Annotated in this window: 95 protein-coding genes and 1 tRNA gene (2 of these 96 running past the window's edge); 48 read left to right on the top strand and 48 right to left on the bottom strand. The window is 60.4% G+C overall.

Annotated elements, in window-relative coordinates; genetic code table 11:
* On the top strand, nucleotides 1-121 hold the 3' portion of the coding sequence (locus HNQ50_RS08250) for a vWA domain-containing protein (RefSeq protein WP_221303082.1). It extends 392 nt beyond the left edge of the window; 121 of the gene's 513 nt are visible here — the last part of the coding sequence; its start codon lies off the left edge, out of view; its stop codon occupies nucleotides 119-121.
* Here HNQ50_RS08250 and cobJ read toward each other — a convergent pair.
* From cobJ to cobG, 4 genes are read right to left on the bottom strand one after another with little or no spacing between them, the layout of a single operon-like run.
* Nucleotides 112-1,773 carry a precorrin-3B C(17)-methyltransferase gene (gene cobJ / locus HNQ50_RS08245; RefSeq protein WP_184099472.1) on the bottom strand — a complete coding sequence of 554 codons (1,662 nt, stop codon included), beginning with the start codon at nucleotides 1,771-1,773 and terminating at the stop codon, nucleotides 112-114. The genes HNQ50_RS08250 and cobJ overlap by 10 nt on opposite strands.
* Nucleotides 1,761-2,495 carry a precorrin-2 C(20)-methyltransferase gene (locus tag HNQ50_RS08240; protein ID WP_184099471.1) on the bottom strand — a complete coding sequence of 245 codons (735 nt, stop codon included), beginning with the start codon at nucleotides 2,493-2,495 and terminating at the stop codon, nucleotides 1,761-1,763. Before HNQ50_RS08240 ends, cobJ begins: the two co-directional genes overlap by 13 nt.
* Complete coding sequence (locus HNQ50_RS08235; protein WP_184099469.1) at nucleotides 2,492-3,118, bottom strand: precorrin-8X methylmutase; 627 nt, start codon at nucleotides 3,116-3,118, stop codon at nucleotides 2,492-2,494. Before HNQ50_RS08235 ends, HNQ50_RS08240 begins: the two co-directional genes overlap by 4 nt.
* A 4-nt stretch (nucleotides 3,119-3,122) precedes the next feature.
* Nucleotides 3,123-4,436, bottom strand: a complete 1,314-nt coding sequence (gene cobG, locus HNQ50_RS08230; RefSeq protein ID WP_184100117.1) for a precorrin-3B synthase — start codon at nucleotides 4,434-4,436, stop codon at nucleotides 3,123-3,125.
* Nucleotides 4,437-4,622: 186 nt separating this feature from the next.
* Between cobG and cbiE the strand changes: the two genes are divergently transcribed.
* From cbiE to cobM, 3 genes are read left to right on the top strand one after another with little or no spacing between them, the layout of a single operon-like run.
* Nucleotides 4,623-5,837 carry a precorrin-6y C5,15-methyltransferase (decarboxylating) subunit CbiE gene (cbiE, locus tag HNQ50_RS08225; protein ID WP_184099468.1) on the top strand — a complete coding sequence of 405 codons (1,215 nt, stop codon included), beginning with the start codon at nucleotides 4,623-4,625 and terminating at the stop codon, nucleotides 5,835-5,837.
* Entirely contained in the window at nucleotides 5,830-6,567 is a 738-nt protein-coding gene (locus tag HNQ50_RS08220) for a cobalt-precorrin-6A reductase (RefSeq protein ID WP_184099467.1), read from the top strand. Before cbiE ends, HNQ50_RS08220 begins: the two co-directional genes overlap by 8 nt.
* Entirely contained in the window at nucleotides 6,564-7,286 is a 723-nt protein-coding gene (cobM, locus tag HNQ50_RS08215; RefSeq protein WP_184099466.1) for a precorrin-4 C(11)-methyltransferase, read from the top strand. Before HNQ50_RS08220 ends, cobM begins: the two co-directional genes overlap by 4 nt.
* A gap of 713 nt (nucleotides 7,287-7,999) precedes the next feature.
* Here the strand turns inward: cobM and HNQ50_RS08210 are convergent.
* Nucleotides 8,000-8,749, bottom strand: coding sequence for a CbtA family protein (locus tag HNQ50_RS08210; protein ID WP_184099464.1), 750 nt, complete (start codon nucleotides 8,747-8,749; stop codon nucleotides 8,000-8,002).
* Nucleotides 8,750-8,762: 13 nt separating this feature from the next.
* Nucleotides 8,763-8,972 carry a CbtB domain-containing protein gene (locus tag HNQ50_RS08205; protein ID WP_184099462.1) on the bottom strand — a complete coding sequence of 70 codons (210 nt, stop codon included), beginning with the start codon at nucleotides 8,970-8,972 and terminating at the stop codon, nucleotides 8,763-8,765.
* 160 nt (nucleotides 8,973-9,132) lie between these two features.
* Here HNQ50_RS08205 and HNQ50_RS08200 point away from each other — a divergent pair, with 160 nt between their 5' ends.
* Nucleotides 9,133-9,702, top strand: coding sequence for a histidine phosphatase family protein (locus tag HNQ50_RS08200; protein ID WP_184099460.1), 570 nt, complete (start codon nucleotides 9,133-9,135; stop codon nucleotides 9,700-9,702).
* Here HNQ50_RS08200 and HNQ50_RS08195 read toward each other — a convergent pair.
* Nucleotides 9,699-10,652 carry a helix-turn-helix domain-containing protein gene (locus tag HNQ50_RS08195; RefSeq protein WP_184099458.1) on the bottom strand — a complete coding sequence of 318 codons (954 nt, stop codon included), beginning with the start codon at nucleotides 10,650-10,652 and terminating at the stop codon, nucleotides 9,699-9,701. The two genes, HNQ50_RS08200 and HNQ50_RS08195, sit on opposite strands and share 4 nt — an antisense overlap.
* A 240-nt stretch (nucleotides 10,653-10,892) precedes the next feature.
* Here HNQ50_RS08195 and eat point away from each other — a divergent pair, with 240 nt between their 5' ends.
* From eat to eutC, 3 genes are read left to right on the top strand one after another with little or no spacing between them, the layout of a single operon-like run.
* Nucleotides 10,893-12,281: an ethanolamine permease gene (eat, locus tag HNQ50_RS08190; protein WP_184099456.1), complete on the top strand. Its 1,389-nt coding sequence runs from the start codon at nucleotides 10,893-10,895 to the stop codon at nucleotides 12,279-12,281.
* A 60-nt stretch (nucleotides 12,282-12,341) separates the two neighbouring features.
* Complete coding sequence (locus HNQ50_RS08185; RefSeq protein WP_184099454.1) at nucleotides 12,342-13,733, top strand: ethanolamine ammonia-lyase subunit EutB; 1,392 nt, start codon at nucleotides 12,342-12,344, stop codon at nucleotides 13,731-13,733.
* 24 nt (nucleotides 13,734-13,757) lie between these two features.
* Nucleotides 13,758-14,606, top strand: a complete 849-nt coding sequence (gene eutC, locus HNQ50_RS08180) for an ethanolamine ammonia-lyase subunit EutC (RefSeq protein ID WP_184099452.1) — start codon at nucleotides 13,758-13,760, stop codon at nucleotides 14,604-14,606.
* A 29-nt stretch (nucleotides 14,607-14,635) separates the two neighbouring features.
* On the opposite strand, the gene moeB is transcribed toward eutC, so the two are convergent.
* The 10 genes from moeB to HNQ50_RS08135 are packed head-to-tail and all read right to left on the bottom strand — an operon-like array spanning nucleotide 14,636 to nucleotide 23,361.
* Nucleotides 14,636-15,775 (bottom strand): molybdopterin-synthase adenylyltransferase MoeB, encoded by a 1,140-nt coding sequence (gene moeB, locus HNQ50_RS08175; RefSeq protein WP_184099450.1) that lies wholly within the window; start codon nucleotides 15,773-15,775, stop codon nucleotides 14,636-14,638.
* Complete coding sequence (locus tag HNQ50_RS08170) at nucleotides 15,756-17,021, bottom strand: acyl-CoA reductase (protein WP_184099448.1); 1,266 nt, start codon at nucleotides 17,019-17,021, stop codon at nucleotides 15,756-15,758. The genes moeB and HNQ50_RS08170 overlap by 20 nt, the downstream gene beginning before the upstream one ends.
* Complete coding sequence (locus HNQ50_RS08165; protein ID WP_184099446.1) at nucleotides 17,018-18,427, bottom strand: AMP-binding protein; 1,410 nt, start codon at nucleotides 18,425-18,427, stop codon at nucleotides 17,018-17,020. Before HNQ50_RS08165 ends, HNQ50_RS08170 begins: the two co-directional genes overlap by 4 nt.
* A gap of 29 nt (nucleotides 18,428-18,456) precedes the next feature.
* Complete coding sequence (gene fabI, locus HNQ50_RS08160; protein ID WP_184099444.1) at nucleotides 18,457-19,224, bottom strand: enoyl-ACP reductase FabI; 768 nt, start codon at nucleotides 19,222-19,224, stop codon at nucleotides 18,457-18,459.
* Entirely contained in the window at nucleotides 19,221-20,276 is a 1,056-nt protein-coding gene (locus HNQ50_RS08155) for a LuxE/PaaK family acyltransferase (protein ID WP_184099442.1), read from the bottom strand. Before HNQ50_RS08155 ends, fabI begins: the two co-directional genes overlap by 4 nt.
* Nucleotides 20,267-20,521 (bottom strand): acyl carrier protein, encoded by a 255-nt coding sequence (locus tag HNQ50_RS08150; RefSeq protein ID WP_184099440.1) that lies wholly within the window; start codon nucleotides 20,519-20,521, stop codon nucleotides 20,267-20,269. The genes HNQ50_RS08155 and HNQ50_RS08150 overlap by 10 nt, the downstream gene beginning before the upstream one ends.
* Before the next feature lie 32 nt (nucleotides 20,522-20,553).
* Nucleotides 20,554-20,817 carry a MoaD/ThiS family protein gene (locus HNQ50_RS08145; RefSeq protein ID WP_184099438.1) on the bottom strand — a complete coding sequence of 88 codons (264 nt, stop codon included), beginning with the start codon at nucleotides 20,815-20,817 and terminating at the stop codon, nucleotides 20,554-20,556.
* A 15-nt stretch (nucleotides 20,818-20,832) separates the two neighbouring features.
* A complete protein-coding gene (locus tag HNQ50_RS08140) occupies nucleotides 20,833-21,747 on the bottom strand; it encodes an acyl-CoA thioesterase family protein (RefSeq protein WP_184099436.1) in 915 nt (304 codons plus the stop codon).
* Nucleotides 21,740-22,066 (bottom strand): hypothetical protein, encoded by a 327-nt coding sequence (locus HNQ50_RS22315; RefSeq protein WP_221303080.1) that lies wholly within the window; start codon nucleotides 22,064-22,066, stop codon nucleotides 21,740-21,742. Before HNQ50_RS22315 ends, HNQ50_RS08140 begins: the two co-directional genes overlap by 8 nt.
* The gene (locus tag HNQ50_RS08135; RefSeq protein ID WP_221303079.1) at nucleotides 22,030-23,361 is read right to left on the bottom strand and encodes a malate synthase; all 1,332 of its coding nucleotides are present in this window, start codon (nucleotides 23,359-23,361) and stop codon (nucleotides 22,030-22,032) included. The genes HNQ50_RS22315 and HNQ50_RS08135 overlap by 37 nt, the downstream gene beginning before the upstream one ends.
* Nucleotides 23,362-23,984: 623 nt before the next feature.
* Between HNQ50_RS08135 and fdnG the strand changes: the two genes are divergently transcribed.
* From fdnG to HNQ50_RS08115, 4 genes are read left to right on the top strand one after another with little or no spacing between them, the layout of a single operon-like run.
* Nucleotides 23,985-27,038 carry a formate dehydrogenase-N subunit alpha gene (gene fdnG, locus HNQ50_RS08130; RefSeq protein ID WP_184099434.1) on the top strand — a complete coding sequence of 1,018 codons (3,054 nt, stop codon included), beginning with the start codon at nucleotides 23,985-23,987 and terminating at the stop codon, nucleotides 27,036-27,038.
* Between the two features lie 5 nt (nucleotides 27,039-27,043).
* Entirely contained in the window at nucleotides 27,044-27,916 is an 873-nt protein-coding gene (fdxH, locus tag HNQ50_RS08125; protein WP_184099432.1) for a formate dehydrogenase subunit beta, read from the top strand.
* Complete coding sequence (locus HNQ50_RS08120) at nucleotides 27,913-28,536, top strand: formate dehydrogenase subunit gamma (RefSeq protein ID WP_184099430.1); 624 nt, start codon at nucleotides 27,913-27,915, stop codon at nucleotides 28,534-28,536. The genes fdxH and HNQ50_RS08120 overlap by 4 nt, the downstream gene beginning before the upstream one ends.
* A complete protein-coding gene (locus tag HNQ50_RS08115; RefSeq protein WP_184099429.1) occupies nucleotides 28,533-29,348 on the top strand; it encodes a formate dehydrogenase accessory protein FdhE in 816 nt (271 codons plus the stop codon). The genes HNQ50_RS08120 and HNQ50_RS08115 overlap by 4 nt, the downstream gene beginning before the upstream one ends.
* A 108-nt stretch (nucleotides 29,349-29,456) precedes the next feature.
* Here HNQ50_RS08115 and HNQ50_RS08110 read toward each other — a convergent pair whose 3' ends face one another.
* Nucleotides 29,457-30,188 (bottom strand): DUF6371 domain-containing protein, encoded by a 732-nt coding sequence (locus tag HNQ50_RS08110; protein ID WP_281386156.1) that lies wholly within the window; start codon nucleotides 30,186-30,188, stop codon nucleotides 29,457-29,459.
* Nucleotides 30,189-30,716: 528 nt separating this feature from the next.
* Nucleotides 30,717-30,802 (bottom strand) — tRNA-Leu (locus HNQ50_RS08105).
* 320 nt (nucleotides 30,803-31,122) lie between these two features.
* On the opposite strand from HNQ50_RS08105, the gene HNQ50_RS08100 reads away from it, so the two are divergent.
* On the top strand, nucleotides 31,123-31,755 hold the full coding sequence (locus tag HNQ50_RS08100; RefSeq protein WP_184099425.1) for an NADPH-dependent FMN reductase: 633 nt from the start codon (nucleotides 31,123-31,125) through the stop codon (nucleotides 31,753-31,755).
* Between the two features lie 65 nt (nucleotides 31,756-31,820).
* Here the strand turns inward: HNQ50_RS08100 and HNQ50_RS08095 are convergent, their stop codons facing one another.
* Together HNQ50_RS08095 and HNQ50_RS08090 are read right to left on the bottom strand one after the other, a co-directional pair.
* Nucleotides 31,821-32,045, bottom strand: a complete 225-nt coding sequence (locus tag HNQ50_RS08095; RefSeq protein ID WP_184099423.1) for a DUF1653 domain-containing protein — start codon at nucleotides 32,043-32,045, stop codon at nucleotides 31,821-31,823.
* A gap of 13 nt (nucleotides 32,046-32,058) precedes the next feature.
* Nucleotides 32,059-33,939 carry a methyl-accepting chemotaxis protein gene (locus tag HNQ50_RS08090; RefSeq protein ID WP_184099421.1) on the bottom strand — a complete coding sequence of 627 codons (1,881 nt, stop codon included), beginning with the start codon at nucleotides 33,937-33,939 and terminating at the stop codon, nucleotides 32,059-32,061.
* Nucleotides 33,940-34,199: 260 nt separating this feature from the next.
* Between HNQ50_RS08090 and HNQ50_RS08085 the strand changes: the two genes are divergently transcribed.
* The gene (locus HNQ50_RS08085; RefSeq protein ID WP_184099419.1) at nucleotides 34,200-35,216 is read left to right on the top strand and encodes a sensor domain-containing diguanylate cyclase; all 1,017 of its coding nucleotides are present in this window, start codon (nucleotides 34,200-34,202) and stop codon (nucleotides 35,214-35,216) included.
* 64 nt (nucleotides 35,217-35,280) lie between these two features.
* On the opposite strand, the gene HNQ50_RS08080 is transcribed toward HNQ50_RS08085, so the two are convergent.
* The 4 genes from HNQ50_RS08080 to HNQ50_RS08065 all read right to left on the bottom strand — a co-directional run bounded on the left by HNQ50_RS08080 (nucleotide 35,281) and on the right by HNQ50_RS08065 (nucleotide 41,476).
* Nucleotides 35,281-37,665: a beta-glucosidase family protein gene (locus HNQ50_RS08080; protein WP_184099417.1), complete on the bottom strand. Its 2,385-nt coding sequence runs from the start codon at nucleotides 37,663-37,665 to the stop codon at nucleotides 35,281-35,283.
* 261 nt (nucleotides 37,666-37,926) lie between these two features.
* Entirely contained in the window at nucleotides 37,927-38,778 is an 852-nt protein-coding gene (locus HNQ50_RS08075) for a carbohydrate ABC transporter permease (RefSeq protein WP_184099415.1), read from the bottom strand.
* 1 nt (nucleotide 38,779) lies between these two features.
* Entirely contained in the window at nucleotides 38,780-39,706 is a 927-nt protein-coding gene (locus HNQ50_RS08070) for a carbohydrate ABC transporter permease (RefSeq protein ID WP_184099413.1), read from the bottom strand.
* A 489-nt stretch (nucleotides 39,707-40,195) separates the two neighbouring features.
* Nucleotides 40,196-41,476 carry an extracellular solute-binding protein gene (locus HNQ50_RS08065; RefSeq protein WP_184099411.1) on the bottom strand — a complete coding sequence of 427 codons (1,281 nt, stop codon included), beginning with the start codon at nucleotides 41,474-41,476 and terminating at the stop codon, nucleotides 40,196-40,198.
* A 312-nt stretch (nucleotides 41,477-41,788) separates the two neighbouring features.
* Between HNQ50_RS08065 and HNQ50_RS08060 the strand changes: the two genes are divergently transcribed.
* Complete coding sequence (locus tag HNQ50_RS08060) at nucleotides 41,789-42,799, top strand: LacI family DNA-binding transcriptional regulator (RefSeq protein WP_184099409.1); 1,011 nt, start codon at nucleotides 41,789-41,791, stop codon at nucleotides 42,797-42,799.
* Nucleotides 42,800-42,913: 114 nt separating this feature from the next.
* On the opposite strand, the gene map is transcribed toward HNQ50_RS08060, so the two are convergent.
* From map to HNQ50_RS08015, 9 genes are all read right to left on the bottom strand, one after another.
* Entirely contained in the window at nucleotides 42,914-43,681 is a 768-nt protein-coding gene (gene map / locus HNQ50_RS08055) for a type I methionyl aminopeptidase (RefSeq protein ID WP_184099407.1), read from the bottom strand.
* Nucleotides 43,678-43,890 carry a ParD-like family protein gene (locus tag HNQ50_RS08050; RefSeq protein WP_184099406.1) on the bottom strand — a complete coding sequence of 71 codons (213 nt, stop codon included), beginning with the start codon at nucleotides 43,888-43,890 and terminating at the stop codon, nucleotides 43,678-43,680. The genes map and HNQ50_RS08050 overlap by 4 nt, the downstream gene beginning before the upstream one ends.
* Nucleotides 43,891-44,036: 146 nt before the next feature.
* A complete protein-coding gene (gene yicI, locus HNQ50_RS08045) occupies nucleotides 44,037-46,361 on the bottom strand; it encodes an alpha-xylosidase (RefSeq protein WP_184099405.1) in 2,325 nt (774 codons plus the stop codon).
* Nucleotides 46,362-46,731: 370 nt separating this feature from the next.
* Complete coding sequence (locus tag HNQ50_RS08040) at nucleotides 46,732-47,799, bottom strand: ABC transporter ATP-binding protein (protein ID WP_221303078.1); 1,068 nt, start codon at nucleotides 47,797-47,799, stop codon at nucleotides 46,732-46,734.
* A 48-nt stretch (nucleotides 47,800-47,847) separates the two neighbouring features.
* Nucleotides 47,848-48,660 (bottom strand): carbohydrate ABC transporter permease, encoded by an 813-nt coding sequence (locus HNQ50_RS08035; RefSeq protein ID WP_184099403.1) that lies wholly within the window; start codon nucleotides 48,658-48,660, stop codon nucleotides 47,848-47,850.
* Complete coding sequence (locus HNQ50_RS08030) at nucleotides 48,660-49,562, bottom strand: carbohydrate ABC transporter permease (protein ID WP_184099401.1); 903 nt, start codon at nucleotides 49,560-49,562, stop codon at nucleotides 48,660-48,662. Before HNQ50_RS08030 ends, HNQ50_RS08035 begins: the two co-directional genes overlap by 1 nt.
* A gap of 98 nt (nucleotides 49,563-49,660) precedes the next feature.
* Nucleotides 49,661-50,875, bottom strand: coding sequence for an ABC transporter substrate-binding protein (locus HNQ50_RS08025; RefSeq protein WP_184099399.1), 1,215 nt, complete (start codon nucleotides 50,873-50,875; stop codon nucleotides 49,661-49,663).
* 1,133 nt (nucleotides 50,876-52,008) lie between these two features.
* Nucleotides 52,009-53,034: a substrate-binding domain-containing protein gene (locus HNQ50_RS08020; protein WP_184099397.1), complete on the bottom strand. Its 1,026-nt coding sequence runs from the start codon at nucleotides 53,032-53,034 to the stop codon at nucleotides 52,009-52,011.
* Between the two features lie 713 nt (nucleotides 53,035-53,747).
* On the bottom strand, nucleotides 53,748-54,767 hold the full coding sequence (locus HNQ50_RS08015; RefSeq protein ID WP_184099395.1) for a LacI family DNA-binding transcriptional regulator: 1,020 nt from the start codon (nucleotides 54,765-54,767) through the stop codon (nucleotides 53,748-53,750).
* Between the two features lie 323 nt (nucleotides 54,768-55,090).
* Between HNQ50_RS08015 and HNQ50_RS08010 the strand changes: the two genes are divergently transcribed.
* From HNQ50_RS08010 to HNQ50_RS07980, 7 genes are all read left to right on the top strand, one after another.
* Entirely contained in the window at nucleotides 55,091-57,532 is a 2,442-nt protein-coding gene (locus tag HNQ50_RS08010; protein WP_184099393.1) for a beta-galactosidase, read from the top strand.
* Between the two features lie 85 nt (nucleotides 57,533-57,617).
* The gene (locus HNQ50_RS08005; protein ID WP_184099391.1) at nucleotides 57,618-58,742 is read left to right on the top strand and encodes an ABC transporter ATP-binding protein; all 1,125 of its coding nucleotides are present in this window, start codon (nucleotides 57,618-57,620) and stop codon (nucleotides 58,740-58,742) included.
* A gap of 191 nt (nucleotides 58,743-58,933) precedes the next feature.
* Entirely contained in the window at nucleotides 58,934-60,097 is a 1,164-nt protein-coding gene (gene malE, locus HNQ50_RS08000; RefSeq protein ID WP_246428638.1) for a maltose/maltodextrin ABC transporter substrate-binding protein MalE, read from the top strand.
* Nucleotides 60,098-60,689: 592 nt separating this feature from the next.
* On the top strand, nucleotides 60,690-62,204 hold the full coding sequence (malF, locus tag HNQ50_RS07995) for a maltose ABC transporter permease MalF (RefSeq protein ID WP_184099387.1): 1,515 nt from the start codon (nucleotides 60,690-60,692) through the stop codon (nucleotides 62,202-62,204).
* Between the two features lie 617 nt (nucleotides 62,205-62,821).
* The gene (gene malG / locus HNQ50_RS07990; RefSeq protein WP_184099385.1) at nucleotides 62,822-63,712 is read left to right on the top strand and encodes a maltose ABC transporter permease MalG; all 891 of its coding nucleotides are present in this window, start codon (nucleotides 62,822-62,824) and stop codon (nucleotides 63,710-63,712) included.
* 5 nt (nucleotides 63,713-63,717) lie between these two features.
* Complete coding sequence (locus HNQ50_RS07985; RefSeq protein ID WP_184099383.1) at nucleotides 63,718-65,619, top strand: glycosyl hydrolase 53 family protein; 1,902 nt, start codon at nucleotides 63,718-63,720, stop codon at nucleotides 65,617-65,619.
* Between the two features lie 46 nt (nucleotides 65,620-65,665).
* Nucleotides 65,666-67,618, top strand: a complete 1,953-nt coding sequence (locus HNQ50_RS07980) for a beta-galactosidase (protein ID WP_221303077.1) — start codon at nucleotides 65,666-65,668, stop codon at nucleotides 67,616-67,618.
* Nucleotides 67,619-68,788: 1,170 nt separating this feature from the next.
* Here the strand turns inward: HNQ50_RS07980 and HNQ50_RS07975 are convergent.
* A complete protein-coding gene (locus HNQ50_RS07975) occupies nucleotides 68,789-69,670 on the bottom strand; it encodes a LysR family transcriptional regulator (protein WP_184099381.1) in 882 nt (293 codons plus the stop codon).
* A 97-nt stretch (nucleotides 69,671-69,767) separates the two neighbouring features.
* On the opposite strand from HNQ50_RS07975, the gene HNQ50_RS07970 reads away from it, so the two are divergent.
* On the top strand, nucleotides 69,768-71,204 hold the full coding sequence (locus HNQ50_RS07970) for a glycoside hydrolase family 1 protein (RefSeq protein WP_184099379.1): 1,437 nt from the start codon (nucleotides 69,768-69,770) through the stop codon (nucleotides 71,202-71,204).
* A gap of 196 nt (nucleotides 71,205-71,400) precedes the next feature.
* Here HNQ50_RS07970 and HNQ50_RS07965 read toward each other — a convergent pair whose 3' ends face one another.
* The 3 genes from HNQ50_RS07965 to HNQ50_RS07955 form a co-directional block, all read right to left on the bottom strand.
* Entirely contained in the window at nucleotides 71,401-73,377 is a 1,977-nt protein-coding gene (locus HNQ50_RS07965; protein ID WP_184099377.1) for a phosphatase PAP2 family protein, read from the bottom strand.
* Nucleotides 73,378-73,743: 366 nt separating this feature from the next.
* The gene (locus HNQ50_RS07960; RefSeq protein ID WP_184099375.1) at nucleotides 73,744-76,221 is read right to left on the bottom strand and encodes a carboxypeptidase-like regulatory domain-containing protein; all 2,478 of its coding nucleotides are present in this window, start codon (nucleotides 76,219-76,221) and stop codon (nucleotides 73,744-73,746) included.
* A 304-nt stretch (nucleotides 76,222-76,525) separates the two neighbouring features.
* Complete coding sequence (locus HNQ50_RS07955) at nucleotides 76,526-77,353, bottom strand: helix-turn-helix transcriptional regulator (RefSeq protein WP_221303076.1); 828 nt, start codon at nucleotides 77,351-77,353, stop codon at nucleotides 76,526-76,528.
* 166 nt (nucleotides 77,354-77,519) lie between these two features.
* On the opposite strand from HNQ50_RS07955, the gene HNQ50_RS07950 reads away from it, so the two are divergent.
* The 13 genes from HNQ50_RS07950 (at nucleotide 77,520) to HNQ50_RS07890 (ending at nucleotide 93,668) form a co-directional block, all read left to right on the top strand.
* Complete coding sequence (locus HNQ50_RS07950) at nucleotides 77,520-78,767, top strand: ABC transporter substrate-binding protein (RefSeq protein ID WP_184099373.1); 1,248 nt, start codon at nucleotides 77,520-77,522, stop codon at nucleotides 78,765-78,767.
* Between the two features lie 59 nt (nucleotides 78,768-78,826).
* A complete protein-coding gene (locus tag HNQ50_RS07945) occupies nucleotides 78,827-79,705 on the top strand; it encodes a carbohydrate ABC transporter permease (protein WP_184099371.1) in 879 nt (292 codons plus the stop codon).
* Nucleotides 79,698-80,603 (top strand): carbohydrate ABC transporter permease, encoded by a 906-nt coding sequence (locus tag HNQ50_RS07940; RefSeq protein ID WP_184099369.1) that lies wholly within the window; start codon nucleotides 79,698-79,700, stop codon nucleotides 80,601-80,603. Before HNQ50_RS07945 ends, HNQ50_RS07940 begins: the two co-directional genes overlap by 8 nt.
* Nucleotides 80,604-80,628: 25 nt before the next feature.
* Complete coding sequence (locus HNQ50_RS07935; RefSeq protein ID WP_184099367.1) at nucleotides 80,629-82,557, top strand: glycoside hydrolase family 127 protein; 1,929 nt, start codon at nucleotides 80,629-80,631, stop codon at nucleotides 82,555-82,557.
* An 11-nt stretch (nucleotides 82,558-82,568) separates the two neighbouring features.
* A complete protein-coding gene (locus HNQ50_RS07930; protein WP_184099365.1) occupies nucleotides 82,569-83,660 on the top strand; it encodes an ABC transporter ATP-binding protein in 1,092 nt (363 codons plus the stop codon).
* A 99-nt stretch (nucleotides 83,661-83,759) separates the two neighbouring features.
* Nucleotides 83,760-84,590, top strand: a complete 831-nt coding sequence (locus HNQ50_RS07925) for an AraC family transcriptional regulator (protein ID WP_184099363.1) — start codon at nucleotides 83,760-83,762, stop codon at nucleotides 84,588-84,590.
* Complete coding sequence (locus HNQ50_RS07920) at nucleotides 84,587-85,561, top strand: alpha/beta hydrolase family protein (protein ID WP_184099361.1); 975 nt, start codon at nucleotides 84,587-84,589, stop codon at nucleotides 85,559-85,561. The genes HNQ50_RS07925 and HNQ50_RS07920 overlap by 4 nt, the downstream gene beginning before the upstream one ends.
* A gap of 324 nt (nucleotides 85,562-85,885) precedes the next feature.
* On the top strand, nucleotides 85,886-87,409 hold the full coding sequence (locus tag HNQ50_RS07915; protein ID WP_221303075.1) for a carbohydrate porin: 1,524 nt from the start codon (nucleotides 85,886-85,888) through the stop codon (nucleotides 87,407-87,409).
* Between the two features lie 63 nt (nucleotides 87,410-87,472).
* Nucleotides 87,473-88,600 (top strand): NHL repeat-containing protein, encoded by a 1,128-nt coding sequence (locus HNQ50_RS07910; protein ID WP_221303074.1) that lies wholly within the window; start codon nucleotides 87,473-87,475, stop codon nucleotides 88,598-88,600.
* Complete coding sequence (efeB, locus tag HNQ50_RS07905) at nucleotides 88,597-89,889, top strand: iron uptake transporter deferrochelatase/peroxidase subunit (RefSeq protein WP_184099360.1); 1,293 nt, start codon at nucleotides 88,597-88,599, stop codon at nucleotides 89,887-89,889. Before HNQ50_RS07910 ends, efeB begins: the two co-directional genes overlap by 4 nt.
* A gap of 126 nt (nucleotides 89,890-90,015) precedes the next feature.
* Nucleotides 90,016-91,014 (top strand): iron ABC transporter substrate-binding protein, encoded by a 999-nt coding sequence (locus tag HNQ50_RS07900; protein WP_221303073.1) that lies wholly within the window; start codon nucleotides 90,016-90,018, stop codon nucleotides 91,012-91,014.
* Nucleotides 91,014-92,564 carry an ABC transporter permease gene (locus HNQ50_RS07895; RefSeq protein ID WP_184099356.1) on the top strand — a complete coding sequence of 517 codons (1,551 nt, stop codon included), beginning with the start codon at nucleotides 91,014-91,016 and terminating at the stop codon, nucleotides 92,562-92,564. Before HNQ50_RS07900 ends, HNQ50_RS07895 begins: the two co-directional genes overlap by 1 nt.
* Before the next feature lie 33 nt (nucleotides 92,565-92,597).
* Nucleotides 92,598-93,668, top strand: coding sequence for an ABC transporter ATP-binding protein (locus tag HNQ50_RS07890; protein ID WP_184099354.1), 1,071 nt, complete (start codon nucleotides 92,598-92,600; stop codon nucleotides 93,666-93,668).
* A gap of 5 nt (nucleotides 93,669-93,673) precedes the next feature.
* Here the strand turns inward: HNQ50_RS07890 and HNQ50_RS07885 are convergent, their stop codons facing one another.
* The 6 genes from HNQ50_RS07885 to HNQ50_RS22310 form a co-directional block, all read right to left on the bottom strand.
* Nucleotides 93,674-95,824: a TonB-dependent receptor gene (locus HNQ50_RS07885; RefSeq protein WP_184099352.1), complete on the bottom strand. Its 2,151-nt coding sequence runs from the start codon at nucleotides 95,822-95,824 to the stop codon at nucleotides 93,674-93,676.
* A gap of 181 nt (nucleotides 95,825-96,005) precedes the next feature.
* Nucleotides 96,006-98,201, bottom strand: a complete 2,196-nt coding sequence (locus HNQ50_RS07880; RefSeq protein WP_184099350.1) for a hypothetical protein — start codon at nucleotides 98,199-98,201, stop codon at nucleotides 96,006-96,008.
* A 13-nt stretch (nucleotides 98,202-98,214) separates the two neighbouring features.
* Complete coding sequence (locus HNQ50_RS07875) at nucleotides 98,215-98,997, bottom strand: hypothetical protein (RefSeq protein WP_184099348.1); 783 nt, start codon at nucleotides 98,995-98,997, stop codon at nucleotides 98,215-98,217.
* 1 nt (nucleotide 98,998) lies between these two features.
* Complete coding sequence (locus HNQ50_RS07870) at nucleotides 98,999-99,427, bottom strand: PulJ/GspJ family protein (protein ID WP_184099346.1); 429 nt, start codon at nucleotides 99,425-99,427, stop codon at nucleotides 98,999-99,001.
* On the bottom strand, nucleotides 99,414-99,917 hold the full coding sequence (locus HNQ50_RS07865) for a prepilin-type N-terminal cleavage/methylation domain-containing protein (protein WP_184099344.1): 504 nt from the start codon (nucleotides 99,915-99,917) through the stop codon (nucleotides 99,414-99,416). The genes HNQ50_RS07870 and HNQ50_RS07865 overlap by 14 nt, the downstream gene beginning before the upstream one ends.
* Nucleotides 99,911-100,384: a type IV pilin protein gene (locus HNQ50_RS22310; RefSeq protein WP_184099342.1), complete on the bottom strand. Its 474-nt coding sequence runs from the start codon at nucleotides 100,382-100,384 to the stop codon at nucleotides 99,911-99,913. The genes HNQ50_RS07865 and HNQ50_RS22310 overlap by 7 nt, the downstream gene beginning before the upstream one ends.
* Before the next feature lie 275 nt (nucleotides 100,385-100,659).
* Here HNQ50_RS22310 and HNQ50_RS07855 point away from each other — a divergent pair, with 275 nt between their 5' ends.
* A complete protein-coding gene (locus tag HNQ50_RS07855; RefSeq protein ID WP_184099340.1) occupies nucleotides 100,660-100,827 on the top strand; it encodes a hypothetical protein in 168 nt (55 codons plus the stop codon).
* A gap of 67 nt (nucleotides 100,828-100,894) precedes the next feature.
* On the opposite strand, the gene HNQ50_RS07850 is transcribed toward HNQ50_RS07855, so the two are convergent.
* Complete coding sequence (locus tag HNQ50_RS07850) at nucleotides 100,895-101,668, bottom strand: AraC family transcriptional regulator (RefSeq protein ID WP_184099338.1); 774 nt, start codon at nucleotides 101,666-101,668, stop codon at nucleotides 100,895-100,897.
* Here HNQ50_RS07850 and HNQ50_RS07845 point away from each other — a divergent pair.
* The 10 genes from HNQ50_RS07845 (at nucleotide 101,652) to HNQ50_RS07800 (ending at nucleotide 110,801) form a co-directional block, all read left to right on the top strand.
* Nucleotides 101,652-102,032, top strand: coding sequence for a hypothetical protein (locus HNQ50_RS07845; protein ID WP_221303072.1), 381 nt, complete (start codon nucleotides 101,652-101,654; stop codon nucleotides 102,030-102,032). The two genes, HNQ50_RS07850 and HNQ50_RS07845, sit on opposite strands and share 17 nt — an antisense overlap.
* A complete protein-coding gene (locus HNQ50_RS07840; RefSeq protein ID WP_184099336.1) occupies nucleotides 102,029-102,985 on the top strand; it encodes a quinone oxidoreductase family protein in 957 nt (318 codons plus the stop codon). Before HNQ50_RS07845 ends, HNQ50_RS07840 begins: the two co-directional genes overlap by 4 nt.
* 199 nt (nucleotides 102,986-103,184) lie before the next feature.
* Nucleotides 103,185-103,928: a GntR family transcriptional regulator gene (locus HNQ50_RS07835; protein ID WP_184099334.1), complete on the top strand. Its 744-nt coding sequence runs from the start codon at nucleotides 103,185-103,187 to the stop codon at nucleotides 103,926-103,928.
* A 16-nt stretch (nucleotides 103,929-103,944) separates the two neighbouring features.
* Nucleotides 103,945-105,690, top strand: coding sequence for a fumarate reductase/succinate dehydrogenase flavoprotein subunit (locus HNQ50_RS07830; protein WP_184099332.1), 1,746 nt, complete (start codon nucleotides 103,945-103,947; stop codon nucleotides 105,688-105,690).
* Complete coding sequence (locus tag HNQ50_RS07825; protein ID WP_184099330.1) at nucleotides 105,687-105,935, top strand: 4Fe-4S dicluster domain-containing protein; 249 nt, start codon at nucleotides 105,687-105,689, stop codon at nucleotides 105,933-105,935. Before HNQ50_RS07830 ends, HNQ50_RS07825 begins: the two co-directional genes overlap by 4 nt.
* Nucleotides 105,936-106,487: 552 nt before the next feature.
* Nucleotides 106,488-107,894, top strand: a complete 1,407-nt coding sequence (locus tag HNQ50_RS07820) for an ABC transporter substrate-binding protein (protein ID WP_184099328.1) — start codon at nucleotides 106,488-106,490, stop codon at nucleotides 107,892-107,894.
* Between the two features lie 10 nt (nucleotides 107,895-107,904).
* Nucleotides 107,905-108,738 (top strand): ABC transporter permease, encoded by an 834-nt coding sequence (locus HNQ50_RS07815; protein ID WP_184099326.1) that lies wholly within the window; start codon nucleotides 107,905-107,907, stop codon nucleotides 108,736-108,738.
* Nucleotides 108,735-109,577 carry an ABC transporter ATP-binding protein gene (locus HNQ50_RS07810; RefSeq protein WP_184099324.1) on the top strand — a complete coding sequence of 281 codons (843 nt, stop codon included), beginning with the start codon at nucleotides 108,735-108,737 and terminating at the stop codon, nucleotides 109,575-109,577. The genes HNQ50_RS07815 and HNQ50_RS07810 overlap by 4 nt, the downstream gene beginning before the upstream one ends.
* A gap of 1 nt (nucleotide 109,578) precedes the next feature.
* A complete protein-coding gene (locus tag HNQ50_RS07805; protein ID WP_184099322.1) occupies nucleotides 109,579-110,532 on the top strand; it encodes a HEAT repeat domain-containing protein in 954 nt (317 codons plus the stop codon).
* The gene (locus HNQ50_RS07800; RefSeq protein WP_184099320.1) at nucleotides 110,529-110,801 is read left to right on the top strand and encodes a DUF971 domain-containing protein; all 273 of its coding nucleotides are present in this window, start codon (nucleotides 110,529-110,531) and stop codon (nucleotides 110,799-110,801) included. The genes HNQ50_RS07805 and HNQ50_RS07800 overlap by 4 nt, the downstream gene beginning before the upstream one ends.
* A 64-nt stretch (nucleotides 110,802-110,865) precedes the next feature.
* On the opposite strand, the gene HNQ50_RS07795 is transcribed toward HNQ50_RS07800, so the two are convergent.
* From HNQ50_RS07795 to HNQ50_RS07785, 3 genes are all read right to left on the bottom strand, one after another.
* Complete coding sequence (locus HNQ50_RS07795; RefSeq protein WP_221303071.1) at nucleotides 110,866-112,665, bottom strand: pectinesterase; 1,800 nt, start codon at nucleotides 112,663-112,665, stop codon at nucleotides 110,866-110,868.
* A 542-nt stretch (nucleotides 112,666-113,207) separates the two neighbouring features.
* Nucleotides 113,208-113,723: a hypothetical protein gene (locus HNQ50_RS07790; protein ID WP_184099318.1), complete on the bottom strand. Its 516-nt coding sequence runs from the start codon at nucleotides 113,721-113,723 to the stop codon at nucleotides 113,208-113,210.
* A gap of 10 nt (nucleotides 113,724-113,733) precedes the next feature.
* Complete coding sequence (locus tag HNQ50_RS07785; RefSeq protein ID WP_184099316.1) at nucleotides 113,734-114,504, bottom strand: DUF2092 domain-containing protein; 771 nt, start codon at nucleotides 114,502-114,504, stop codon at nucleotides 113,734-113,736.
* Between the two features lie 455 nt (nucleotides 114,505-114,959).
* Here HNQ50_RS07785 and HNQ50_RS07780 point away from each other — a divergent pair, with 455 nt between their 5' ends.
* Nucleotides 114,960-115,343 carry the 5' portion of a cadherin-like domain-containing protein gene (locus HNQ50_RS07780; RefSeq protein ID WP_184099314.1) on the top strand. The gene runs 10,203 nt beyond the window's last position, so the window shows 384 of its 10,587 coding nt (coding positions 1-384); its start codon is at nucleotides 114,960-114,962; its stop codon lies off the right edge, out of view.

The raw sequence follows: 115,343 nt of genomic DNA, 5'->3' as shown, positions 1-115,343 counted from the left end.
TGCCCAGCGCATCCACGTTGTTGATTTTGAAACCGGTGCGCTGCGGCTGGGGCGTTGCGCGGCGCTGGCGCAGGCCTGGGGCGCGACACACATCACGCCCCGGAACGAACCTCAGGGATAAAAGCGCGGCGTATAGACCCACTCCGGCCCGTTGGGTGGGGTAAAGCGCCGGGTTGTGGATGAGCCAATCAGCACCATGGTGCGCATATCCACCTGGGCCGCCTGCAATTCACCCAGCGTCAGCGTGGTGAGCTTGCCGCCCGGTCGGCCGATATCCCGGCCCAGCACCACCACGGTGTCTGGCGCGCGGTGCTGACGGACGATCTCCAGCGCTTTATCCAGTTGCCACGGCCGCGCGCGGGAAATGGGGTTGTAGAACGCCATGACCAGATCGGCCTGCGCCGCCAGCGCCAGGCGCTTTTCAATGATGTCCCACGGTTTGAGATTGTCGGACAGCGAGAGCATGCAGAAGTCATGCCCCAGCGGCGCGCCAGCCACAGCGGCGGTGGCCAGCGCGGCAGAGATACCCGGAATGATCTGCAAGGCCACGCCGCCCCAGCGCGGGTCATCGGCGTTGTCCAGCGCTTCCAGCACGGCGGCGGCCATGGCAAACACGCCCGGATCGCCTGAGGACACCATCACCACGCGCCGCCCGGTTAACGCCAGTTCAAAGGCATGGCGGGCACGTTGCAGTTCTTCACGGTTATCGGTGCCGTGTACGGTTTGATCACCCCGAAACGGCCCGGCCATGTTCACGTAAGTGTCATAACCAAGCACGTCGGTGGCTTCATCCAGCGCTTTGCGGGCGGCAGGGGCCAGCAAATCAGCCCGGCCTGGGCCCAGACCCAGCACGGTCAGGTTGCCGCGCGCATGGCCGATCTGTTGCGGGTCCACCGGCTGATCATTGACCAGCAGGACTACGCCATGTTCTTCAGGCAGCGGCTGGCCGGGCAGGGCTGCCTCCATGCGGGTTACCAGGCGCAACGGCACGCCAAGCTCTGCTGCTGCGCTAGCATGATCCTGGTTGGCATCTGTCTCCAGCATGACCACTGCGGCCAGGGCGGCTGGCGCCAGATGCTGGTGCGCCAGTGCGCCACGGACGCGCTGGGCCAGATTGGCCCCGGCGGCGACCACGGCAATCACCGCCTGCGGGTGGATGACCAATTCTTGCGGATCGCCCTGCCAGGCATACGGGCTCAGGCGGATGACGTGTTCAGCCGTGCTTGCCTGCGGCAGGCGCGCTTCACCCAGCCAGGGCATATCGCCCTCTACCCGTGTGGCGGCGCCGGCCAGCAAGTCAGACACAAAGCGTTTGCCGTGATCCAGATCGGCCAGCGTGTAGCCAGCGGGCGGGTTCAGCAAGCAAGTACCAAAGCGCAACTCGCCGCTGGTGGTAATGGCCGGGCTGACCGCCAGCGCGGCGGCCACCTGGCGTGCCAGTACATTGGCACCGGTCAGCCCGCCCAGCAGCGGCACCACGGCACTGCCGTCTTCCGCCACGGCCAGCACCGGGGGTTCTGTCCCTTTGTTGACCAGCAAGGGCGCAACACAGCGGATAACAATGCCGGCCGCGCACAGCGCAATGATCGGCGTGTTCTGGGCGTAGAGCGTTTTCAGATGGCCGCTCAGGTCTGCGTACGCAATGTCGCCTTCCACCCGCTCGGCCAGCGCATGCACCTGCGCACCGGGCAGGGCCGCCTGGATGCGGCGGGCGGTCTCCAGCGCGCCGGTGCCCAGAATGACAATCGCCGCCGCTGTGTTCAACCCCGCCATTTTTCCCCCGGCACCACCAGCAAGGAGAAATACGGCGAGGCCATCGGGTCAACTTCTGCCAGCGGCACAATGCGCTGGTTGGCCATGGTGGCGCGTTCGACATACAAAGCGCGGTCGGCAAGACCCAGGTTGGTCAGTACCCGACGCACTTTATCGAAATTGCGGCCCAGCTTCATGATGACGGCCGCTTCGGCATCGGCCAGCCGGCGGGTCAGTTCGTCTTCCGGCAAGACGCCAGAGAGTACAGAGAGGCTCTGGTTGCGGTACACCAGCGGTACTCCCAATACGGCCGCGCCGCCCAGCATGGAACACACCCCTGGCACAACTTCGGCCTCATAGTGCCCGGCCAGCCGGTCGTGCAGATACATATACGAGCCGTAAAAGAACGGATCGCCTTCGCAGATCACCGCGACGTCCCGGCCGGCGTCCAGATGCGCGGCCAGGGCTTGCGCCACATCATCATAAAAACCGGCAATCAGGGTTTCGTAATCCAGCGGTGGGGCGAGGGTTTCGGTGGTCACCGGGTAAACCAGTGGCAGGCGTTCCTGCGCAGCGGTCAAGTGGTGTTCGATGATCCCGAAGGCATTGCCACGTTTACCCTTGGCGACAAAATACGCCACCACCGGCGCGCTTTGCAGCAGGCGCAAGGCTTTGAGGGTGATGAGTTCCGGATCACCCGGCCCCACGCCCAGACCCAGCAGACGTCCGCGTTGTGTGCTCATTCTGCCTCCGTCGCCAGCGCGTTGACCGCAGCGGCGGCCATGGCCGAACCACCGCGCCGGCCGTGGGCCACCACATACGGTATGCCCCGGCTATCGGCCGCCAGTGCCGCTTTGGATTCTGCCGCACCAATGAAACCGACCGGAAAACCCAGAATCAATGCCGGTTTGGGCGCGCCGGCATCCAGCATCTCCAGCAAGTAGAAGAGGGCGGTGGGCGCATTGCCAATCACCACAACGCTGCCGGCCAGGTGCGGCCGCCATAGTTCCAGCGCAGCAGCAGAACGCGTATTGCCCAGTTCGCGCGCCAGATCAGGCACGTTGGGCTCGCCCAGGGTACAGATCACCGGATTGCTGGCGGGCAGGCGCGCGCGGGTAATGCCTTCGGCCACCATGCGTGCATCACACAGAATGGGCGCCCCGTTTTGCAGGGCGCTGCGGCCGGCCTCACCTGCGCCTGGCGAGAACGCCAGGTCTTGCACGATATCAACCATGCCGCAGGCGTGAATCACGCGCACGGCCAGTTTTTCCAGATCAGGCGGGATGGCCGCCAAATCCGCCTCGGCGCGGATGGTGGCAAAAGAGCGGCGGTAAATCTCCTGGCCGTCTTTGATGTATTCAAGCATGCGGTTAATCCGGGCTGGCAGGCTGGCGGTTCAGAACCCCGGCCGCCTGCTCTACGTTGAGTTGTTGCGCAAGCCGGGTACCAAAACGGCCCTCGGCACTGCGTTGATAAAGGTCGTAATGGCCAGGTGACACGGCCAGCAAGGTCCAGGGCGCGGTGTGCGCCGCCGCGCAAGAACGCGGACAGCCAGACAAATGTACGGTGCGGGGCACGGTCAGTAGCCCGGCCAGCGCCACGGCGTCGGTTTTGACATCCGCTTGCGATTTCACGCAACCGGCACTGCCGGCACAGGCAATCAAGCGCGTCAGCGGCGATTGCCAGTCGGTCAACAAGCCCAATTGCCGCAATTCTGTTGCCATGATCTCGGCGGCAAGCGGCGACAAATCAGGCAGCAATACCCCTTGCCAGGGGGTGAAATGCACCACGCCATGACTGAGATCGGCCAGTGCGTGCAATTGCGCCGCAGTCATGCGACCCAGCGGCAGGCGGGCGCCGACATAATACAGGCCAGATGCCTGGGCTTGGGCATGAATCCCCACTTGCAAGGCACCGCAAGCAGGCTGGCGCGGCCATGCGCTCAGGTCTGGCTTGCCTTCGCACCCCAGTTGCGTTTGCGCCTGTTGCAGGATATCGGCGGCGCTGTGCGTGGTCAGAAGCTGGCGCATACGTTGTTGATCCGGCCCGGCCAGGCGCAAGAACGCGTGCAGCAATGCATCCACGGTGGCAATGACCTGATCCGGCCTGACGCTGATCAGCATGCCCTCAATGCCGGGGCAACCGGCCAACCCCAGGGCAAAGCGTGGGCCGAGTGCGTCTGCGGGCAGCGCAGACAGCCAGATATCGTGCGGGTGGTCGGTGGCAGCCAGCGCTTCACCGCCATCGAACAAAATGCAGAACTTGGGCGAGAGCGCCGCAAACATCGGCACGCTTTGCAAATGGGTCAGCAGGTCAGCGGTGAGCGGCCGGGTGTCAATCAGCGTGCCTTCATCCCGCCCGGCCAGCGGGCTTTGCATCACGTTGCGGACATTGTCGCGCGCATCTGCCGACCCTGCGCCGGCTTGCGGGCCCAGCCCGGCGGCCAGCAAGGCCTCAATCAGCGCGGATTCATGGCCAGCAGTTACGCCGCGCAGTTGCAGATTGGCGCGGTTGGTGGCCTCAATGATGCCGCTGGCATGGCGGCTGGCAGCAGCCGCCAGCGCATGAGCCTGCTCTGCCGTTAACACACCGCCAGGCAGCCGGATGCGACACAAGCCGGCATCCAGCGCCGGGACAATATGCAGCAACCCGGGGCAAGCAGATTGGCGTGCGTCAGGTGCCACAGGGAGGGGTGGAGCGGGCTGGATCAAGATGGCACCGGGTTGGAGTGTCGTTGCGCCGGGCCGTACCAGGGTATGCGATATACTACGGCCTCATTTGCAATGCCTGTCAGGGCTGCGCTTGATATTCGATATGGTATGCAATTTTCATAGCCCCGTCATGCCGCCGAGGCAAAACAAGGAAAACACATGAGCGCATGGTTGACCGTGGTGGGGATTGGCGCAGATGGCGAGGCCGGGCTCTCGGACACGGCCCGGCAAGCGCTGCGGGCCGCCCGCGTCATTGTGGGGGCCGAACGCCAGTTGGCCTTGTTACCTGACGGCATCAAGGCAGAACGCAGGGTCTGGCCGCGGCCGTTTGAGCTTGCCCCGGTGCTTGAGTGTCGCGGCACGCCGGTATGCGTGCTGGCCAGTGGCGACCCCATGTTCTACGGCGTGGGCGCCAGCCTGGCGCAACAGATAGACCCGGCAGAGATGACCATCATCCCGGCGCCGTCTTCGGTTTCGCTGGCCGCCGCCCGGCTGGGCTGGCCTTTACAGCAATGCCGGGTACTGTCCTTGCTGACCCAGCCACTGGCGACGCTGAACACGCATTTGCATGCCGGTGGCCATTTGTTGTTGCTGGTGGCGGATGGCGCAGCCCCCGCCGCCATCGCCCGACACCTGACCGAACAGGGCTTTGGCCCCAGCCGCATGACAGTCCTTGAACACCTGGGGGCGAGCACCGAGCGGCACCTCACCAGCACCGCCGCCACCTGGTCGATCGCAGAAACCGCAAAGCTCAATCTGGTGGCGCTGGCACTGGTTGCCGAGGGCAACACCCGCAGTCTGCCGCTCACCCCCGGCTTGCCGGACGAGGCCTACCGGCACGATGGCCAGATCACCAAACGTGATGCGCGCGCCATCACCCTTGGTCGGCTGGCACCGCGGCCGGGCGAGTTGTTATGGGATATCGGTGCGGGATCCGGCTCGATCGGGATTGAGTGGATGCGTAGCCACCCGGACTGCCGCGCCATTGCGGTCGAGGCCGATGCGGGTCGCCAGCAGTTCATTACCCATAACCGGGATCAACTGGGCGTGCCGGGGCTGCAACTGGTTGCTGGCGATGCCCCCGCTGCGCTGGCTGATTTGCCGTCGCCGGACGCCATTTTCATTGGTGGCGGCGTCACTGCGCCGGGCATGCTGGCTGCTTGCTGGGGCGCGCTCAAACCCGGTGGACGCTTGATTGCCAACGCGGTGACTTTGCAGGCAGAACAAGTCTTGATGGCCTGGCACGCGGAACACGGTGGATCACTCACCCGGATTGCGCTGGCCCAGGCCCGGCCGCTGGGTAGTTTTGATACCTGGCGTCCGGCCTTGCCGCTGATGCTCTATGAAGTTCACAAGTGCGTTGCCGATGTCTGACGCTGCGCGCATTTTACTGTTGGGCGGCACGGGAGATGCGCTGCACATTGCCCGCCATCTGGGCCCGCGCCATGTGTACAGCCTGGCCGGCCTGGGCCGCGTGCCCGACGATCTGGCTTGCCAGGTCCGTGTGGGTGGCTTTGGTGGCGCGGATGGCCTGGCGCAGTATCTGATTGACGCAAACATAGCGCTGGTGCTGGACGCCACCCACCCCTACGCCGCGCAGATCAGCGGCAACGCCGCGCGGGCCTGCACGCAAACCGGCGTGAGCTACTGGGCGTTGCGCCGCGCCCCTTGGCAAGCGGGAGCGGGTGATGACTGGCGTAACGTGGCGGATTGGGCTGACTTGATGGCGCAACTGGCCCCGTTCAAGCGGCCGCTGTTCACCTCTGGTCGTGAACCGTTGGCGCATCTGGATGACATCCCGCCGCATCAGCACTGGCTGGTGCGCTGTCTTGATCCCCACCCCGGCAACGCGCGCGCGCAGATCTTGGGCGTGCGCGGGCCGTTTACGGCGGACGGTGAACGCGCGCTGCTGCATGCGCATCAGATTGACGTCATCGTCAGCAAAAACAGCGGCGGCGCGGCCACTGAAGCCAAGCTGGAAGCCGCCCGGGAACTGGGTTTGCCGGTGCTGATGTTCAGTCGCCCGGCGCTGCCGCCGGCGCAGCGGGAGTTCACCGATCTCGCCGCACTCCTCCTTACCCTGAAAAGCGAAAACCTGGCATGACCGTTTATTTTATTGGCGCCGGCCCGGGCGACCCGGAACTCATTACCGTGAAAGGCCAGCGCCTGGTGCGTAGCTGCCCGGTCATCCTGTACGCCGGCTCGCTGGTGCCGGACGCCGTGCTGGCCGGCCATCAGGCCGGGCTGGTGGTGAATACGGCGGAACTGACACTCGATCAGATCATGGACTTGCTGACCCAGGCGAATGCCGCAGGCAAAGACGTGGCGCGCGTTCACTCCGGTGATCCCTCGTTATATGGCGCAATTGGTGAGCAGATTCGCCGGCTCAAAGCGCTGGGCATTGCGTACGAAATCGTTCCGGGCGTGACCGCTACGGCAGCCAGTGCGGCCGCTTTGGGCGTTGAACTGACGCTGCCGGGCGTGGCGCAGACCGTGATCCTGACCCGCTACGGCAGCAAGTCAAAAATGCCGCCAGGCGAAGACCTGGCCGACCTGGCGCGCCACCAGGCCACGATGGCAATTCATCTGGGCGTGCGGCATCTGGCCAGTATCGTGGCCGAACTCTTGCCGCATTACGGCGCGGATTGCCCCATTGCCGTGGTGTACCGCGCCAGCTGGCCGGATGAGCGCCGGGTGACGGGGACGCTGGCCGATATTGTGGGCAAGGTGAGTGGGACAGAGATTGAGCGCACGGCGCTGATCCTGGTGGGGCGGGTTTTGACGGCGGAGGATTTTGCGGATTCCACGCTGTACGCGGGGTGAGGGGGCTGGTTACTGTGCCCTTGAGCAGCGCCGCTCCGTAGCCCGGATGGAGGCCATCAGGCCGGGAATCCGGGGGAGGCTGGCCTGGTTAATATTGTTACAAGAGCCGTAGGGTGGATTCGGAGCGGGAGCGACAATCCACCGCGGTTGTCGTAAAACCTTGAAACGTTGTTAGCGCCTTTGGCGCGGTGGTTTACACGTCGGGGGTTGCCCGACAGCAAGGTACTTTCTTTTGGGTCGCCAAAAGAAAGTACCCAAAGAAAAGGCGACCCCTGCGACAGCGCCCACTACGTGGGTTCCCTGCGCTTCTCGCAAGTCGCGGCTGGCTGCGGGAACTCGGCCTGCGGCCTCAAACACCCCTCCGCCGAAACCCCGCGCCTTGCTGCGATGCTCGGCACTGCCGGAGGGGGGGCAGGTCAAAAGCAACATCAGAAGCAACGGCAACATCAAAAGCAACGGCAACATCAAAAGCAACCCCAACCCCGCAAACCGCCTGTTTGCAAGAACGGTTCACCTTGCCCACCACTTCGTCATTCCCGCGAAGGCGGGAATCCAGTCAGCAGCCCAACGGGCTGCCTGCGCCGGCATACCGCTTCGCCCGCAACGCCAGCTACAACGGGCAAGCATTTGCAGCGCGGCCAAAGAACATAAACCAAAGAACATAAAAAAAGCCCGCAGCATCGCGGGCTTTTTTAACCTCTACCTGACCACGCTTAATGCGCAACGGCCAGCGAGTGCTGCTCACGCAGTTTGTGGTCAGCCAGATAACCAAACAATAACCCCAGCGTGGTCCACAGAATGGCTTGCATGCCCAGCGCCGCTACGCGGAACTTCCACAACAGTACGGCGGGGAAGGCGGCCGGGACTTCGTTGATGGTGGGCAGCAGCGCCTGGACGACACCAATGATCACCATAAACAGCAAACCGGCCGCAATGGATGCGTTCCACTGGCCCCATTGCGCGACCAGCGCCTTGCGTACTTTCAGGGACAACACCATGGTCACCAGAGAAATGGCAATCATGATGAAGAACATGGCAGTCCGAAAACCAATGGTATCCGGGTTGCCCACCGATGGCGGGTTGGCCGGGTATTTCAGGCTGGGCACCACGGCCAGGGCCACAAACGCACCCAGCGCAAGCAAAGCGGCCAACGGGCGCGCTTGCAGTTTGCTGCTGCGGCCGTACACAAACGCAAAGACCAGGGCAAACAGGCCACCAAACGCGGCACTGTAAGTCACCACCCCGGTGAACAGCCCGGCGCCGGCCTGGGTTTCGCGGCTGACCAGTTCAGGCTCGTCCGCTGCCGCATCGCCGTGATCATGCGCGTGGGCGTGTTCCATTTGCGCTTCAAAAGCAATGGCTTGATCCACCTGCGGCTCGCCCGCCACTTTGGCAAAGCCAAAGGTCAGCACGCCAGCAACCACGCCCGCGATCATGCCGCGTAGCAGTAATTTTCCGACCATGACAACTCCGGGCTTAGTGGCAGGGGAAACCCAGCAGGTGACGACCGTCGTGCACGAATTCATGCACGTACATGCCCTTGATCAGCGAGGTAGCACCTTGCTCGCTCCCCACAAAGTAGAGGGCCAGCAGGGCCAGCAGGCCACCGAAAACAGCCCAGGGCAACCACTCGCCCAGCGCAATCGGGGTAGGCTCAGCAATGGGGCTGAGAACGGCGTCGGTCATGACATGGCTCCTGTGGGCACGATGGTCGTGAGTTCATTGTAATTACGCTTGGCGTAATATGTATTTGGAATTTGCGCGTATATTAATCAGCAAGCCCGATGCTGGATATTGAAATCTTTTCACGCCCGCCACAGCGCGCTTCATTTTTGTCTGTTTGCCTATGACCACCCGCCTGTTTCTGATCAGTCTTGCCAGCACGCCCGCATTGCGCAAAGGCCATTTTCCCGCCGATGAAGGCCTGGATGAGCGCGGGCGACAAGAGGCGCTGGCGGCCCGCCTGGTCGAGCAGGTTTCTGCAGAATCCCGCCTGATCATCAGCCCGGCCCGGTTGGCGCAAGACACCGCTTTGTTATGGCCAATGCCAGCGCAGATTGAGCCTGCGTTAGCCGACATGAACTATGGCGCCTGGCGCGGCCGGGCGCTGGCGGAGGTGGGCGAGCAAGAACCGGCGGCGCTGGGGGCGTGGCTCACCCAGGCGGATGCGTCGGCCGGCGGCGGCGAATCGTTTACCGATGTTCACGCGCGGGTGGGGGCCTGGCTGGCACAACTGGTGCAGGCGGGTGACGTTGTGGCTTTGACGCATGCGCCGGTGATCCGTGCGGCCATCCTGCATGCCTTGCAAGCGCCGGCCAGTAGCTTTGGCCGGATCGACATTCCGCCGCTGACGGTGGTGGCCCTGCGCCATAACGCCCACGGCTGGTGCTGGTGGCCATCCAGCCGCCCGGTTTAAGGTTTCAAGGCGCTGGAGGGGGATTCGCCAAACAGTTTTTTGTAGTCACAGGAAAACTGGCTGAAATTGCGAAAGCCCCAGGCGGCGGCGACGTCCCCGACACGTAACTCGCCGCCCGCACCACTTAGCAGTTGCCGGCGCACGCCATTGAGCCGCAAATAGCGCAGGCAGGCCATCGGGCTGATGCCCAGCACATCCTCAAAACAGTATTGCAAGGTGCGGCGGCTGACATGCAGTTGCTCGCACAGCATGGGTACGGTGACGGGTTCGTCCTGGTGACGCAGCACGTACTCATGGGCGTCGTGCACAATGCGCCGCCGCCGCGCCAGGCTGGCGCAGGCTTGGGTATCGGCGGAACTGGTGTCGAGCAAGCCCAGCAGGGCAGCAATGACCTGATCGGCCTGCGTTGCCGCTGCGCCGGGCGCTTCTGCCGCGAGCAAGAGCTGGATCTGTTGCCGGCACGCCGCCAGTGCCTGGTGATCCACTTGCAAGAGTTCGGCCCCGGCCAGACCAGAGAGATTGATCTGGCAACCTTGTTGTTCGGCGGCTTCCAGCAAGGTACTGCGCCCGATCACAATGCCCAGGATTTCATGCTCATCTGGCGTCATCAGTTCAAACGGGTGATGGCCGGGCCGGGTCATGATGCGGTCTGGCCCCACCTGACGGCCATTGATGCGCATCTCCCGCGTGTGCGCCTCAATGCCAAACCACAACGCATCGGGCCGGACATTGCAGGATTGATGCAGCGCGCAGCTATTGCGCTCGCGGAAGATCTGCACATCGCTGGCGCACCATTCGTCCAGCACGCCACAAAAACGCCCGGCGGTGATCTGGTCGTAGCGTTGCTCCCAATGGGTCAGGTTTTGTGCCTGTTCATCGACATCGTGCGCAACGATGGTGCGCCGGGCGGGCGGCGCCGGATCACCCGGTATTGTCGCTAAATGGCTCATGACCAAGGTGTCTCCTGCACGTGGCGATCCGGCAAACACGGGCATTGCCATGTGTTTGTCATCTTTGCCGATTTTCGATAACGGCCGTTTTTTGCCCGTTGCTATATTCGTTGCCGAGGGCAATCACAACCTCTTCAAGCAAGCGTTGTGCCCGCAGTCAGTAGTGGGTTGTCTGGGGTCTGGCGGGCGGTGGGTCTTACGCTGGCAAGATCGTCATCGGGTATCGCACAGGAGCATGCAATGGAAGCATCAGCATCCGGTCTCAGACCCGTTCTGAGCACGTGGCAGTTGTGGGGCATTGCCGTTGGGCTGGTTATCTCTGGCGAGTATTTTGGCTGGAGCTACGGCTGGGCATCGGCAGGCACGTTGGGTTTTACCATTACCGCGCTCTTTATCGCGGCCATGTATGCCACGTTTATTTTCAGTTTTACTGAACTGACCACCTCTATCCCGCACGCCGGCGGCCCGTTTGCATATAGCAAACGCGCCTTTGGCCCCACTGGCGGCTATCTGGCCGGGGTGGCGACGTTGATCGAGTTTGTGTTTGCGCCGCCGGCCATTGCGCTGGCCATTGGCGCGTATCTGAACGTGCAGTTCCCCAATATCGACCCCAAACACGCGGCGGTGGGCGCGTATCTGCTGTTTATGGGGCTCAACATTGTGGGCGTACAGATTGCGGCGACCTTTGAGTTGTTTGTCACCGTGCTGGCCATCTTCGAACTGCTGGTGTTTATGGGCGTGGTGTCGCCGGGGTTTTCTACCGCCAATTTTGTCAAAGGCGGCTGGGCGGGCAGCGATCATTTCTCGCTGGCGGCCATTCCGGGGATGTTTGCGGCGATTCCGTTTGCGATCTGGTTTTTCCTGGCCATTGAAGGCGTGGCCATGGCGGCGGAAGAAGCCAAAGACCCCAAACGCTCCATCCCTATTGCCTATATCGCCGGTATTCTGACGCTGGTGGTGCTGGCTATCGGCGTGATGCTGTTTGCCGGTGGCGCGGGAGACTGGACCAAACTATCCAACATCAATGATCCGTTACCGCAGGCCATGAAACTGATTGTCGGCCCGCATAGCGACTGGCTGCATATGCTGGTGTGGTTGGGTCTGTTTGGGCTGGTGGCCTCGTTCCACGGCATTATTCTGGGGTATTCCCGCCAGATTTTTGCGCTATCCCGCGAGGCGTATTTGCCCGCGTACTTTGCCAAAGTGCATCCGCGCTTCAAGACGCCGCACCGGGCCATTATTGCGGGTGGTGTGATCGGCATTGCGGCCATCTACAGCGATCAGTTACTCACGCTGGGCGGGCAAACGCTGACGGCCAATATCGTCACCATGTCGGTGTTCGGGGCGATCTTGATGTATATCCTGAGCATGCTGAGCCTGTTTAAACTGCGCCGGACTGAAGCTGCGCTGGCCCGACCATTCCGGGCCCCGCTGTATCCGTATTTTCCGGCGTTTGCCTTGTTTGGTGCCATGATCTGCATGGCGACCATGATCTACTACAACTTGCTGATTTTTGGCATCTTTGTCGTGTTCCTGGCACTGGGCTACGCTTACTTTCTGCTCACCGGCCAGCGCCGCGCCAATGCCATGTACGTGGCACCGGAAGTCGCGCAGGAAGCCGCCTCGTAACGCCGTGTTTATCACCATCCGCACCCTCGCCAGAGGGTGCGGGCGACAAGGAAGCCGTTTGTGCCGCAGTTCAGTCATACGGTCGGGCCGATCACCCACCAGTTTGCGGATTTGAAAGACCTGCTGGGCAAAGCCACCCCGCTGCGTTCCGGCGACATGCTGGCGGGGTTGGCGGCGGCCAGCGCAGAGCAACGCGTGGTCGCGCAGATGACGCTGGCGGAACTGCCGCTGCGCGTTTTTCTGGAACAGCCGCTGGTGCCCTATGAAAGCGATGAAGTCACCCGGCTGATCATCGACGACCATGATGCAGCGGCCTTTGCCGCCATCAGCCATCTGACCGTGGGGGATTTTCGTAACTGGTTACTCAGTGATGAGGTGACCAGTGAGGTGCTGGCCGCAACAGCCGCCGGCATCACGCCGGAAATGGCCGCAGCGGTGAGCAAGATCATGCGCAACCAGGACCTGATTCTGGTCGCCAGAAAATGCCGGGTGGTGACCGCATTCAGAAGCACCATTGGGCTGGAAGGGCGCTTGTCCACGCGTCTACAGCCCAATCACCCCACAGACGACGCCACCGGCATTGCCGCCAGTTTGCTGGATGGTTTGTTGTACGGCTGCGGTGATGCCGTATTCGGCATCAACCCGGCTACCGACAACGTGCCGCAGGTGATGAACCTGGTCAGCATGATGGATCAGATCATCAGCCGTTATCAGATTCCCACCCAGTCTTGCGTATTGACGCACGTGACCAACACGATTGCCGCCATTGAGCGGGGGGCACCGGTGGATCTGGTGTTCCAGTCGATTGCCGGCACCCAGGCCGCCAACCACAGTTTCGGCATTGATCTGGCATTGCTGGCCGAGGCGCGCAGCGCGGCACTCTCCCTCCAGCGCGGCACGGTGGGAGACAACGTGATGTATTTCGAGACCGGGCAGGGCAGCGCGTTATCGGCCAACGGGCACCACGGCATCGACCAGCAAACCTGCGAGGCGCGTGCTTATGCCGTGGCGCGCAAATTCAAGCCGCTGCTGGTCAACACCGTGGTCGGGTTTATTGGCCCGGAATATCTGTACGACGGCAAACAGATTATCCGCGCCGGGCTGGAAGACCATTTCTGCGCCAAATTGCTGGGTCTGCCCATGGGCTGCGACGTGTGCTACACCAACCACGCGGAAGCCGACCAGAACGATATGGACAACCTGCTGACCTTGCTGGCCACGGCCGGCTGCAATTTTGTGATGGGTATTCCAGGCTCGGACGACATCATGCTCAATTACCAGACCACCTCGTTCCACGATGCCCTGTATGTGCGGCGGGTACTCGGCCTGCGCCCCGCACCGGAATTTGAAGCCTGGTTGCAGCAGACACAGATTTTCAGCGCCGATCCGCAGTTCAGATTGCATGAAGGCTTGCCCCCCGTGTTTGGCGAGGCGCTGCGGCGTCTGAACTGAATTTGAACCCAACAGAGCACAACCATGGCCCGCGCGACCTCTCCAGTCACTGAAAACCCGTGGCAGACGCTGCGGCGGTTTACCTCCGCCCGCATTGCCCTGGGCCGTGCCGGGGTCAGTTTGCCCACCCACGCCCAACTGGCGTTTCAACTGGCGCACGCCCAGGCGCGCGATGCCGTCCACCAGGCGCTGGACGCCACACAACTGCAGCAGCAATTGATCGCCACAGACATCCCCGGCGCGCCAGAGAGCCACATTTTGCACAGCGCCGCCCCGGACAGACTGACCTATCTGCAACGGCCCGACCTGGGCCGGCGGCTGAGCGAGGACTCACGCGCAGCGCTGACGGGGGTAGACACTCCCCATAATGCGCCGTTGTATGACATCGGTTTTGTGATTGCCGACGGCTTGTCTGCCCTGGCCATTGCCACCAATGCCGTGCCGTTTCTGGCCGCCCTGCAAACCCGGCTGGCCGCGCACGGCTGGCATCAGGCCCCGCTGACCATCGTGCAGCAAGGCCGTGTCGCCGTGGGTGATGAAGTGGGCAGCCTGCTGCGCACGCGGCTGGTGGTGGTCTTGATTGGCGAGCGCCCCGGCCTGAGTTCGCCCGACAGCATGGGAATCTACATCAGCTGGATGCCGCGCGTGGGCATGAGCGATGCCGAACGCAATTGTATTTCCAATATCCGCCACGGCGGCATGAGTTACGCCGAAGCAGCGTGGCGGCTGGATTATCTGCTGACCCAGGCGCAGCAACGGCAATTGACGGGTGTCGCCCTCAAAGACGAGAGCGGGGCAGACAACGTGCCCGGTGTCATCCACCAGCCAGCGGGGTTGTCGTTTTTAACTCCCCCGACCACAGACCCGGCATGACTGTACTTATAAGGCGCTGCGGGCGTTGTTTAGCGGGGCATCTGGTCGCTTGCGCAGACCTGCGGCAAATCCTGGTAGGCGTGGTGTTGCGTGCCTTGCCCGCAGGTGGGGCAATCCGGGTCGCGCAAGAGTTTGATCCGGTTAAAGCGCATGCTCAGCGCATCAAACTGCAACAAGATGCCCGAGAGCGACTCACCCAGACCTAGCAGTAGTTTGATGGCCTCGGCCGTTTGTAACAGCCCGATAATGCCAAGGAGGACACCCAGTACGCCGGCCTCGGCGCAGTTGGGGGCAAATTCGGGAGGCGGCGGGTCGGGAAACAGGCAGCGGTAGCAACTGCCACCAGGCTGTCCGGGCCAGAACACGCTGACCTGGCCTTCAAAACCTTGTACCGCACCGTAGACCATGGGCAAGCCAAGGTGCGCGCAGGCGTCATTGACCAGGTAACGCGTGGCAAAGTTGTCTGTACCGTCAATGACCACATCATGGCCGGCCAACAAGGTTTCTACATTGTCTGCCTGCAAACGGGCGCGCACAGGTTCAACGGTGATAGAGGGGTTCAGGGCGTGGAGTGTCCGGCGCCCGGACTCAACCTTGGGTGTGCCGATATCCGCATTGCGGTGCAAGACCTGGCGCTGCAGATTACTGCGATCTACCAGGTCATCATCAATCAGGGTGATGGTGCCGATCCCGGCAGCGGCCAGGTACAAGGCCGCAGGCGAGCCCAGGCCGCCAGCACCAATCAGGGCCACTTTGGCGGATGCCAGTTTGCGCTGCCCCGCCAAACCTACCTCGGGCAGGCGCAAATGGCGGGAATACCGCGACAGAAAATCCTCATCCACGGCAGGGGCTGTCATGGGCAGGCCAGCCGCTTGCCAGGCCGTGGTGCCCCCCTTGACCGAGAAAATCCGGGTGTAGCCCTGGGCGATGAGGGCCTCCCCACACGCGTGCGATCGTTTGCCCGCCGCGCAGATCAACATGACCGGCGTGCTGCAATTGGCCAGCCAGTTTGCCGGCGTGTGCTGCAGTGTTTGCTGGCTGACCCCAACCGCGCCCACCGCCATCCCGGCGGCACGTTCGCCTTCTTCACGCACGTCCAGCAAGATTGCACCTGATTGCTGGCGCTGCCAGGCGTCTTCCGGAGTGAGTTCAATGACGCTGTGAGTCATGCTGGTTCTCCGCAGTTTGTGGCGGGTTGATCGTGACCAGCCGTGTGAATTCCCGCAGGAGATCGTAGCCATCCCAGATGGGGGAAAAATCCAGCGCGTGGCCAAGCGGGACGATGCGATCTATCCCTTTCCCCGCCAGTTGACGGGCAAAGGCGTCAAGTTCGGCGTACTCAAAACCGAACCAGGTCAGCGTCTGGTCCTGGCGTTTCAGCAAGGGCAGCAGGTCTTGCAGCCGATCCAGCCGCCAATGCACAAACACCCCTGTACCCAGCCAGCGCCGGGGCAAGCGTGGCGGTGCGGCCAGTTGCACGGTTGTGATTTCATTGCAGACGACCGTGATTTCACGAGCGATGTTTTCTACCGCCAGGCCGTAAGTCGCCACCTGTTTCTGGATCACCATGGCTGCATCGGCCTGGGGGCCGCGTGCGCTCACGGTGTGGCGAAGCAAATCGGTAAAGTGGGCCTGCGCCGTCCGGGTCGCCGCGACATCACCCACCCAGAACAGCGTACCGGGGGAGGCGCAGGCGGCCTGGCCGAACAGATAGGCATCGGTATGAAAGGCCTCGACTGCCTGTTTCTGCCGGGCGGGAGGCGCGCTGAGCCAGCCAGCGGTGTTGATCGTTGCAAACGATGACCGGTTGGGAAAAACAACATCCCGCGCAGCGGGTTGCAAAGGGGCCTGGCGAATGTCGTTAATCGCGGCATCACCGCCCCACAGCACGCGCAAATCACAGGCGAGGGAGAACACCGCCGTGCTGGCAAGGTCTGTGTGATCGTAACTGACGATGCTTTGGGTCGCCGCCACGATGGGGTCTGCCTGGGCCAGCGCCTCTTGCAATACGGCCAGAATCGCTTGCAGGGTGTCGCCGCCGCGCGTCGAGATGCGGACAATATTGTGATTGCCGGCAAGGGCCGCCAATACCCAGGAATAGACAAACACGGTGTCGGCATTACCGGGGGCCACGTGAAAAACCAGCCCGCGCGCAAAGCGCAGTACGCCGGTGATGTCCTCCAGCCGTTGTATTGTGGCCTCAAGATGGCGCTTGCGTAGCCATACTCCCAGCGCCCCCAGTTCAGGATAAAGGCGCGCTCTGGCAGGAAGACACAGCCGTTGCCCGACGTCGCCCAGAAAATCCAGCATGCGCGGGTCGGCCAGTTGCAACGGGTGGCCATTGCTGCCGGCCAGCCGGGCCACGATGGCCTCGGCCGGAACATTACCCACCAGAGGGAAAAGGGTGCGAATCATGACTTGGCCACGCCGTTGTCTGCGTTACGGGTCAAGGTGCGGTAATCGATCTTGCCGTTGCGCAGCAGCGGCAGTTTTTCAATGGTGCGGGCCTCTACGCCCCGGTGGTTCACCCGCAAGCGTTCTGCGACGGTGCGTGAAAGGTGTTCCAGGTCTGCGTGCGCGCCTTCGCACCACAGCACAATGGCTTCATCGTTGCGTGATACAGCGGCCACGCCTTCTGCGCCGGCATCGCAGGCCAGCCGCTCTACGGCATCCAGGTTGATGCGCAGGCCAAACAGTTTGGCCATGCGCTTGAGACGGCCTTCCAGGTAGAGATAGCCCTCTTCATCAAACCGCCCGACATCTCCGGTGTGCAATACGCCGTGGCAGTCATCTCCACGGGCCAGATCAGTGTCGTGATCGGCATAACCCAGCATGACGCTAGGACCCCGGAAAATGACTTCGCCCACGGTCTGGGCGCCTGTCGTTTCTTCACCGGTCTCCGTGCGGATGGACAAGCGCCCGCCCGGTATGGCCAGACCCACGGCGCCAGCCTTGCGGGACCACTGCGCGGCAGGCAGCACCACCATGCGCGCCGTGGCTTCGGTTTGCCCGTACATCTGCAGGAAACGGCCGCCGACGGGTAGCGCAGTGGCGAGCTGCGCGACCAGCTCCGGCCGCATGCGGCTACCAGACTGGGTGAGTGTGTGCAGGGTCGGATGGCTGGCCGGGGTCCAGTGCAGGCGGGTGAGCAAGTCATAGGTATGCGATACCGCTGCGAAGGAGGTGGCGCCATAGCGCTCGAACGCGGCCCAGAATTCCGCACCGATCACTGGCGCGGCACTGATCACGACAGTGGCACCTGCCCGCAGGTGGCTATTGAGGACAGACAGCCCATAGCCCAGGTGAAAGGGCAGGCTGGTCAGTGCGATGTCTTGCGCGGTGATCTCCAGCGCCTGCACGATGGCGTCGGCATTGGCCAGAACCCCTTGATAGCCCAGCCGGACCATGCGCGCAGCGCCGGTGGAACCAGACGTGGTCAACAGCAGGGCCAGATCGGGGTGGACCGCAGCTGCGGGGCTTTGCCTGATCCAGCCGCAAGCGGTGTTGCGGTAACCGGGCGGCGCAGGCAGCGCGGTGTCCGGGAACCACAGCCCGGCCGGGGCAAACCGTGCGGCCAGTTCTGCCACTGTTGCGGGGTCGATATCGGGGTCCAGCAGTGCCAGTGCCCGCCGCTGACTGAGCCCGGCCAGGTAGCGGCACACGGTATCCACGGTCCAGGGCACCGGTAGCAAGATCAGGCCCGGTGGCATGGTTTGCAATTCTTGCGCTACGGTGGCGATGCGTTCTGCCAGTGCACTACCTTGCCAGGATTGGCCTTGCGTTGCATCCACAAAGCGGGCTTGGCTGGAAATCAGGCTCACAGGTCACCCCTTTTCAATCTCGCCGCAAGTCAGACACCTACGACATGAAACCCGCCATCGGCGTGTACGATCTCGCCTGTGGTGGCGGGAAACCAGTCAGATAACAAGGCCACACAGGTCCGTGCGACAGGGGTGGCATCTTCTGTCTGCCAACCCAGCGGCGCACGCCCACACCAGGCGGCGGCGATCTCCGGGAAACTCGGTTCGCCATGCGCCGCCGCAGTACGTAAAGGACCAGCAGCGACCAGGTTGATGCGGATCTGGCGTGGGCCCAATTCGCGGGCCAGATAACGGGTCGTGGCTTCCAGCCCGGCTTTGGCGACACCCATCCAGTCATAGCCAGGCCACGTTCGGGTTGCATCAAAGTCCAGCCCGACAATGGCCCCGCCAGGTTGCAGCAGGGGCAGTACGGCTGCAATCAATGCCTGTAACGACCAGGTAGAGACGTGCAAGGTGGTGGCGACGTCCTGCCAGGGCGTCGTCAGAAAACCGCCACCCAATGCACTGCGTGGGGCAAAGGCAATAGCGTGCACAACGCCATCCAGCCGGGGGAGGTGTGCTTGTACCCGTTCGGCCAGCGTCGCCAGATGTTCTGCGTTGGTGACATCCAGTTCTATCACCGGCGGCGGTTGCGGTAAGCGCAGTGCCGTTTGTTCAACCATATGCAGGCGGCCAAAGCCGGTCAGCACAATCTGTGCGCCTTGTTCCTGTGCCTGCCGGGCAATGGCAAACGCAATGGAGGCATGGTTGATCACGCCGGTCACCAGCAGACATTTGCCTTCCAGCAAGCCGCTCATGAAACGACTCCCTGCGCCAGGGTATCCGAGCAGCCACGCGGTTCGGCTTTAGGGAGCCGGCCGGCTACCGCAAAGCGCTTGCCGGGCCATTCGCCATCATCCACGCCCAGTAGCATGCCGAGATCTTCGGTGAGCAAAATATGCCCAGGATGCGCGCGCGGCGTGGTGCTCAGGACTTCAATCACCCCCAGCGTGCCGATTGCTGCTTCTTGCCAGGTGAGCGGGTCGCGGATGATTACATCCGCATGATCCGGGCAATACAAACCATCGCCCGAGGCCGACTCCACATGGATGGTGCCGCCTTGTTCGACCATGCCGTAAAAGTTGTGGCAGCGCGTCAGCCCGGTGTGTTCCCGAAATCCGCCACGAAACACCTCGGCCGTAACCGCTTGATCGGCCAGTTTTTTCCAGCCGCCAGTGTGCAATAACACAGCGTGTGAGAGATCGGCCGCCCGGCTGCGCACATAGCTGTAAAAACGGCTCCACACCAGAAAGGTAAAACCGAAGATCAGGAAATCCGATCCGGCATGCCGCTGCAAAAAGTGGTCGATGGCTACGGCGTTGACTTCCAGGTCCTCATCCAGCGCAAACACGGGGTCCCGCCCGATATTCATCACCCCCAGCACGGTGGCGCCGCGAATGGTGGCGCGTTGTTGCCGCACCGCTGAAGGGGCATCAATGATGAGGAGCGGCAAGCGCTGCGGGCCAACCAGATTGACCAGCGTGGCAATCAGCATATGTCGCTGCCGCTCGGCGGCTTCCCGATCCAGCGCAATGCGGCTGGCCCCCGCCCCGGTGGTGCCTGACGAGGTGAGCGTGGTGACCGGGTCTGCCGCCGTACTGACCAGCGCATGCTCCTTGAACAGGCGCACCGGCAGCCAGGGTAGTTCAGCCAGTTGCTGATAGCGGCGCGTGCGCGGGTGTCCGGTTGCCTCCAGCACCCGCGCATAGGCCGGGCAGGCCTGCCGGTGGTACGCCATCAGTGCGGTCAGTTGCGGCAATAGCAAGTCGCTGCTGGCTTGTGCGGTGCGCCGCGCGAAATTCATGGACATGGGGTCTGGTCTTGTACGCCCAAGCCGCGCAGCAGTTTGACCGCTGCGTCAAAGGTGTCGATTTGCAGCGCCTGGTTGGTGCCGATCTGGACGTGAAATTCGTCTTCCATCGCCGAGATCAACAACACTGCACCCAAAGAATCCCAACCAGGTGTTTCCTGATAGCGCAGGTCGGCATCCGTGGTTTTGCCATCCAGTTCCAGGACCGTGTTAAAGACGTTACGCAAACGGATTGCAAGTGACATGGGGCCTCCAGGCAAGGGGTAATGGGCCAGGTTCAACCGCCCGAGATGGCGGTCATGACTTCAACCGCGTCACTGGCTGCCAGTGGGCGGGAAAGATCGCTGCGTACCACTTCATTGTTGATGGCCATACGCATGGTCCGGCGCAGGCTGTGATCAGTCTCCATCATCAACCCCTCCAGCGCGGGATAGTCCTTGAACAGCGCTTTGAGCGCAGCGGCAAGGCTGCCGGTTTCATAGGCAATCTGGCGTTGATAACCCACGTAACGCAGCAATGAGCCGGAAAAAAGAAAATGCATGATCAGTCCCCAGGATCAGGTGTCGTCTGCGGCGACAAAAACTTCAAGCGCGTCACCCACGGCCAGGCCGCGGGCGTTGAGTAACTGGTGGGCAAAACGGATTTCGTGATCCACTCGCCAGGCGGTGGTCAGAATCTGCCCGGTATCGAACAGCATGAAGGGTTGGCGCAGACCGATACTGAGTCGCGCCAACCGGTTTGCCAGGCCAGGTCGCAACGCTGGATAGTCAGACACCAGTCGCAACACCATGGCTTCCCGACTGTCGCCCACGTAGTCGCACACATGCTCGGAATACCACTGATCGGCCATTTCGCAGGCATGGCGGTAGATCACAAAGTCACGGCGGGACTGGGTGATGACCTGGGCATGATCCGGCATGCGGGCCGGGCCGCGATTGAGTAACACCGGCTGACCGGGGACATCGTCCGGAGTGTCGAGCATGAGTTCGGCCAGGGCGGGCGGCAGACGTCCAGCGGTTGCGGCCAGGGTGTCTGCTGACTCAATCCGGACACAGACCTCTTGCAGGTGGATCTGCGCCACGGGCACACCCTGAGGCGTTTCAAGCCGCACATCGACCTCTTGCAAGGTGTGAAATCGCCGGGGGTTCCAGGTCCGTACCTGGGTCGAGACCGTCAATGACGGGCAATCATAAAACGTGAGCGGTGCCAGATAGTCGATGGTCAGTCCGATGGGGACAAAACCGGTGGCATGCTCACGGATCAGTGCGCCATGAGAGACCGCATGCTCGTTGAGCCACGCCGACCAGCCCATAAACGCAAACGAAAATGCCACGCGTGGCTTGAGTTGCAAGTGCGTGAACATGCCGCTGCTGCAAGTCAGGGTAAAGCGCGTTTGCCGACGTACCGGCGATGCCGGATCGTGTTCGAGCGGCGCAGCGTCCGGGGCGGCGTTCAGAACATGCTCAGTCATGCGCGTATGACCTTGCAAGATCAAGACGCTCATAACCGGGAAGCGTCAGAAAGTCCGGAAAGTCCTCACTCAGACTGACCTCTTCAAACAGGGCAACCGCCTGCGCGATACCTTCCTCGGTGGTGGTTTGCGGCATTTCGGCGCGGTATTTTGCAATCTCTTCCATCACCAGGGTATGGACCAGCTCCCGCGTGATCGCGCGGCCATCGGCAAGGCGGGTTCCGTGATGCAACCACTGCCAGATTTGCGAGCGGACAATCTCTACCGTCGCCACGCCTTCCATCAATCCAAACAATTTGACCGAGCCGTGGCCACGCAACCAGCCATCCAGATACTCACCGACACCGCAATACTGGCACGCAGCCCCGGCTCAGTCACATGGCCCGGTATGGCCTGGCCGTTCCAAAGATCAGTTGCGTGGATGGTGATGGCGGCGGGGGATTGATTGATCTGGTTGGGCCGGTCCGCCAGTACCGGTGCCCAGGCCGCGTGACAGACCGGCACCAGATCGGGGTGGATGACCCAGGTCCCGTCAAAACCCTCCTGCGCCTCATGTTCTTTATCCAGCCGTACCGCGGTCACGGCACGGGTGCGTGCCGCTTCGTCATGGCGGTCCGGTATTTGTGTGGCGACCCCGCCAATAGCGTGCGCACCACGTTGATGACAGGTCTGGATCAGCAAGCGGGTATAGGCCTGCAAGAACGGTCGATCCATGGTCAGTTCGGCACGATCAGGCAGGACAAGGTCTGCTTGTAATCGAAACGCCCGGGCAATACTGAACAGATAATCCCACCGCCCAGCCGTCAGGCCGGTGGCGTGCGGACCAAGCGCGTGCAAGATCTCTTGCATCTGGAAGGCGGCACCAATATGTTCAATGATCACCGTGGCCCGGATGCTGCCTTGCGGCAGGCTCAACTGGTGTTCCGCAAAATTGAAAATGTTGTGCCACAACCGGGCATCGGCCTGACTTTCCAGCTTGGGCAGATAAAAATACGGCCCGCTGCCGCGATCCAGTTGCGCCTTTGCGCAGTGGAACATGTAAAGGCCAAAATCAACCAGGCTGGCGCTGGTCTCTTGACCATCCACATGCAAGTGTTTTTCCGGTAAATGCCAGCCGCGCGGCCGCACCATAATGGCCGGGATGTCGCCCTGCACCTGATAGCGCTTGCCCTGGGTATCCTCGTAAGCCAGCGTGCCATGGATGGCGTCTCGCAGATTGCGCTGGCTGCTCATCGCGTTATTCCAGGTTGGCGACATGGCATCTTCCAGGTCAGCAATCCAGACCTGAGCGCCTGCATTGAGTGCGTTGATGACCACCTTGCGGTTGTCTGCCGGGCTGGCGATTTCTACACGCCTGTCTTGCAGGTCGGGCGGGGCCGGAGGAACACGCCAGGCAAGATCTTCACGGATGCTGATGCCCGCGTCAGGAAATTCAAATCCGTCGCCTTGCAAGCGTAGTTCTGCCGCTGCTTTGCGACCCTGCAGCACTTGCTGGCGTGCGGGGGCAAACTCCCGGTGTAATGCGGCAATGAACTGCAGGGCTGCCGGGGTCAACACATCTACAAACGGATCAGTTACGCGGTTTTCAAGGGCGCAGTTTGCATGGCTAGCCATGACCGGGGTCACTCCAGAATTCAGAAACTCCCCTGGCAGCCTGGCGCCAGGGCGCCCGGTAAATTTTTTTTCGGTGAATACGCCGGCAGGATCGGAGTGGGTAAATCCTGGTCCGGCTGGGAGCGTGTCAGATTTTTTGGAGAAGCCGCATGCTTAATAAGCAGACGGACTATTTGATAGCACCGCGCGACATTTGCAATCGAAATTTTTATTTGTTTATAACGGTTTTCAAGGTAGTGAAACCCGGAACAGACTGACGGCAATGCCTGCGTCAAAAAACCGATTGACGGCCTGGTGAACCGGAAACCGGGCTGCACCTCATCGCCCAGGGCATGCACCATCCATGCCCGGATTGGGACCGGTGCCCTCGCGGGGCCTCTGTTCCGATCGCTGACCAGAACAAGGTAAACGCATGTGTCGTTAGCCAACGCAAGTGCGGATCATCGCCTGTGCGGTGATAACTTGATTTGACTCATGGAATGCCCGGAAAAAATAGTTTCCAGGCATTTCCGAAATGGGCGAGCTGCGACGGTCCCCCTAGCATAAGCGGATTGATTTGAACCGGTTAAATTCCGGCCATTTCGCCCGCACGCCTACGCATGTGGGCGCAGCCAGGAGCCCACATGCAGATGAATCGTCGTCAGTTTTTCAAAGTCTGTGCCAGTAGCATGGCCACTTCCAGTATCGCCATGCTGGGGTTGGCGCCTGCCACGGCATTTGCGGATGTGCGCCAGTACAAATTATTGCGCGCCACGGAAACGCGTAATACCTGCCCTTATTGTTCCGTAGGTTGCGGCCTTTTGATGTACAGCCTGGGCGATGGCGCGCTCAATGCCAAAGCGCGCATCTTTCACATTGAGGGTGATCCGGATCATCCGGTCAGCCGTGGTTCCTTATGCCCTAAAGGTTCAGGACTGGTCGATTTTATCCACAGCCCTAACCGGCTAACCCAGCCGCAATACCGCGCAGCAGGGAGCGATGCCTGGCAGACGATCTCGTGGGAAGACGCCTTCAAGCGGATTGCCCGACTGATGAAGGCGGACCGGGACGCCAACCTGGTCACCACCAATGCTGAGGGTGTAACCGTGAATCGCTGGGTTTCCACCGGTTTCCTGGCCGCGTCAGCATCCAGCAACGAATCCGGCATCCTGACCCAGAAAGTAACCCGTTCGCTGGGCATGCTGGCGGTGGATGCGCAAGCCCGGGTTTGCCATGCCCCCACCGTCAGCGCGTTGGCGGCGTCGTTTGGGCGGGGTGGCATGACCAATAGCTGGGTGGATATCAAGAATGCGGATGTCATTCTGGTGATGGGCGGCAACGCGGCTGAGGCTCATCCGGTTGGCTTCAAGTGGGCCATGCAGGCCCGTCACGAACGCAATGCAAAACTGGTGGTGATTGATCCGCGCCTGAACCGCACCGCCGCTGTGGCTGATCTCTATGCGCCCATCCGCACCGGTAGCGATATCGTATTCCTGGGTGGGGTGATTAACTGGCTGATCGCCAACGATAAAATCCATTGGGATTACGTGCGGGCCTACACCAATGCCAGCGCCATCGTCGGTGCACAGTACAGGTTTGATGAAGGGCTATTTGCGGGCTACAACCCGCAGACCCGCAAATATGATCGCGCGGCCTGGCAGTATCAGCGCGAAGAGGGCGGCATGATGGCGACCGACCCCTCGTTGCAGAATCCGCGCTGTGTATGGCAATTGCTGAAAACGCATTACGCACGCTACACGCCAGAGTGCGTTGAAGAATTATGTGGCACCCCGAAAGCGGCATTTCTCCAGGTGTGTGCCTTGCTGGGCAGCACCGCGCAGCCGGATCGTGTGGCAACCGTGTTGTATGCGCTTGGCTGGACCCAGCACACGACCGGCGTGCAGATTATTCGCACCATGGCGATGATCCAGCTGTTGCTGGGCAACATTGGCATGGCCGGCGGTGGCGTGAACGCCTTGCGGGGGCATTCCAATATTCAGGGTTTGTCAGACCTGGGGCTGCTTTCTACCAGCCTGCCCGGCTACATGACCCTGCCCACTGAAAAAGACGTTGACCTCAATACCTGGCTGCACAACAACACACCGGCTGCGCTGCAATCCGGTCAGATGAACTACTGGCAGAACACCCCGAAGTTTTTTGTGAGCCTGATGAAATGGTTCTGGGGCGATGCGGCCCGCGCAGATAACGAGTGGGGTTATCAGTGGCTGCCCAAATGGGATAAATCATACGATGTGCTGCAAAGCGTTGAGTTGATGCGCAGCGGGGCCATGAACGGCTATATCTGCCAGGGCTTTAACCCGCTTGCCGCGTTCCCCGATAAGACCAGAACCAGCGAGGCGCTGGCCAGATTGAAATATCTGGTCGTGATCGACCCGCTCGCCACCGAGACCTCTACCTTCTGGCAAAACCATGGTGAACACAATGATGTGAAACCGGCGGATATCCAGACCGAAGTGTTCCGGTTGCCATCCACCTGTTTTGCAGAGGAAGACGGCGCCATCGTCAACTCTGCCCGCTGGCTGCAGTGGCACTGGAAAGGCGCCGATGCGCCGGGTGAAGCACGTTCTGACCAGGAGATCATGGCCGGCCTGTTCCTGACGTTGCGCGAGTTGTATCGCCAGGAAGGCGGCAAACTGCCTGAGCCGCTGCTTAACCTGGCATGGCCGTATGCCAACCCGGAAAACCCGACCAGCGCCGAACTGGCACAGGAAATGAATGGCAAGGCGCTGGCCGACGTGCCAGACCCGGCTAATGCCGGGCAGTTCCTGGCGCACAAGGGCGAACAACTACCGGGTTTTGCGGCTTTACAGGCCGACGGCAGCACCAGCAGCGCCTGCTGGATTTTTGCCGGTAGCTGGACGCAAGCCGGTAACCAGATGGCACGACGTGACAACACCGACAGCGGTTGTGGCAATACCCCCGGCTGGGCGTGGGCCTGGCCTGCCAACCGGCGCATTCTCTATAACCGCGCTTCTGCCGATCCCCAGGGCAAACCCTGGGATATGCACCGCGCCCTTATCCACTGGAATGGTGAGAAATGGGTGGGTGCCGATGTGCCTGATTACAAGATAGACGCCGCACCGTCGGCCAGGATGGGCCCGTTTATCATGAATGCCGAGGGTGTAGGCCGTCTGTATGCCGTCGACAAACTGGTTGATGGCCCCTTCCCCGAGCATTACGAGCCGATGGAATCACCGCTGCCCAACAACCCGCTTCACCCCGCAGTGAGCCACAGCCCGACGGTGCGATTGTTTGCCGGGGACAAAGCGCGCTTGGGCACAGCCGAACATTTCCCGTATGTGGGGACCACTTACCGCTTGACCGAGCACTTTTTGTTCTGGACCAAGAACAGCCGCCTGAACGCCATTGCCCAGCCAGAACAGTTTGTGGAAATTGGCGAATCGCTGGCCCATGAAAAAGGGATTGCGCAGGGAGATATGGTCAAAGTGTCGTCACAGCGCGGGTTTATCCGGGCCAAAGCCGTAGTGACCAAACGGATCAGTGCGCTGCAAGTAGGCGGGCGCACGCTGCATCAGATCGGGATTCCGCTGCATTGGGGGTTTGAAGGGCAGACCCAGCCGGGCTTTCTGACCAACACACTGCCGCCGGCGGTAGGGGACAGCAATACGTTCACCCCTGAATACAAGAGTTTTCTCGTCAACGTGGAAAAGGCCTGATCATCATGGCATTGCAATCGCTCGATATCCGCCGCCGTTCCGCCAGCCCGACACCTGCGCCTCTCGTCCGCGAGAACGTGACCGAAGTGGCCAAGCTGATTGATGTGGCCTCCTGTACAGGCTGCAAAGCTTGCCAGGTCGCCTGTTCGGAATGGAATGACCTGCGGGCCGAGGTGGGTCATAACGTCGGGGTCTACGACAACCCGGCTGATCTGTCTGCCCAGGCCTGGACGGTCATCCGCTTTAACGAAACCACCGAAAACGGCAAGCTGGAATGGTTGATCCGCAAAGATGGCTGTATGCACTGCGCTGATCCGGGTTGTCTGAAAGCCTGCCCGTCACCTGGCGCCATTATCCAGTACAGCAACGGCATCGTGGATTTCCAGGAAGAAAACTGCATTGGTTGCGGCTACTGCATTGCCGGCTGCCCCTTCAACGTACCGCGTCTGAATCCGGTCGACAGCAAGGCCTACAAATGCACGCTGTGCTCTGACCGCGTTGCGGTAGGCCAGGAGCCCGCCTGTGCCAAAACCTGCCCGACCGGTGCAATCCATTTTGGCAGCAAGGATGAAATGCGTGATCTGGCCGCCAAACGGGTGGCGGGGCTGAAACAGCGCGGTTATGCCAACGCAGGTTTGTACGATCCGCAAGGTGTGGGGGGTACGCATGTGATGTATGTGTTGCATCACGCCGACCAGCCCCGGCTTTACAGCAACTTGCCGCATGAACCGCAGATAAGCCCGGTGGTGGCATTGTGGAAAGGGTTACTCAAACCTCTGTCCACGGTGGGTATTGCCGCTGCGGGCCTGTTTGGCTTTTTCCACTACATCACCGTGGGCCCCAACCGGGCTGAAGAGCACGAGGAGGCTGACGAATGAGCCGCTTGATTACCCGCTATAACGCTGCTGAACGGATCAACCACTGGGTGGTCGCTATCTGTTTCATCTTGCTGGCCATCTCCGGCCTGGCCCTGTTCTACCCGGCGTTTTTCTGGCTTACCGGTATTTTCGGGACACCACAACTGGCACGCATCTTGCACCCGTTTGTGGGGGTATTGATGGTGGCAGGCTTTGCCCGGCAATTCTTGCGGTACTGGCGTCACAACCTGGTGAATCATGAAGATATCCGCTGGATGCTGGCGGTGCGCCAGGCCCTGGTTGGCGATGAGGTGGGCGATACCGGCAAATACAACGGCGGCCAGAAAGGTATGTTCTGGGTCATGACGCTCTGTTTGCTGGTCATGCTGATGACTGGTGTCATCATGTGGCGCCCCTGGTTTGCCGGTTATTTCCCGATTCCGCTGGTGCGTGTGGCATTGCTTTGCCATGCCTGGGCCGCATTGATCCTGATTGCCAGCATCATCGTGCACATTTATGCCGCGTTCTGGGTCAAGGGAACCATCTCCGCCATGGTCGAGGGCAAGGTCAGCCCGGCCTGGGCCAGAAAACACCACCCGGCGTGGTATCGCGAAGTGAGCGAAAAGGCGGATCAATCATGAATGACCTGATCTTGCCCGCAACCCTGCCTTACGGCCGTCGGGCTACCCGCTTGAACACACTGGCGTCGGGCCATGAACTGGAAGGCTATCTGAACTTTTGCAGCGCACTATGTCGGGCCCAGCAAGTGCAGGCGGAGGTGTTTTTACCTGAAGCGCAGCAAAGTCTGATCTGGCAGAACGGCGCGCCTTGCCACGATCCGCAAGCGGTCTTGCAGGGGCGCTGGCCTGCCGTGCTGAAAGGGCTGCTGAAGCAGATGGTTGATCCAGTTACGCCCTGGCAAAGCACGGTAATGCGTCTGCAGCAAATGAGTGCTGCCCAGGTTCAGACTTGTGCGCAGCAAATTCTCACTCTGCAATGGCATGAGCTGGATCGTGGCGCCGCACCCTTCGTTGCTGCTGCATTGCAGGTTGATTTCCTGCTCAGGGCACAGGCCAGCACCGCACCAGCGTTGACGAATCACACGCAGGCGCATTGCCCGGTCTGCGGTTTTTTGCCAGTTGGCGCCATATTGCATGATCAGCGGCGCTACCTGCACTGCGCGTTGTGCGAAAGCGAATGGCACCACATCCGCGCCCAGTGTGTTGAATGTAATAGCGGGCGGGACATGGGGCTGTGGTCATTGCAGGAAGGCGCCAGGATGGTCGCGGAGACCTGCGGTGATTGCCATGGCTGGCTTAAACAACTGGATCAGGATGCGCAACACGACTTGATGGCCGACGACCTGGCCACGCTAGAGCTGGATGCCGCGTTGAGTGAGCAGGGTTTTGAACGCATTTCGCCCAATTTGCTGCTCTTTCCAGGGGCATTTTGATCGCACAGGCCTCTATACGACGCCTGCCGCTGAGCGTGTCATGAACGGCAGGGTGTCCGGGCGAATGCTGGCGCTAGACTTTCACGGTGCGGGATGACGACATCCAGATTAATCGTGCTTTTGGCGGGAATCGCTGGATTGACGCTGTACCGGCGGTTCCGGCAACAGAAACACCGTATTGCATCTGAACGGCGGGCTGCCATCCGGGCGGGGCAGGTGGCCGAGCTTAATCAGTCCTTCGATAATTTGCCGGGCGTATTCATGGCCGGGCTCGTCATGGTCACGCCAGATGACAATGTCGCGACCGATCAAAGGCGTGAGGTCAGCTTTATTTACTGACTTCGCACCATGCATGCATGTGGTCACGACATGCTCTGGGAACAGTCTCACCGCAGCGTCTGCAGATTTTTCGCCTTCTACCAACAAGACTGGGACCTCAGGTCTCTGAGTCAGTAGATGCAGGTTGTACAAAGGATGAGGCTGAGCGAAACCTTTTAACTGCCAAGAATGATGACCAGATGAATCTCGACGATAGGTGAGCGGCCGGATTGTTTTGCCCTGCTCAGCTAGATCAAAACGGAGCATATATCCAGTTTCGTTGCCTTCCCTATCATGATAGGTAAAGCGCCTACTCGGAGAACCAAGTTTCCCGAAATGAATCCACTTCGCCGCGTCGGCCAGTGCCTCCGACGGAGGGGTAATCTGAATCGATTCGGTTTGAGTCCGAGTAACTGAAGACGCTGCCTTACGACTGCGATTCTGGACAGTATCTCTGTTAAATCCATGGTGGTATGTCCCGATTCCTCCAGTGCCTAGGTGCTCCCTACCCGCAACCGGCATATGGGGTGCAGTGAACTAGGCGCGAATGAGGGTCGCAATCGCCCTTGGCTTGGAAGGCTCGTTTTCCAATGGACAAGCTGGTAAATTGCTGTCTTTGCGATTTAAACCGACTTTATGCCATCCGAACCCCTACCCCTAGGCGCCACTGTGACTGCTGAGCCTTGGGTTTCCGTAGACCAGATTGCCGAGCATCTCGGTGTCACACGCGATTCGATTTTAGCCGTAAATCCGGCTAGAGGCTGAACGTCTTTAAATTTCAGCGGCTCACCCAGATTGCGAACGGTCGAGGTCCCGGCTGCTTGTGCGGCGACAAGAGGTGTCATGGGAGTATTTTTTAGCTGTTAAGGACTATGAGCGAGGCTGCTTGTTTCCGTTTGCGGTGCCACATTAGCAACCGATGGCCGGTTTTGGCAACTATGGGGGGGACCTGCTGGAACGGATCGCACAAGTGTTGAAGCTCACCCCGGCGAATTCGGTGCTTTGCGGGAGAGTTTGTGATACTCGCATCACAAGGGGAAGGTCATCTGATGGTGCCCCGGGCCGGAATCGAACCGGCATGGCACGTGGCCGAGAGATTTTAAGTCTCTTGTGTCTACCTGTTTCACCACCGGGGCAGTTTACTTACTAAATTTCTAAAAAAGCTGTCGCTTCACTAGCGACATTTAAAACTGGTGGAAAATTTGCGGAAAAAATAAATTTCTATCTTTGCCGATTCTATCGTAGACGATTGAATTTAAAAGAAATAAATGAAGACTATTGCGTAAATGTCAAGAATTTTAAGTCCGCTGTGTTTACCAATTTCACCACCCGGGCAGGGCAGAGGGGCGCATTGTAGCAGGCTTGAGGGTAATCTCACAGCGCCCGTTCGCCTGATTTTGGCTAGCCGGGCGGACGTGGTTTTGTGGTTATACTCAGCCGGCGCGGGCGTTCAGGCTTGGCCTGGTTTGTGTCCGCGCTCTGTTCTTCCCCTTCCTCTTTGCCGGGCTGGTTTGTGATGGCGTCAATCAAGCTTTTGGGTGTGTCGGGCAGTTTGCGGCAACAGTCGTTCAATACTGCGTTGTTGCGGGCGCTGTCCCGGTTGTTACCCGATGAGGCGAGTCTGTCGATCTATGCCGGACTGGGTGATTTGCCGCTGTTCAGCCCGGACGTGGAGGCGCAGGGCACTCCAGAGCGTGTCGTGCGCTGGCAGGCGGCCTTGCAAGCGGTGGATGGCGTTGTGTTCTCGACACCCGAATATGCCCATGGCGTGCCGGGGGCGTTCAAGAATGCGCTCGATTGGGTGGTGGGTAGTGGCGAGTTGGTCCACAAACCCATTGTGTTGCTGGGCGCGTCTTCATCGGAAAGCGGAGCGGACAAGGCGGCTGGGCACGTGTACGGCACGCTGAAGGTGATGACGGGTGATCTGGTGGGCGATGGCCCGGTTTGCGTGGGTAGCGTGGGGCGCAAACTGGGTGCGGGGCCGCAGATTACTGATGCGCCGACGCGTGATGCGCTGCGGCTCAGGCTGGATATGCTGCTGGCGCGGATCAAGGTCGTGCGGGAGCACGGGCCAGGTGCGCCGGGGTAATCCGGCATGTGCGCATATTAAAAAACCGCCACATTGTGGCGGTTTTTTGTGTGAACAACAGAGATTCAGGCAGTCGGCTTTAGTACGGCAAAGCGATCCCGGCCATCGTCCAGTTTGCCGTTGAACATGTCGGTAGGGCGCACCCACAGGCCTTGTTCGTGCGGCCACAGGTGCTCATACACCGTCATGGATTCCAGTGTTTCTGAATGACGCGCCAGACCCACCACGCGGTACAGGCCGCCTTTGTAATGGCGGTGGGTGGCCAGTTGCAGGGCTTCGGTTTCGGTCATGGTCGGTTCCGGATCAAAGCTGGAATTGTTCCACCAGACCATGCAAAGCGCGAGCCCGATCGTTCAACTGACCAACCGTGCCAGAGGCGTGCTGCACCACGGCGTCGGTTTCGTTGGACAAGCGGTTGAGCTGTTCTGCGGCCTTGGCCATTTCGTTGGTGGCTACCGATTGTTCACGGGTCGCATCGGCAATTTCGCGGATGCTGGAAACCACGTTTTCCATGCGGCTGTGGATGCCGCCAATGCGATCCGCCACGGCGTGAGATTTATCCACCCCGGCGCTGACCGACTGGCGGGTGCTGGACATATCGCCCAGCGCGGCCTGGATCTGGTTATCGGTTTCGCCAATCAGGCCGCCGATTTCCACCGTGGCCTTGGCGGTGCGTTCTGCCAGCTTGCGCACTTCATCGGCTACCACGCTAAAGCCGCGCCCCGCTTCGCCCGCGCGGGCTGCTTCAATCGCGGCGTTCAGAGCCAGCAGGTTGGTCTGGTCGGCAATTTCCTTGATCACATCGACAATGTGGGTGATCTGGCCGGAGCGCACGCCCAAGGCTTCCAGCGTATCGGCCAGGGCATCCACCGAGCGGGAAATACCGTCGATCTCGTTAGACAGTTGCTGCACATCATGCGCCGATTGCAAAGACACCCCGCCGGTTTCGCTGGCAGTGGTTTCGCTTTGGCGGGCGCCATCGGCAATGTGGTTGATGCTGACGGTGATTTGTTCAATGGTCGCGGCTGTGGCGCTAGAGATATCGGCCTGACGTTGCGATTCATTGGAAAGGCGCTGGGTCACATCATGCAGATCACGCACTCCGCTGGTGAGGTGCACCGCGTTGTCGCGCACGTCCACAAACAAGGTCCGCAGCCGCGAGACAAAGCGGTTGAAGGCTTCGGCGGTCAGGCCGATTTCATCGCGGCGACCCACCGGAATAGTGCGGGTCAGGTCGGCATGGCCGGTGGCAATTTCGGCCAGTGCATCACGCAGGCGAATCAAGCCGGCCAGCATGCTGGTCAGTGCGGCCGCAGCCAGCATTACCGCCAGTACCCCAACCACAGCGCCAGAGACCAGCAAGGTGATCAACAAACCGTTGAGCGGTGCCAGCATGGCGGCTTTGTCGCTGACCGTGGCCAGTACCCAACTGGTGCCGGGTACGGCGGTGGCCGTCACATATTTGTCGGTGCCGCCAATGGAAATCTCCACCAGATCGTTCTGTTTCTCGGCGTTATCCAGGGCGTCAGGGGTCAGGCCGGGCATGATGTCAGACACGGCTTTGAGCGTGCTATCCGGGCTGGGGTGCGCCACGATCTTGCCATCGTGCGTGGCCAGGAACGCGTAACCATCACCGCGCAGTTCAATGCCGGTGACCACCTTGATGACATCTTCCAGCGCCACGTCGCCGCCGATCACGCCGGTCAGTGCGCCGGCTTGGGTAATCGGGGCGGCAAAGGTCACGCCCAGTTTGCCGGTAGAGGCAAATACATAGGGATCAGAAACAATGGGGCCATTGGCTTCGGCCGCTTTTTTGTACCAGGTGCGGCCAGTGGGGTCGTAGCCGGCGGGCGGGTGTTTGTCGGCCAGGTTGTAGATCATGCGCTTGTCAGCGTAACCGGCAAACAACTGGTCAAACTCGCCCGCTTGCTTGCCCACCAGCAAGAACGGCACGGGGTCTGTCACGCCGGGCACTTGCGCGGCGACTGCCGTCACCGCATTGCGGTGCTGGGTTACCCAGCGCGCCAGGGCAGCGCTGTTGCCGTGGACGGCGGTATGAATTTCGTTACGGGTGCCGGTGATGATTTCTGACTTCATGCGCAAATAAGCCACGCAAGAGAGCACAGCAATAACCACGGCCACCAGCAGGGCCACAAAGACAAGTAATCGGGATTTGAGTGACATAAGAACCAATGCTTTAAGGACGACGGGCAACCGGGCATTAAACCCGATTCGACGCCCATATGTTATTGGGATATTCCGTAAGGTTTGATGACAAATTAGCCCGCACATGATCTGAATGCGCAAGATTTGCTGTCATACCGACAAACGGCGGATATAGCCCAGACCCGGCGGCAAGACCTGGCCTGAAACCCGCCTTGCCGGATAGCGCATGGCTTCTAGAATGAATCGTCGCGCTTTATAACACTGACATGGGGAGAACAATGGAAAGCGCTCTGATCCGCCTGACTGAATCCGTCTCATCGGCCCGTAGCCTGGAAGAACTGGCCAGGCCCTTGCTGGAAATGCTGCACAACCTCACCGACTACGAGTCCACCTACGTCACTCGCATTGACATGCAAGCGGCGACACAACTGGTTGAATTTGCCATGAACGTGGGCGCACTCAATATCGGGGAGAACATGACCGTGCCCTGGTCGGACACCTTGTGCAAACGGTCTTTTGAAGAAGGCCGCCAGTATACAGACGACGTGCCAGGGCAATGGCCTGATTCGGTCGCCGCCAAAGCGCTGGGCATCAAAACCTATGTCAGCGCGCCCATTCGCAGCGGCAGTGGCGAACTGGTGGGTACCCTGTGCGCCGCCAGCAAGCGGCAGTTACCACTGTCAGACCGTGCCCGCAGTGCCATCAATCTGTTCTCCAAACTGATTGCCCAACATATGGAGCGGGAAAACTTGCTGGAACAACTTCAAAGCGCCAACCAACGCCTGGCGCTCTTTGCGCTGACCGATCCGCTGACCGGCATCCCCAACCGTCGTGCCATCAGCGATGAATTATCCCGCTTGCTGGCCGCTGCCCGTCGCGAACAAACCACGGTGCTGGTCGGGCTGGTTGATCTGGATGGGTTCAAAGGCATTAACGACGAACACGGCCACGAAGGGGGCGATTATTTGCTGCGTGAAGTCGCCATCCGCCTCAGTGGCGCGGCGCGCGGTACAGATATGGTCGGGCGGCTGGGGGGAGATGAGTTTGTAGTGGTGGGCCCCGGCCCCGCTAACCGGGGTGATGCCCACATTGCCACCATTGCCATGACCGAGCGTTTTTCCAGTGCCGCCAGTGGTGTGTTCGGCATTGGCGGCAGAACAGTGGATTACCCCGGCGCCAGCGTCGGCTTTGTCGCCGTGGATGGTTCCGTCTCGGTAGATCAGGCCTTGCGCCTGGCCGATGGCGAGATGTACGCCATCAAGCATCGGCGCAAGAATATGGCCAATGTGCGTTAGGCGTGCTGACGGGCCGGCCAGACCCACAAAAAAGCCACCTTCGGGTGGCTTTTTTGTGGGCGGCTTAAACCGCCGCCTGGCACACGCTTTCCATCCGCCAATGGCGTTCCAGCGTGCGGGTCTGGCCGGTTAGCGTGATCTCCGTGGAGAGGCGGATATCGCTGCTGGATGCGCCAATCTGGAGATCAAACTCACCGGGTTCCACAATGCGCTGGCCGGTGCTGCCGGTGAAGTTGAGCATATCTGCGGGAATGCGCACTTCTACCGTTTTGCGTTCACCGGCGGCCAGTTCAAACCGGCCAAAGGCTTTCAACTCTTTGACCGGGCGCACGGCGGAGGCCAGTTTGTCTCGCACGTAGATTTGCGGGATTTCAACACCAGCGCGTGGCCCCGTGTTGGTAATGTCAAAGGTGAGGACGATGTCGCCGGTGTTGATGTCAATCTGCCTGGCCGCCACGGCCAGGTTGTCGTAGGCAAACGTGGTGTAGCTCTGGCCAAAGCCAAACGGGTAGGCGCTGCCAAAGTGAAAGGCGATGGGTGTACCGGCGCTTTTCAGTTTGTGGTTGTAGTAATACGGCACGGCACCGACATTTTTCGGGACGGAGATCGTCATGCGGCCGCTGGGTTCGACCACGCCGGCCAGTACCTCGGCCAGCGCAATGCCGGCTTGCTCTCCGCCGGTAAACGCCATGACCATGGCTGCGACGCGTTGTTCCAGTCCTTGCAGGTTGTAGGGCCGGCCGCCGGTCAGCACCACGATCACGGGTTTGCCGGTATCGACGATGGCTTGCAGTAGTTGCTGCTGTACACCGGGCAGATTGAGCGAGTCGGCATCCGAGCCTTCTCCCACGGTGCCGGTCTGGAACAAGCCGGCCAGATCGCCCACGCAGACGATGGCGATGTCGGCCTGTTGTGCGGCGCTCACTGCGGCGCGGATGTGGCTGGTGTTCTGGCTGACGGGGGATTCATGCGCCAGTGCCGTGCTGTTGGCGACATCGCCCGGAAAGACTGGCGAGCCATATTTGCGCTCTTCCAGAATGGCGCAACCTTGGGCATAACTGACGTTCTGGGCACCAAAGAGCTGGCGCAAGCCGGCCAGCGGTGTGATGACGTTGGGCTCCGCCTGTGCTTGCTGGTCTTTGCTCAGGATCAGGTGTACGGGGAAGCTATAACCGCCCAGCAGGGCGAGGCTGTCGTCTGCCGTGGGGCCGATCACGGCAAGCTTGGGTTGCGCAGCCGGGTTTAATGGCAACGTGCCGTTGTTTTCCAGAATCACCACAGACTGGCGGGCGACTTCCCGCGCCAGACTCAGCGCGCGCGGCGTGCGCAGGCGGATGGCGTTTTCATCCACGTAAGGGTTCTCAAACAGGCCAAGGCGAAATTTCTCGGTCAGCACGCGGCTCACAATCTCATCAATGCGGGCCTCGGTGATCAGGCCGCGCTGGCGTGCCTGGGAGAGGCGGGTAGCGCAGTCGTCGCCGGGCAGTTCCACATCCAGCCCGGCGTTGAACGAGAGTGCCGCAGCCTCGGCCGGGTCAGCGGCGACGCCGTGATGCTGATACAGCAAACTCACGCCCACGTAATCGGCCACCACCAGGCCATCAAACCCCCACTGGTCTCGCAGCACCTCGGTGAGCAAATGGCGCGAGGCGTGGCAGGGCTCGTTGTCGATATCGTGATACGCCGGCATGACGGAGCCGGCGTTGGCCTGTTTGACGGCCATTTCAAACGGCAACAGGAAAATATCGTTGAGTTCACGCCAGCCCAGATGAACTGGCGCATGATTGCGCGCGCCCTCAGAGAAGGAGTGGCCAACGTAGTGTTTGAGTGTGGCCAGCAGATCACGTTTTTCGCCTTGCAAGCCACGCACGTAACGGGTGGCCATCACACCGACCAGATACGGGTCTTCGCCAAAGGTCTCTTCTGTGCGGCCCCAGCGTACATCGCGCGAGACATCCAGGACGGGCGCCAGACCTTGATGGCAGCCAATGCTGCGCGCTTCGTCCCCGATGGCGGCGGCCATTTGTTCGATCAGCACCGGGTTCCAGGTGGCGCCAAACGCTAGCGCAGAGGGGAACAGTGTTGCGCCGCTGGTCATCAGGCCGACCAGGCATTCCTCATGCGACATCACCGGAATACCCAGCCGCGTGTCTTGCATCATGGTTTTTTGCAGCGCGTTGAAGGCCCGCACGCCAGACAATGCATCGACCTTGTGGCTGCCCAACGGTCGGGTGATCTGCCCCAGGCCCAGTTGCAAACGCTTTTGCAGCGATGCCTGGTCGCTGGCCCCGGTAAAGCTGTCAGCGCGGACAGTATGTTTGCCGTCCTGGGCAAGAATGAGCCAGAAGGCGTGCATCTGGGCGATTTTTTCGTCCAGTGTCATGCGAGCCAGCAGGTCTGCGACGCGGGCGGCGACGGGTTGGGACGGGTCTTTATAAATGGCAGTCATGTTGTTTCCTGTGGCCGCTTGGGGGCCTGGTTTTGAGCCGATGGCTAAAGCCATATGGCGTGATTTCTCATATGCATCGTCATTCCCGCGCAGGCGGGAATCCAGTTCTAACCACTGCGCCGAAGGCGCTAACCATTGGTTTTCTGACCAGCATCACAGCTGGATTCCGGCGCAAGGGGGCCGCCGAGGACCGGAATGACGAAGTGGTGGTGTGCTTGGGGATGTGGTGCGCATCATCTGGCACTCCTCACCCCTCACGCACTACCCCTTCAACGCCCCGGCCATCATCCCTTTCACAATCTTCTCCTGCCCGAACGCATACGCCGCAATCAAGGGCAAGGCCGTCAGCGTGACCACGGCCATCATGCCGGGGATGTTGGAGGCAAACTGGCTTTGAAAATCCCACACGGCCAGCGGCAGGGTGCGGTGGTTGGGGGTGGAGGTCAGCACATAGGCAAAGATGAATTCATTCCACAAATTGATGCCGTTGTAGATGGCCACCGTGGAAAGCCCCGGCCCGCACAGGGGCAAAAAGATGCGGGCAAAAATGGCAATGGGGCCGCAGCCATCCAGTTGCGCGGCTTCTTCCAGTTCTCGCGGGATCTGTTTCATGAAACCGGTCAGGATGAAGATGGAGACCGGCAGGCTCATGGCGACATAGGGGCCAATCAGGGCGAACATGGTGTCGTACAAACCGGCGTTGCGCGTCATCAGGTACACCGGCACCAGCGTGACATGCAGCGGCACGATCATGCCGGCCACAATCAGCCCGAACAGCGGCTGGTTGAACCTGAAGCGCAAGCGGGCGAGGGCGTAGGCGGCCATGGCGCCAAACAGCAAAATCAGCGTAATCGACACGCCAATCACAAACAGGCTGTTGCGCAGGTAGATCAGAAAGTCCCCCTGCAATACGGCTTGGTAATTGATCAGGTCCAGGTGCGAGGGCAGCGCCCAGATGGCGGTGGCAAAACTGTCTTCCTGGGTTTTGAAACTGGTCATGACCATGAACAGGAAGGGCAGCAGCGTCACCCCCAGCCAGAACAGGCCCAGCGCGGGCACCACGATTCTGGAGGGGGTAAAACCACGGTGCGGCAAAACCGGAGTCGTGAGCATGTCAGACCTCTGGCTCAAAACGGCGGGTCAGACGCAGCGCCAGGCTGGCCACCAGCGTCACGACAATGAACATGGCCGAGGCAATGGTGCTGCCATAACCCAGCTGGAACGAGTCAAACACCGTGTGATACATATAGGTCGCCATCAGTTCGGATGAGTGCTCCGGCCCGCCGCCGGACATGACAAAGATCAGATCGAAATAGCGCAGCGAGCCAATGATCGCCAGCAGTGCCCCGGTACGCAGCGTGCCGTACAGATGCGGCAGTTTGATGTGCCAGAAGATGGTCCATTCGCTGGCGCCATCCAGCAGAGCCGCCTCTTGCAATTCGTCCGGAAATGACGCCAGCCCGGCCATGAACAGCACCATGTAAAACGGAATGTTCTGCCAGCACACCACCGCAATGATGGAGCCCAGCGCATAGTGCGTATCACCCAGCCAGTCATGCGCAAACGCATCCAGATGCAGTGCCTGCAGAATCAGGTTGATGGGCCCGAAGTTGGGGTCGTACAGGTTCTTGGCCAGCACGCCCAGCGCCACGCTGGACATGAGTAGCGGTAGAAAATAGACGATCTTGAGCACGCGCGAATAACCGCCGGCTTTATCGAGTAAGACCGCCAGAGCCAGAGCGATAGGTAACTGGATGACGACGGAAAACACCGCCAGCAGGCTGTTATTGCGCAGTGACAGCCAGAAGATGTGGTCCTGCAGCAGATACAGCCAGTTATCCAGCCCGACAAACTTGCCCTGTGTACCCAGGCCGTTCCAGTTCAGGAGCGATAGCTGAAAACTGGAGAGCAGCGGGTACAGCAAGAAGATCACCAGCATGAGGACGGCTGGGGCGAGGAAGAACGTGGGGACGAGCCAGGTCGGCCATGCCCGTGCCGGGCGGGCTAATGGTAAGACTTGAGCTTCGGTGTAGCTTGTCATTGGCGTTTCTCGGGTGGTGCGGTGGGCGTGCTTTTTGCAAATATGTTCGTCTGCAAAGATGATGAGTTGGCCTTTCCACTGACTCGTCATTCCGGCCTTGCGCCGGAATCCAGCTGCAATGTTGATCCGTGGGCTGCTGCAAAACCTTGAACTGCTGTTAGCGCCTGACGGCGCAGTGGTTACATACCGGGGGTGCCCGGAGCACGTCCCTTTCTTTGCCTCGCCAAAGAAAGGAACCAAAGAAAGGCGACCCCTGCGACAGCGCCCTGCGGGTTCCCTGCGCTTCTCGCAAGGCGCGGCTGGCTTCAGGGAACTCGCCCTGCGGGCTCAAACACCCTTACGCCGAAACCCCGCGCCTTGCTGCGATGCTCGGCGCTGCCGGAGGGGAGGCACGTCAAAAGCAACCCCAACCACAACCACAACCCCCAACTTCATCTGTTTATTCCGGCGCGCTGCATGGCTTTAACCACACAGCGCGCCGGCAACACGTCACTTCAACTCCGTCTTCGCCGCATTTTCCATTTGCTGCGCGGCCTCTTGCGGCGTCATGGACAGTCCAAACAGCGCTTGCAGCGTGTCCTTGTGCAATTCGCCCATCTTCGGCGGCAGTTCCTGGTCGTACCAAAGCTGAATGCTTGGTGCTTGTGTCACCAGCGCCTGAATCTGCTTGAGGTATGGGTCAGATACGGCCAGCCCTTTGAGCGGAATCAGTCGCTTGTCCGCCAGGCGGGCCTGGGCGGAGGCGTCGTCGGTCATGGCCTTGATCAGCTTGAAGGCGGCGTCCGGGTTCTTGCAGGCGGTCGAGATGCTCATGAAGTTGTCGCCCACGGTGCCGATCACGTCTTTCGGATCACCCTTGCCGCCAGTCACGGACGGGAAGGCAAAGAACCCCACCTTGCTGACAAAACCGGGGTTTTCGTTCTGGATGGTGGAAAGCTCCCAGCTCCCCATCAACTCCATCGCGGCCTTGCCGGAGTACATCAGCCGACGGGATGCGCCAATGTCGTAATCCAGCCCGTTGTAGCCAGGGGCAAAGGCGCCGGCTTTGACCAGTTCCTGAATGCGCTCGCCTGCCGCAATAAACGGTTGGGCGGTAAAGCTGCCGCCGGGTTTGCGCTCGACCGCATTGCGGAAGGTATCCGCGCCGCCAATGCGATCCACGAGGTACATGTAATACATGGAGCCAGGCCACTTGTTCTTGTTGGCCAGCGCAAACGGCGCAATGCCATTGGCTTTGAACACCTTCACCACATTCATCAACTCGTCCCAGGTCTGCGGCGGTTGCAGTTTGTATCTGGCAAAGAGTTCCTTGTTGTAAAACACCACGGCGGCGGTGGTGTTCTCGGACGGCACGCCATAGACCTTGTGATCAATGGTGGCGGAAGAAAACCCGGTGGGGATGAAACGATCCCGAAAGGCCGCGTCTTTGGTCAGATACGGAGTCAGGTCGACCACCTGGCCAGACTTCACGTACTCCCGCAGTGGCCCGCCACCCCAGGTGGCGAAGACACAAGGGGGCTGGCCTGCGCCAAAGGCAATCTTCAATTTGGTCTTATAGGCATCGTTCAGAATGTGGGATTGCTCCGCCTTGAAGCCGGGGTTGGCGGCTTCAAAACGCGCGCCGGCATCATTGAGCAGTTTGGCGGCGGCCGTATTGGTTTGCAGGTCCCATTCGGTGATGACCTGATCGGCTGCGCTGGCACTGGCGGTGATCGCCAGGGTGGCAATACAGAGCAGCGCGGACAGCGTACCGGTTCTGGCTTTGGACATTTTTTCCTCCGGTAAAGCGGTGGGTGGGCAGAGTCGCTTGAGGCGGAGGCAACGTTATGGTTTAACGTTATGTAGCGTCAATTCAAGAACTACGCCGTAACGTTGTGGTACGGATGAACGGCAGGTTATGAAAACCGGTTTGCTGCGTTCATGTTTCTATCAATATGTTGAACTTAAAGTATTTTATTTGGCATTCTGTAAATAGCATTGCGGCGCAGCACGCCATAGGGTGTGACGTGCTATTTGATATTTCTAACGTAGTTCATAACGTATAATCAGCGAAGTGCAAAAACACACCGAACAGAGCGTTTTATGAGCCGGAACGATGTCTCTTTGATTGCCATTGCCAATGCCGCCGGGGTATCCCAGATGACGGTCTCGCGGGCGCTATCCAACAAGCCGGGCGTGTCACGGGCACGCCGGGAAGAGATTTTGCGGATCGCCGCCGAGATGGGTTACGTGGTCAACCGCACGGAACAAAAGTCTTCCAGCCGGCGCAGTCACGTCATTGGTCTGGTCACCGCAGAACTGCACAACCCGTTTGTGAGTGAACTGGTGGCGGGCGTGGGCCGCGCTGCCCGTACCGCCGGTTATGAATTGCTGGTGTATTCACTGGTAGAGCCAGACCAGCCGCCGTTGCCGCGGGTGATCAAGCTGATGCAGCAGGTGATTGACGGCATCATTGCGCTGTTACCGTATGAGCACAGCTATCTGGAAGTGCTGGCCGATGCACGCGTGCCCATCATCACGGTCGATCAATATGGGCGCTTTGTGCGTTTTCCGTCCATTGCGGCGGATAGCTACGCGGGCGCATGCATGGCGGTGCGGCATTTACTGGGGCTGGGGCACAGACGCATCGCCTTTCTGACCGGTGATGAGCGCCTGGCATCGGCGCAGGACCGGCACCGCGCCTATCTGGATACGCTGACCCAGGCGGGGATCGCCATTGATCCGCAGTTGATTATTCCGGGCAATTATTCTTTGCCACGCGGACAGAGTGCGGTGAAAACACTGCTGACCTTGCCAGACCGCCCGACAGCCGTGTTTGCCGCCAACGACATGAGTGCGATCGGCGTGGTGGCAGGCCTGCGGGAGGCCGGTTTGCGGCTGCCGGATGAGATGTCGGTGATCGGTTTTGACGATATCCCCGGTGCAGCCCAATGTCATCCGGCGCTGACCACCATCCGCCAGCCTATCCAGCAAATGGGGCGCTCGGCCGTGAATACCCTGTTGGCGCTGATTGCGGGGCTGGAAGCGGCATCTCCCCAGATTGTGCTGCCGACTGAACTGGTGGTGCGGGCCTCGACCGGCGTGCCGATGTAGTTCGTAGGGTGGATTCGGAGCGCAGCGACAATCCACCTTGGTGATGGTGGATTGCTTCGCGAATCCACCCTACGTCACTTCATCCGGGCTACGCGGCGGTAGTGCGCAGGGTACTCAGGCGGGGTGTTTTTCTTCTCGGCGCAGTGTCAACACCTGGACGCCATTGCGGGTGACCGCCACCGTATGTTCAAACTGCGCAGATAACTGACCATCGCGTGTCACCACGGTCCAGCCGTCTTCTTCGGTACGCACGGAGCGCTTGCCCTGGTTGAGCATGGGTTCAATGGTAAACACCATGCCCTCGCGCAGCATCAGTCCGGTTTTGGGTTGGCCCCAATGCAATACTTGCGGGTCTTCGTGCATTTCCCGGCCGATGCCATGTCCGCAATATTCGCGCACCACCGCATACCCGTTCTGGCGGGCATGCCGCTCAATGGCATGGCCCACATCGCCCAGCGTTGCGCCTGGGCGCACGGTATTGATGCCTTTCCACATGGCTTCCCAGGTGACTTCGACAAGCCGCCGGGCCAACGGCGAGACTTCGCCCACCAGGTAGGTTTTGCTGGAGTCCGCGATATAGCCGTTCTTCTCCAGCGTGATATCAAAATTCACGATATCCCCACTCTGCAGCAATTCGGTCGTCGACGGCACACCATGACATACCACGTGATTGCGTGACGAATTGAGCGCATAGGCATAGCCGTACTGTCCCTTGCTGGCGGGGCGGGCCTTCAGTTCTTGTACGATGAATTGATCCACCAGGTCGTTCACCTGCATGGTCGACATCCCCAGCAACTCAAGGGTATCCAGATAGCTGAACACACTGGCCAGCAGCCGGCCAGATTCGGCCATCAGCGCAATTTCTTCCGGCCGTTTGGTCATGTCAAAGTCACTTTGAGCGCTTGCGTTCCGATCCCCGCCGCGCGCAACTCCTGCGCGACGATCTCGTTAAAGCTCTGTGTCGGGTTCATCTCGCACAGCATGCCAATCTTGATCCAGAACGCGGCCTGCGCGTTGATGGAGCGGCAGGAGACCGTGCTGGCTTTGCGCAGTTGATCGTGCAGTTCGTCTTCAATGTTCACGATGCCCATAGTGTTTCCTGTATATACGATTTATATATGAATCATATATTCAGTATATGGGGCGGAGCAAGCCTTGTTTTGTGGCGCAGAGCGGGCAACCCAAGAAAAAAGCCCGGCATGATGGCCGGGCTTTTACTTGCTTGTGCGTGGGTGCTTTACGCCAGATTGATGATCGCTGGCAATGCACTGCCGGCAATGTCCAGCGCCGTTCCCTGGGCGGTGTCACGCAGGGTCACCCCGGCAACCTGCCCACCCGCTTTCAGGTTGCGCAGTACCAGCCGTACCACATCCAGCTTGCCGGTCTGCTCAATCCGCAGTTGCTGACCGCTGCGCGCTACCGTCACGGCGCTGACGGCGTTGCCGGCCAGATCACGCAGCGTGGCGGTGGCGCTACTCTGGTCGTCCAGCGCAAACAAATGCAGTTCATGCTCGGCGGCGTAGTCATAATCCGGGCGCTGATCGTTGCGCCCCAAGGCGAGCAAGGTGTTGGGGCGTACGTACAGCGGCAGGCTCATAAAGCCGTGTTGCTCGCGCAGCCAGCGGCCGCCGGTAACTTCGGCGTTGGAGAGCAGATGGGTCCAGCGTCCCTGTGGCAGGTAGAAATCGACTGTACCAACGGCGTTGAATACCGGTGCCACCAACAAGGCATCGCCCAGCATGTACTGCCGGTCCAGGTAATCGCAGGCCGGGTCTTGCGGGAACTCCAGCATCATGGCGCGCAAAGTGGGCAGGCCCTGGGTGGCCTGTACGGAGGCGTCATACAGATACGGCATCAGACGGGATTTGAGTTCGGTAAAGGCGCGCACCACGTCAACGGCTTCGTCATCAAACAGCCAGGGGACCCGGTAAGACTTGCTACCATGTAGACGGCTGTGGCTGGATAACAAGCCAAACACGGACCAACGCTTGTACACGTCGGCCGGGGCGGTGTTCTCGAACCCGCTGATATCGTGGCTCCAGAAGCCAAAGCCGGACAACCCCAGCGACAGGCCGCCGCGCAGGGTTTCGGCCATGGATTCATACGTCGCGCTGCAATCGCCACCCCAATGCACCGGCAACTGTTGGCTACCTGCGGTGCCAGAGCGCGCAAATACCACGGCATCCCCGACGCCCCGTTTTTCTACCAGCACATCAAACACCACCTTGTTGTACAGGTAGCTGTAGTAGTTGTGCATCTTCTGCGGATCAGACCCATCGTGGTAGACCACGTCGGTGGGGATGCGCTCGCCAAAGTCGGTCTTGAAGCAGTCCACGCCCATATCCAGCAGGCGGCGCAGGTGGCCGGCGTACCACTCGCACGCGGCCGGGTTGGTGAAGTCGACAATGCCCTGGCCGGGTTGCCAGCGATTCCATTGCCAGACATCGCCATTGGGTTTGGTGAGCAGATAGCCTTTGGCCATGCCTTCGGCAAACAGCGGTGACGGTTGCGCGATATACGGATTGATCCACACGCAAATCTTCAGCCCGCGTGCTTTCAGGCGTTTGAGCATGCCTTGCGGATCGGGGAAAGTCTCTTTGTTCCAGGTGAAGTCACACCAATGAAAAGCCTTCATCCAGAAGCAGTCAAAGTGGAACACATGCAGCGGAATCTTGCGTTCGGCCATGCCATCGATGAAGTGGTTGACCGTACCTTCGTCGTAATCCGTGGTGAATGAGGTGGTCAGCCACAGGCCAAACGACCAGGCCGGCGGCAGGGCGGGGCGGCCGGTCAGCGCGGTGTAGCGATCCAGCACTTGTTTGGGGGTGGGACCGTCGATGACAAAGTATTCCAGCGCCTCACCGGCCACGCTGAATTGCACCTTGGCAACTTTCTCGCTGGCCACTTCAAAGCTGACGTTTTCCGGGTGATTCACAAACACGCCGTAGCCACGATTGGTGAGGTAGAACGGGACGTTTTTGTAGGCTTGTTCGGTGCTGGTGCCGCCGTCGCGGTTCCAGGTGTCGACCACCTGGCCGTTCTTCACAAATGCCGTGAAACGCTCGCCCAGACCGTAGACGTTCTCGCCCACGGAGAGATCCAGCCGCTCGAACATATAGGGCGCGCCGCCCTCATTGGTGTCGATCACCTGGCCGCTGGCGCGGAACCCGCTGCCGGTGATGCGCTGGCCGTCGCGTAAAAAGTCAATGGCCCAGTCGCCGGTTTTGGCAACGCGCACGGTCAAGTTGCCGCTAGTGAGCGTGGCAACTTCGGGCGTATTGGTGATGCTGACCAGGTGCGGTTCGCGCTTGATTTCAAAGTGCGGGCCTTTGCTGGCGGTGCCCTGGAAGTGCTCCATCTTGATGCCGATGATGCCTGGCAGCGGCGAATGCACGCGCAGGGTGATCAGGCCGGTATCGAGCTGATACGCGCGGGAGGTGACGTCACGCGGGGCGGCGTAGATCAGCAGTTCATTGCCGATGATGTCTACGCTGTGGACTTGCACGGTGTGCATCAGATTGAGGCCATCACGGATGAGCCAGTTGCCGTCGCTGATTTTCATGGTGTGGTTCCGGTTCTATGTTCGGTTGACCGGAAACGTTTCCGGTCGTGCTTGTATTGGGTCTGTTGGTTGAATGCTTTTAAATCGGGTTAGCGCCTGCGACAGCGCCCATTTCGTGGGTTCCCTGCGCTTCTCGCATCACGTGGGCGGCTGCGGAACTCGCCCTTTGGGCTCAGACAGTCCTCGCCGAATTCCTCACGTGCTGCTGCGATGCTCGGCGCTGCCGAAGGGGAGGTACATCAAAAGCAACCCCAACACCGCAAACCGTCCGCTCGCAAGAATGGCTTACCTCACGCACCACCTCGTCATTCCGGCCTTGAGCCGGAATCCAGCCGGCCGCCGCAGGTGGCCTTGCCCGTGCCCCTCTACCTCAAATCGCTTTCTCAGTCTCTCTGTCAAACAAATGCAGATTGGCCGTATCAATAAACAGATTCACCTTGTCCCCTGTCACCACGGCTGCTTTGCCGCCGTGCGTAATCAGCATGGGCGTGTCCTTGCCGCCCTCGGGCTGGACTTCAATAAACGTCATTGACCCCGTGCTTTCCACGTTGTCGACACGGCAGCGCAGAATCTGACCGTTGCCTTCCAGTTGCAGGTGTTCTGGCCGCATGCCCAGCCACACGTTTTGGCCTACCGGCAATTCACGGCCGAGGTCCAGGACGTGGTTTGCGCCAAACAGCACGCTGTGGCCATCCGCGCCAATACGGCCCTCGATGAAATTCATGGCGGGCGAGCCAATAAACCCCGCCACAAATTTGTTGGCGGGCTGGTCGTACAGGTTGATCGGCTTGCCTTGTTGTTCGACCTGGCCGGCCCGCAGTACCACTACGTGATCGGCCATGGTCATGGCTTCCACCTGGTCGTGCGTGACATAAACCGACGTTGCACCCAGGCGGTTATGCAGCTTGCGGATTTCCGAACGCATGTGCACACGCAGGGCGGCGTCCAGGTTAGAGAGCGGTTCGTCAAACAAAAACACCTTGGGGTTGCGCACAATGGCCCGGCCCATGGCGACCCGCTGGCGCTGGCCGCCGGAGAGCTGGCGTGGCATGCGTTCCAGTAAATGCGTCAGGCCCAGCGTTTGCGCCACGCTGTTGATACTGTCCTTGATGACTTGCGGTGCGCTGCGTTTCAGGCGCAATGAATACGACATGTTCTTTTCGATATTCATATGCGGATAGAGCGCATAACTCTGGAACACCATGGCGACGTCGCGCTTGCGCGGTGGCGTTTTGTTGACCACGTTGCCGTCAATTTTCAGCGTGCCACCGGTGATCTGTTCCAGCCCGGCAATGGTGCGCAAGAGGGTGGATTTACCACAGCCAGACGGCCCGATCAATGCCACAAACTGGCCCTCCGGCACGGCGATATTGATGTCCTTGAGGATTTCCACCGGCCCGTAGGCTTTGTACAAATGTTCAATTTCAATGCGATTCATGATCTTTGATTCCGTGCACGATGCGGGCAGAGAAAATGTGTGTGGGCTTCATTTGAGCGCGCCAGCAGTCAGGCCAGCCACAATGCGCCGTTGCAACAACATGAAGGCAATCAGAATGGGCGTCACGAACACGGCGGAGTACGTCATGATCCCGATCCAGTCGATTTTGGTTGCGCCAATAAAGGCAGACAGCCCCACCGTAGCGGTCTGGTACTGGTCGTCCAGAATCAGCGAGCGGGCGTAGACGTATTCACCAAACGATTGCAGGAAGACCAGGATGGCCGTCACCAGAATGCCGTTGACCGCCAGTGGCAGCACCACGCCAAAGAACGCACGGGCAGGGGAGGCGCCATCGACCAGCGCGGCATCACGCAACTCCCGCGGAATCTGCACAAAGCTGGCGCGGCATAGCACGATGTAAAACGGCAGCGTTTTGGTGATCTGCGCAATGACTACCGCCAGACGTGGCGTTTCCAGCAGCCCCAGCCCTTTGAAGGCAGTGAAGATGGGCGTCACCATCAGGCTGGATGGCAACGCTTGCAACACCAGCACGGCAAAGATGGCAAAGGCGGTCCAGCGGTTTTGCACGCTCGCCAGCGCATAAGCCGCGCCGGTGCCGACAAACACAGTCACGGCTGTGGTGCCGCAGGCAATGATGAAGGAGTTCCACAGGAACTTGCCCATGCCGCGCTCGGTAAACACCTGCCAGATGTGCGATTCGCCATGCTGCGGCCAGAAGGTGGGCGGGTACTGGAACATCTCTGCCGCACTTTTGAACACGGTGATGTACATCCAGTACAGCGGGAACAAATAGACCGCCGTGACGATCAGCGCGATCACAAACAGAACGTAGCGCTTCATCACACCATCCTCTCGCTGCGGGTCGAACGCACATAAAACACGGCAATAATCAGCACCAGTACCAGCATGAGCGTGGCGACAGCAGAACCGGCCGATACTTCAAAGGTCTGGAACGACAACTGCCACGACCAGTACTGCGCCACTTGCGAGGAGTTGGCCGGGCCGCCCTGGGTGAGCGCGGCAATCAGGTCAAACTGTTGCATGGTCATGATGGCGCCCAATGAAATGACGGCACCCAGCGTGGCTTTCATCATGGGCAGGGTAATGCCGAAGAAACGCTGGAACGCATTGGCGCCATCCAGTTCAGCCGCCTCGTACAAATCTCCCGGAATAGCCGCCAGCCCCACCGATAGCAGCAGCATGTTGAACGGCACACCCAGCCAGACGTTGGCAATGATCACGGCGTAGAGCGAATAGCCCGGATCAGACAACCAGAAAATGCGCTCGTGCATCAGACCGGAAGTCATCAACAGGTGGTTGAGCACGCCAAAATCCCCGGCGAACAACAGTTTCCAGATCACGCCAACCACAAGGCCGGGCATGATCCAGCCCGCCAGAAACAGCCCGCGCATAAAGCTGGCCAGCGGGAAGTCCTGGGCAAACAGCACTGCCAGCAGAAAACCGATGATCACCTGGAAGGTGAGCGACAAGCCGACAAACAACAGCGTATTGATCAAGACCTGATGGACTTCAGGCCGGCTGAAAATGTCGCGGTAATTGGCAAGGCCCGCAAACGGGCGCAAGAGCGTGGCCGGTTCCATCAGGTCCACTTGCTGGAATGACAACATGATGTTGTACAGCAGCGGCAGACCGGCAAAGACCAGCAGATACGCCAGCGCAAACACCGCCAGCGCGATTTCGAAACCACTTCTTTGCTCAAAGTGGCTCAGGAATTTTTTCATGGGTTGCCCCGAATTACGGCGCTACTGGTTGGGTAGCAAGGCAGACAGCTGCCAGAAAAAAACGGTCGGGCGTGGACGACACCCGACCGTAAGAGGAGTTACTTCTTGATCGATTGCACAGTCTGGTAAGCCGTGTTCATGGCTTGATCCGGTTTGGACTGGTGCGTCAGAACCGATTGCACGGCGGTAGAGATTGCCTTGGAGACTTTCGGCCATTCCGGGTTCGGGCCACGTGGACGGGCATACTGCATTTGCTCGTTGAACGTCTTGTAGGCATCCGGCCACTTCGGGTTGGCGGTGACGGTGTCTTTGGACGGCGGCAGCATGCCGAACTCGTTCCAGTTGCGGTTCCGCTGGGAGTACATGTACTCCAGGAACTCGAACGCGGTTTGCGGGTTCTTGGCGGTACGCAAGATGGCGTGGCTTTGTTCACCCAGCGCAGAAGCCCGCACGCCACCGGCTTTTTCGGTCGGCAACAGGGCCACACGCCACTTGAACTTCGCCCCTTTTTCCACTGCCGGCAATTCCCACGGGCCGTTGATGTCCATGGCGGCATTGCCGTTGATGAAGGTCGCTGCGGCCTCAGACTGGCGATGGCTCAGGGTATCGGGCGAGGCCAGTTTGTCATCCAGCAGTTTTTGCCAGAACGCGGCAGCACGGGCCGCACCGGGGTTGTTCAGCTTGTCCCAGTCCGCGCCTGTAGCCTGAATGAACGGCAGAAACTGGAACACACCTTCTTCATCGCCCACGGCAGAGAACGCCAGGCCGTATACGTTCTTGCCCGGATTGGTCAGCTTTTTGGCGTAGCTGTACAACTCATCCCAGGTTTGCGGCGGCTTGTTCGGGTCCAGCCCGGCGGCCTTGAACTGGTCTTCGTTGTAATACAGCGCCAGGGTATTGGCGCCACGTGGAATGGCGTAGATCTTGCCGTTCCACGAGGCATTTTTCAGCGGGCCGGGGAAAATCTGTTTGGCGTCGATAACTTTGGACTTGCCCAGATACGGCGTCAGATCCAGCAGCGCGTTGCGTGCGGCAAACATGGCCGTGTTGGGGTTGTCGATAGGAATCACGTCCGGGCCATTGCCCGACATGACCGCACGCATGGCCTCATCATTGAGCGCAGAAAAACCCACTTTGCGCACGGTCAGTTGTACGTCCGGGTGCAGTTTGACAAACTCGCGCGCCATTTTTTCGGTGTAGTTGTCCGGCTCGTCCACGGCCCAGACCGACAGCGCGGCGGCGAGGCTAGCGTAAGACGTCAGGGAGAATGTCAGCCCCAGCGCCAGGCAGGTGGCGCGGATATTCTTCTTCATAACTCCTCCAGAGTGTGCAAAGTCGTTGCCGCTAATATATTAGCTGGCATTGGTGACGCTGCGGGCGTCACTCTCACGGGATCGCTTACGTTACGGGCGGGTCTGGGGTGGCAGCCCTGAGACCGCGTACAGAGAGTCCGAATGCGCTTGCGAGGCAAATGTAGCGTTTTCTGAAGCGTTACGGAAACGTTTCCGGAAAACGTGGAAGGATTTTTGATCTGCGGGTGGAGGGTGTCAAGTCGGGTGGTGAAAAAAGGAATCGGGGTTGTTTAAAAACAGTAAGGGGGAGTACTGATGGGGATGTTGAAAACCCAGCGGGGGTGGGGGAGGAAGGGTCTTTGTTGGCTAGTGCTACTGCGTAGCCCGGATGGAGGCCGGAAGGCCGGGAATCCGTGGTGGCTGGCTTTGTTCATATTGATGTGGGGTTCGTAGGTTGGATTTGGAGTGGTAGCGACAATCCACCATTGCGAAGTGTGTTAGCGCCTGCCGGCGCGGGTGGTTTTGATACCGGCGATGGCCGGAGCACGTTACTTTCTTTGGGGCCGCCGAGGTGCAAGAATGGTTCACCTCGCCCACCACATCGTCATTCCCGCGAAGGCGGGAATCCAGTCCGCAGCCCAACGGGCTGCATGCGGTGGCTTACCGCGACCGTCCTGAATTGCCCTGGGCTGCAGGCGTGCGTCGCAGCTGGATTCCGGCTCAAGGCCGGAATGACGAGTCAGAGGAATGCGTGTTGAATTGGCCGTTGCCGTTGCCGTTGCCGTTGCCGTTGCCGTTGCCGTTGCCGTTGCCGTTGCCGTTGCCGTTGCCGTTGGGGTTGAAGTTGTTTTTGACTTTCCTCCCCCATTAGAGCCCAGCGCCGAAGGAGCGGAGGGAGACCCCAGGCTCCCGACCGACTGAGGGCAGCCCGGAGGGCCGCCACCCCGCTGCAACTGCCATCCGGTACGCCAGTGTCTTTGTGGGGGTACCCACCAAGGGGCAGGCTGGGGTCGCCTTTCTTTGCCTACTTTCTTTGGGGCCGCCGAGGTGGCGACGCAAAGAAAGTAGGGTGCTCCCGCCACCGCGGGTATCAAATGCTTTTAAAAGACCCGCGCCGTCAGGCGCTAACAAGAGGGGGTTGCCGCACCACTAAATCAACCCCCTTCACTCTCCCTAACCCGCAACTGCAACGGCCACACCTGCCGCTGCGGCTCCCGCGCGTGCCGCTCCGCAAACTCCGGCCACTGCGCCAGCAGCGCGCTCGCCATATGGCGCCCCAATTCATACGAATCCACCGTATACCCGGACAAACGCGGAGAGAGATATTCCGGTACGTCGCCCGCCAGCACCCCGCCGCAAATCGCCAGGTCTTTGCCGGGCGTACGTCCCAGTTCATGCAGTTTGCGGTAGGCGCCAATCGCCATGCTGTCGCTCTGGAACATGATGGCGGTCGGGGGCTCCGGCAGGGCGAGCAAGGCTTCGGTGATCAGATAACCGCCGCGCTCGGAAAGCTCATTGACCTGCACGCATGCCTCATCCACAGCCAGCCCTTGTGCCGCCATATTTTTGCGCCAGGCATTGAGGTAAATATGCGCCTGCATGGCGTCGTTACCCGGCGTGCCAATGGCAATGCGTTGATGCCCCAAAGCGGCAAGCCGGCTCACGGTCGCGGCGGCGGCGGATTCAAAATCCAGATCAATCCAGGTGTGCTCACCGCCCGATTCACTGCGGCCAAACGCCACAAACGGAAAACGCCGGTCGGCCACATAGTCCAGGCGTTCATCCAGACGGCGGGTGCCAGCCAGGATCACCCCATCCACATGCCGGCGTTCTACCACGCGGCGCAGGCGGGCAAATTCTTCTTCGTAAGACTTGCTGCCATACATCACCAGGTCCATGCCGTGTTCGGCCAGCACAGACTGCAAACCGTCTGCCAGGCGCATGAACAAGGCCAGGGTGTAGTTTTCTTCTTCCAGCCGCGCCGGCAGCATCAACCCGACGGTGTTCATGCGCCCTTTACGCAAGCTTTCTGCCGCGCGGTTGGGCGCATAACCATGACGCAAAGCCGCCTCGCGCACGCGCTGGCGGGTTTCGTCACTGACTTCGTCACTGTCGTTCAGGGCTCGCGAAACGGTAGAGACCGACAACTTCAATTCGCTGGCGAGTTTGCGGATGCCCATGCGGTAAACCTTGCTGCTAAAAGGGGACGGTTGGAGAGAAAACGTTCGCAGCGTAGCGCGGGTAGGTCTGGTGATACAAGCGAGGTGTCGTGCCAGGAAGACGCTGGCTATGCAGGAAGTGGGGGCAATGCCCACGAATAAACTCGCACGCAGACGATTTGGGTGTGGGTGTGGGTGTGGGTGTGGGTGTTGATGTGGGTGTTGCCGTTGGTGTTGCCGTTGGTGTTGAAGTTGCTTTTGACTTTCTCCCCCCGTTAAAGCCAGGCGCCGATGGAGTGGAGGGAGACTCAAGGCTCCCGACCGACTGAGGGCAGCCCAGAGGGCCGCCACCCCGCTGCAACTGCCATCCGGTACGCCAGTGTCTTTGTGGGGGTACCCACCAAGGGGCAGGCTGGAGTCGCCTTTCTTTGGTTACTTTCTTTGGGGCCGCCGAGGTGGCGAAGCAAAGAAAGTAACGTGCTCCGGCCACCGCCGGTATCAAAAACACCGCGCCGTCAGGCGCTAACACGCTAACACGCAAACACGCAAACACCGCAAACGGTGGATTGTCGCTACCGCTCCGAATCCACCCTACGTCCCCGCAACCAACCAAGACGTGCGGGGCCAGCTACCCCGGATTCCCGCTATCGCTCCATCCGGGCTACACAGTGGCGCCTGCCAACAGCAAAACTTCGATAAGACTCAGCCGCCGGCAAACAGGCCCTGCAAAAAACCTACCGTGCCGGCCCGGTCGAATCCCGCGCCACCAGTTGCGGGCGAGATGTCACCAGCATGGGCCGCGCGCCATCTGCGGGTTGGCCTTTGATCAGGCTCAGTAACAGATTCACCGCCATCTCCGCCGCTTCTGCCGTCGGCACGGCCACGGTAGACAGGCTAGGGCGGATCTGGTGGGCCAGGTTGATGTCGGTAATGCCGATCACGGACAGATCCGCTGGCACGCGCAAGCCCAGATCGGCCGCGCTTTGCAGCACGCCAATGGCGGGCAAGTCGTTGGAGACAAAAATGGCAGTGGTCTGCGGATTGGCGGTCAGCAACTGGTGTGCGGCTTCATGGCCGGCCTCGATGGTGTCGTGGCCAAACACGGTATGGTCGGCCAGATCATCAATCCCGGCGCGGGCCATGGCGTCGGCAAAGCCCCGGTAACGCCAGATATGGTTGCCGTTGCGTTCACTGCCGACCACGGCCGCGACGCGCCGATGGCCCAAGGCCAGCAGATGTTCTGCCGCAATTTCACCTGCGCGGTAAAAATCGACGGCAATGGAGGGCAGGGCGGGCGGTTGTTCCGGGCGTTCCCACATGCACAACACCACCGGCGTGCCGCGGCGCTCGGCGGCCAGCAGCACCTCTTGTTCTACAAAGTCTGCGTTCATGACCAGCACACCATGCGCCAAAGAGCCGCCCACCTGATCCAGATAGGCTTTTTCCAGCTCCGGGTCGTCGTTGGTATTACAGACGATCAAAAAGTAGCCCTGTTTGCGCGCGGCTTGTTCGGCGGCAAGGGTGAACTCGGGATAGAACGGGTTGGCGATGGAAGACACCACGAGCGCCAGCGTCAGCGGGCGGCCTTCAACCAGCGCGCGCGCGTGCAGGTTGGGCCGGTAACCCAGTTCTTCGGCCAGGGCCAGTACGCGCTTTTTGGTGTCTTCCCCCACCTTGCCACGGCCGCGCAGGACGTTGGAAACGGTGGCCGGTGTAACCCCGGCAAGCTGGGCAATCTGGGCGAGTGTGGCCATGCAATGTAGTCCGGGCGTAAACGGATGGATTAAACGATTAATTTCATCTGACCAGATTACAGATCAAGCGTCAATCAAGCCGGCTTAACCTGGCAAGGCTGGCAAAAATGCGCAGTTTGCGACAAATCTGATGGCTCTTTTGTAACAAATCGGGCTGCTAAACCGCATTCAACCGTGGTTGTACGGGTAAACCCTTATTGTCGATCAAGCGCTGACAAGAGAAATTCGTAGCAGGTAAAACGTTTAACTACAAATTAATCCCCCTGAAATGGCGCTCAAAGGCGCAATTTTCGGCGTACAAGGCCATTAGCGGACCCCACGGTATGCATTTTTCTGAAACAGAAGTCAAGCAACTACATGCGCAAGACATTGCGGCCAGTACAGACGTGCATGTCAGTGTGCCGCTGGCCAGCACCGCGCCGGAAACCGGTTTTCTGCTGCAAGACTGGCAAACCGGCCCGCGCGGCACCATCGGGATCAACAGCCGCTTTCTGACCCGTGATGGCCTGCCGTGGATGCCGATCATGGGCGAGTTCCATTACTCGCGTTTCCCGCAGAACGAATGGGCGTCGTCGCTGGCCAAGATGAAGGCCGGCGGTATCCAGATCGTCGCCAGCTATGTGTTCTGGAACCATCACGAAGACATCCAGGGCGAGTTTGACTGGCAAGGCAACAAGAGCCTGCGTGCCTTTGTGCAGGCGGTGGCCGATGCCGGCCTGTTGTTCTGCTTGCGTGTTGGCCCATGGGTGCACGGCGAAGCGCGTTATGGCGGTTTCCCGGACTGGCTGATGGACAGCGTGCCGGCCAGCGCCCGCCGCAGCAATGCACCGGCTTATATGAAGCACGTCAGCCGCCTGTATGCCGAGATCGGTGATCAGGTGCGTGGCCTGATGTGGAGCGACGGCGGCCCGATTGTCGCCGTACAACTGGAAAACGAATACGACCGCGTCGGCCCGGAATGCGGTGCTGAACACATTATTGAACTCAAGCGCCTGGCCATTGCATCTGGCCTGATGGTGCCGCTGTATACCGTCACCGGCTGGCCGACGCTGGATATCCCGGCGCAAGAAGTGGTGCCGGTATCGGGCGCGTATGCCGATGGTTTCTGGCAAGGCTCCACCGACCCGTTGCCGCCCTCTGGCGTATTTGTGTTTGATACCGAACGCACTATTGGCGAGATGGGCAATGTGGGCGGCACGCCCGCAGAAGGGCTGATTGATCCGCAGCATTACCCGTTCTTTCTGGCGGAAGCCGGCGGCGGCATGCATCAGTCTTACCATCGTCGCCCGGTAATCAGTACCGAAGACGTCTATGCCACCGCGCTGACGCAGATTGGCTCGGGTGCCAATCTCTACGGTTATTACATGTATCACGGCGGCACCAATCCAGTCGGCAGCCGGGGTTACCTGAACGAGACGGTCGATACCGGTTACCCCAACGATGTGCCGCAACTGGGCTATGACTTTCATGCCCCGCTGGGCCAGTACGGGCAGATCCGGCCGTCCTGGGGCAAGCTGGCGTTGCTGCATCACTTTGTGGCCGCTTATGGCCCGCAACTGGCGACCTTGCCGGCCGTGCTGCCGCAAGGTGCCTCGCGTGACGCGCATGATCGCAGCCTGCGGGTGTGTGTCCGGGCCGACGCCGAAGGTGGTTTTGTCTTTATCAATAACCACGTGCGTCACCACCCCCGCCCGACCTTTGAAAACACCCGCATTCACGTCCAGATCGGCGCGGATACCGTGGTTTTCCCGCCGGTGACCTTTGCCGATGGCATAGCCACCATCTGGCCGGTACAGCAACGCTTGGGGGCCGCGCGCCTGCGCTATGCCACGGTGCAACCGCTGACCCGCCTGCCGCAAGAAGCGGTGCCCTGCCACGTGTACGTGGTCATGGATGGCGTGCCGCCAGAACTGGCGTTTGAAGCCGCCAGTGTGCAGCGCATTGATGCGCCCGCCGCCTGGTTGCATCAGGACGGCAAGCTGCTGCGTGTCTTGCCGCAAGTGGGCGATGAGCCGGTCGATATGCTGGTGACAGATGCCCAGGGCCGCCCGCATCGCATCATCTTGTTGAATGAAACCCGGGGTCGTGGCTGTACGCCGACCCAGTTACGTGGCCGCACGCGCCTGGTGCTCAGTGAAGCCGGGAGCTGGACTGTGGGTGACACCGTGCATGTTGCTGCCGTGGCCGGGTCGATGACGTCGATTGACGTGTTCCCGGTGGATGGCATTTATGTGGCAGACCGTGGCTTTGCCCGCTTTAGTTGCCTGCAACCGGGCGAGTCCAGCCTGCCGGTGACCCCGCGCTTGCTGCGCCCCGCCACGCCACAACCACTGCGTTTTGGTCCGCATATCAGTTGGCGCCCAGGCCCGATGCCGCAAGCGCCGGATGACGCCATCTTTGCCCAACACGCCGCACACTGGACACTGACCTTGCCGCAGGCCGCAGAAGCTACCGCCGTTTGCCGCTGGTTGCTGCGCATCAACTACGCCGGTGATGCCGCGCGCTTGTACGCCAATGACGTGTTGATCGACGACCAGTTCTTTGATGGCACGGTCTGGGAGATTGCACTGGATCGCCAGGTGGCAGACGGCCAATGGCCGTCGCTCCGGCTGGAAGTTTTGCCCGTCCACAAAGACGCGCCCATGTTCCTGGAAGACGCAGCCCGCACGGTGCTTGCCCAGGCCGGTGCGCCAGCGGCCTTGATCTCGGCAGAGCTGGTGCCGGTGTACGACCTGACCTTTGACCTCGGCAGTGTTGCCGTTTGATTTGGAATGACGGACCAGACCGGGCTGGCACTGACGCCCCCGGTTTTGTTCAGCGCTCCCGAACCTGATTCAAGAAGGAGGCCATGTGGCCAGCGTTTCACTGCAGAACGTTTGCAAGGTTTTTGATAACAACCCGCCGACCATCAACGATGTCTCGCTGGAAATTGCCGATGGCGAATTCTGCGTGTTCGTCGGCCCGTCCGGCTGCGGTAAGTCCACGCTACTGCGCATGATTGCCGGTCTGGAAACCGTCACTTCTGGCGAATTGTTCATTGGCGGAAAGCGTGTGAATGATCTGGCTCCCTCGGAACGGGATGTCGCCATGGTGTTCCAGAACTACGCGCTGTACCCGCATCTGACCGTGGCGCAGAACATGGGCTTTGGCCTGCGCCTGGCGGGCGTCAGCCGGGATGAGATCAAACAGCGTGTCGGCGGCATTGCCAGCATGCTGCAGATTGAGCGCTTTCTGGACTCCCGCCCGCGTGTCTTGTCAGGCGGCCAGCGCCAGCGCGTCGCCATTGGCCGGGCACTGGTACGCGAGCCGGAAGTCTTTTTGTTTGATGAGCCGCTGTCCAACCTGGACGCCAGCCTGCGTACGCAAATGCGCGTGGAAATCGCCCGTTTGCATCGGCAATACGCCAAGGCCAGCGCTATCTATGTGACCCACGATCAGGTCGAAGCCATGACCCTGGCTGACAAGATTGTGTTGCTGCACAGCGGGGCAGAAGTGGCCAAATACGGCAGCGTGGCGCAGATTGGCTCGCCGCTGGATTTGTACGAGCATCCGCGCAACCGCTTTGTGGCCGGGTTTATTGGCTCGCCCAAAATGAACTTCATTGCCGGCCGCGTCACCGCCATCAACAACGGCGGCGTAGAAGTGACCACAACCGACGGCCATGTGCTGCGTGCGGCCGTGAACCCTGGTGCGCTGACGGTCGGGAGCGATGTGACCTTTGGTATCCGCCCGGAACATGTCGAACCGGGTCAGGCCGACGGCGCCAATGTGTTTGTACGTGAAGTGCAATGGGTAGAGCGTCTGGGCGAAAGCACATATGCCTATCTGCGCGGCGATACTGCCGTCCCGCTGATTGCGCGCCTGCCTGCCAGCAGCCGCGTCAGCACGGGCGAGCATCTGGCGGTTTACGCGCCAGCGCACTGTGCGCATCTGTTTGATGCGGATGGCATTGCGTTGCAAAGACTGGTCGGTTGAAGACCGGGGAACATGGTCTGGAACTGCCATTGACGGGTTCCATTCTGGCCAGGTTTTTGAAGACACGGGAGGGGCGATCCCCCCGCAGCGAATCCGGCGCTGGCCGGTTTCATTCCTGAAGTGATTGATGGTGAGAGGGCGAATATAAAATGGTATACAAGACTCTGACAAACCGGCTTGCACGCCTTGGCATGATCGTGGCCGCAAGCGCACTGGCCCTGCAGGCGCACGCCGCCGAACCGGGCAAACTGCTGATCTGGATCAACGGCGACAAAGGCTATGACGGCATCGCCAAAATTGCCCAGAAGTTCACCAAAGACACCGGCATTCAAGTGACGGTGGAACACCCGGAAGACGCTATTGCCAAGTTCGAGCAATCGTCCGCCGCCGGCAAAGGCCCGGATATCTGGATGTGGCCGCATGACCCGGCTGGCAACTGGATTGCCGGTGGTTTGATCTCCCCGATCCAGCCGACCAAAAAGACCATCGACAGCATTGACCCGCTGGCCTGGAAAGCCTGGACCATTGGCGGCAAGACCTGGGGCTATCCGATCTCTATCGAAGCCGTCGCCCTCTTGTACAACAAGGATCTGGTGCCAACCCCGCCCAAATCCTTTGATGAAGTGCTGACCCTGGACAAGAAACTGCAAGCCCAGAACAAGCACGCCATCATGTGGAACTTCACGGAAATCTATTACTCGTGGGCGCTCCTGGGCGCTGACGGCGGCTACGCGTTCAAGCGCAATCCGGATGGTTCGTATAACTCCAAGGATGTGGGCGTGAACAACAAGGGCGCGGTAGCAGGCGTGGAGATGATCCAGAAGCTGATCGCCGCTGGTGCCATGCCCAAGACCACGTCTTACGCCGAAGCGGAAGCAGCCATGAACGAAGGCCGCACCGCCATGATGATCAACGGCCCGTGGGCGTGGAACAACCTGAAGAAGAGCAAGATCAACTTCGGTGTCGCCCCGATCCCGGGTATCAACGGCAAGCCGGGCGCACCGTTTGTTGGCGTGCTGGGTGCCATGATCGCCACGGCCAGCCCGAACAAGGAAATCGCCACCGAATTCCTGGAGAACTACCTGTTGTCCCAGGAAGGCTTGAAGGACATGAACGCCGCAGTACCGCTGGGTGTTCCGGCCAACAAGCAGTTCTACAACGAACTGAAGGGTGACCCGCTGATCGCCGGCACCATGGCCGCCGCTCGCGCCGGTACCCCGATGCCGTCCGCACCGGAAATGCCGCGCTTCTGGACCGCCATGAAGGCCGCGCTGGAAAACGTCACGCAAGGTCGCCAGACCGCACCGGTGGCGCTGGACCAGGCTGCAAAACGGTTGAAGGGTGACGCGCAGTAAAGTGATTGACCATGACTCGTAGCCCGGATGGAGGCCGAAAGGCCGGGAATCCGGGGTAACAATGCAGGCCGGAGTTGTTCTTGCCAGTGACGTAACCCCGGATTCCCGCCTGCGGCTCCATCCGGGCTACGAAGCGGTTGTTGCCGTTGATGTTGTTTTTGACGTTCTCCCCTGTCGAGCGCGCGTAGGGTGGATTAGCGAAGCAATCCACCGTTGCAAAGGTGGATTGTCGCTTTGCTCCGAATCCACCCTACGGCCGCTGGATTCCCGCCTGCGCGGGAATGACGAGTCAGTAGGCCGGGATAAGCATTCATCTCCTTGCAAATAGTGCAGCTGGATTCCGGCGTTCGCCGGAATGACGAAGTGGTATGCAGGACGATCAGTTTTTACAGAAAGAACCTGCGCTGAAAAGCGCAAACAAGAACACCAAGTTGCCGCTTCGCGCACGCCCACCCGTTACTCGGGGTAACGGAAGGGTGTGCGCACCAGGCGGCATAAAACAGACCAGCGCATCTGGTCACGCAATACAAAAAACAGCGAACCAGCCACCTCACCGTGGCCCGTTCGTACCAGTACTTTTCCGGGGTATTTCATGAGACGTTCGCCTCTGCATTACGGGCTGGCGGTATTGGGTGTGATCAGCCTGCTGGCTGGTCTTGCGCTCGTGCCGTTGTTTTACCACGCACACCAACCGCTGTTCGCGCTGGGTACGGTTGCCGTGCTGGGGCTGGCCGTGTTCATTTACACCTCGCCTCGTTTCTACCCCTACCGCTACGTGGTGCCGGGTGTGCTGGCAGTGATCGTGTTTATCGTCTTCCCCATGGCCTATACGCTGGGGATCAGCTTTACCAATTACAGCTCGCAGCACTTGCTCTCCAAAGAGCGCGCTACCGACGTGCTGCTGCAAAAGCAGATTGCCGGTGACCAGAGCTTTGACATGAAGCTCTACACCGTGGGTGATCGCTATCAGTTGTTTTTCCAGAGCGATGATGACGACAGCAAGAAATTTGTTACCGCGCCGTTTGAACTGAAAGCCGGCAAGGACGAAAACCACGTTGCCTTGACCGCCGCCACTGCAGAGCCCAATGGTCAGCCGGTATTGCTCAAAGACCTGTTCAAGCTGCAAGCCGGCTTGAAAAACACCGTGGCCGTGTTGCCGACGGGTGAAGAACTGCGTCAGAGCACGCTGCGCCGCTTTGCGCAGAGCAAACCAGCCTACAAACAAGCCGCAGATGGCTCGCTGGTCGGGACGGATGGCAAATCCGTGCTCAAAGCCAATATGAAGACGGGTTTCTTTGAAGACGCCCAGGGCCAGCAGTTTGAACCTGGTTTCCGCAGCAATGTGGGTTGGGGCAATTACTGGCGCGTGTTCAATGATCCGGCATTCCACCAGCCGTTCTTGCGCATCTTTACCTGGACGGTTGGCTTTGCCACCTTCAACACGCTGTTCACCTTTGCCATCGGCATTGTGCTGGCCATTTTGCTGAACTGGGAAGCACTCAAGTTCCGTGGCGTGTACCGCATGATGCTGTTCTTGCCGTATGCGGTACCAGCGTTCATTTCCATCCCGGTGTTCAAGGGGTTGTTCAACGAAAACCTGGGCGAAATCAACCTGGCGCTGGGTTTGTTCGGGCTCCACCCCGGCTGGTTCTCCGAGCCCAATCTGGCGCGCGCCATGGTGCTGATCGTCAATACCTGGCTGGGTTACCCGTACATGATGATTCTGTGCATGGGCCTGATCAAAGCCATTCCGGAAGAACTGTACGAAGCCTCCGCCCTGGCTGGCGCCGGCCCGTTGATGAATTTTTTCCGTATTACGCTGCCGCTGATTCTGCGGCCAATCGCCCCGCTGTTGATTGCCTCTTTTGCGTTCAACTTCAACAACCTGACGCTGATTGCCCTGTTAACCAGCGGCGGCCCGGACTTCCTCGACACCCAAGTACCAGCCGGTGCAACCGACTTGCTGGTGTCGTACACCTACCGGATCGCCTTCCAGGATTCTGGTCAGAACTACGCGCTGGCATCCGCGATTTCTTCCATCGTGTTCTTGCTGGTGGCGACGCTGGCCGTGGTTAACCTGAAGTTGTTCAAGGTGAACAAGGGCTGAGGGGGTAGGGGCAGTTGAATTTGCTGTTGGGGTTGCTGTGGTTTTTGACTTTTTCCCCTCCGACAAAGCCGAGCATCACAGCCCTTCGCGGGGTTTCGGCATAAGGGTGTTTGAGGGCAGAGCCCGAGTTCCCTGGAGCCAGCCGCGAAGGGCGAGAAGCGCAGGGCACCCGTCAGGGCTTTGTCGCAGGGTCGCCTTTCTTTTGGTTACTTTCTTTGGGGCCGCCGAGGTGGCGAAGCAAAGAAAAGTAATGAGGTCCGGGCACCCCCGGTATGTAAAACAACCGCGCCGTCAGGCGCTAACAGCGGTTCAAGGTTTTGGCTTCGGCCAGCAACAGGCCACCTGCGGCGGCCGAACTGGATTCCGGCTCAAGGCCGGAATGACGAGTCAGTGGAAGAAAGTTGAGGCTTTGGTCTTGGCCAGCCGCAGCCCCCGGATTCCCGCCTACGGCTCCATCCGGGCTACGAATTGGTATTTGCAAATGGTATTGCTGGATTCTCGCCAAGGGGGCCGCCGAGGTCGGGAATGACGAGACGTAATTTTCCGGCCTGAACCGGAACACATAAACACCGCGCCGCAAGGCGCTAACCAGATACACACAAAGAGGCACACACACCATGCCTGTCGTACTGAAAAAAAACACCCGCTGGCGAGTACTGGCCGCGCATATCGGTTTGATTATCTTTATTGCGCTGACCGTCTTCCCGTTTCTGATGATCATCTCGATCTCCCTGCGGCCGGGCAACTTTGCCGGCGGCTCGCTGATCCCGCATTCCATCAGCTTTGAACACTGGAAACTGGCGCTCGGGATGTCCTATCTGGACGCCGACGGCAACCTCGTCAAACCGCCGTTCCCGGTGCTGCTGTGGATCTGGAACTCGGTGAAGGTGGCGTTGATCAGCGCCACCGTTTCGCTGGTGCTCTCGATCACCAGCGCTTATGCCTTTGCCCGCATGCGTTTTAAAGGTAAAGGCACGCTACTCAACAGCTTGTTGCTGCTGCAGATGTTCCCCTCTGTGCTGGCGCTGGTCGCCATTTATGCCTTGTTCGACCGCATTGGTTACTACATTCCCTGGCTGGGGATTGATAGCCACTGGAGTCTGGCGCTGGCCTACACCGGTGGGGTGGCGCAGCACATCTGGCTGATCAAGGGTTACTTTGATTCAGTACCGCATGAGCTGGAAGAAGCCGCGCGGGTAGACGGTGCCACGCCGTTCCAGGCCTTTGTCTACGTGCTGTTGCCCATGGCCTTGCCGATCCTGGTGGTGGTGTTTGTGCTGGCCTTCCTGGGCGGCATGATCGAATACCCGGTGGCCTCCGTGTTGCTGCATGACGAGCAAAAACTGACGCTGGCGATTGGCTCACGCTTGTTCCTGTTCAACCAGCGCTATCTGTGGGGTGATTTTGCGGCTACCGCCATCCTGGCCGGTATTCCGCTGACCGCGATCTTCATGATCACGCAACGCTGGCTGGTTTCCGGTCTGACCGCAGGTTCCGTCAAGGGCTAACCATCATGAACACCGTTTTTGGCATGCCGGCATTGCTGGCAGGGGTCGTGCTGTCCGCCAACCTGTTTGCGGCCGGCACGGTAGCGGTACAAACCGTGCCCAATCTGCCCAAAGATTTCATCATGGGCGCGGATGTCTCCACGCTGGATCAGGTGGAACAAGCTGGCGGCAAGTTCTACAACCTCGCTGGCCAGCAGCAAGACGCTATGGCGATCCTCAAAGCCAATGGTGTGAACTGGCTGCGTTTGCGGCTGTGGCACACGCCGGTGAACGCGGCGGATGTGATCGAAGACGGCAAGGTGATCGCCCACAAAGGGGACCCGGCCGGTGGCGGCAATAACGATCTGGCGACCACCGTGCGGCTGGCCCAACGCGCCAAAGCACAAGGTCTGAAATACCTGCTGGATATCCACTACAGCGATTTCTGGGCTGATCCGCTCACGCAAACCAAGCCGGCCGCGTGGCAAGACCTGCACGGCGCGGCGCTGGAAAAAGCCGTGTTCGACTACACCGCCAACGTCATGCACACGCTGGATGACGCTGGCGTTGCGCCGGATATGGTGCAGGTGGGCAACGAACTTAACGGCGGTTTCATGTGGCCGGATGGCAAGACCTGGAAAGCCAAACCGGATGAAGTGATCGGCGGCGATGCCGGCTTTGTGGCCTTGCTGCGCCAGGGTATTGCCGCCATCCGCGCGGACGATGCCCGCTATCCCGGCCGCCACACCCGCATTGCCATTCACCTTGCCAATGGCACCAGCAACGATCTGTACCGCCGCGTATTCGATCTGCTGACGCGCGAGAAAGTCGATTTCGACCTCATTGGTCTGTCTTACTACCCCTATCTGCACGGCGGCATTGCTGACCTGCGCGCCAATATGGACGACATGGCGTTCCGCTATGCCAAGCCTGTGGCGGTGCTGGAAACCAGCTACGCCGCGACGCTCAAGAACGGTGATGCCACGCCCAATATCTTCAACGCCGATTCACAAAAGGTGATTGGCTACAAAGCCACCCCGCAAGGTCAGGCCAGCCTGGTGCGGGACGTGATCGACGCCGTATCCCAAGTGCCGGCACAACGCGGTCTGGGCCTGTTTTACTGGGAACCGGCCTGGCTACCCAATGTGGGCTGGCGTACCGGGGATGGCAACGGCTGGGACAACCAGATCATGTTTGATTTTGCCGGCCACGCACTGCCTTCGCTGGCGGTATTCAAGCGCGTGCGGGAGAAATCGGACTACCAACCCAAGTTGCTCCAGCCCGGCCCGATTGAACTGACGGCGTTTGTGGGCGAGCCCTTTGTACCGCCAGAAACCCTGCGCCTGCCATTCAGTGACGATGCCGAACGCCCGGTTTTGATCGACTGGGCCAACGTCCCCGCCGGCAAAACCAGCGCACCAGGCGAGTTCACCTTGAAGGGTGAAATCACGGGCCAACCAGACGTGATGGCACATATCACCGTTGCTCCGCGCCGCAACCTCTTTGTGGATGCCAGCTTTGAAAACGGCGCGCTCGATGGCTGGACCATCACCGGCGACAAGAGCGCTGCCAGCAATGAGCGCAACCCCGGTAACGCCCACAGCGGTCAGCAATCCCTGCATTACTGGGCCTCTGGCGCGTTCAAGTTTGCAGCCAGCCACACTTTCACCGGCCTCAAACCCGGCGTGTATCACTTCAAGGCTTGGGCCGCCGGTGGGGGCGGGGAGAAGTCCCTGACGCTGTTTGCCCGCGACTGTGGTGGCGACGCGCAAAGCGTGGCCGTGCACAACGACGGCTGGCAGCAATGGCACGGCTATCAGATCAACAACATCAAGGTCAGCGGCGATAAGTGCACCGTGGGCGTGGCGGTGGATGCCAACGCCGGCAACTGGGGCAACGTCGACGACGTGGAATTTGCGGCCGACTGAATCTGCGGCCTTCTCAAGTAACGGTTTCAAATCAACGAGAACAAACATGATGCAACTCGGCGTTTGTTATTACCCCGAACACTGGCCGGAAAGCCAGTGGCAATCCGATGCCCGCCGCATGGTAGAACTGGGCATGACCCACGTGCGCATTGCGGAGTTTGCCTGGTCCCGCATGGAACCGCGTCAGGGCGAGTACGACTGGGCCTGGCTGGACCGCGCCATAGACGTGCTGGCTGCTGCCGGCTTGAAGATCGTGCTGGGTACCCCCACCGCCGCGCCGCCGTACTGGCTGTGCAAGGCCATGCCGCAAATCATGGCGGTCCGCGCGGACGGCAAGCCGTGGCGCTTTGGCTCTCGCCGCCACTATGACCTTTTCAGTGCCGATTACCGGCGCGAATGCGCGCGTATTACTACCGCCATGGTGGAGCGCTACGGCCAGCATCCGGCCGTAGTGGCCTGGCAGACCGACAACGAACTGGCCTGCCATGACACGGTGCCGAGCTATTCGGACGAAGCCAAAGTAGCCTTCCAGGGCTGGCTGGCGGCCAAATACGGCGACATCAACAAGCTGAACACCGCGTGGGGCAATGTGTTCTGGAGCATGGAATACCCCACATTCGAGGCCGTTGATTTCCCGGTACAAACACCGACTGATGCCAACCCGTCGCACCTGCTGGATTTTCGCCGCTTCTTGTCCGATGAAGTGATCGCCTTCCACCAGTTGCAGGCCGATATCCTGCGCCAGCACGCCCCGGGACGCGATGTGCTGCACAACTTCATGGGCCTGTTTGGCGCGTTTGACCACTACCAGTTTGCCAAAAACGGTATCGATGTCGCCGCGTGGGATAGTTACCCGCTGGCGCGCACCGAGACCCAGGCGCTACCGGAAGAAGAAAAAGCCCGCTGGGCCCGCACCGGCCACCCGGATATCTCGGCCTTCAGCCATGACCTGTATCGCGGCGTCGGCCGTGGCCGCTTCTGGATCATGGAACAACAAGCCGGCCCGGTGAACTGGGCACCGCACAACCCGGTTCCCGCGCCCGGCATGGTGCGCTTGTGGGCGTGGGAAGCGCTGGCGCACGGTGCGGAACTGGTGTCCTGGTTCCGCTGGCGCCAGGCCCCGTTTGCGCAAGAACAACTGCATTCGGGCCTGAACCTGCCCTCGGATGGTTTCTCGCCCAGTGGCGAGGAAAGCCTGCGGGTGGGCAAGGAACTGCGCCAGTTTCCGGCCACCGCCAGCAAGGCCAAAGCGCCAGTGGCGATGATGTTTGATTATGAGTCGCTCTGGTATTGCGATATCCAGCGCCATGGCGCGAGCTTTGATTACCAGTTACACCTGTTGGCCTGGTACAGCGCCCTGCGCCAGTTGGGGCTGGATATCGACATCCTGCCACGGGACGCAGACTTTACCGGCTACGCCCTGATCGTCGCCCCGACGCTGACCGTGGCCGATTTGCCGCTGGTGGAAAAAGTGAGCAAGTCTGATGCGCTATGGCTGTTTGGCCCACGCACCGGCTCACGCACGCGGGACTTCCACATCCCCGCCACTTTGCCGCCCGGCCCGTTGCAGGCCGTGATGCCCATTCAGGTGCTGGAAGTGGAATCCCTGCGCCCGAGCCTGCGTCCGCAAACCCGCATTGCCGGCCAGGCTGGCGCTGCCGAGCGCTGGCGTGAAAACGTGCGCCCGATGGGGGAGGTAGAAGTGCTGGCACGCTTTGAAGACAACTGGCCTGCGCTCTTGCGCAAGGGACATGTGCAATACGCGACAGCCTGGTTTGAACCTGCGCTGCTCAAACACTGGCTGGCGGAATGTGCGCTGGAAGCCGGGCTGGAGATTACCCATCTTGGCGCAGGCCAGCGGCTGTCACGGCGTGGCGATGTGACGTTTGCGTTTAACTATGATGCCCAGGTGTGGCTGGCGCCGGTACCGATGGATGCCGAGCTGTTGCTGGGTAAGGCCGAACTGGGGCAGGGGGAGTTGTGTGCCTGGCGGGAGTGAGGTTTGGGCTTTGTCTGTTATAAAAAAGCCGCGCTTTGAGCGCGGTTTTTTATTGTGGCTATGGCCATAAGAACAATGTGCTTGCCGCTGCAACTTCGTCATTCCGGTCTTGAACCGGAATCCAGCTTGTAGCCCGGATGAAGGCCGTCAGGCCGGGAATCCGGGGAGGCATCTGCGGGTATTTGTCGTAGGGTGGATTCGGAGCAAAGCGACAATCCACCATTACGGTGTGGGTTAGCGTCGTAGCCCGGATGGGGGCCGCAAGGCCGGGAATCCGGGGTGGGGACCTGGTTCATATTGTTGTGGGATGTTAGCGCCTTGCGGCGCGGATGTTTGGATACCGGCGGTGGCCGGAGCACGTCACTTTCTTTGCGTCGCCAAAGAAAGTAACCAAAGAAAGGCGCCCCCTGCGACAGCGCCCTTCGGGTTCCCTGCGCTTCTCGTGAGGGCCGGCTGGCTCCAGGGAACTCGCTACGCTCAAACACCCTTACGCCGAAACCCCGGCCCTCACTGCGATGCTCGGCGCTGCCGGAGGGGAGGCAAGTCAAAAGCAACGGCAACATCAAAAGCCAAAGCCAAAGCCAAAGCCAAAGCCCCCAACCCCGCAAACCGTCTGCTCTCAAGAACGGTTCACCAAGCCCACCACTTCGTCATTCCGGCCCTGAGCCGGAATCCAGTCCGCAGCCCAACGGGCTGCTTATGGTCGCTACCCCGCTGCAACTTCCATCTGGTAAGCAAGTGTCACTGTGGGGGTACGGGCACGCTCCCGATTCATCCACGGCTACAAACCGGTATCAGCGCCTGCGGCGCAAGTATTTAGAACTGGATTCCGGCTCAAGGCCGGAATGACGAGTCAGTGGGGTGCGTGTTGAATTGGCCGTTGCCGTTGCCGTTGCCGTTGCCGTTGCCGTTGCTGCTGCTGTTGAAGTTGAAGTTGAAGTTGAAGTTGGTGTTGTTTTTGACTTTCCTCCCCCGTTAAAGCCCAGCGCCGAAGGAGGCCGGGAGACCTTAGGCTCCCGACCGACTGAGGGCAGCCCGGAGGGCCGCCCGGCTGGGGTCGCCTTTCTTTGCCTACTTTCTTTGGCGAAGCAAAGAAAGTAGGGTGCTCCGGCCACCGCCGGTATCAAAACCCGCGCCAAAGGCGCTAACACAGGGTTTTGTTCTCAATCTTCACGCTGCAGGCAACCCCCCATCCTCCAGCATCCCCGCCACCAACCCCCAAAACGCCTCCACCAGCGCACTGCTTTCCCCCGGCGGCCGCATCAACCCGATCAACCAGCTTGCCGCTTCATCCTGCAACGGAATCACCCGCACTCCCGGATCGTCAATCGACGTCGAAGAGGGCACTACACCCCAAGCCACACCCGCCGCAGCCAGCGCGACGACCGAGACAAAATCCTGCACCGGCTGGATGTGGGCAATACGCAAACCTTTCCCCGCCAGGTAGTTCATCAAATGCGTATGAAACGCCGGGGCCCGATGGTGTTCGATGATGGACACGGGCTGACTCGCCAGTTCTGGCAGCGACAACGCCGGTGACCAACTCGCCGGGATCACGGCCATGAACCGCGCCGCCACTACGGGCAAGTGCGGCCAGCCTTCCGGCGCAGGCAAGCGGCAGAAGGCCAGGTCCAGCCGGCCTTCAATCAAAGCTTGCACCTGATGGTGGCTGGATAGATCGTTCAGCGTGATCTCTACGCCTGGCCGTTCAAGTCTGAACCGTGAGATGGCCGCGGGTACAAACAACTTGGTGCCCACGCCAAAACCAATGCGCAAGGTGCCGGCGCTGCCATTCAGTGACGCCCGCGCTTTGTGGCCGAGCGCGTCTGCCGCGTTGACAAGTTTACGTGCGTCCGCTTGCAAATCCCGCCCCAGCGGGGTGAGGCGGGTACCGGCGTTGCTGCGGCTGAACAGTGCGCCGCCCAGGTTGTCCTCCAGCCGGCGTATCTGCTTGGAGAGCGCTGATTGTGTGACATGCAGCCGCTCAGCGGCCTCGGTGAAGTGCAGCAAATCTGCCAGGGTGACAAAGGCGCGCAGGTCTCTGAGTTCCATGATTCCAGAGTGGAATGAAGTTGTGGAAAATATATCATTGGCCGGAATGATTGGGTCGCGCGCATGCTGTGCGGTATCCCGCATCCGGAGGTTCATCATGCATCACGCCAGACTCACCTCATTTCCACAGGGCTTTCTTTGGGGCGCCGCCTCCGCCGCGTACCAGGTCGAGGGCGCGCACGATGCCGACGGTAAAGGGCCGTCCGTGTGGGATGTGTTCACACATCTGCCGGGCAAGACGTTCCAGGGCAGCAACGGTGATGTGGCGGTCGATCACTATCACCGTATGAGCGACGACGTGGCGTTGATGAAAGAAATGGGGCTGACGGCGTATCGGTTCTCGGTGAGCTGGCCGCGTATTTTCCCCAGTGGACGTGGCGCAGTGAACGAGGCCGGCATGGCCTTTTATGAACGGCTGATTGATGCGCTCATTGCCGCTGGTATTGAACCCGTGCTCACGCTGTATCACTGGGATTTACCGCAAGCCCTGCAAGACGAATATGGCGGCTGGGAAGACCGCCGCATCATTGCCGACTTTGAACACTACTGCGTGGCCTTGTTCAAGCGCTTTGCCGGCAAGGTCAAATACTGGGTTTCGCTCAACGAACAGAACTACAACACCACCAACGCGTATCAATTGGGCACGCACCCGCCTGCCGTGCAGGATCGCAAGCGCTTCTTTGCCGCCAATCACCATGCGTTTCTGGCCAATGCCACGGTGATTGCCGCTTTCCGCCAGCATGTGCCCGGTGGTTTGATCGGTCCCAGCTTTGCTTATTCGCCCGCCTACCCGGCATCGCCTGCCCCGGCAGACATGCTGGCGTTTGAGAATGCGGAAGAATTCACCAACTGGTGGTGGCTGGATACCTATTGCTTTGGCCGCTACCCGCAAGCTGCGCTGGCCTGGTTGCAGAAAACCGGCGAAGCGCCGGAGATCCAGCCAGGTGATACCACCATCTTGCAAGCCGGCCTGCCGGACTTTGTCGGCGTGAATTACTACTACACCACCACCTTTACCGATAACCCGCGTGATGGCGCCACCATGCAGCGTATCAACACCACCGGGCAAAAGGGCACAACGCCATCCAGTGGCGTGCCGGGGTTGTATCGCACCACGCCCAACCCGCATCTGCCCACCAGCAACTGGGACTGGGCGATCGACCCCACCGGTTTACGCATTGCCCTGCGCCGCCTGGCCTCGCGCTATGACTTGCCACTGATGGTCACGGAAAACGGTCTGGGCGAGTTCGATAAACTGGAAGCGGGCGACCAGGTCCACGATGATTACCGTATCGACTACCTGCGCGCCCACCTGCAAGCATGCCAGGAGGCCATGAGCGATGGCGTGCAACTGCTGGGTTATTGTCCGTGGTCGTTCACGGATATTCTCAGCTGGCTCAATGGCTATCAAAAACGCTACGGCTTTGTGTATGTGAACCGGGACGAGACGGATGCCAAAGACTTGCGCCGTATTCGCAAAGACAGTTTTTACTGGTACCAGAAAGTGATCGCCAGCAATGGCCAGGCGATGTGACGGGTTGGGGTGACCCATACAAAAAAGCGCGACCGAAGTCGCGCTTTTTTTATGCTGCAGATTGGGCCTGCCCGTAGCCCGGATGAAGGCCCATCGGGCCGGGAATCCGGGGTGTGATGCGGGAAAAGAACGGGCCTGCATTGCCACCCCGGATTCCCGCTCCGCGCCATCCGGGCTACCAGATCGCCAGGGTGTTTTAGCCTGTAATCAGGATCTGCATGCCGGTGCTGGTATACACCGGCGTGGCCTTGAAACCGGCCACATTCACGCTGCTGAACGTACCTTGCAGCTTGCCGGCTGTGATCACGGTCAGTGTGCTGCCGACCGTCGGCGTAAAGCCGCTGGCAAACTTCACATTGAGCGTGCCACCTGCAAGGGTCACGGTGCCGCTGGCCTTCAACTGACCCTGGCCGTTGTTGCCCAGGTTGGCTTGCGTGGTGCCGCTCGCCAATTGGGTGTAGTTGACGGTGGTTACTGCGCTGCTGGCATTGAACACGGCCGTGCCGCCAGCCACGTACACATCCCCATTGCCAAAGCCGGTGGCCGAGTTTGCCTGCAGCGTGCCGCCATCAATCTCTGTCCCGCCGGTGTAGCTGTTGTTGCCGTTGAACACCAGCGTGCCGGTGCCAGACAGGCTGAACTTGCCCTTGCCGGCAATATCGTTCTGCCAGTAATCCAGCGCGTTGAAGCCGCCCTGGGTGGCGTCCATGGAGACACTCACATCGCCATTGAAAGCGCCGTAACCATCCGCTGCGGCAAACAGGTTCAGGCGACCCCAGCCTTCCTTGTCATCCATGATCGGGTAACCCGATGCCACGGCGGTGGTTTTGAGTACCACGCGACGCTGGTCGGCGCTCAGGTAGGGCAGGCGGGTTTCCAGCAGGATTTCTGCATCCTTGGGCACCTGGGCGGTTTTGGTGGTATCGGCAATCTGCGGGAAGCTGTACGTCAGGCGGCGCAGATAGTTGGCCTTGTTGGCCGCATGGTCAGCAAACCGGTCGGTGCTGGTGGTGCCGGAATGCGCAAACTGGTTGAATGCCGCCAGCGTGGTGGTGTTGGTGGCGGCCATGAGCGCGGTATGAGCTTGCGTCACCGCCGTCTGGCGTGTGGCGGTGGTGGCCGCCACGAGATTGGCGGCGACCAGTGCTTCAGACTGGATACGGCCGCCCATCACGTCCAGGGGGGAATGCATGCCGGCCAGAATGCGGTTTTCGCCCAGTTCCAGCGCGCGCGTTGCCAATTCCTGGAAGCGTTCCGGCACCAGATAGGCCATCGCCAACGCATCTCTCCCGGCTTCAGCGGCATGACCGCTGGGGAAACCGCCATCCACGTTGGGCGTGGTGCTTTCCGCCGGCACCAGCGCCGGGACCACCACCACACTGCTGCTCCAGCGCCAGGGACGGGCATATTTGTAGAAGCGTTTGGCCGGTTCGGTCGAGGCGTTGTTGCCCACGCTGCTGATCAGATCCACCGCCGCGCCAAAGGTGGTGTTACCGGCGGACGAACCCACGCCGATATTGTTACCGGTATCGTTGTACAGCACGGTGGTGGCATCAGAGGCCACGCTGGTGATGGTGGTCGTTTGCTGGGTAGCGGTGCGCCAGGCGCTGGTCAATGGGCCCATGCCATCGGTCACGCTGTAACCCTTCTGGCGGCGGTCATCCAGATACGCGGCGGTGGCCTGGTCGGCTGTCCGGTTGTTGGTGGCGCCAATCACATACTGGATGTTGGCGTTCAGGATGGTGGCGTTGACGATGGCGCCATCAGTCGAATCCCCTGGAATCCCGGTCCAGTTAGAGGCCACGACCGCCGGGAAGCTGCCATTGGCCGCCGCCGTCACCCCGGCATCGACAATCAGGGTGCTGGGGGTCCACAACGCCAGGTAGCCATCCAGTACGCGCACGCCAGCGTTGGTGGCATCTGTGGCGTAACGGGCATCGCCGCGCTGGTTGGTGTAGGCGTAGTCCACAAACGGCAGGATGCTGGCTTCGTCCTGGACCGGTGCCGTATCGACCGCACCCAGCCCTGCGGGTGCGGCCGGTACGGTGAGGGCGGTGGGGCTGGATGTGGTGGTGGAATCGCTACTACCACCGCCGCAGGCCGCCAGGGCCAGGGTAATGGCGAGGGCGACCGGCAAAAGGGCTGCGGGCGGTGCGTATCGGTTGTTGTTCATGTTGTATACCAGACGTTGTGAGAGGAGGGGCCTCGCCTTGGACGAGTGCCGGGAAAAACGTCTGATATATTAGAAAGGATGTGTGATGTCCTGGTGACAGCCAGTTGAACATCAAATTGCAGAAATATGGCGCTGTGTCACATTGTGCAAATCCGCATCCAGACTAGATGCAAACCGGTTTGGATTATGCGTTGCAAAGTGATGAAAAATGCATGGATAAAGCGGGGGCGGACCATGGAAAAAGAGGCTGTCTGAAAGAGCTGGCCAGCGGAGCAGGCTCTGGTGTTTAACCTGCTTTCCAGACAAAACGGGCCGCAATTGCGGCCCGTTGTCCATTTCCCAAAACAATCTGCTTACTGAATCAGCTTACTGCGCCGGGTTGGTCAGGCTACCGTACAACGTGCCGCCCACCAGCTTGCCGGTCAGTACCTTGATTTTAGAACTCGACCACGTCGTCTGGCCGGGGTTGTTGATATCGGTCTGGTCGACTTCATCCGACGTTGAGTACACGATGCCCAACTGAGGTACGTGGTGCTCTACGTCTGTTTCGGTGACGTTGTAGCTCACGCCGGTTTGCGTCTGGGTCACGGAGCTCGATACCTTGCAGGTGGCGAACGTACCCAGCGGGGTGGTGACGGTGGCGCGACCGTTGTAGGTGTACGCACTGATCTGCAGGGTAGTTTTGAACGCGCCAGAGGGCTGCAGCCAGCTGTTCTGTTCGTATCTGAATACGGCCCCCGATACGGTTTCATTCTTGCGCATCCCATTGAGCCACACGACAGGCAACGCGTTGTTCGCATCGTAGAAAACACGCTGGAAATACGTACCGTCGACTTGCGCAGCAGGGTTATTGGTTGGGTCGCCCTCCTGTCCCCAGCCAGCGGGCGTACCAGACGCCGTCTGCAATGTATGGCCATTTAGCGCCCAGGTCACGCCATTATTGGCCCCGGCGGGACGGCTGGCGGGTAGCGCACCGTTGCCAGTCCAGCTGCCATTCACAAAGTAACGATCGGCAACCTGGCTGCCCCAGCTCAAAATCGTGGGTTGCCCATCTACGGCAGCAAAGTAATTGTAGTAGCTTGGCGTGTCCTGAATGACCTGGCTGGAGTTACGCCAGGACCAGTCCGTCGCAACGCCGTTGCTGTAGTTGCCGACCAGATCCTTATCAAAGCGGTAGAGAGTTTGTGCGCTATGTGCAGTATCACTACTACCAGTCAGGCTTGCGGGCAATGTAGTGCTCTTCAGACAGCTTTCCAGCGTGCTGTCGTCCGGGAGCAGCGACTGACCGTAGTTGGTGTGGCCAACCACAGCACCGACCAGATCACGATTGTTGGTCATGGTGAATGTCACGCCACCACTGGCATTGGTGTCGCTCTCGCTGTACTCACGGCGGACTGCACCCAGCGTCGGGGCGGCGTAAATGACAGTCTGATAACTCACTTTGGCCGAGTTATCCGCCTTGGTGATGGTGCCTTTGGCGGTATAGCTACACACATTCAGCGATCCCAGCGGTGTGCTGATGGCTTGCTTGCCACTAAAGGTCACCGTGTAGTTGTCTTGCCAGGCAACTTTGCTTTTGTCACCCAGTTGGAAGCGGATACGGCTATAGGTGTTGCCTGACCCTGTCAGCACATCAAGCGCTAGCTCTGCTTTTTGGCTGGCAGCATAGTAGAAACCGGAAACGTGATCGCTACCCAACTGGAGATAGGCCGGGTTTTCCGGGCTGCCATGCTCCTGATATCCCAGATAAGCACCACCCACCGGCGCGTAGTAGTCGTTCAGATTGAGGAACCATGCGGTGGCATCGCCATTGCTACTGCGGACAACCAGGCGGGTCGGTTGGGTCTGCACGGAAACCGGACCATTGCTGTCCTGGAACGAAGCACTGCTTTGACGGGGTTGCATCTCCCATACTGCCGCGTTGGTCGTGCCTTCGGTATCCGCACCGCGGCTGGCGCTCCAGGTCTGGTTCCCCGACACGTCAAATGAGGCTTGCTTATAGCTAGTGGCTATCCAGCGCGCGTTGATGTCCGGCAGGGCGGTCAGCGGGCTTTGGGTTACGCTGGCAGGCAGCGGGCTGTTCAGCGCCAGGTCGGTCATGCAGCCGCCGTAGCTGGAAGTATTAACGCTCGCGGAGGCAGGTGTGCCGCCAGAAGGCGGGGTGCCCCCGTTACTTTGTGTTGTCGCTTGCGCCAGTTGGGCAATAAATGCATTCAGGCTCGGCAGGGTCGCGCTGGTGTTTTCCAGCACTTGATCGGCTGCGTTGCCCACCACAATGGGGGTGCTGAAATAGTCGCCAATATTGGTCGGATCAACCCCGGCGGCAGTCAGCGCGGCTTGTACCTGCTGGCGAGCGCTGGCAATGGTGGTGGCGTTGATCAACGCTGTTGCCTTGCTGCTGGAACCCGCCAGTGCAAAGAAATCAGCGGGCATCTGGCCAGACAGTGCGGCCACGATCATGCTGGTCAGTGGGGTGACGTTGGTAGTGCCACCAGTGGCAGAGACCGAATACAGATCGCTACCTGGCTGGCCATTGCTGGCCTTGATGATCAACGGGGAAACCAGGCCGGCCAGCACACTGGGCGACAGCGTGTAGTTGCCATTGGCATCCGATGTCGTGGTGACGATCTTGCCATTGCTGTCTTTGACTGTGACGGTGGCGCCAGCCATGACCTGGCCGGTGGCGACCGTGCCGGTCATGGCTGTAGTTTGGGTGCCAGTGCCTGTGGCGTCTGAACTACCACCTCCGCCGCCGCAAGCGGCCAGCAGCGCAGTGGCCACAAGGCAAGACAATAGAGTGGGGAGCGCCCGGCCAATGGCGGGGCGAGTGCGGTTCGTTTTCATGACTCATCTTCCTGGTTCTGAGGATTTATGTATGCGCACGTATCACGTCAGCCCGATCTATGGCAGGTCTGGTTGCGAGGCGCAGTTGCGGTGATTTTGAGAACCTGTTACCCGCCGGGTTCGCCATGCTTTGTATCTACCATGTACGAATGCCGGCCAGAGGCGACACTTTGTCACGTGCAGTAAGCAGGTCAAGTTTCAGATATGCGCCACATGTCATCCGTAGCATGGTTGCAACAAAAGGCGCCGTGGCGACGTTCTGAGGCCCTTTATGCCGGGTTTGCCGTTGCGGCGAACCGGTGACTCAATCCGTATTGATATGCAGCCGTAAATGCAGGCTGCGGTAGGCGCGGGGAGAGGTGCCTGTGGCGCGCTTGAACACGCGGCGGAAATAACCTGGATCATCAAACCCGCATTGCAGGGCGATATCGTCGATGCTCAGTTTGCCGTCGGTGAGCAGATTGGTGGCGTGACGCACGCGGCGGGTGTGGATCGCCTCGGTCAGCGTGCATTGGTAATGCTTGCGAAAGACGCGCCCCAGATAGTCCGGGTTGCATTCCAGTTGCGCCGCCAGGCTCGATGCGGTGATGGGCAGATGAAAACTGGTGCGGATCAATGCCTCGGCCCGCCCGGCCAGCACGGCGGACTCGCTGTCGAGCACGCCACCCACCGCGCGTGATGAGGTGACTTCCCACAGCATCTGCATTGCCATCAGGTTCATGGGGACGGCACGTTCGCCCAGCAAGGCTTGCTCGTTGAGCAAACGGCGGAACAAACCGGTCATATGTTCCGGCCGGCTGACATAGGCGTGCTGCGGCACCTGCAGCAGCGTGGCGTCGCCCTGGCGGGGGGCAGCAGGTACGGCAAAGTGCACCCAGAAAAACTGCAGATCAGGCGGGAAGGGCGCGCAGCCGCCATGTTCGCGCCCTGGCCATAACAACAGCGTCTCTTCCTCTCCCACCTCAAAACGGCGGCCGGACTCCTCAATGGCAAGGATGCCGCGCTTCACATAAATCAGCTCGAATGAGTCGATCACCCGGCGCGGATGCGTGCCCACCCCACGGGAAATAAACAGCCCGCCGTTGGAAACATGCACTGGCATATGGACATTCAGGCTAAGTTGCGTATCCATGATCGAAAAGTCGGAATTGTCCTGTTGCACAAGGTTTTCGTCATCTTGTCGGCCATTACGGCGGGCGTCAACATGCTGACACGTCATCGCCCCCTTTCGGGGCAGTCGGAATGGCAACAGACCATCCGCAAGGACGTCCTGGTCGATAACATGGAGGAGACAGAAAATGAAAATTTCTGCTTTTGTAAAACGACTCGCAGGTGTAGTGGGCGCTTCTGCCCTGGTGGTCAGCAGCAGTGCGCATGCAGAGGAAATCAGCTTCTGGGTGCGGGCCGCAGATCAGGCTTTTGTCGAACCCATGGTCAAGGCATGGAATGACAAACACGCTACCAAAGTGGCGTTGACCGTGATTCCCAGTGACGATTTTGTCACCAAGTTCGGCACTGCCGTGGCCGGTGGTGCCGCGCCGGATGTGGTCGCCATTGACCTGATTTTTGTGCCGGCCTTTGCGCAGGCCGGCCAGTTGAGTGATCTCTCGGCTGAAGTCAAAGCGTTGCCGTACGCCAAAGAACTCTCGCCTTCCCACATGCGGCTGGGCGCTTATAACGGCAAGCAGTATTCGGTGCCGTTCAGTGCGGAAAGCTCCATCCTTTTGTACAACAAGCAGTTGTTCAAACGCGCGGGCCTGAACCCGGATGCGCCGCCCAAAACCATGGCGGAAATCCAGGCCGCGGCCAAAAAGATCACCGCGCTGGGTGGCGGGGTGAAGGGGTTTTATTTCTCTGGCGCGTGTGGCGGCTGCAATATCTTCACGCTGACGCCGTACGTGTGGGCCTCTGGCGGGGACGTGCTCTCGGCAGACGGCAAGAAAGAAACGCTGGATAACCCGGCGCTGCGCAATACGTTGACCATGTACCGGCAGATGTGGACCGACGGCTTGATCCCGGGCGGGGCCAAAACGGACAACGGTAGCAACTTCATCAACCCGTTCTTCACCGGCAAGATCGGCATGATGGGGTCCGGTGCGTTTTCGATCGGGTTGTTGAAAAAGGAACACCCGGAAATCGACTTTGGCGTGACGCCGCTGCCAGGGGCCAAGGGTGGTTCGGCCAGCTTTGCCGGGGGCGATTCCATTGCCATTCCGGCCACCTCAAAGAACAAGAAAGCGGCGTGGGAGTTCATCACCTGGTGTCTGTCGTCTGACGTGCAGATTGATCAGTTTGCCAAGGGTGGCAGCATTCCGGTGCGGGCCGACTTTGCCAACAACACGTATGCCAAACAGGATGCGCGGGTCGGGATTGTCTCGGCGGCCATGCAATCGGGCAGAACGCCGTATTCGCCGTATTTCAACCAGTTGTTCAACGATCCGAATGGTCCGTGGCTGGCCATGATTCAGGAAGCCGTGTTTGGCAAGGGCGTCGACCCGGCCATCAAAGACGCGCAGGGCCGCTTCAAGCAGATTCTGGGTAACTGACCCCGTTGAAACCGTGTGTCTGGCGGCAGGCTGCCGCCAGCGCCAAGGCGAGAACCGATATGACTCTGCTGACACGCCAACGGCAGCTTGCCGGGTACTGGTTCATCCTGCCCTGTCTGACGGTGACGACGCTGTTTTTTATCGTCCCCTTGTTCATGACGGTGTGGATGTCTTTTAACCACTGGCCGTTATTGGGCCACCCTGAATTCAGTGGCTTTAGCAACTACGTGGATTTGCTGCAGGATTCCTCGTTCTGGGCCAGTTTGTGGTTCACCGTGAAATACACGCTGGTGGTGACCCCGGCCATTTTTATCCTGGCGTTTGCATTGGCACTGCTGGTGCATCGGGGCGTGCGTTTTGTCGGGTTTTTCCGCACCGCGTTCTTCCTGCCCGTGGTGATCGGCATGACCGCTGCCAGCTTGCTATGGACGTGGATGTTCAACGATCAGGTGGGCATTTTCAGCGCCATTTTGATGGATCTGCATCTGATCGACGAACCGGTGCAATGGCTGGCGGAAACCAACTCTGCCCTGGGTTCCATTGTGGTGATGGTGCTGTGGAAAGCGGCCGGTTTCACCATGGTGATCTTGCTGGTGGGTATGCAGGCCATTCCGCAAGATCTCTATGAGGCCGCCAATCTGGATGGCGCGGGCCGCTGGCAGCAAATCCGCTACATCACCATCCCCATGATGCGCCGCACCTTTGCACTGGCGCTGATCATGTCGGTGATTGGTTCATTCCTGGCGTTTGAGCAGTTTTACGTGATGACGCGGGGTGGGCCGTTCAACAGCACCATCACCGTCGTGCACTGGATTTACCGCGCCTCGTTCACGTATTTCAAGCTGGGTTATGGCGCGGCCATGTCCGTCGTGTTGCTCCTCATCTTGCTGGCGCTCTCCGTGCTGCAGATGTACTTGTTGCGGGAAGACCATGACTAATTCTGTCCATATCGCGCTGGAAGCGCCGGTGCTGCCGGTCGACGCCGTGCCCTCGGGCAAGGTGCTCAGGCACCGGCTGGTGAACACCGCGTATTACACCGTTTGCACGGTGCTGGCGCTGATGTTTTTGTTCCCCATTGCCTGGTCTTGCCTGACCGCCCTGGAGCCCGCGTCTGAAGCCATGGCTTCGCCGCCACACTACTGGCCCAGCCGGTTTTCGCTGGAAAACTTTATCAATCTGGCGCAGTACAGCCAGGGCATCGGCCATTACCTGTGGAACAGCGCATCGATTGCCCTGATGACGGTGAGTGCCACGGCGGTGCTCTCCACGCTGGGCGGTTACGGGTTTTCCAGATTCCGGTTTCCGGGGCGCGATCTGATTTTCATGCTGATCCTGTCGACGCTGATGATCCCGTTCCAGTCCATCCTCAACCCGCTGTTCATTCTGCTGCGGGCCATGCACCTGCAAGACACCAAGGTTGGGCTGGCGCTGGTGTACACCACGTTCCAGCTCCCGTTCTCCGTCTTCATGATGCGCAACGCGTTTGACGCTGTCCCGCGTGAAATTGAAGAGGCCGCCGTGCTGGATGGTTGCCGGCCACTGACCATGCTGCGCCTGGTGATGCTGCCGTTGGTAGGGCCCGGGCTGGTGACGGTTTGCCTGTTTGCCTTCTTTGGTTCCTGGAACGAGCTACTGGCTGCGCTGATTCTGATTTCCGATGCCCGTCAGTTCACCTTGCCCGTCATGTTGCTCAACGCCCAAAGCGGCCAGTTGGGCGCGGTGAACTGGGGCCTGATGCAGGCCGGCATCACGCTCTCCATCCTGCCGTGTGCTGCACTCTTTTTGTTACTGCAACGCTATTACATCCACGGTCTGGTGGCCGGGGCTGTGAAATAACTATTTTTGAAACAAGGGGTTGTTTATGAATTCGCCTGATCGGATCAGCAAATACGCCGTTGATTTCAGCCGCTCTTGCCACGTGCAATTGCGCCCCGTACCGGTGGGTGCGGTGAAGCTGGGTGGGGATTTCTGGCAGCCGCGTATGGCGCGCAATGTGGCGGTCACCTTGCCCTCCCAATACGCCTTGCTGGAAAGCACGGGCCGGCTGAACAATTTTCGCCGGCTGACGGGGGAGTGCACCGACCCGTACGCCGGTATTTTTTTTAACGACTCAGACATCTACAAGTGGATTGAAGCCGCCGCCTGGGCACAGGTTCACGGCCCGATCCCGGAACTGGAAAAACACGTCAACGAAGCCATTACGCTGATCGAAAAAGCCCAGGGCCCGGATGGCTATATCAATACCTGGTTTAGTCTGGAGCGCGAACACCTGCGCTGGACTGACCTCAGAGACCTGCACGAAATGTACTGCGGCGGGCATTTGCTGCAGGCCGCCGTGGCGCATCACCGGGTGACCGGAGATGACCGGCTTTTGAATGTGGCTATCCGCTTTGCCGATCTGCTGTGCACGTTGTTTGGCCCGACCGCAGAAGGCAAGCGTGTGGCGGTGGATGGTCACGAAGAAATTGAAATGGCGCTGATCGAACTGGCGCGTGAAACCGGCGATTCACGTTATCTGGCGCAAGCGCGTTTCTTTATTGAAGCACGCGGCCAGCGCACCCTGACCGGCGGGCGCTGGGGCGTGGAGTATTTTCAGGACCACGTGCCGATCCGGGAAATGACCACTCTGTGCGGCCACGCGGTGCGTGCGCTTTATATGGCCTGCGGCGTGACCGATCTGGCACTGGAAACCGGCGATGCATCACTGCTGGCGGTGCTGGAGCAACAGTGGAACAACCTTGTTACCCGGCGTATGTATATCTCCGGCGGGCTGGGCTCACGCCATGACGGCGAAGCCCTGGGCAAGGATTTCGAACTGCCCAACGAGCGCGCGTATACCGAAACCTGCGCCGCCATTGGCAGCATGATGTGGAACCACAGACTGCTGGCTGCCACCGGCCATGCGCGCTATGCCGACCTGATTGAATGGACGCTCTACAACGGCATGCTGCCCGGCTGGGGGCTGGACGGTAAACACTATTTCTACGTGAACCCGCTGGCCGATGACGGCGACCATCACCGCCAGCCATGGTATGACGTCGCCTGCTGCCCGCCCAATGTGGCGCGCACGCTGGCCGAACTGCCCGGCTACGTCTACAGCACGCGGGAAGACGAAATCTGGGTCAACCTCTATATGCAGAGCGAGGCGCAGATTCCGCTGGGCGACCGCGTCGTGGCCTTGTCCCAGCGCAGCAACTACCCATGGGATGGCCGCATTGACCTGAGCGTGGGCACCAGCGGCAGCTTTGCCATCAATGTACGGATTCCGGGCTGGTGCACCGAAGGTGCGTCCGTGCGCGTCAACGGGGATGCCGTCGCCAACCCGGTGGTGCCGGGCGAGTACCTGACCATTGAACGGCTGTGGAAGCCAGGTGACACCATCCAGCTGGACTTCCCCATGACCATTCGTGTCTGGCAAAGCCACCCGCATCTGCACGACAACGCCGGCCGGGTGGCGCTCTCTCGCGGGCCGGTGCTGTTCTGCCTGGAAGGGGTCGATCACCCGGGTTCAGATGTACAAGACCTGGTGATTGAGGGCGCAACGCCGCTACAAGCCGTGTTTGAGCCAGACCTCATGGGCGGTCTCGTGGTGATCAAGGGGACGGCCACCCGCCGTGCGCCGGATGACGGCTGGCGCAATGCGCTGTACCGCCCGGTTGGCGCTACGCAAAGCGCGGCTGGGCCCAAACAGTCTTTGCTGGCGATTCCGTACTTTGCCTGGCAAAACCGGGGTGCATCGGGCATGTCGGTGTGGCTGGGGCACGATGGCCAGTGCGGCTGCGCAGGCTAAGGAGACAGATCATGGCAAGCCTGCAACTCAGACAGATCGGCAAACAGTACGACCCCGACGGGCCACAGATCATCAAGGACCTCTCCATGGACATTCACGACGGCGAGTTCGTCGTGTTTGTCGGCCCCTCCGGCTGCGGTAAATCCACGCTGCTGCGCATGATTGCCGGGCTGGAAGACATCAGCAACGGCAGCTTGATGATTGATGGCGTGCGCGCCAACGACATAGCCCCGTCGCAACGCGGGGGCGCCATGGTGTTCCAGAGCTACGCGCTGTACCCGCATATGACCGTGGGCGAGAACATGGGCTTTGCGCTCAAACTGGCCGGCAAACCGGTGCCGGAGATCAAGGACATGGTCGGCAAGGCGGCGGAAGTGCTGCAACTGACGCACCTGCTGGATCGCAAACCGCGTGCCTTGTCGGGCGGGCAGCGGCAACGGGTAGCCATTGGCCGCGCCATCGTGCGCAAGCCCAAAGTGTTCCTGTTTGACGAGCCACTCTCTAACCTGGACGCCGCCTTGCGCGTCAGCATGCGCATAGAACTGGCACGGCTGCACAAAGAACTGGGCACCACCATGATCTATGTGACGCACGATCAGGTAGAAGCCATGACGCTGGGCACACGCATTGCTGTGTTCAATCAGGGCACCGTGGCGCAGATGGGCACGCCGATCGAACTGTACGATCGGCCGGGTAACCAGTTTGTGGCGGGTTTTCTGGGGTCGCCCACCATGAACTTCATCCCGTGTATTCCGGCCTCCACCAGTCGCAGTGCCGGGGCGAGTGTGGATATTGGCGGTGGTCATCACATCGCCGTGCCGCACCTTATGTCTGATCATGCCGGCTTGCCGGTCACCCTGGGCGTGCGGCCAGAACACGTGCACATCACCGCCGCAGACGACGGCCTGGCGGCGCGGGTGGATTTTATCGAGCACCTTGGTGATCACCAGGTCATCCACAGCAAGCTCTTGCACAACGACCAGCGCGTGGTGGCCAAAGTGCCCATGCACATCAATGTGGATGGCGACAACCCGCTGATCGGCCTGACGTTCAACCCGGCCGCTTGCCGGCTGTTTGATCACCAGGGCGCCGCGGTGAACTAAGGCACGAACCCACCACAGCCCACCGACGGGCTGTTGTGGTACTGCAACTTCGCAATTGCGGCTAAGTGCGCGTGCGGTTGATGGGTAATACTGCGCAGCATGAACCCGCGACAATCCCAGGCGCTTTACCGTGAGCGCATCGCCCAGGCCGTGGCCGCCATTGTGCGTGACCCGCTGGCCGAGCACACGCTGCACAGCCTGGCCGCGCTGGCGCATTTCTCGCCCTTTCATTTTCACCGCGTTTATCTGAGCGTGACCGGTGAAACTGTCGCCGCCACCATCCGCCGCGTGCGGCTGGCGCAAGCAACCCGGCAACTGGTGCGCACTGAACCCAGCGTTACGCAGATTGGTCAGGACGCCGGTTACGACAGTCCCCAGGCATTTTCCCGTGCGTTCCGGCAATTTGCCGGCGCATCCCCGCAAGCGTTCCGCCGGCGGCTGCACCAGTACACCGGCCCGGCCGTACAACTGGAAAACCTGCCGGCGCTGCACCTGCACGCCGTACGCCACATCGGCCCGCCTGCCACCATCCCGCACACCCAGCGCCGCCTGCGACAACTGCTGGGCCAGACACCGGTGCGCGCCTGGTTCGGGCTGGCCTGGGGCGATCCCAATCACGGCACGGACTTTAGCTACTACGCGGGCGCGGCGCTGGATGTCGCCTTGCCGCCCACGGCAGGTCTTGAACCGCTGGCGGTGGCGCCGGGTTTGTATGCCGTGCACATGCTGAACGGACCCTATACGCAAATTGGCGCAGCCATTAACGCGCTCTACGCAACATGGTTGCCGCAAAGCGGCTACGAACCGGAGGATCGACCCGTGCTGGAACACTATTTGAACTCGCCCCGTGATACCGCGCCGGAGGCTTTGCAAACGCGGCTGTTGATCCCGATCCGTACATTGGGTGCGCCTGCAGGAGTCAACGCATGAATCGCCTCTGTCTATCTCTTGCTGCCGGTCTGCTGGCCGTGAGCAGCTGGTCTGCCGGTGCGGCCGGTTTTGCCTGGATCAGCGTGCCGGCAGACGCAGAGGGCCCGGCTTTGCAAGGCGCGGTCTGGTACCCCAGCGCCACACCGCCCGCTGCATTGGCTCTCCCGCCATTCACCCTGAACGTCGCCAAAGACGCGCCACTGCAAGGGGACCATCTGCCCCTGGTGGTGATCTCTCACGGCACCGGCGGCAGTGCGCTCGGCCATCAGGACACCGCCATGGCGCTGGCCGATGCCGGCTTTGTGGTCGCCGCGATCAACCACCCAGGGGACAACTTCGCTGACCTGAGCCAGCAGATGCACGTCGCCCCGTTTATCTCGCGACCACGTGATATGTCGCGGCTGATCAGCTGGATGACCCACACCTGGCCCGGTGCCGCGCATATCAACGATCAAGCCATCGGCCTGTTTGGCTTTTCCCGCGGGGGTTATACGGGCCTGGTCAGCATCGGTGCGGTGCCAGACCTGAAACTGGGTCAACGGTTTTGCGTCAATCAGGCCGATTTGCCGTTCTGCACGGAAATCAAAGGCCCGCTGCCACCGTTTCCCCCGGCAGACCCGCGTATCAAAGCAGCGGTGATTGTCGATCCGCTCTCTGTGTTCAGCGCGGCGGGCCTCTCCAAAGTCAGCGTGCCAGTCCAGTTGTGGGCCTCTGAATACGGTGGGGATGGCGTGACGCCAGAAAGCGTAGCGGCCATTCGCAAGGCCTTGCCGCATGAGCCAGAGTTTTACAGTGTGGCGGGGTCCGGCCATTTCAGCTTCTTGACGCCATGCCCGGCGCAACTCACCGCAAACGCCCCCGAACTCTGCAAAGACCACCCCGGCTTTGACCGCGTCGCATTTCATCAGCGCTTTAATAACCAGGTGACAGCGTTTATGCGGGCGCATCTGGTGGGATCAGTTACACCTTGATTACCTGATGAAGGCAGTTGGGCGGTGGGGTGTCTGGCACCCACCGCCACGCGCCAGATATGAATTGTCAGGTCGACGGCTTGGCTTCTTCTGCCTCCCGTTTTGCCTTCATCTTTGCGCTTAGCTTCGCGTCTTCGATTTTGGCGCTAACTGCGTCGCCACGACTTCATCTCCGACCCGTATTTGCTGGCAATACGTGAGGAAGGTGGTCCATAAATCCCCCGCACGTCGCTAGAATCCACACCTCCTGAACGCAAATAAAAATAATTTTCATTTGCGTCAACCATTGCTGAAATCAAGCGTTTTGCATCTCGAGACGAGTAAATGAGAAACATTCTCTATAACGTGTTCCGGGATGTACTGATGAATAAAAAACAGAATTCCAGACAGCGCAATCTGACCTTGTTGCGCCTGACGTGCGCAGTGCTGGCAGCAACCAGTTTTCAGGCACGGGCAGAGGCGATTGATGATGCGCGTACCGACGCCACCAAGCCCGAGGCCGATCAGAGCATTGCGGCGACCACGGTGGGGCAGTGGACCGGTGCCTGGACGCGCGGCACTTTGCTGGGCGATATGGGTGGTTTGCGTTCCGGCCTGGCGCAGTACGGTATCAATCTGGGGCTGACGGAAACCAGCGAATACCTGGGGAATGTCTCTGGTGGCACCGACAAGGGCTTTGTTTATGACGGCCTGACCACGCTGACATTGACGATGGATACCAGCAAGGCGCTGGGTCTGCAGGGCGGCACGTTCAATGTCAGTGCCATCAACATCCATGGCCGCAATCTGAGCGAACTCAATCTTTCCAACCTGCAAACGGCCAGTGGCATCGAGTCTGACTCGGGCACGCGTTTGTGGGAGCTGTGGTATCAGCAGTCGCTGGCGGACAACAAGTACGACGTGAAGGTCGGTCAGCAGAGTATTGACCAGGAATTCATGACCAGCACGTATTCCGGCCTGTTTGTGAACACCATGATGGGCTGGCCGGCGGTGCCGTCCTACGACCTGCCCTCCGGCGGGCCGGCATACCCGATGTCGGCGCTGGGCGTGCGTTTGCGCGCACATCCAACTGATGCGATTACCGTGCTGGCTGGCGCGTTCGCCGGTGATCCGACGGCGGTGAATGGTGGCAACCACAATGGCACCGGTTTTAGCCTGCATGGCGGCACGCTGTGGATTGCGGAAGTCCAGTACGCGGTCAATCAGCCCGCGCTGGGGCAACTGGAAACCGCCAATAACAATCCGGATGAGCCACCGCACCACAGCGGTCTGCCGGGTACGTACAAGCTGGGCATGTGGTACCACACCGCCAGCTTTGATGATCAACGCAATGGCACGGATGGTTTGTCGCTGGCCGATCCCAACAGCAATGGCAGCCCGCAACAGCATAAGGGCAATTACAGCATTTACGCCGTGGCCGACCAACTGGTGTGGGAACGTGATCCGGATAGTGCGCAAGGGCTGGCGGTGTTTGGCCGCGCCATGGGCGCGCCGGGGGATCGCAATGAACTCTCGTTCAGTTTCAACGGGGGTCTCTCGCTGAAAAACCCGTTGCCGGGCCGTGATAACGATACGGCGGGCCTGGGCGTGGGGTATGTCCGCGTGGGCAGCGGTGATCAAGGGCTGGACCGGGATACCGCCAACTTCAGTGGCACCTGGTACCCGGTGCGTAGTGGCGAAACCTTTGTTGAAGCCACTTACCAGGCGCAGGTCAACCCGTGGTGGCAAATCCAGGCAGATGTGCAATACGTCGCCAATGTGGGCGGCGGTATTCCCAACCCCAATGACACCACCCAGAAAATTGGCAACGAGCTGATCCTGGGTGTGCGCACCAACATCACATTCTGATTTTTACATCACGCATTGCGGTGTCTGGCCTGTGTGCCAGATACCTACTGAACAGGTGAACACATGGCTTTATCCCTTTTCAAGTTGCTGCCGTTGTCATTGGTTGCCGGTGCTTTGCTGGCTGGCCCCGTTCTGGCAGAAGACGTCGCCCCCGGTTTGCTGCCGGGTATCCACAAGCATGTGCTGCAAACCTCGACCGTGCCGGACAACGGCGACCAGAACCCGTATGCGCTGATCATTGCGCCGGTCAGCGCCGGCCCGATCCAGCAGGGTGATGTGTTGTACGACAACTTTAACAATGCCGCCAACCTGCAAGGCACCGGCACGACCATTGTCGACTTCAACCCGACCAGCAAAAAACTGACCACCATTGCCAATCTGTCGCATGAGCTGCCGGGCTGCCCGGGTGGCGTGGGTTTGTCCACCGCCATGACCATGCTCAAAAGCGGCTGGATCATTGTCGGCAGCACACCCAGCAATGACGGCACCACCCGCACCAAGGGCGCGGGTTGCCTGATTGTGCTTAACCCGCAAGGCAAGGTGGCCAAGGTGCTGGCGGACGCCAACATCAATGATCCGTGGGGCAATATGGCGGTGAAAGATGACGGCGACAAAGCCACGCTGTACGTGAGCATGGCCGGCTTTGGCGTGGGCAGCCCGGATGGCGAGCCGCCGGTGTTCAACCAGTCCACCATCTTGCGCATCAACCTGGATATCCCCGAGGGCAAAGTGCCGGAAGTGACCAGCGAAACCGTGGTGGCCGGCGGCTTTGGCGAACAAGCGGACAAGTCGGTATTCCTGGTCGGCCCGACCGGGCTGGCGTTGGGCGAGGGCGACAAGCTCTATGCCTCTGACGCGCTGGGTAACCGCATCAGCGAAATCCGCGATGCCAGCACTCGCACCACCAGCGCCGGGGTCGGCCGTACCGTCACCAAAGACGGTTTATTGTCCCGGCCGCTGGCCATGGTCATGACGGCCGAGGGCCACCTGCTGGTCACCAATGGCCTCAATGGCAAGGTGGTGGAGGTTGATCCGGTCTCTGGCAAACAGTTGTACGCCCAGTGGATTGACGCCGACAAAGCGCAGGTGCCGCCGGGCAATGGCGATTTGTTTGGCATTGTCATGCACCCCAACGGCAAGAGCTTTTACTACGTGGAGGACGACGTGAACACGATCGTGCTGGCCCAATGAGCAACCCCAAGAGACCAGAACAGCCTGCCAACCTGGCCCGCCGCAATTTTCTGGGCGCGGCGGGTGGCCTGGCCGTTGCGGCGGCGTCGGTCGGTGCTGCGGCGATGGCGCCAGTGGCGGAAGCGGCGGCAAACCCGGCTGCGGCGCCGTCAGACAAAGAACCGTTCTGGGGGCAACACCAGGGCGGTATTGTCACCCCGCAGCAGCGTTACACCTGCTTTGCCGCGTTTGATGTCACCACCAACAAACGTGATGAACTGATCGAGATTCTCAAACACTGGACCATTGCCGCTGCCCGCATGTCAGAAGGGCGGCCGGTGTATCCGCTCGATAGCACCAAAGACACCGAGCCGCCGGCCGATTCCGCTGACGTGCTGGAAATCAGCCCGGCGAGGTTGACCATTACCTTTGGCTTTGGCCCGACCTTGTTCAGCAAGGAGGGTGTGGACCGCTTTGGCATCGCCCGCCGTCGCCCGCAAGCGCTGGTTGATCTGCCGCGCTTTAACGGCGATCAACTGGCCGCGGATAAAACCGGCGGTGATATCTCGATCCAGGCGTGTTCCGATGATCCGCAAGTGGCCTTTCATGCCGTGCGCCAACTGGCACGTCTGGCCTATGGCAAGGCCGATATGAAGTGGGTGCAGAACGGCTTTACCGGCGACGGCAGCAAAGGCACGCCGCGTAATCTGATGGGATTCAAAGACGGCACGGTGAACCCGCCGCTGAACGACCACGCCGCGCTGAACAAACTGGTATGGGTAGGCAGTGAAGGCGACTGGATGCGGGACGGCAGTTATATGGTCGTGCGCCGCGTGCGGATTGCGCTGGAACACTGGGACCGCTCGCCGCTGGATTTCCAGGAACAGGTGGTGGGCCGGCACAAGTACAGCGGAGCGCCGCTGGGCAAGCTCAATGAGTTTGATGCAGCGGATCTGGATGCGGCCGACAGCGATGGCAACCCCATCGTGCCGGACAACGCGCATATGCGCCTCGCGTCTGCCGCTGCCAATCAGGGTATGCAGATTCTGCGTCGGGGTTACTCGTACAACGATGGCGCCAATTTCACCGCCGAGCGCTGGCCGCCCTGGCGGCAAGAGGTGGAGTTTGATGCCGGCTTGCTGTTCTTTGGCTACCAGCAAGACCCGCGCACCGGCTTTATCCCCATCAATCATCAACTGGCCAAACTGGACATCATGAACCAGTTCATCACCCATGTGGGCAGCGGCATCTTTGCCTGCCCGCCGGGTGCGCAGCCAGGCTCTTTCATTGGGGCAACGCTGTTTGGTTAAGGACAAAGCGCAGGGTGGATTCGCGCAGCAATCCACCTTGGTGGATTGTCACTACGTTCCGAATCCACCCTAGGCGTTTGAAGTACATCGCTGACAAGAAGAACAACCTATCCGGAGATGCTCCGCATGTTTAAAAAGACGTTTACCCTGGCCGCCCTGACACTGGCCATCCTCGCTCCGCTGGCCAGCGCTGCCAGCCTGACGCTGTACAACGCCCAGCACGAGCAACTGGTCAATCTGCTGGTGAAAGACTTTGAAAAAGAATCCGGCGTCAGCGTGCGTGTGCGCAATGGCGAAGGCCCGGAACTGGCCGCGCAACTGTTGAAAGAGGGCACGGCCTCGCCGGCGGATGTCTACTTCACCGAGAACTCGCCAGAACTGATGCTGCTGGAAGAAAAGAACCTGCTGGCCAAAGTGAACCCGGCCACGCTGGGCACCGTCCCGGCCAAATACAACTCGCCGGCCGGCCAATGGTTGGGCGTCATGGCGCGTGAAAATGTGCTGGCCTGGAACACCGGCATGATCAAGCCAGAGCAACTACCAGCCTCCTTGATGGATCTGGCTGGCCCGGCCTGGAAAGGCAAAGTGGCAATCGCCCCGGCGGATGGGGATTTTCCGCCGCTGGTGAGCGCCGTGCTGGCGCTCAAGGGTCGCGAAGCCACACTCAAATGGCTGGAAGGCCTGCGTGACAACGCCCAGATTTTTGATGATGAAGAGGGCGTGGTGGCGGCCGTGAACCGGGGCGGCGTAGCCGTGGGCGTGATCAACAACTATTACTGGTCCCGCCTGCATCTGGCACTGGGTGATAAAGCCACCCGCAGCGCCATTCACCACTTTGGTGGCGGTGATGTCGGCGCGCTGGTCAACGTGTCTGGCGCAGCCGTGTTGAAGAACTCGCGCAACCAGGACGCCGCGCAACAGTTTCTGACTTACCTGGTGAGCGAGCGCGCACAACAACTGATTGCACATAGCCACATTGCGTTTGAATACCCGCTGCGTGGCGGTGTGGCGCCAGACGCATCACTCAAGCCGTTTGACCAGCTGCAACCGCCCGCGCTGACGCCAGACAAGCAAGGTGACGACGCGGAAGCCGCCAGGCTGATGCGTCAAGCCGGCCTGCTCTGATGTCCGGCAGGCGTTATCCCCCGGCGCTGGTGGCCTTTGCGGCCATCGGCGCCGTACTCGTTCTGGTGCCTTTGTTACTCACCCTGCGTGACGCCAGCCAGTTTAGCCTGGCCGAGGCGCAGGAGGTCTTGTTGCGCCCGCTGGTGGGCAAGCTGCTGTTCAACACGCTGACCATCACCCTTGGCGCCATGCTGGTTTGTGCGGTGGTGGGCACGCTGACGGCCTGGTTTGTCGAGCGTACGCAACTGCCGGGCCGGCGCATCTGGAGTGTGCTGGTCGTGGTGCCGCTGGCGATTCCGCCATTTGTGAGCAGCTATGCCTGGGTCTCGCTCAGCCAGAATCTGCAGGACTATCTGGGGGCCTTGCTGGTGGTCAGCAGCAGTTATTACCCGCTGGTGTATCTGCCCGTGGCCGCCGCCTTGCGCGGCATGGACCCGGCGCTGGAAGAAACCGCGCGCTCACTGGGTCTGGGGCGCTGGTCGGCGTTTGTACGGGTGGTGCTACCCCAACTGCGGCCCGCTTTGCTGGGCGGTAGTTTGTTAGTGGCATTGGGTGTGCTGGCGGAATTTGGTGCGTTTGCGCTCTTGCGTTTCCGAACCTTCACCACCGAAATCTACGCGGAATACCGCACCAGCTTTGATAGCTCGGGCGCGGCCTTGCTGGCTTGCGTGCTGATCGGCTTGTGCCTGTTGTGTGTCCTGGCAGAGCACCGCGTGCGGGGGCAGGGCAGGTATTTCAAGGTGGATCGCGGCACGCGCCGCGCGCCCGTGCGCTATGCGCTGGGCCGCTATGTGGTACCGGTCAAACTGTTCCTGGCGGCACTGGTGGCTATCACCATCCTGGTGCCGCTGGGCATGATCGTGTATTGGCTAACCCAGGAAGGCGCTGCGGCCGTGACGCCGGCCGATGTTTCGCCCGCCTTGCTGTGGCAGGCCACCAGCAGCTCGCTGGAGCTGGGTTTGCTGGCCGCTGCGTTGACCACCCTGCTGGCGATTCCGCTGGGGTACTTGCTGGCGCGTCATCCGGGCCGCTTGCCGACGGTGCTGGAGCGCGTGGTGTACCTGGCGCAAGGTTTGCCGGGTCTGGTGGTGGCGCTGGCGCTGGTGACGGTTGGCATCGGCTTTATGCAGATGCTGTACCAAAGCACGCTGATGCTGGTCGTCGGCTACGCCATTCTGTTTTTGCCGCTGGCGCTGGTGGGTGTACGTGCCGCGTTTGTGCAGGCACAACCCCGGCTGGAAGAAAGCGCCCGTGCGCTGGGTTTGTCCCCGCTGGCCACCTGGCTGCGGGTGATTCTGCCGCTGGCCGCGCCGGGTATCGGCGCGGCGGCCACGCTGGTGTTTGTATCGACCGTGACCGAACTGACCGCCACCTTGTTGCTGTCGCCCATTGGCACGCAAACGCTGGCAACCCAGGTCTGGGCGGACACCTCCACCCTGGCGTTTGCCGCCGCAGCGCCTTATGCCGCCTTGCTGGCGGGCTTGTCGCTGGTGTCCACGTGGGTGTTGATGTCCTTGTTGGGGCGCAGCGCCATTCGTGCTCCGGTCTGAGCACCGGCATTTGATATTCAGGAAGTAATGATCATGGCTGCTTTACACATTGCCGGTTTGACCAAGCGCTTTGGTGCCCGAACGGTACTCGATGACATTCATCTGCAACTGCCCGCCGGCACGCTGACGGCCATTCTTGGCCCGTCTGGCGGTGGCAAGACCACGCTGTTGCGGCTGATCTGCGGGTTCGAGCGGGCAGATGGCGGTGAGATACGCATTGGTGATACGCCGGTCAGCGCACCGGGTGTGTTTGTGCCGACCGAGCGCCGGCATATTGGTTACGTTGCCCAGGAAGGGGCGCTGTTTCCGCACCTGACGGTGGCGCAGAACATTGTGTTTGGCCTGCCCCGGCAACAACGGGCCGCGCGCCATCGCGTGCCGGAACTACTGGCGCTGGTGGGCTTGTCCGCCACGTTTGCTGACCGCTTGCCGCATCAACTCTCTGGTGGTGAACAACAACGCGTGGCGCTGGCACGGGCACTGGCGCCATCCCCCGCGCTGGTGTTGCTGGACGAACCGTTCTCCGCACTGGATGCCGGCTTGCGCGCCGACACCCGTCAGGCGGTCAGCGCCGCGCTGGCCGCGACGGGCGCCACGGCCTTGCTGGTGACGCATGACCAGGCCGAAGCGCTCTCCATGGGGCATCAAGTGGCTGTGTTATGGGGCGGCAAGATGGCGCAGATCAGCACGCCACAAGCGCTGTACCGCTACCCGCAAAGTCAGGCGATTGCCGAGTTTGTCGGCAAGGCGGTGTGGCTGGATGCGCTGCTGGAGCCCGCAGGCGCGCGCACCGCGCTGGGCTTGTTACCGGTACAAGGGACGCAAACAGCCGGCCCGGCACGGGTGCTGCTGCGGCCAGAGCAGATTCGCCTCGTGACCAACGGGCATGACATGGCCAGCGTGCGCGGCATTGAATACCTGGGCGCGCACGCCGCCTTGTCTTTGGTGCTGCATCAGACGGGCGAAGCGTTGTCGGTGCTGGTGAATGCGCAGGACATCCCGCAGCCCGGCAGCCGCTTTGCCTTGAAGGTGGAAGGCCCGGTGACCGTGTTTGATCAAGCCGGGCAATTGCTGGCCAACCAGGATTCAGCGCTGGCGGCCTGAGCGCGTCAGAACGTGGTGGTGACGCTGCCAAACACGCTGCGCCGTGCGCCGTATTGCGGTGCGCCGACGCCCACCCCGGTGCCATCACGCAGCAGATACACATGGTCGAACACATTCAACAACGCCAGACGGCCTTCAATCTCCAGACTGCTGGTCGTTTTCCAGCTATGCGTATACGCCGTGTTGAACACGGTGTAAGACGGTAGCGAGGCGCTGTTGGGTGCGCCGCCATCCGGCGTGCGTCTGAGGCCGCTGCCAAACAGCATGTCGCCACTGATCAGGTTTTGCCCAAAGCGATAACTCACGCCGGAAGACGCCGTCCAGGTCTGATCGTGATCCAGATAGATATTGTGGTTGGCGATATACGCCAGCTCATCCGGATCAAACAGCGCCTGGCCGGACACAATGTTTTTGCCCTGTGCTTTCTGGTACGCCACGTTCAAATAGCCGCTCCACGGCCCGCTACCATACGTGGCAGAGAACTCTACCCCCCGCGCATAGCCTTCGGCGTAATTGAAAGGGGAGAGAATCAGCGCCTGCCCAAACTGGCCTTCATCCAGCAAGTTCTGGATGCGCTTGTAGTACGCGTCCAGCGCCACGGTCAGCGCCGGCGTGAGTTTGTGGCTGGCGCCCAGATCAAAGTAATGCGTGCGCTCGGCCTTGACGGTATCTGACATGCCAATCGCGGGCTGGTTGGTGGTGCCGCTGTACAGATCAATACTCGATTGCGCGGCCAGTTCTTGTGGTGGCGGCGTGAAGTAACGCGAATAACCGGCGTGGATCAGCGTGTTGTCGCTGGCCTGCCATGCCAGGTTCACACGCGGGCTGAACTGGTGCTCTTGCGTGAACGCCGCCACCTGATCAAACCGCAGCCCGTAATTGAGCGTCAATGCCGGGCCAAGGCGCCATTCATCTTGGGCGTACACGCTGACCAGACTGCCGGTTTTGCTGCTGTTATCCACGACGTTGAACGGCACATTGCTGCTCTGCGCGCCACTGTCATCCGTGGCAAAGACCGCCACCGTATTGTTGCTGGCCGTGCCCTGGCGCTGCAATTGGGTACCGGCACGCAGGGTGTGACCGGGGCTGACGCGCCAGGCCGCATCGAGCTGGATGCCGTTGGCCGAGTTGGAACGGAAAGTGTCGGACGCCACGCCGTTGTAGACCAGGTCCCCAATCAGATCGGGATAAAAATGCAGGTCTGAATACTGGTGGAACACAGACAACTGGTAATCCACCGTATCCAGGCTTTGCTGCAAGGACAGCGCGACAAAGCGGTTGACCTCGCGCTGGCGCTCATCCACCTGGCTGGACGGATAAGTATTGAGACCACTGGCCGGATCGCTCACCCCGGCCAGGGCAAACCCGGCTTGCTGGTTTGGGTTGGCGGGGATTTCATAACGCCCGTTGTAGGTGCCAAATAACAGGCCGACGCGGGTTTGCTCATCCACAAAGTATTCCAGATTGCCAAAGCTGCGGGATTGCCCCGTGTCGTCATGCAATGGGCGGGTGGTCGGCTGCGGGTTTTCCAGCCCGGCAGAGCTGGTGAGATAGCTGCCAGAGAGGTAGTAGTTGAGCCGGCCAGCGCTGCCAAAGACAGCGGCAGACGGGGCAAAAGTGTCGTTGCTACCGACTTCCAATCCCACGCGGCCACCGGGTGCCACCGGGCCGGAACGGGTCTGGATATCCACCACGCCCGCCGTGCGCAGGCCGTACTGCGCCGGCAGGGCGCCCGTCAGAAAATCAATGCTGTTCACATAGCGCGTATCAAACGCCGTCCCAAAGCCGGAAATGGCCTCCGGCAACTGCACGCCATCCACGCGATATTGCACGTTGCCATGATCGTCCCGCACGTGGAGTGAGCCAGACCCTTTGGAGTCTGCATCCACGCCCGGCAGGCGCAGCAAAACCTGGTCCAGCGCCGTGGCATCGCCCTGACCGTAGCTCTCCAGCGTGTTGCGGTCCATGTGATAGATGGTGGTGCCGACCGAGGGGGACAGCTCGATCCGTGCATTTTTCAGGCGTTCGGCAGTGATGGTGATGACGGGGAGATCATCGTCGGTTTGCGATGCAGCGGCGGTATCGGCCAGGGCCAGGTGGGGTACCACCAGGCTGGCCAGCAATAGCGCCAGGGGGCGCAAGGGAAACGGGGTCATGCGGGTTTGCTCTCTTTTTGTGATTGGCCGGGGATGACTTGCTTGTGGCTAATTGCAACAATGTTGCATTTCGCTGGCATGCTACCGGAATAATCACAAAATGCAACAATGTTGCAAATTGCAAAGACAAAAAAACGGCCTCCCCGCAGGAAGGCCGTTGATCCAGCACGATACAGAATGCTTATTTGTAGCGGGTCCAGACCACCTGCGTGGTGGTGACCCCGGTACTACCGCCCCCGGTGCTGCAACCGGCTTGCGATACGCACGGGTTGAAGGTGGGTGGGTAATTGGTCAGGTCAATGGTGGTGGTGGCGGTAAAGCTGGACGAGTTGGTCTGGCTCTGCTGGAACGCATTCACATAACCGGCCACATAGGTATTCCCGCCAAAAGACACCGTATCCGCGCTGATCACGTTGCCAAAAATCTGGGTGCTGGCGCCCAGCGTCACCGTACCGCCGCTGAAGGTGGTACTGCCAGGGATATAACCACCGGCATACAGCGCAATATTGGCCAGCGGGTTGGCCGCACCCTGATAGCCGCAATAGTTGTTGCTGGCATTGGGTACGCACGTGCTGACAACGGGAGTCGGGCACAGATTGGTGGGGTACAGGTTTTGTGACGGATATTTGGTGAGCATATCCGCCGATGCATTGAACGGATTGTTCACGCAAATCCCCGCTGTGCCGATTTTGGCATTGCTGTTGGGATTGGTGACATTGCCAAAGCCGACATAGTTGGGCGCGTAGGTGATGTTATTGGCGCTGGTGGTGATGTTGCCGGTCGCCATCACGGTATTGAGCCAGGTGCCCAGACCCAGGTTGACGTTGCCGTTAAACCAGACCAGACCGGGCGGCAGCGCCTCGCCTGCCGTGGCGACATCGGCAAGCGACCAGGTGGGTACGCCGGCCGAGACCGTGGGTTGTGAGGTAAAGCAACTGTTGTACATGGAGCCCGAATAACACACGCGGATAGTGCAACTGGCGGCGTTGTAGGTGCTGGTCGGGCACAGCATGTCGCGGTTGCTTTGACCGTCTCCCAATACATACCAGGCCCCGGCGGGGATGCTGGTGCCGGTGACGGATGTCGCTGCGGGCGCACCGGAACTGCTGGGGATGCCGTTCACATTGCTGATATTGACCCGGATGTTGTTGGCGCTATCCACATCAAACGCATAGTTGGCTTGCGAACGGTTGGCCCAGGCATCAATGGTGGGGGAGCTCGGCACGCTCACCGACGGTACCGGCACCGTGTTGGCCGCATAAGTGGGCATGAAGTTCGGGACGAGCGTGACATGGCTGTTGTGCGTGGTGCCATTGTTGCCCGCGGGGGCAAAGCCGGTACCGACCGTGCCGTTTTGCACGGCAGAGTAATTGTCCTGGTACACCAGGTTGCCCGCCGCGGCCAGGTTTTTGACCGTGGCGTTGTACAGATTCAGGTTGCCGTTGGTGTTGACGTTGGCAATGGTCTGCGCGCCAGCGGTGGTGACGCCGCCGCTGCCTGGCGTGGTGGTGGATGGCCGGCCATTGGCAGTGGCCCCGGCCAGCGCGTTGACCGTGCCCACTGCCGCGCTATTGGTGAAGGTGACCGAACCATTGGCGTTGATGGTGGTGATGGTGGCACTGTTGGTGATCGTCACGTTGCCTTGCGAACCAATGGTCTGGAACGTGGCCGAGTTGTTAATGGTGACGTCGCCTTGCGCCAGAATATTCTGCACCGAGCCCGTCGAACTCAGGTTGACCGACCCGGTGGTGTACAGGTTGTTGATGCCGTCGAGCGTACCCGTGTCGGTCAGGTTACCGATCACGGTGATGTTGGCGCTGCTGTCGCCGGCAAACTTGATATTGCCGGATGTGGTCAGGTTGCCGTGGATCACCATCCCGCCGCCCGCGCTGCCGGGAGGGGTGCTGCCGCTACCACTGGCCGTGGTCACGCAATACACGGCCTCGACCGTGGCGGCGGCCTTGATGTCGCTGGTGGTAGCGTTGTTGCCGGTGAAACTGGCGGTCACTTGCGTGCCACTACCGCAGGTGCTTGCACCGGTAGCCACGGCGGTAATGGCCCCGGTAATGCCGGTGGCCACGCTGCCGCCAGAAATGCTGATCACGTTACCGGGCGCGGTGGTTGGCAAACTGGCCGCCTGGGTCTGCCCGAGTGTGTTGAGATATTGCCGGAACGCCTCGACACCATCCCACGCTTTCATTTGCGCGGTGGTGACTGCGTGCGTGGTCAGTGCGCTGTCTTGCTCTGCCCGCACGTAATGCATGGTGCCAAGGACGGTCACCGTCAGCGACAAACCCACCAGTATGACCAGCAAGATTGCGGCAATACCACGCTGGCGGTGTAGCGGGGCAGAAGGGGGTAAATGATCAAGGCGCATAAGGACGGTTCGCTTAACTGATATTGGGCAGACAGCTAGACCAGGACGAAAGGCTGGCATTGGCGCTGGTATTGGTGCTCCAGCTCAACTGCACGTACAAGCCGGCGGGCGCACTGGCGCCCACCAGCGTGCTGTACGGCCAGCAGGTGGTTTCCTGGGCGTTGAACATGACCGGGCCGTTTAACAGGCCACCGGTCACCAGGGGCGTGACGGTCCAGGTGGTGGTGTTCCAGTTGCCGCTCACGGGGGAACAACTGCCGCTGGCTTGCAGCAGGTACAGTGCGTTGGTGGCACTGCTATCAGACAGCAAGCCGTAGCACTGCGCGGTGGCGGCGGTGGCCGGTACTGTGCTTCCGGCGGTTTCCCAGAACATGGCGTTGGCCGGATTGGCCGTCAGCGGCAGTGTGACCACGCCACTGCTAATGCTTTGCAGAGTGCCATTGACCTTGATGGTGGACGTCCCCGCCATGGTGCTGCCCAGCAAGTCGCTGGCGGGGGTGCTGATCACCGTCTTCTGGGCGCCGGTCACCAGTACAAACTGGCTGTTATGCGCGGCCTGCGGGGCGTAGCCGTAGCCGGCGTTCTGTAACAAGGTCTGCACGGATAACAAGGCGGTGGCAATTTGCCGATCCTGGGCTGCGGTGGGCTGCATGCCATTATTGCCCACCACATTGGCAGCCACCACCCGGAACAATGACAGCATCGACAAAATGACCAGCAGCGAGACCAGCAAGCCCACCATCAGGCTAACAATGGTCCAGCCGGCTTGCCCGCGTGGGGAATGGCGAGTGCGCATATCAGTTATTCACCGTGAGCGTGCCGCCCAGCTTGCTGTCATTGACCGAGTTGGAAATCTGCGGCAACTGCCCGGTACCGGTCACGGTATTACCCGCTACAGAAACGCTCACCGTACTGAGCGAGCAACTGTTTTGCGTGGTCACGGAGGCACTGGCAGTCAGTTGCAGATGACCCGCCATACCCAGATTGCAGGTGGTGGTGCTGGACGTGGCGGAGGCAAAGGCGTTGTTGACGCTGATGCTCTGCAAGCCGCTGCGCAATTGCGCAATCACGCTGTTCTGCGCATTGAGCGTGCTTTGCGCCAGCGCCACGCGGGAGAGCGAAAACGTAATCCCCATACCGACAATCGCCAGCAGCAAAATGGCAATCAATCCTTCCAGCAGGGTGGCGCCCGTCTGGGCTGAGGGCATATGACTAGTTGAGCGCATTGGGGCCTCCGCTGACGCCTTGAATGGTGGAAAGGGCATAAATGCCGGTCTGACCGCAGACGACACCGCCCAGGCTCACGGTCGCTAGCGTTCCGCCAGGCGTGAAGGCCAGGCACTGTGCGGCCGCGCCGTTAAAAGTGGCAGAGGTGCCATTGGGCAACTGCCCCGACCACACCGCATTGCTGCAGGTGAGCGCGGTTACCGTGGTGGCGTCCTGTACGCAAACCGTCCCGCCGCTGGTGGAGGTGGCGTTGCCGTTGACCAGAATCAGATACGCCGATGGCGCTGTCAGCCCGACGCCCGCCGTATTGCGCAGCGCACGGGATCTGGCCCAGGCCGCGCCCTGGGTAAAAGAGATGGTGGCGGAATTGACATTGGCGCTGCCCACCCACTTGGCGGTCAGCGGCACGCCCAACAGCAGCAGAATGCTGATGATCACGATGACAATCATCATCTCGATCAGGGTGAACCCGCGTTGCCGGATCACCATGACGCCAGATACCCGCAAGCACGTGGCGTGCTGGAGCCGGCGGACAGCGAGCGCTGGCTGGCGGCATCCAGTTGCAAGGTGCAGCCTGCCACCATGGTGCCGCTGATCCCTCTGGCCGTGAGCGTATAGAACGGCGCGGTCGCGCTATTGGTCAGCGAATAGGTGAACAGGTTGCCCTCAGTGGGCCCGAAGCCGCTAAAGCCGGTAGCGCTACTGGTGACGCTGCTGTTATCTGCGGGGTAACTGAAGGTGAGCTGATGGCTGTTTTCCACCACCAGCGCCAATGCCACCAGGTCCGCGCCTGCGGCCTTCACATTGCTGCGGATGATGTAGTTCTGGTACAGCGGCAATGCAATGGCGGTCAGAATCGCCACGATCGCCATCGTGACCATCAGTTCAATGAGGGTAAAGCCGGCGGACGGTTTGCCTGGGCGTGGCAAAACCGCTGCGCAAAAGGGAGCAGGCATGGTTTCGTTTTTTTGCTTGTATGGCCCAGGCGGGTTAGACCGGGCATGTGTTGTCGTTGTATGACCCCTGTCTGCCTGTACCGCATTGGTGCGGCCTTGCTGTGTTTCTGCCTCCTCTGTCAGGCAGCACACGCACTTGTCTCTGTAGGACAAAGGGCATAAGGGTATTTACTTATGTTGATGACAAATGGGTTTGTCTGTCAAAAGAAATTTAAGTGATTACCTGAATCTGACGATCTGGACCTGCACCTGATCTGGCAGCAGGTCAGGCCGGAATGCCGCAATATGGTGCATTCCAGCGTGGCTGCGGCATGGCGACCAGCGGTGATATGTCAGGAATAAAAGGCGGTTTTACTGTTGTTTTTCTGTCCGCCCGTATTTTCTGTCAGTTTTCCGGGCACAAGGGCCGCCTGGATGACCTTGCTGAAAGGTCCAGTATTTGAAAACGGTTTCATGAAGCTGCGGATGGTTGAAAGAAATGGCCGACCACGCTGCCGGCTTGGGGAGGTATCAAGCCGCCTGGTAACGCCCCGGCGTGACGCCCAGGGCCCGGCGGAACATGTCGATAAACGCACTGACATTGTCGTAACCCAGTTCCAGCGCGATATTGGTCACCGGCACCCGATCCGCCAGCAGTTCCAGCGCCCGTAACAAGCGCGCCTGCTGCCGCCACGCGCCAAAACTGATGCCGGTTTCGGCGGCCCAGTGGCGGTTGAGCGTTCTGGGCGACAAGCCGGCCCAGCTTGCCCATGCATCCAGATTGCGGCTGTCAGACAAATCCGCGGCCAAGGCGTTGGCGATCCGCATCAGCCGTGGATCGGCCGGTTGCAACAGCCCCAGCGCTTCGGCCTGCGCTTGGGCCACTTCATCCAGAATGACCTCGGCCACGCGGGTCTGCGCCGGGGTCAGGGCCTCGCCGGGCCAGGTGGCGGCGCGGCGCACGGCTTCGCGCAACAAGGGCGTCGTTTTGATGGCGCGTGGCTCTGGGGGCAGGGTGGCGCAGCAGTGTTCGGCAATGAAGACGCTCCAGCCCGCAAATGGACCGAACGAGCGCAAAGAGTGCGTCCGGTGGGGCGGAATCCAGATGGCGTGGACCGCTGGCACCACCCATTGCTGCCGATCCAGCCCAATGGAAATCAGCCCATGCAATGCGCCGACCAGTTGCCCGCGTGCATGGCTATGCGCGGGGGTCACGCGGACTGCATCGCGGGTGAGTTCTGCCGCCGCCACAAACGGGCCGGCGGAAGACAGCACCAGATCAGGCCGGATGATCAAATCTTCCATGGCCGAAACTCCGTATCGAATGGCCTTAATGCCGCAGACCAACCACATCAGTATGCCTACACTGGCTACAACATCACAAGCAACCGGAGTGACCACCATGCAGGCCAAAGATGTACTGCCCGATGGGCAAAACCAGATTCATCTTGCCGGCACCGTCGTGCGCAAGGGCACTGTGGGCGCGTTTCTGCTCAATGCGCGGGTCTGGCTTGATCCGGCGGCGACGGCCGCCCAGCGCCAGCAAGTTGCCGCAGATATGCAAGACGCGCTCCCGGCACTTCAGGCGCTGGGTTTGTTCGATGTCCTTGAAATTCGCGATCCAGCCTTGCGTCACTGGCTTGCCTCACATCCATTGGAGTCAGCATGAAAGCCGCCGTTGTTACCGCTGCGGGCCAACTGCCCGTGTTTGCCGAGTTTGAAAAACCCGTTGCCGCCGCCGGCCAGCAGATCGTTCACGTGGCCGCATCGGCACTGAGCCAGTTAACCCGCGCCAAAGCGGCCGGCACGCATTATTCCTCTCATGGCGTGTTCCCGTTTGTGGCGGGCGTGGATGGCGTGGGCCGCCTGGAAAACGGCCAGCGCGTATACTTTTTTGCGCCGCAAGCGCCATTTGGCGCGATGGGTGAATACAGCGTGGTGGATGCGGCCCAGTGCGTTCCGGTGCCGGATGAACTGGATGACGTCACCGCCGCAGCGGCGGCCATCCCCGGCATGTCTTGCTGGGCCGCGCTGGTGGAGCGCGCGGGTTTTGTCAAAGGAGAAACCGTGCTGGTCAATGGCGCAACTGGCGCTTCTGGCCGGTTGGCAGTGCAGATTGCCCGCTATCTGGGGGCCGGTAAAATCATTGCCACCGGCCGCAATCCGGCTGCGTTGGGGTGGCTGCAATCAGCCGGCGCAGACGTCGTTATCCCGCTGGATCAAGCGGAGGACACCCTCAGCGCTGCGCTGGTTCCGCACCTGGCCGCAGGCGTGGATGTGGTGCTCGATTACCTGTGGGGCCCCAGCGCTCGTACTCTGTTGGTGAGCGCCGCCAAACACCTGCCAGAGGGGCAGCAGATGCGTTTTGTGCAGATAGGCTCCATCAGCGGCGCAGAAATCAGTCTGCCGGCCGCTGTGCTGCGCGCCACCGCCATCAACTTGATGGGCAGCGGTATTGGCAGCGTGCCCTTGCCACGCTTGCTGCACGTCGTTGGGCAAGTGTTGCAAGCCGTGATCCCGGCCGGGCTGGAAGTCAAAACCCAGGCCGTACCGCTGGCGCAATTGGCAGACCATTGGGGCGCGGCCGATAGTCAGTTGCGGACGGTGTTTACCATGGAGTGATGGACTGTTGGAAATCCAGCAATGTGTTGGGATTGGTGTTGGATATCCAGCATGATGCAGATTGATTTTTTAAAAAGGCTTGCCCGTCATGGCAAGCCTTTTTGTTTTTATATCATTGATTGTTAAGGTTTTTGTTGAATTTTTGTTTGTGTGGCACAGCGCTTGCTATGACATAACCTGTCATAACAGGTGCTGACCTATGTCGCTAACCCCGCAAACCTTTACCCGAGCGCATGTCTCGCTCTATAGCCAGATCAGGGACGAACTGCGCGAGCATATCGTCACCGGTCGCTATCAGCCGCATGACCGGGTGCCGTCAGAAAGCCAGCTCATGCGCCAGTACGGCGTCAGCCGTATTACCGTGCGCCAGGCCCTGGGTGATCTGGAAAAAGAAGCGCTGATTTTCCGGGTGGCCGGGAAAGGGGCGTTTGTATCGCGGCCCAAGCCATTCCAGGAATTGGGCCGCCTGCAAGGCTTTGCCGAGGCCATGCATGGCCAGGGCTATCAAACCCACAACCGCTTGTTAAGCCTGGAAACGCTGGCGGCTGATGCAGAAGTCGCCCAACGTCTGAATTTGCCGGAAGGCGCACCTGTCACCCGCATTGCCCGCGTGCGCTATCTGAACCGCGAACCTGTCTCGCTGGATGTCACCTGGGTAGAGGCGCGCATTGGCGTGCGGCTGGCGCGGGAGGATCTGGCCAGTCGCGACATTTTCGTCATCCTGGAAAACGACTATGGCCTGCCCCTGGGCCATGCCGACCTGACCATTGACGCCCAACTGGCCGACGCCCCGCTGGCAGCCGCACTGGGCGTGGCAGAGCACTCGGCCGTGTTGCGTATTGAGCGCCTCACTCATACCCGCGATGGCGCACCTGTCGATTTCGAATACCTCTATTGCCGGCCGGACAATTTCCAGTACCGGCTGCGTCTGAACCGTGCGTAACAACCCGAGCGATTTCATGAACACCATCGAACACTTTGTAGATGTCCTTGTCATTGGCGGCGGCACAGCCGGGCCCATGGCCGCCGTCAAGGCCAAACAGGCCAACCCCGCTTTGCGCGTGCTGTTGCTGGAAAAAGCCAATGTCAAACGCAGTGGCGCCATCAGCATGGGGATGGATGGCCTGAACAACGCCGTGATCCCCGGCCACGCCACGCCAGAGCAATACGTGCGTGAAATCACCGCCGCTAACGATGGCATCGTCAACCAGAAAACCGTCATGGCCTACGCGCAAAACAGCTTTGCCATGATTGAAGAACTGGACCGCTGGGGCGTGAAGTTCGAGAAAGACGAAACCGGTGACTTTGCCGTGAAGAAAGTCCATCACATGGGCAGTTATGTCTTGCCCATGCCGGAAGGGCACGACATCAAAAAAGTCTTGTATCGGCAACTCAAAAAGACGCGGGTCGAGATCACCAACCGGCTGGTCGCCACCCGGCTGATCACCGGCGAAGACGGCCGCATTGCCGGCACGTTTGCCTTTGATTGCCGCACCGGCGAGTTTCATGTCGTGCGCGCCAAATCCGTTGTATTGGCTACCGGCGCAGCCGGACGGCTGGGTCTGCCGGCCTCGGGTTATCTGTTTGGCACCTATGAAAACCCCACCAACGCCGGCGATGGTTACAGCATGGCGTTTCACGCCGGCGCCGAGTTATCCGGCATTGAGTGTTTTCAGATCAACCCGCTGATCAAAGATTACAACGGCCCGGCTTGCGCCTACGTGACCGGCCCGTTTGGTGGCTACACCACCAACAGCAAGGGTGAACGGTTCATTGAGTGTGATTACTGGAGCGGCCAGATGATGCTGGAGTTCCAGCGTGAACTGGCGGGCGGCAACGGCCCGGTATTCCTCAAGCTCGATCACCTGGCGCCAGAAACCATCAGCACGATCGAGACCATTTTGCATACCAACGAGCGCCCCAGCCGTGGGCGTTTCCATGCCGGGCGCGGCACGGATTACCGGGAGCGCATGGTGGAAATGCATATCTCGGAGATCGGCCTGTGCAGTGGCCATTCCGCCTCTGGCGTGTGGGTGGATGAGCACGCGGCGACCACCGTGGCTGGCCTGTTTGCCGCCGGCGACCTGGCGTGCGTGCCGCATAACTACATGCTGGGCGCCTTTGTATACGGCAAGTTTGCCGGCGAATCCGCCGCCCGCCACGCGCTGGAGCACGAACACGCCAAAGTGGACGTCGGCCAGATTGAAACCGAGCGCAACCGCGTGCTTGCGCCGCTGCTGCGGGAAGCCGGCCTGCCACCGGCGCAGGTGGAATACAAACTGCGCCGCATGGTGAACGACTACCTGCAACCGCCCAAGGTCACCCGCAAGATGGAGATTGGCCTGGAGCGCTTTGAAGGCATCCGCCACGACCTGGAGCAACTCTCCGCCCGCAACCCGCATGAGTTGATGCGCGCCATGGAGGTCTATGCCATCCGCGACTGCGCCGAAATGGCCGCCCGCGCTTCGTTGTTCCGTACCGAAAGCCGCTGGGGGCTGTACCACGCCCGCGTGGACTTTCCGGAACGTAACGACGCCGAGTGGCTGGTGCACGTCCAGACCCACAAGAACGAACGCGGTGATATGGCGTGCTTCAAGCGCGCGCTGGAACCCGCCGTCATCACCATGAACGAGGCCGACAAAGCCGCCTACCACCAGCTGCGCATTCCGGCCAGCCAACCCGCCGCCGAGAGGATCCCCGCATGAGCCTGCCCGTATTCGCGCTTGCCCAACAGCGCACCACTGTCCCGGTGCGCATTGATGAAGACAAATGCATTGCCGACAAGGGCTGCACGGTGTGCGTGGACGTTTGCCCACTGGACGTGCTGGCCATCGACCTCACCAAAGGCAAGGCCTATATGGCGTTTGATGAGTGCTGGTACTGCATGCCATGCGAGAAGGATTGCCCGACTGGGGCTGTGCAGGTCGACATACCGTATTTGTTGCGGTGAGGGGGCCTTTGCTGGCCGAAACCACTGTGTAGCCCGGATGGAGCCGGCAGGCGGGAATCCGGGGTGGCTGTCCTGGTTCATATTGCTGTGGTTTTTAGCGCCTGACGGCGCGGGTTTGAAAAGCATTTGATACCCGGGGTGCCGGGCCCACGTCACTTTCTTTGCGTCTCCAAAGAAAGTAACCAAAGAAAGGCGACCCCAGCCTGGCGGCCCTCCGGGCTTCCCTCAGTCGGTCGGGAGCCTAAGGTCTCCCTCCCTTCTTCGGCGCTTGGCTTCGATGGGGAAGGAAAGTCAAAAGCAACAGCAACGGCAAAAGCAACGGCCACAGCCACAGCCACGGCCACATCGTCTGTGTGCGGGCTCGTAGGGTGGATTCGGAGCGCAGCGACAATCCACCAGCGTTGCCGGATTCCGGCGCAAGCAGGCCGCCGAGGACCGGAATGACGAAGTGGTGAGCCACAAGTTCTTTCTTGCAAGCAAACCGGCACCCATAAGCGCCGACCAGAACACGATTTACCAAATAACCAGAAACCACTACTCCGGAGCAACACCATGCATTTGTTCAAAACATTACCGTTCCTGCTGGCCCTTACGCTGGGCGCGGCGAATGCCGAAACCATCCGCATTGCCATCGGCACCCAGGACACCACCATCAACTGCGCCACTGGCGGGTTGATGATCCGCGAACTCAAACTGCTGGATAAATACCTGCCGCACGACGGCAAGTACAAAGAGGTGACATACGACATCCAGTGGAAGAACTTCACCTCCGGCGCACCGCTGACTAACGAGATGGTGGCAGACCGGCTGGATATCGGCGCCATGGCGGATTTTCCCGGGTCACTGAACGGCGCGGCGTTCGATAAAGCCGGCAAGAAGAGCCTGTTTATCAGCGTCTTGTCTGGCAGTACCCAAGGCAGCGGTAATGGCATCGTCGTGCCCAAAGATTCGCCCATCCAGTCCATCAGCGAACTGAAGGGCAAGACCATCTCTGTCCCGTTTGCCTCGACCTCGCACGGCATGTTGCTGCGTGCCCTCAAGGCCCAGGGCATTGATCCGGACAAAGACGTCACCATTCTGACGCAAGCGCCAGAAGTGGCCGCCCCGGCGCTGCAAACCAACAAGATCGATGCGCATGCAGACTTCGTGCCGTTTGCCGAGTTGTTCCCGTACCGTGGCTTTGCCCGCAAGATTTATGACGGTTCGCAAGCCAACGCGCCGACCTTCCACGGTGCGCTGGTCAGCGCAGAGTACGCCCGCAAATATCCGGAAGTGGTGGTGGCCTATTTGCGTGCCGCGCTGGAGGCCGATCGCCTGTTTGCGGCAGAACCAGAAAAATACAGCGAGTTGATCGAGAAAACCACGGGTGTGGAAGCCGAAGTGGCGTACTTGTTCCACGGTCCGCTGGGGCTGCAAACGCGTGACTTTACCTGGAAGCCGGAATACCGCCAGGCACTCAAGACGTCGATTGAAACCCTGCGTTATCTGAAAAAGACCGACGCCAATCTGGACGTGAACACGTTTGTGGATGACCGCTATCTGCGCGAAGCCTTCAAGCTTTCTGGCCGCGACTACGACGCCGCCTTGAAGGACTACGACAAGCTGCCGCTCAAAGCCAATGACGCGCTGACCGGCAAGCCCATTACCAGCATCAAGCGCGTGGCTCAGGTGTGGGTGGGGGGAGAGGCACATGTGCGTAGTTATGCCTCGCCGGAAAACGCGTTTACCGATGCCCGCAAACTGGAAGGCGAGGGCAAGAAAATCCGCGTGATCTACGCCCAGGACTACAACAGCGGTATCAAGCTCTTTGCCCAGCAAGCCTGGTTTGTGCGGGATGCCAAGGGCCAACTGGCCGCCTTCCTGGGTAAAGATGCCGCTGCCACGTGGGCCAGAGCCAACAACGGCACGGTGGTGGATTACGCCGCCGCGCGCCAGAGCGCCAAACTGGCCAGCAACTGAGGATGCACGCATGACCACCGCCACGGGCCTTGCCCTTTCCAACCCGCCCAAACCATCCCGGATAGTGCGCTGGCCCGCAGCGGGGGGTTATGCCGCGCAAGCCGGCTCTTTGCTGGGGTGCGTGCTGTTCTGGCATCTGGCGAGTACGCACCACTGGCATGCGGGGTTCATCACCTTTGCCAATGTGCCGGCGCCGCTGGAAGTGCTGGCTGCCGCACGCGAGCTGTTTGAATCTCCCAAGCTGTGGCTGCACTTGCGTGCCAGCTTGCTGCGGGTGGGCATTGGCTTTGCCATTGCCGGTGTATTGGGGGTGGCGGCCGGTTTGTTGATTGGCCGTTTTGAATGGGCGCGGCGGGTGCTGCTTACACCGCTGGAAGTATTGCGGCCGATCCCGGCGGTAGCGTGGATTCCGCTCTCCATCCTGGTGTTCCCGTCCTCTGAAGCCAGCATGATCTTCATCACCTTTGTTGGCGCGGTGTTTCCGATTCTGTTGAACACCATTCACGGGGTGGAAGGGGTAGACCCGCGCTTGACGGCCAGCGCACGCAGCCTGGGCGCCGGCCGCTGGCGGGTATTTCCGGAAGTCATTCTGCCGGCGGCGGCACCAGCCATTGTGACCGGTTTGTCGATCGGCATGGGGACGTGCTGGTTTTGCCTGGTGACGGCGGAAATGATCTCCGGCCAGTTCGGCATCGGCTATTACACCTGGGAGTCTTATACCTTGCAGAACTACGCCAGCATTGTGGTCGGCATGTTGTTGATTGGTGTGCTGGGCATGGGTAGCAGCGTGCTGATCCGCGTCATCGGTCAGCGGCTGACGCCGTGGCAAAGGGGGCGGGCATGAGTGCGTCTGATCATCCCGCCGCGATCCGCTTGCGGCAGTTGTCCATCCGGCTAGGGTTGGGGTCGGCGGCGTTTGAGGCCGTACAGAACGTCAGTCTGGATATTGAACCGGGCCAGTTTGTCTGCCTGCTGGGTCCGTCGGGTTGTGGTAAATCCACTTTGCTGGGCGCGCTGGCCGGGCATTTGACGCCGGCATCCGGCCAGGCGCTGCTGGATGGTGAGCGCGTGGCCGGGCCGCATCCGGAGCGCGGGCTGGTGTTTCAGCACCACACGCTGTTTCCGTGGAAAACCGTGGCGCAGAACGTGGCTTTTGGCCTGAAAATGAAAGGCGTCGATGCCGCCACCCGCCAACGACAAGCCGAAGAATTCATCGACCTTGTCGGCTTGACCGGCTTTGCCCGGCACTACCCCGGCCAGCTCTCTGGTGGCATGCAGCAGCGCGTGGAAATTGCCCGCGTGCTGATCAACCACCCACGCGTGTTGCTGATGGATGAACCCTTCGGCGCGCTGGATGCGCTGACCCGCTTGAAGATGCAGGAACTCCTGCTGGAGATCCGCGAGCGCATCCGCACCACCGTGCTGTTCGTCACGCATGACATTGATGAAGCACTGTTGCTGGCCGATCGCGTGCTGATCATGAGCCCACGCCCTGGCCGCATTATCGAAGACCTGCCGGTTGATCTGCCCCGGCCCCGGTTTGCTGCGGCCGGTAGCGCCCGCTTTGCCAGCCTGAAACAACATTGCCTTGCCCTGTTGCGGTATGACGAACCCGCCACCAGCTTGCCGCGCTTGACCCCATTGGGCGCGCCACCAGCCCATCAACTCCAGTTTGCGATCTGATATGACCGATACCTTGTTTGCGCCACTCAACCCCGCGCTGGCCGCGCGCCTGCAAAGCCCGGACGCCACCATTCGCCGCGTGGCCCTGTTTGAACTGGCCGATGAAGAAGACGAAGCCAATCTGCCGCTGCTGATTGCCGCGCTCAATGACCCGGCCGCCACGGTTCGGGCTGAAGCCGCCCGCTTGCTGTCTGGCTGGGAAGTCCCCCAGGTCGTCAGCGCCTTGCTCGGCGCGCTGGTGGATACAGATGAAGACACCCGCCATGCCGCCGCGCAAAGCCTGTCTGAACTTAAAACGGCGGCGGCGGCGGCAGAGTTGCTGGCGTGGGCTACACATGCAGATGCTTTTGCGCTGGCCGCAGTCCTGCGCACCTTGCGTGAATTGCGTTTGCCCCAGGCCGCAGATCCGGCGCTGGCCGCGCTGGCCCATGCTGATGCGCTGGTACGGCGTGAAGCGGTTGGCGTGCTGGGCTGGTTGAAATATCCGCCAGCCCTGCCGCAACTGGGTGTGCTGGCGCGCGAGGACGCAGACGCCGAAGTACGCCGCGCGGCCAGCGGGGCGTTAGGTTTCGCCCAAGGCGAGGATGTGCTGGCAGATTTACTGGCCGCGCTGGCCGACCCGGTCTGGCAAGTGCGCGAAGAAGCCGCTGGCACCCTGGGCAAGTTGCGCTTGAAATCTGCGCTGCATGCGCTGATCGGGGCGCTGGAGGACGACCTTTGGCAAGTACGCCTGCGTGCGGCAAGAGCGCTGGGGCGTCTGGGCGAGCCTGCTGCCATTGGCCCTTTACAAGCCGCACTCACGCATCCGGCCGGCAATTTGCGCAAGGAAGCCGCCATTGCACTGGGTGAGATTGGCGACATCCGCGCCGTTCCTGCGCTTGAAGTGGCCGCCGCAGACCCGGACCCGGAAGTACGCAAGGCGGCACGACTGGCGCTGGCACGGGCCACCGCATGACACCGCAACAAGTGGTGCTGACCGCGCAGACCCTGTTGCTGGATTGGGGCGATGGCCCGTTGCGGCTGACCCATGTGCAACTGCGTGCCGCTTGCCGTTGCAGCCAGTGCGAGGCCGCCAGACGCCAGGGGCGCGGGCAGACGCCAGCGCAGGATATCCGCATCACGCGGGTAGAACCGCTGGGACATTACGCCGTGCAACTGGTGTTCAGTGACGGGCATGATCGCGGCATCTACCCGTGGTCCATGTTGCGGCAACTGGCGGCCTGAAAAACGAAAAAGGCCATGCCCCGAAGGACATGGCCGTCAAGCGCGTGCACTGCCTGGATCAAGATCAGGGCGCGGGTACCCAGCCAGTATTGCTGTTCCAGGCAGAGAACACCTGGCTACGTGTGGCCAGACCGCTCAGACTCAGCGTATTGCTGGCATCGGTGGTATCCCGGCCGGTCATGGACAGCGCGTTGCCGTTGCTATCCATGCTGCCGCTCTCGCGCCAACCTGCCGTCGTGGTGGCGGTAGTCGGGTTCGGCACCGGGTTGGCCGGGCTGGTGCCCGGGCTGGACCAGCCGACGGTGGCGATATGGCTGCCCATCTTCGTGTTGATGTAGGCCACGTTGTCGCAACCGTAGTTGGCGTTAGCCAGACTGCCGCTGGTCAATTGCGTGGTGCAGTAGCCGTTGGCGACAGTCAGACCACCAGAGCGCCCCAGGAAAGAACTCCCGGCCGGCACGCCGGCATCTGCCGTCAATGTGCTGTTCAGCACCACAAAGCCAGGATAGCCATACGCCGCCCGCGCCTGGAACAGATACCCGCCCGAGGCTGGCGTCACCGGGTCGGCCACGGTGTGCAGTTCACTGTTTTCAAACAGGGCGGCAAACGGTGTGCCCCAGATGAAATCCACATCGCCGGCGATATAGGTCTGGTAGTACCACACCCAGCCCTTGGTCTGAACCGTGTCCTGCGCCGAGATAAAATTCATGTAGGTCGCCATCATGCGGCTGCCTGCCAGGGTGGCGCTGTTGTAGTAGATGGTCTCGGCCTGGTTGTTGGCCGTCGCCGTCTTCACGTGCGTGTTCAGCAAGGTGAAGTTGGTCAGCTTCAACAAGTCTGCGCCCTCGACCAGGAACACCGCACGGCCGCCGCCCAGTGCACGGCGATTACCGGTGACTTCCGTGGTCAGCGTGGTTTGTGCCGCCGTCTTGCTGCCGCCGGTGCCGGGGTTCCAGGATTCATAGTTTTCTTGCGATACCACCACACCGGTGCGGTTGGCGCCCTGAATGGTCAGATTGTTCACGTTGCGCAAGAACAGTTGCTCGTTATACGTGCCGTTCTTGATGGTGATGGTCTTGTTGTCGGTGGCGTTGGTACACGTGGTGCAGCCGTTCAGCGTGATCCAGTTGAGCGCACCTTGCACGGTGGTGAAGTCCCCCGTACCGGCGGTATCGACCGTCACGGTGGTGGTGGAGGCCGGCGCTGTTTTGGTATGGAACGCCCAGGCGGTATTCGAAGTAATACCGTGGAAGGCCGAGCCGTTGTAAGTGCCGTTGAGCACGCCGTTATCCACGGTCACGTAATAGCTGGTGCCATAACCGAGCACGCCGTCATGCAGGCGAATGGTGGCCGTATTGCCGGAAACCGTGATCGGCGTGTAGTACACGTAGCGCCACTGGGTGAGTGGCGTGACGTTGTTACCCAGCTTGTCGACTTCGGTATTCACCGCAGGCATATAGGTTTGGGTTTCGCCACCGGCCGTCACCGGCGCGCCACTGATATCAATGGTGTCAACCAGTGTACCGGCCGAGGTGTAAACCTTGATGGTGCCCGTGGTGCCGATGGTGGGCGCACTGTCAAAGGTGATCTGCAAGCGGGAATCGGCAAACGCCGCAGTCGCACCATTGACGGGCGACAAGCCTGCCGCAGAAGGGGTTGGCGTGGGCGTTGCGGTTGGCGTCGGTGTCGGTGTGCTGGTGGGTGTGGGCGTCGGCGTGGCAGCGCTCGACGGTGACGGGGTAGGTGTCGTAGTGGGTGCGGATGTGCTGCTCGAATTGTCCGAGCTGCCGCCGCATGCGCCTAGCGCAAGTGCTAGCGTCGACGCCAGCAGAAGCGGCACGGCCCGTGCCTGAAACTGGTACATGAAAACCTCCACATTGCTCTCGTTATGTTCGTTATGTTCTGGATGCGGGGCCGATCTGATTGCGCCACGGCTCCCGTTGGCACAGCACGCCGCAGACGTGTTTCGTCGTTGCTGGCGGTAAAGCGGTTTGTGGTGACTGCGTGCAATCCGGCGAGGCCGGCACATCATGTTGTGATCTGATATATCACTACACAATGGCGCTCATGCTAGTGGGAAGGGGGCGGGAAAATCTGCAGGAAAACGCAAGACGCGTGACAAAAATCAAGAAAGTTCTGTACTTCCGGAAAGACGCACTACATTTGTCAAGCTTTGGTGAAATGGTATGAAGGGACGTTGTTGCAGCGCAAAGTGTGCAGGAGGGGGTAGCAGTAGCGCGCGGATTGCCTTGTGGCAAGGGGTGGTGGTTTGCTGCGGTGAATGGACACGCTAAAGACTGCGCTAAAGGGTTGGTTGATCCGCCGGGCTGCACGTGAAAAAGCCGGTGATCAACTCACCGGCTTTTTATCAGTTCATGCGTGGACGGCCCGCGCAAACGCTCAGGCTCAAGGCGCGTTCACCACCACGTAGGTGACGTTGCTGCCCTGGTATTGCGGTTGGTACCACGTGCTGCCGCATTGCATATATGCCGTGTTACCCCGCATGACCTGAACGCAGCCACTGGTGGGCATTTGCGAGGGCGTCAGAATGGCACCGACCACGGCTGAGGTGACGGCCACCGTCGCGGTCACCGCTGCTGCGGTGGCGACCGGGTGATAGTGATCGTCGTAGCCGTAACCATGGCGGTTGTTGTTTTCCACGTTGACGTTGACGTCGCGATTAACGTTGACGTTGTTGTTATTGACGGTGTTGTGGCTGTTGTTGATGTTGGTGCGATTGCCCGAGTGATTGCCGCCATTGCCATTGTTGTGCGCCCCACCTCCGCCGCCACCCGAGTGGTTCACACTGGCGCGGGCATTGCCTCTGACACCTGGCCCGGCATCGGCCAGATCCGCCATGCCCACGGTCATGAGTGCCACCGTCATCAAAGGCAAGAATGCGATACGAGTTCTGGATTTCATGTTCGTCCCCTTAGTCGTTGTCGCTTGCTTTGGTTAACGGGATGGCCACGTCCTTCTTGCCTGGCGCAAAGGTAAAGGCATTGCCCTTGATGGCGGGCTGCAGGTTCCATGTGTACACGGCGCTGTATTCCGGTCGGGTGTCATCGTCCGTGGTGGTAATCACCAGTTTGCAGGGCAGGGGCTTGTCAGAGCGGGTAATCCACAACTGCCAGTCCGCGCCCTCTTGCCGGAAGGCAAGGTGATCGCACAGCTTGCCGTTGATGTGCGACGGGCCGACATACAGCGCGCTGGTCAGCGCATCGGCTTGCGACTTGTCCGTGCCAAACAAAAAGAGGTCTTCCATGGGAATCTGGAGGTTGTAGTGATCTTCCAGGTCATGCAAGGCGGTGGCGATGGTGCCTTGTACGTTGACCGTGGTGTAGTACTTCAGGTCGGGCGAGTACTGGGTGAGTTTGCTGCCGTTAAAAAAGAACTGGCGGCTTTGGGTGTCGCTATCGAGCGAGGCGTACAGCTTGGTGTGGCCTTCAACCAGCAAGCGGGTCGTGGCCTGCATTTGCAGTTTCTGACCGGTATCGAGCACCGTGTCGTGGGTGATCACGGCCGCCACCTCAAACTTGGGCAGGCTGCGCAGGTAATTACCCATCTGGGTCAGTTTGTCGATCACGCGCGGGTTGACGACGGCCGCAGGCGCGGATGCATCGGCCGCCGGCGCATCCTCAGCCCAGGCCTGCAACGTCACAAGGATGAGTAGCAGCCCTGTCAGCTTTACTCTCAAGGTCATTTGCCTTCTCCGGTATCAAAAAAACGGGGAAAAACGGTGTAACGCGCCCCAAGGGGCAGGTCTGGTGCGACGCGCGAGGTGCATGTGCGGGGCAGGTAGATAGGCCGGCTCCCCGCAGTAAACACCGGCCGATACTCATGGGTTCTAGCACCATAATTACGAGCTTGTAATTTTTTTGGCAAAACAGTCGGTGAGCGGCGTCAAGCTCAGTGGCCAGAACTGGCTCTTGCCACAGAATCAAGCCCGGATGCGGCTTGCATGCGACTGGAATATTTTCAGGAAAATGACGGCTTGTAAGAGTCAGTCAGCAAAAATATTGTTTACAACCTATATTAATTCCAGTTTCGCCAAGCCAAACCTTTGATCAAGGCGGCGAATAGGGGCGTGTGAGTGAGCAGCCGACAGGGCTGTGGACAGGGTGTCAGGTTGGCACCCGGAACTGCGAGTAAAACGGTATGTTGGCCAAGCCGGATTCAGGTTCTGTACAGGGGCTGTTTCGCCCTCGTTCCCACGCGCTGGCACTGGAGCCGCGCATTTTGTTCGACGGTGCAGTGGCGGCGGCGGTGGAACAGCACCACAGCGATACCAGCCACCCAACAGAGCATGCGGTCACCGCCCGCGCCAATGTCCCCCTCAATCATCTTCCCGCGCCCGCCGTTGAAGCCCGTGACGGCGCGGTGCGCACGCCACCCACCACCCAGACCAATCTGGTGGTGATTGATAGTCGCGTGGATAACTACACTCAGTTGCTGACGCAATTGCCGCCTGGCACCAGAACCCTGATCATCAACAGCGGTGATGATGCGCTGGCCAGCATTTCTGCGGCATTGCAGTCCCTG

The organism is Silvimonas terrae (assembly GCF_014202765.1).
Classification (GTDB): domain Bacteria; phylum Pseudomonadota; class Gammaproteobacteria; order Burkholderiales; family Chitinibacteraceae; genus Silvimonas; species Silvimonas terrae.
Note: the sequence above shows the minus strand (reverse complement) of the source record. Positions and strands in the feature narration are given on the sequence as shown.

Coding starts and splice junctions, on each gene's coding strand:
- HNQ50_RS08020 (WP_184099397.1), bottom strand. CDS start 53,034: ATGGGCATCCGCAAACTCGCCAGCGAATTGAAGTTGTCGGTCTCTACC.
- moeB (WP_184099450.1), bottom strand. CDS start 15,775: ATGACTCACAGCGTCATTGAACTCACTCCGGAAGACGCCTGGCAGCGC.
- HNQ50_RS07840 (WP_184099336.1), top strand. CDS start 102,029: ATGAAAGCCGCCGTTGTTACCGCTGCGGGCCAACTGCCCGTGTTTGCC.
- malG (WP_184099385.1), top strand. CDS start 62,822: ATGCCTGTCGTACTGAAAAAAAACACCCGCTGGCGAGTACTGGCCGCG.
- HNQ50_RS07815 (WP_184099326.1), top strand. CDS start 107,905: ATGACCACCGCCACGGGCCTTGCCCTTTCCAACCCGCCCAAACCATCC.
- HNQ50_RS08025 (WP_184099399.1), bottom strand. CDS start 50,875: ATGAAGAAGAATATCCGCGCCACCTGCCTGGCGCTGGGGCTGACATTC.
- HNQ50_RS08205 (WP_184099462.1), bottom strand. CDS start 8,972: ATGACCGACGCCGTTCTCAGCCCCATTGCTGAGCCTACCCCGATTGCG.
- HNQ50_RS07910 (WP_221303074.1), top strand. CDS start 87,473: ATGGCTTTATCCCTTTTCAAGTTGCTGCCGTTGTCATTGGTTGCCGGT.
- HNQ50_RS07880 (WP_184099350.1), bottom strand. CDS start 98,201: ATGCGCCTTGATCATTTACCCCCTTCTGCCCCGCTACACCGCCAGCGT.
- HNQ50_RS08035 (WP_184099403.1), bottom strand. CDS start 48,660: ATGAAGCGCTACGTTCTGTTTGTGATCGCGCTGATCGTCACGGCGGTC.
- cobM (WP_184099466.1), top strand. CDS start 6,564: ATGACCGTTTATTTTATTGGCGCCGGCCCGGGCGACCCGGAACTCATT.
- HNQ50_RS07950 (WP_184099373.1), top strand. CDS start 77,520: ATGAAAATTTCTGCTTTTGTAAAACGACTCGCAGGTGTAGTGGGCGCT.
- HNQ50_RS08040 (WP_221303078.1), bottom strand. CDS start 47,799: ATGAATCGCATTGAAATTGAACATTTGTACAAAGCCTACGGGCCGGTG.
- HNQ50_RS07930 (WP_184099365.1), top strand. CDS start 82,569: ATGGCAAGCCTGCAACTCAGACAGATCGGCAAACAGTACGACCCCGAC.
- fdxH (WP_184099432.1), top strand. CDS start 27,044: ATGGCATTGCAATCGCTCGATATCCGCCGCCGTTCCGCCAGCCCGACA.
- HNQ50_RS07955 (WP_221303076.1), bottom strand. CDS start 77,353: ATGGATACGCAACTTAGCCTGAATGTCCATATGCCAGTGCATGTTTCC.
- HNQ50_RS08140 (WP_184099436.1), bottom strand. CDS start 21,747: ATGACTGAGCATGTTCTGAACGCCGCCCCGGACGCTGCGCCGCTCGAA.
- HNQ50_RS08115 (WP_184099429.1), top strand. CDS start 28,533: ATGAATGACCTGATCTTGCCCGCAACCCTGCCTTACGGCCGTCGGGCT.
- HNQ50_RS08080 (WP_184099417.1), bottom strand. CDS start 37,665: ATGACTGCCATTTATAAAGACCCGTCCCAACCCGTCGCCGCCCGCGTC.
- HNQ50_RS07790 (WP_184099318.1), bottom strand. CDS start 113,723: ATGAAATCCAGAACTCGTATCGCATTCTTGCCTTTGATGACGGTGGCA.
- HNQ50_RS07865 (WP_184099344.1), bottom strand. CDS start 99,917: ATGGTGATCCGGCAACGCGGGTTCACCCTGATCGAGATGATGATTGTC.
- HNQ50_RS07885 (WP_184099352.1), bottom strand. CDS start 95,824: ATGACCCCGTTTCCCTTGCGCCCCCTGGCGCTATTGCTGGCCAGCCTG.
- HNQ50_RS08195 (WP_184099458.1), bottom strand. CDS start 10,652: ATGAGCCATTTAGCGACAATACCGGGTGATCCGGCGCCGCCCGCCCGG.
- HNQ50_RS07975 (WP_184099381.1), bottom strand. CDS start 69,670: ATGGAACTCAGAGACCTGCGCGCCTTTGTCACCCTGGCAGATTTGCTG.
- HNQ50_RS07855 (WP_184099340.1), top strand. CDS start 100,660: ATGCCGCAATATGGTGCATTCCAGCGTGGCTGCGGCATGGCGACCAGC.
- HNQ50_RS08075 (WP_184099415.1), bottom strand. CDS start 38,778: ATGCTCACGACTCCGGTTTTGCCGCACCGTGGTTTTACCCCCTCCAGA.
- HNQ50_RS07920 (WP_184099361.1), top strand. CDS start 84,587: ATGAATCGCCTCTGTCTATCTCTTGCTGCCGGTCTGCTGGCCGTGAGC.
- HNQ50_RS08030 (WP_184099401.1), bottom strand. CDS start 49,562: ATGAAAAAATTCCTGAGCCACTTTGAGCAAAGAAGTGGTTTCGAAATC.
- HNQ50_RS07940 (WP_184099369.1), top strand. CDS start 79,698: ATGACTAATTCTGTCCATATCGCGCTGGAAGCGCCGGTGCTGCCGGTC.
- HNQ50_RS07960 (WP_184099375.1), bottom strand. CDS start 76,221: ATGAAAACGAACCGCACTCGCCCCGCCATTGGCCGGGCGCTCCCCACT.
- HNQ50_RS07785 (WP_184099316.1), bottom strand. CDS start 114,504: ATGACCTTGAGAGTAAAGCTGACAGGGCTGCTACTCATCCTTGTGACG.
- cobJ (WP_184099472.1), bottom strand. CDS start 1,773: ATGGCGGGGTTGAACACAGCGGCGGCGATTGTCATTCTGGGCACCGGC.
- HNQ50_RS07970 (WP_184099379.1), top strand. CDS start 69,768: ATGCATCACGCCAGACTCACCTCATTTCCACAGGGCTTTCTTTGGGGC.
- HNQ50_RS08120 (WP_184099430.1), top strand. CDS start 27,913: ATGAGCCGCTTGATTACCCGCTATAACGCTGCTGAACGGATCAACCAC.
- HNQ50_RS07925 (WP_184099363.1), top strand. CDS start 83,760: ATGAACCCGCGACAATCCCAGGCGCTTTACCGTGAGCGCATCGCCCAG.
- HNQ50_RS07915 (WP_221303075.1), top strand. CDS start 85,886: ATGAGAAACATTCTCTATAACGTGTTCCGGGATGTACTGATGAATAAA.
- HNQ50_RS07890 (WP_184099354.1), top strand. CDS start 92,598: ATGGCTGCTTTACACATTGCCGGTTTGACCAAGCGCTTTGGTGCCCGA.
- HNQ50_RS08200 (WP_184099460.1), top strand. CDS start 9,133: ATGACCACCCGCCTGTTTCTGATCAGTCTTGCCAGCACGCCCGCATTG.
- HNQ50_RS07850 (WP_184099338.1), bottom strand. CDS start 101,668: ATGGAAGATTTGATCATCCGGCCTGATCTGGTGCTGTCTTCCGCCGGC.
- HNQ50_RS08110 (WP_281386156.1), bottom strand. CDS start 30,188: ATGCCGGTTGCGGGTAGGGAGCACCTAGGCACTGGAGGAATCGGGACA.
- eat (WP_184099456.1), top strand. CDS start 10,893: ATGGAAGCATCAGCATCCGGTCTCAGACCCGTTCTGAGCACGTGGCAG.
- HNQ50_RS22310 (WP_184099342.1), bottom strand. CDS start 100,384: ATGCCTGCTCCCTTTTGCGCAGCGGTTTTGCCACGCCCAGGCAAACCG.
- HNQ50_RS07945 (WP_184099371.1), top strand. CDS start 78,827: ATGACTCTGCTGACACGCCAACGGCAGCTTGCCGGGTACTGGTTCATC.
- HNQ50_RS07825 (WP_184099330.1), top strand. CDS start 105,687: ATGAGCCTGCCCGTATTCGCGCTTGCCCAACAGCGCACCACTGTCCCG.
- HNQ50_RS07835 (WP_184099334.1), top strand. CDS start 103,185: ATGTCGCTAACCCCGCAAACCTTTACCCGAGCGCATGTCTCGCTCTAT.
- HNQ50_RS07820 (WP_184099328.1), top strand. CDS start 106,488: ATGCATTTGTTCAAAACATTACCGTTCCTGCTGGCCCTTACGCTGGGC.
- HNQ50_RS07805 (WP_184099322.1), top strand. CDS start 109,579: ATGACCGATACCTTGTTTGCGCCACTCAACCCCGCGCTGGCCGCGCGC.
- HNQ50_RS07845 (WP_221303072.1), top strand. CDS start 101,652: ATGATCAAATCTTCCATGGCCGAAACTCCGTATCGAATGGCCTTAATG.
- HNQ50_RS08150 (WP_184099440.1), bottom strand. CDS start 20,521: ATGTCACTTGCAATCCGTTTGCGTAACGTCTTTAACACGGTCCTGGAA.
- HNQ50_RS08065 (WP_184099411.1), bottom strand. CDS start 41,476: ATGTCCAAAGCCAGAACCGGTACGCTGTCCGCGCTGCTCTGTATTGCC.
- HNQ50_RS08240 (WP_184099471.1), bottom strand. CDS start 2,495: ATGAGCACACAACGCGGACGTCTGCTGGGTCTGGGCGTGGGGCCGGGT.
- HNQ50_RS07965 (WP_184099377.1), bottom strand. CDS start 73,377: ATGAACAACAACCGATACGCACCGCCCGCAGCCCTTTTGCCGGTCGCC.
- fabI (WP_184099444.1), bottom strand. CDS start 19,224: ATGAGCGGCTTGCTGGAAGGCAAATGTCTGCTGGTGACCGGCGTGATC.
- efeB (WP_184099360.1), top strand. CDS start 88,597: ATGAGCAACCCCAAGAGACCAGAACAGCCTGCCAACCTGGCCCGCCGC.
- HNQ50_RS07900 (WP_221303073.1), top strand. CDS start 90,016: ATGTTTAAAAAGACGTTTACCCTGGCCGCCCTGACACTGGCCATCCTC.
- HNQ50_RS08145 (WP_184099438.1), bottom strand. CDS start 20,817: ATGCATTTTCTTTTTTCCGGCTCATTGCTGCGTTACGTGGGTTATCAA.
- map (WP_184099407.1), bottom strand. CDS start 43,681: ATGACCAAACGGCCGGAAGAAATTGCGCTGATGGCCGAATCTGGCCGG.
- HNQ50_RS08070 (WP_184099413.1), bottom strand. CDS start 39,706: ATGACAAGCTACACCGAAGCTCAAGTCTTACCATTAGCCCGCCCGGCA.
- yicI (WP_184099405.1), bottom strand. CDS start 46,361: ATGAAAATCAGCGACGGCAACTGGCTCATCCGTGATGGCCTCAATCTG.
- HNQ50_RS08220 (WP_184099467.1), top strand. CDS start 5,830: ATGTCTGACGCTGCGCGCATTTTACTGTTGGGCGGCACGGGAGATGCG.
- HNQ50_RS07985 (WP_184099383.1), top strand. CDS start 63,718: ATGAACACCGTTTTTGGCATGCCGGCATTGCTGGCAGGGGTCGTGCTG.
- HNQ50_RS08050 (WP_184099406.1), bottom strand. CDS start 43,890: ATGGGCATCGTGAACATTGAAGACGAACTGCACGATCAACTGCGCAAA.
- HNQ50_RS08085 (WP_184099419.1), top strand. CDS start 34,200: ATGGAAAGCGCTCTGATCCGCCTGACTGAATCCGTCTCATCGGCCCGT.
- HNQ50_RS08010 (WP_184099393.1), top strand. CDS start 55,091: ATGCATTTTTCTGAAACAGAAGTCAAGCAACTACATGCGCAAGACATT.
- HNQ50_RS08015 (WP_184099395.1), bottom strand. CDS start 54,767: ATGGCCACACTCGCCCAGATTGCCCAGCTTGCCGGGGTTACACCGGCC.
- HNQ50_RS08090 (WP_184099421.1), bottom strand. CDS start 33,939: ATGTCACTCAAATCCCGATTACTTGTCTTTGTGGCCCTGCTGGTGGCC.
- eutC (WP_184099452.1), top strand. CDS start 13,758: ATGGCCCGCGCGACCTCTCCAGTCACTGAAAACCCGTGGCAGACGCTG.
- HNQ50_RS07810 (WP_184099324.1), top strand. CDS start 108,735: ATGAGTGCGTCTGATCATCCCGCCGCGATCCGCTTGCGGCAGTTGTCC.
- HNQ50_RS08060 (WP_184099409.1), top strand. CDS start 41,789: ATGAGCCGGAACGATGTCTCTTTGATTGCCATTGCCAATGCCGCCGGG.
- HNQ50_RS08155 (WP_184099442.1), bottom strand. CDS start 20,276: ATGTCCATGAATTTCGCGCGGCGCACCGCACAAGCCAGCAGCGACTTG.
- HNQ50_RS07795 (WP_221303071.1), bottom strand. CDS start 112,665: ATGTACCAGTTTCAGGCACGGGCCGTGCCGCTTCTGCTGGCGTCGACG.
- HNQ50_RS07830 (WP_184099332.1), top strand. CDS start 103,945: ATGAACACCATCGAACACTTTGTAGATGTCCTTGTCATTGGCGGCGGC.
- HNQ50_RS08095 (WP_184099423.1), bottom strand. CDS start 32,045: ATGACCGAAACCGAAGCCCTGCAACTGGCCACCCACCGCCATTACAAA.
- malE (WP_246428638.1), top strand. CDS start 58,934: ATGATCGTGGCCGCAAGCGCACTGGCCCTGCAGGCGCACGCCGCCGAA.
- cbiE (WP_184099468.1), top strand. CDS start 4,623: ATGAGCGCATGGTTGACCGTGGTGGGGATTGGCGCAGATGGCGAGGCC.
- HNQ50_RS07875 (WP_184099348.1), bottom strand. CDS start 98,997: ATGCGCACTCGCCATTCCCCACGCGGGCAAGCCGGCTGGACCATTGTT.
- HNQ50_RS07935 (WP_184099367.1), top strand. CDS start 80,629: ATGAATTCGCCTGATCGGATCAGCAAATACGCCGTTGATTTCAGCCGC.
- HNQ50_RS08135 (WP_221303079.1), bottom strand. CDS start 23,361: ATGGCTAGCCATGCAAACTGCGCCCTTGAAAACCGCGTAACTGATCCG.
- HNQ50_RS07980 (WP_221303077.1), top strand. CDS start 65,666: ATGATGCAACTCGGCGTTTGTTATTACCCCGAACACTGGCCGGAAAGC.
- HNQ50_RS07800 (WP_184099320.1), top strand. CDS start 110,529: ATGACACCGCAACAAGTGGTGCTGACCGCGCAGACCCTGTTGCTGGAT.
- malF (WP_184099387.1), top strand. CDS start 60,690: ATGAGACGTTCGCCTCTGCATTACGGGCTGGCGGTATTGGGTGTGATC.
- fdnG (WP_184099434.1), top strand. CDS start 23,985: ATGCAGATGAATCGTCGTCAGTTTTTCAAAGTCTGTGCCAGTAGCATG.
- HNQ50_RS08235 (WP_184099469.1), bottom strand. CDS start 3,118: ATGCTTGAATACATCAAAGACGGCCAGGAGATTTACCGCCGCTCTTTT.
- HNQ50_RS08210 (WP_184099464.1), bottom strand. CDS start 8,749: ATGGTCGGAAAATTACTGCTACGCGGCATGATCGCGGGCGTGGTTGCT.
- HNQ50_RS08170 (WP_184099448.1), bottom strand. CDS start 17,021: ATGATTCGCACCCTTTTCCCTCTGGTGGGTAATGTTCCGGCCGAGGCC.
- HNQ50_RS07895 (WP_184099356.1), top strand. CDS start 91,014: ATGTCCGGCAGGCGTTATCCCCCGGCGCTGGTGGCCTTTGCGGCCATC.
- HNQ50_RS07870 (WP_184099346.1), bottom strand. CDS start 99,427: ATGCGCTCAACTAGTCATATGCCCTCAGCCCAGACGGGCGCCACCCTG.